Origin of the sequence: Peribacillus frigoritolerans, from assembly GCF_030676415.1 — a bacterium.
GTDB lineage: Bacteria > Bacillota > Bacilli > Bacillales > DSM-1321 > Peribacillus > Peribacillus frigoritolerans_A.
In genome coordinates this window covers 1-103,245 of the sequence record NZ_JAUUTW010000020.1, presented here as the reverse complement: position 1 = coordinate 103,245, position 103,245 = coordinate 1, and the positions used below count along the sequence as shown (strand labels likewise).

General features: G+C 38.7%; 88 protein-coding genes, 10 pseudogenes and 1 riboswitch. Of the genes and pseudogenes, 66 read left to right on the top strand and 32 right to left on the bottom strand.

Going from position 1 to position 103,245, the window contains the following annotated elements:
* Positions 1-136: 136 nt before the first annotated feature.
* Entirely contained in the window at positions 137-283 is a 147-nt protein-coding gene (locus tag Q8G36_RS18540) for a hypothetical protein (RefSeq protein ID WP_305162323.1), read from the top strand.
* Between the two features lie 72 nt (positions 284-355).
* On the opposite strand, the gene Q8G36_RS18535 is transcribed toward Q8G36_RS18540, so the two are convergent.
* Entirely contained in the window at positions 356-1,543 is a 1,188-nt protein-coding gene (locus Q8G36_RS18535; protein WP_230303154.1) for an MFS transporter, read from the bottom strand.
* Positions 1,544-1,664: 121 nt separating this feature from the next.
* Here Q8G36_RS18535 and Q8G36_RS18530 point away from each other — a divergent pair, with 121 nt between their 5' ends.
* The 9 genes from Q8G36_RS18530 (at position 1,665) to Q8G36_RS18490 (ending at position 11,571) form a co-directional block, all read left to right on the top strand.
* A complete protein-coding gene (locus tag Q8G36_RS18530; protein ID WP_305162322.1) occupies positions 1,665-2,111 on the top strand; it encodes a MarR family winged helix-turn-helix transcriptional regulator in 447 nt (148 codons plus the stop codon).
* A gap of 315 nt (positions 2,112-2,426) precedes the next feature.
* Positions 2,427-4,019, top strand: a complete 1,593-nt coding sequence (locus Q8G36_RS18525; RefSeq protein ID WP_305162321.1) for a long-chain-fatty-acid--CoA ligase — start codon at positions 2,427-2,429, stop codon at positions 4,017-4,019.
* A 1,243-nt stretch (positions 4,020-5,262) separates the two neighbouring features.
* Entirely contained in the window at positions 5,263-6,366 is a 1,104-nt protein-coding gene (locus Q8G36_RS18520) for an amidohydrolase/deacetylase family metallohydrolase (RefSeq protein WP_305162320.1), read from the top strand.
* Entirely contained in the window at positions 6,344-7,453 is a 1,110-nt protein-coding gene (locus Q8G36_RS18515) for a DgaE family pyridoxal phosphate-dependent ammonia lyase (protein ID WP_305162319.1), read from the top strand. Before Q8G36_RS18520 ends, Q8G36_RS18515 begins: the two co-directional genes overlap by 23 nt.
* Complete coding sequence (gene dagF / locus Q8G36_RS18510) at positions 7,450-8,205, top strand: 2-dehydro-3-deoxy-phosphogluconate aldolase (protein WP_305162318.1); 756 nt, start codon at positions 7,450-7,452, stop codon at positions 8,203-8,205. Before Q8G36_RS18515 ends, dagF begins: the two co-directional genes overlap by 4 nt.
* Positions 8,198-9,211: a sugar kinase gene (locus Q8G36_RS18505; protein WP_305162317.1), complete on the top strand. Its 1,014-nt coding sequence runs from the start codon at positions 8,198-8,200 to the stop codon at positions 9,209-9,211. The genes dagF and Q8G36_RS18505 overlap by 8 nt, the downstream gene beginning before the upstream one ends.
* Positions 9,212-9,228: 17 nt before the next feature.
* Positions 9,229-9,951 (top strand): GntR family transcriptional regulator, encoded by a 723-nt coding sequence (locus Q8G36_RS18500; protein ID WP_305162316.1) that lies wholly within the window; start codon positions 9,229-9,231, stop codon positions 9,949-9,951.
* A gap of 56 nt (positions 9,952-10,007) precedes the next feature.
* Positions 10,008-11,333, top strand: a complete 1,326-nt coding sequence (locus tag Q8G36_RS18495; protein ID WP_305162315.1) for a gluconate:H+ symporter — start codon at positions 10,008-10,010, stop codon at positions 11,331-11,333.
* Between the two features lie 103 nt (positions 11,334-11,436).
* Complete coding sequence (locus tag Q8G36_RS18490) at positions 11,437-11,571, top strand: hypothetical protein (RefSeq protein WP_305162325.1); 135 nt, start codon at positions 11,437-11,439, stop codon at positions 11,569-11,571.
* Here the strand turns inward: Q8G36_RS18490 and yppF are convergent.
* Together yppF and Q8G36_RS18480 are read right to left on the bottom strand one after the other, a co-directional pair.
* Positions 11,526-11,708, bottom strand: coding sequence for a YppF family protein (gene yppF, locus Q8G36_RS18485; RefSeq protein ID WP_081112928.1), 183 nt, complete (start codon positions 11,706-11,708; stop codon positions 11,526-11,528). The two genes, Q8G36_RS18490 and yppF, sit on opposite strands and share 46 nt — an antisense overlap.
* A gap of 324 nt (positions 11,709-12,032) precedes the next feature.
* Positions 12,033-13,328: an MFS transporter gene (locus tag Q8G36_RS18480; protein ID WP_305162314.1), complete on the bottom strand. Its 1,296-nt coding sequence runs from the start codon at positions 13,326-13,328 to the stop codon at positions 12,033-12,035.
* A gap of 1,626 nt (positions 13,329-14,954) precedes the next feature.
* On the opposite strand from Q8G36_RS18480, the gene Q8G36_RS18475 reads away from it, so the two are divergent.
* The 11 genes from Q8G36_RS18475 to Q8G36_RS18425 all read left to right on the top strand — a co-directional run bounded on the left by Q8G36_RS18475 (position 14,955) and on the right by Q8G36_RS18425 (position 26,207).
* Positions 14,955-15,770, top strand: coding sequence for an IclR family transcriptional regulator (locus Q8G36_RS18475; protein ID WP_305162313.1), 816 nt, complete (start codon positions 14,955-14,957; stop codon positions 15,768-15,770).
* Between the two features lie 272 nt (positions 15,771-16,042).
* Positions 16,043-16,576, top strand: a complete 534-nt coding sequence (locus Q8G36_RS18470) for a cupin domain-containing protein (protein WP_098371925.1) — start codon at positions 16,043-16,045, stop codon at positions 16,574-16,576.
* 122 nt (positions 16,577-16,698) lie between these two features.
* The gene (locus Q8G36_RS18465; RefSeq protein ID WP_305162312.1) at positions 16,699-17,634 is read left to right on the top strand and encodes a VOC family protein; all 936 of its coding nucleotides are present in this window, start codon (positions 16,699-16,701) and stop codon (positions 17,632-17,634) included.
* Positions 17,635-17,733: 99 nt separating this feature from the next.
* On the top strand, positions 17,734-18,525 hold the full coding sequence (locus Q8G36_RS18460; protein ID WP_305162311.1) for an SDR family oxidoreductase: 792 nt from the start codon (positions 17,734-17,736) through the stop codon (positions 18,523-18,525).
* Positions 18,526-18,556: 31 nt separating this feature from the next.
* Complete coding sequence (locus Q8G36_RS18455; RefSeq protein WP_305162310.1) at positions 18,557-20,245, top strand: thiamine pyrophosphate-binding protein; 1,689 nt, start codon at positions 18,557-18,559, stop codon at positions 20,243-20,245.
* A 12-nt stretch (positions 20,246-20,257) separates the two neighbouring features.
* Positions 20,258-21,703: an aldehyde dehydrogenase family protein gene (locus tag Q8G36_RS18450; RefSeq protein WP_305162309.1), complete on the top strand. Its 1,446-nt coding sequence runs from the start codon at positions 20,258-20,260 to the stop codon at positions 21,701-21,703.
* A 16-nt stretch (positions 21,704-21,719) separates the two neighbouring features.
* The gene (gene nadX, locus Q8G36_RS18445; protein WP_305162308.1) at positions 21,720-22,505 is read left to right on the top strand and encodes an aspartate dehydrogenase; all 786 of its coding nucleotides are present in this window, start codon (positions 21,720-21,722) and stop codon (positions 22,503-22,505) included.
* A gap of 38 nt (positions 22,506-22,543) precedes the next feature.
* Positions 22,544-23,845, top strand: a complete 1,302-nt coding sequence (locus Q8G36_RS18440) for an aromatic ring-hydroxylating oxygenase subunit alpha (protein ID WP_305162307.1) — start codon at positions 22,544-22,546, stop codon at positions 23,843-23,845.
* A gap of 21 nt (positions 23,846-23,866) precedes the next feature.
* Positions 23,867-24,376, top strand: a complete 510-nt coding sequence (locus Q8G36_RS18435; protein ID WP_305162306.1) for an aromatic-ring-hydroxylating dioxygenase subunit beta — start codon at positions 23,867-23,869, stop codon at positions 24,374-24,376.
* Positions 24,377-24,418: 42 nt separating this feature from the next.
* On the top strand, positions 24,419-25,207 hold the full coding sequence (locus tag Q8G36_RS18430; protein WP_305162305.1) for an SDR family NAD(P)-dependent oxidoreductase: 789 nt from the start codon (positions 24,419-24,421) through the stop codon (positions 25,205-25,207).
* 40 nt (positions 25,208-25,247) lie between these two features.
* Positions 25,248-26,207: a VOC family protein gene (locus Q8G36_RS18425; protein ID WP_305162304.1), complete on the top strand. Its 960-nt coding sequence runs from the start codon at positions 25,248-25,250 to the stop codon at positions 26,205-26,207.
* 18 nt (positions 26,208-26,225) lie between these two features.
* Here Q8G36_RS18425 and Q8G36_RS18420 read toward each other — a convergent pair whose 3' ends face one another.
* Together Q8G36_RS18420 and Q8G36_RS18415 are read right to left on the bottom strand one after the other, a co-directional pair.
* Positions 26,226-26,390 carry a hypothetical protein gene (locus tag Q8G36_RS18420; RefSeq protein WP_305162303.1) on the bottom strand — a complete coding sequence of 55 codons (165 nt, stop codon included), beginning with the start codon at positions 26,388-26,390 and terminating at the stop codon, positions 26,226-26,228.
* Between the two features lie 372 nt (positions 26,391-26,762).
* Positions 26,763-26,954 (bottom strand): annotated as a pseudogene (locus Q8G36_RS18415) (IS110 family transposase); the annotation flags it as partial.
* 173 nt (positions 26,955-27,127) lie between these two features.
* Between Q8G36_RS18415 and Q8G36_RS18410 the strand changes: the two are divergent.
* The 3 genes from Q8G36_RS18410 to Q8G36_RS18400 all read left to right on the top strand — a co-directional run bounded on the left by Q8G36_RS18410 (position 27,128) and on the right by Q8G36_RS18400 (position 29,374).
* Positions 27,128-27,817 carry an MBL fold metallo-hydrolase gene (locus Q8G36_RS18410; RefSeq protein ID WP_305162302.1) on the top strand — a complete coding sequence of 230 codons (690 nt, stop codon included), beginning with the start codon at positions 27,128-27,130 and terminating at the stop codon, positions 27,815-27,817.
* Positions 27,818-27,992: 175 nt separating this feature from the next.
* The gene (locus Q8G36_RS18405) at positions 27,993-28,784 is read left to right on the top strand and encodes a putative protein N(5)-glutamine methyltransferase (RefSeq protein WP_305162301.1); all 792 of its coding nucleotides are present in this window, start codon (positions 27,993-27,995) and stop codon (positions 28,782-28,784) included.
* A 284-nt stretch (positions 28,785-29,068) separates the two neighbouring features.
* Complete coding sequence (locus tag Q8G36_RS18400; RefSeq protein WP_305162300.1) at positions 29,069-29,374, top strand: hypothetical protein; 306 nt, start codon at positions 29,069-29,071, stop codon at positions 29,372-29,374.
* Between the two features lie 373 nt (positions 29,375-29,747).
* Here Q8G36_RS18400 and Q8G36_RS18395 read toward each other — a convergent pair whose 3' ends face one another.
* From Q8G36_RS18395 to Q8G36_RS18385, 3 genes are read right to left on the bottom strand one after another with little or no spacing between them, the layout of a single operon-like run.
* Entirely contained in the window at positions 29,748-31,022 is a 1,275-nt protein-coding gene (locus tag Q8G36_RS18395) for an FtsW/RodA/SpoVE family cell cycle protein (protein WP_305162299.1), read from the bottom strand.
* The gene (locus Q8G36_RS18390) at positions 31,019-31,438 is read right to left on the bottom strand and encodes a PadR family transcriptional regulator (RefSeq protein WP_230162541.1); all 420 of its coding nucleotides are present in this window, start codon (positions 31,436-31,438) and stop codon (positions 31,019-31,021) included. The genes Q8G36_RS18395 and Q8G36_RS18390 overlap by 4 nt, the downstream gene beginning before the upstream one ends.
* Positions 31,428-31,970, bottom strand: coding sequence for a sigma-70 family RNA polymerase sigma factor (locus Q8G36_RS18385; protein ID WP_305162298.1), 543 nt, complete (start codon positions 31,968-31,970; stop codon positions 31,428-31,430). Before Q8G36_RS18385 ends, Q8G36_RS18390 begins: the two co-directional genes overlap by 11 nt.
* 424 nt (positions 31,971-32,394) lie before the next feature.
* On the opposite strand from Q8G36_RS18385, the gene Q8G36_RS18380 reads away from it, so the two are divergent.
* The gene (locus tag Q8G36_RS18380) at positions 32,395-33,006 is read left to right on the top strand and encodes a hypothetical protein (RefSeq protein WP_305162297.1); all 612 of its coding nucleotides are present in this window, start codon (positions 32,395-32,397) and stop codon (positions 33,004-33,006) included.
* A gap of 894 nt (positions 33,007-33,900) precedes the next feature.
* Positions 33,901-34,389, top strand: a complete 489-nt coding sequence (locus tag Q8G36_RS18375) for a hypothetical protein (RefSeq protein WP_305162296.1) — start codon at positions 33,901-33,903, stop codon at positions 34,387-34,389.
* A 450-nt stretch (positions 34,390-34,839) separates the two neighbouring features.
* Here the strand turns inward: Q8G36_RS18375 and Q8G36_RS18370 are convergent, their stop codons facing one another.
* A complete protein-coding gene (locus tag Q8G36_RS18370) occupies positions 34,840-35,610 on the bottom strand; it encodes a sporulation protein (protein ID WP_305162295.1) in 771 nt (256 codons plus the stop codon).
* 477 nt (positions 35,611-36,087) lie between these two features.
* Between Q8G36_RS18370 and Q8G36_RS18365 the strand changes: the two genes are divergently transcribed.
* Positions 36,088-38,247, top strand: coding sequence for a S8 family serine peptidase (locus tag Q8G36_RS18365; RefSeq protein ID WP_305162294.1), 2,160 nt, complete (start codon positions 36,088-36,090; stop codon positions 38,245-38,247).
* Positions 38,248-38,646: 399 nt separating this feature from the next.
* On the opposite strand, the gene Q8G36_RS18360 is transcribed toward Q8G36_RS18365, so the two are convergent.
* Entirely contained in the window at positions 38,647-39,495 is an 849-nt protein-coding gene (locus Q8G36_RS18360) for a tyrosine-type recombinase/integrase (protein ID WP_305162293.1), read from the bottom strand.
* Positions 39,496-39,722: 227 nt separating this feature from the next.
* Between Q8G36_RS18360 and ltrA the strand changes: the two genes are divergently transcribed.
* The 7 genes from ltrA (at position 39,723) to Q8G36_RS18325 (ending at position 46,215) form a co-directional block, all read left to right on the top strand.
* Complete coding sequence (ltrA, locus tag Q8G36_RS18355; RefSeq protein ID WP_305275155.1) at positions 39,723-40,742, top strand: group II intron reverse transcriptase/maturase; 1,020 nt, start codon at positions 39,723-39,725, stop codon at positions 40,740-40,742.
* A gap of 354 nt (positions 40,743-41,096) precedes the next feature.
* Positions 41,097-42,059 carry an L-lactate dehydrogenase gene (locus Q8G36_RS18350; RefSeq protein ID WP_305162292.1) on the top strand — a complete coding sequence of 321 codons (963 nt, stop codon included), beginning with the start codon at positions 41,097-41,099 and terminating at the stop codon, positions 42,057-42,059.
* Positions 42,060-42,084: 25 nt separating this feature from the next.
* Positions 42,085-42,303, top strand: coding sequence for an L-lactate permease (locus tag Q8G36_RS18345; protein WP_370694113.1), 219 nt, complete (start codon positions 42,085-42,087; stop codon positions 42,301-42,303).
* Entirely contained in the window at positions 42,275-44,077 is a 1,803-nt protein-coding gene (locus Q8G36_RS18340; RefSeq protein ID WP_336622975.1) for an L-lactate permease, read from the top strand. Before Q8G36_RS18345 ends, Q8G36_RS18340 begins: the two co-directional genes overlap by 29 nt.
* Before the next feature lie 248 nt (positions 44,078-44,325).
* Positions 44,326-44,505, top strand: coding sequence for a hypothetical protein (locus Q8G36_RS18335; protein WP_305162291.1), 180 nt, complete (start codon positions 44,326-44,328; stop codon positions 44,503-44,505).
* 216 nt (positions 44,506-44,721) lie between these two features.
* The gene (locus tag Q8G36_RS18330) at positions 44,722-44,859 is read left to right on the top strand and encodes a hypothetical protein (RefSeq protein WP_275726054.1); all 138 of its coding nucleotides are present in this window, start codon (positions 44,722-44,724) and stop codon (positions 44,857-44,859) included.
* Positions 44,860-45,951: 1,092 nt separating this feature from the next.
* Entirely contained in the window at positions 45,952-46,215 is a 264-nt protein-coding gene (locus tag Q8G36_RS18325; protein WP_305162290.1) for a hypothetical protein, read from the top strand.
* A 145-nt stretch (positions 46,216-46,360) separates the two neighbouring features.
* Here Q8G36_RS18325 and Q8G36_RS18320 read toward each other — a convergent pair whose 3' ends face one another.
* Positions 46,361-47,833, bottom strand: a complete 1,473-nt coding sequence (locus Q8G36_RS18320; protein WP_305162289.1) for a flavin monoamine oxidase family protein — start codon at positions 47,831-47,833, stop codon at positions 46,361-46,363.
* 488 nt (positions 47,834-48,321) lie between these two features.
* Here Q8G36_RS18320 and Q8G36_RS18315 point away from each other — a divergent pair, with 488 nt between their 5' ends.
* Positions 48,322-48,864, top strand: a complete 543-nt coding sequence (locus Q8G36_RS18315) for a GNAT family N-acetyltransferase (RefSeq protein WP_305162288.1) — start codon at positions 48,322-48,324, stop codon at positions 48,862-48,864.
* A gap of 339 nt (positions 48,865-49,203) precedes the next feature.
* Here Q8G36_RS18315 and Q8G36_RS18310 read toward each other — a convergent pair whose 3' ends face one another.
* Positions 49,204-49,350, bottom strand: coding sequence for a hypothetical protein (locus Q8G36_RS18310; RefSeq protein WP_176526417.1), 147 nt, complete (start codon positions 49,348-49,350; stop codon positions 49,204-49,206).
* A gap of 392 nt (positions 49,351-49,742) precedes the next feature.
* On the opposite strand from Q8G36_RS18310, the pseudogene Q8G36_RS18305 reads away from it, so the two are divergent.
* Both Q8G36_RS18305 and Q8G36_RS18300 read left to right on the top strand, forming a co-directional pair.
* Positions 49,743-51,036 (top strand): annotated as a pseudogene (locus Q8G36_RS18305) (IS110 family transposase).
* Between the two features lie 738 nt (positions 51,037-51,774).
* Positions 51,775-52,050, top strand: a complete 276-nt coding sequence (locus Q8G36_RS18300; protein WP_305163146.1) for a hypothetical protein — start codon at positions 51,775-51,777, stop codon at positions 52,048-52,050.
* A 160-nt stretch (positions 52,051-52,210) separates the two neighbouring features.
* Here the strand turns inward: Q8G36_RS18300 and Q8G36_RS18295 are convergent, their stop codons facing one another.
* Entirely contained in the window at positions 52,211-52,726 is a 516-nt protein-coding gene (locus Q8G36_RS18295) for an undecaprenyl-diphosphatase (protein WP_305275150.1), read from the bottom strand.
* A gap of 578 nt (positions 52,727-53,304) precedes the next feature.
* Here Q8G36_RS18295 and ytfJ point away from each other — a divergent pair.
* The 6 genes from ytfJ to Q8G36_RS18270 all read left to right on the top strand — a co-directional run bounded on the left by ytfJ (position 53,305) and on the right by Q8G36_RS18270 (position 58,601).
* Positions 53,305-53,784 carry a GerW family sporulation protein gene (gene ytfJ / locus Q8G36_RS18290; protein WP_063596902.1) on the top strand — a complete coding sequence of 160 codons (480 nt, stop codon included), beginning with the start codon at positions 53,305-53,307 and terminating at the stop codon, positions 53,782-53,784.
* 377 nt (positions 53,785-54,161) lie between these two features.
* Positions 54,162-54,317 (top strand): HIT domain-containing protein, encoded by a 156-nt coding sequence (locus tag Q8G36_RS18285; protein WP_336622976.1) that lies wholly within the window; start codon positions 54,162-54,164, stop codon positions 54,315-54,317.
* 44 nt (positions 54,318-54,361) lie between these two features.
* Positions 54,362-54,463: an LPXTG cell wall anchor domain-containing protein gene (locus Q8G36_RS29350; protein WP_370694108.1), complete on the top strand. Its 102-nt coding sequence runs from the start codon at positions 54,362-54,364 to the stop codon at positions 54,461-54,463.
* 216 nt (positions 54,464-54,679) lie between these two features.
* Positions 54,680-54,835 (top strand): hypothetical protein, encoded by a 156-nt coding sequence (locus tag Q8G36_RS18280; protein ID WP_241637562.1) that lies wholly within the window; start codon positions 54,680-54,682, stop codon positions 54,833-54,835.
* A gap of 293 nt (positions 54,836-55,128) precedes the next feature.
* Positions 55,129-56,424 (top strand): IS110 family transposase, encoded by a 1,296-nt coding sequence (locus Q8G36_RS18275; protein WP_305275147.1) that lies wholly within the window; start codon positions 55,129-55,131, stop codon positions 56,422-56,424.
* A gap of 596 nt (positions 56,425-57,020) precedes the next feature.
* Entirely contained in the window at positions 57,021-58,601 is a 1,581-nt protein-coding gene (locus Q8G36_RS18270; protein ID WP_305162224.1) for a PhoX family protein, read from the top strand.
* Between the two features lie 814 nt (positions 58,602-59,415).
* Here the strand turns inward: Q8G36_RS18270 and Q8G36_RS18265 are convergent.
* Together Q8G36_RS18265 and Q8G36_RS18260 are read right to left on the bottom strand one after the other, a co-directional pair.
* Positions 59,416-60,291 (bottom strand): SMP-30/gluconolactonase/LRE family protein, encoded by an 876-nt coding sequence (locus tag Q8G36_RS18265; RefSeq protein WP_305162225.1) that lies wholly within the window; start codon positions 60,289-60,291, stop codon positions 59,416-59,418.
* A 150-nt stretch (positions 60,292-60,441) separates the two neighbouring features.
* Positions 60,442-60,585 (bottom strand): annotated as a pseudogene (locus Q8G36_RS18260) (NAD(P)-dependent oxidoreductase); the annotation flags it as partial.
* Between the two features lie 695 nt (positions 60,586-61,280).
* Between Q8G36_RS18260 and Q8G36_RS18255 the strand changes: the two are divergent.
* Positions 61,281-61,796 (top strand): DinB family protein, encoded by a 516-nt coding sequence (locus tag Q8G36_RS18255; protein ID WP_305162226.1) that lies wholly within the window; start codon positions 61,281-61,283, stop codon positions 61,794-61,796.
* An 88-nt stretch (positions 61,797-61,884) separates the two neighbouring features.
* Here Q8G36_RS18255 and Q8G36_RS18250 read toward each other — a convergent pair whose 3' ends face one another.
* From Q8G36_RS18250 to Q8G36_RS18240, 3 genes are all read right to left on the bottom strand, one after another.
* Complete coding sequence (locus tag Q8G36_RS18250) at positions 61,885-63,249, bottom strand: TrkH family potassium uptake protein (protein WP_137024035.1); 1,365 nt, start codon at positions 63,247-63,249, stop codon at positions 61,885-61,887.
* A 169-nt stretch (positions 63,250-63,418) separates the two neighbouring features.
* A complete protein-coding gene (locus Q8G36_RS18245) occupies positions 63,419-64,075 on the bottom strand; it encodes a potassium channel family protein (protein ID WP_137019625.1) in 657 nt (218 codons plus the stop codon).
* Positions 64,076-64,252: 177 nt separating this feature from the next.
* On the bottom strand, positions 64,253-65,410 hold the full coding sequence (locus Q8G36_RS18240) for a cation:proton antiporter (RefSeq protein WP_305162227.1): 1,158 nt from the start codon (positions 65,408-65,410) through the stop codon (positions 64,253-64,255).
* Between the two features lie 402 nt (positions 65,411-65,812).
* On the opposite strand from Q8G36_RS18240, the gene Q8G36_RS18235 reads away from it, so the two are divergent.
* Genes Q8G36_RS18235 through Q8G36_RS18225 form a run of 3 tightly spaced genes read left to right on the top strand, consistent with a single transcriptional unit; the run spans position 65,813 to position 66,878 of the window.
* The gene (locus Q8G36_RS18235; RefSeq protein WP_305162228.1) at positions 65,813-66,136 is read left to right on the top strand and encodes a PadR family transcriptional regulator; all 324 of its coding nucleotides are present in this window, start codon (positions 65,813-65,815) and stop codon (positions 66,134-66,136) included.
* A 1-nt stretch (position 66,137) separates the two neighbouring features.
* A complete protein-coding gene (locus Q8G36_RS18230) occupies positions 66,138-66,515 on the top strand; it encodes a DUF1048 domain-containing protein (RefSeq protein ID WP_305162229.1) in 378 nt (125 codons plus the stop codon).
* Positions 66,516-66,533: 18 nt separating this feature from the next.
* On the top strand, positions 66,534-66,878 hold the full coding sequence (locus tag Q8G36_RS18225; protein WP_251437809.1) for a DUF1048 domain-containing protein: 345 nt from the start codon (positions 66,534-66,536) through the stop codon (positions 66,876-66,878).
* 294 nt (positions 66,879-67,172) lie between these two features.
* Here the strand turns inward: Q8G36_RS18225 and Q8G36_RS18220 are convergent.
* From Q8G36_RS18220 to Q8G36_RS29040, 4 genes and pseudogenes are all read right to left on the bottom strand, one after another.
* Positions 67,173-68,596, bottom strand: a pseudogene (locus Q8G36_RS18220) (IS4 family transposase); the annotation flags it as partial.
* Between the two features lie 432 nt (positions 68,597-69,028).
* Positions 69,029-70,465 (bottom strand): alanine/glycine:cation symporter family protein, encoded by a 1,437-nt coding sequence (locus tag Q8G36_RS18215; RefSeq protein ID WP_305162230.1) that lies wholly within the window; start codon positions 70,463-70,465, stop codon positions 69,029-69,031.
* Positions 70,466-70,558: 93 nt separating this feature from the next.
* A pseudogene (locus Q8G36_RS18210) lies at positions 70,559-71,538 on the bottom strand (glutaminase).
* Positions 71,539-71,768: 230 nt separating this feature from the next.
* A pseudogene (locus Q8G36_RS29040) lies at positions 71,769-72,210 on the bottom strand (ATP-binding protein); the annotation flags it as partial.
* A gap of 782 nt (positions 72,211-72,992) precedes the next feature.
* Between Q8G36_RS29040 and Q8G36_RS18205 the strand changes: the two are divergent.
* From Q8G36_RS18205 to Q8G36_RS29345, 8 genes and pseudogenes are all read left to right on the top strand, one after another.
* Complete coding sequence (locus tag Q8G36_RS18205; RefSeq protein WP_305162231.1) at positions 72,993-73,568, top strand: TetR/AcrR family transcriptional regulator; 576 nt, start codon at positions 72,993-72,995, stop codon at positions 73,566-73,568.
* 119 nt (positions 73,569-73,687) lie between these two features.
* Positions 73,688-74,536, top strand: coding sequence for an alpha/beta fold hydrolase (locus tag Q8G36_RS18200; protein ID WP_305162232.1), 849 nt, complete (start codon positions 73,688-73,690; stop codon positions 74,534-74,536).
* A 14-nt stretch (positions 74,537-74,550) separates the two neighbouring features.
* A complete protein-coding gene (locus tag Q8G36_RS18195; protein ID WP_305162233.1) occupies positions 74,551-75,609 on the top strand; it encodes an alkene reductase in 1,059 nt (352 codons plus the stop codon).
* A 168-nt stretch (positions 75,610-75,777) separates the two neighbouring features.
* Positions 75,778-76,020: pseudogene (locus tag Q8G36_RS18190) on the top strand (2-oxo acid dehydrogenase subunit E2); the annotation flags it as partial.
* 42 nt (positions 76,021-76,062) lie between these two features.
* Complete coding sequence (gene lpdA / locus Q8G36_RS18185; protein ID WP_305162234.1) at positions 76,063-77,475, top strand: dihydrolipoyl dehydrogenase; 1,413 nt, start codon at positions 76,063-76,065, stop codon at positions 77,473-77,475.
* Positions 77,476-77,896: 421 nt separating this feature from the next.
* Positions 77,897-78,910 (top strand): NADP-dependent oxidoreductase, encoded by a 1,014-nt coding sequence (locus Q8G36_RS18180; protein ID WP_305162235.1) that lies wholly within the window; start codon positions 77,897-77,899, stop codon positions 78,908-78,910.
* Positions 78,911-78,920: 10 nt separating this feature from the next.
* The gene (locus tag Q8G36_RS18175) at positions 78,921-79,925 is read left to right on the top strand and encodes an NADP-dependent oxidoreductase (protein WP_305162236.1); all 1,005 of its coding nucleotides are present in this window, start codon (positions 78,921-78,923) and stop codon (positions 79,923-79,925) included.
* Positions 79,926-79,958: 33 nt separating this feature from the next.
* Positions 79,959-80,135 carry an SDR family NAD(P)-dependent oxidoreductase gene (locus Q8G36_RS29345; protein WP_423806855.1) on the top strand — a complete coding sequence of 59 codons (177 nt, stop codon included), beginning with the start codon at positions 79,959-79,961 and terminating at the stop codon, positions 80,133-80,135.
* A 210-nt stretch (positions 80,136-80,345) separates the two neighbouring features.
* Here Q8G36_RS29345 and Q8G36_RS18170 read toward each other — a convergent pair whose 3' ends face one another.
* Positions 80,346-80,588, bottom strand: a complete 243-nt coding sequence (locus tag Q8G36_RS18170) for a hypothetical protein (protein WP_305162237.1) — start codon at positions 80,586-80,588, stop codon at positions 80,346-80,348.
* Between the two features lie 492 nt (positions 80,589-81,080).
* Between Q8G36_RS18170 and Q8G36_RS18165 the strand changes: the two are divergent.
* From Q8G36_RS18165 to Q8G36_RS18125, 9 genes and pseudogenes are all read left to right on the top strand, one after another.
* A pseudogene (locus Q8G36_RS18165) lies at positions 81,081-81,217 on the top strand (helix-turn-helix domain-containing protein); the annotation flags it as partial.
* A 145-nt stretch (positions 81,218-81,362) separates the two neighbouring features.
* Positions 81,363-82,148 (top strand): SDR family NAD(P)-dependent oxidoreductase, encoded by a 786-nt coding sequence (locus Q8G36_RS18160; protein WP_251437955.1) that lies wholly within the window; start codon positions 81,363-81,365, stop codon positions 82,146-82,148.
* Between the two features lie 439 nt (positions 82,149-82,587).
* A complete protein-coding gene (locus Q8G36_RS18155) occupies positions 82,588-83,169 on the top strand; it encodes a recombinase family protein (protein WP_305162250.1) in 582 nt (193 codons plus the stop codon).
* A 409-nt stretch (positions 83,170-83,578) separates the two neighbouring features.
* On the top strand, positions 83,579-84,178 hold the full coding sequence (locus Q8G36_RS18150) for a nucleotidyltransferase family protein (protein WP_305162238.1): 600 nt from the start codon (positions 83,579-83,581) through the stop codon (positions 84,176-84,178).
* Positions 84,179-84,313: 135 nt separating this feature from the next.
* Complete coding sequence (locus Q8G36_RS18145) at positions 84,314-86,473, top strand: xanthine dehydrogenase family protein molybdopterin-binding subunit (protein WP_305162239.1); 2,160 nt, start codon at positions 84,314-84,316, stop codon at positions 86,471-86,473.
* A complete protein-coding gene (locus Q8G36_RS18140) occupies positions 86,470-86,937 on the top strand; it encodes a (2Fe-2S)-binding protein (RefSeq protein WP_098175203.1) in 468 nt (155 codons plus the stop codon). The genes Q8G36_RS18145 and Q8G36_RS18140 overlap by 4 nt, the downstream gene beginning before the upstream one ends.
* Entirely contained in the window at positions 86,931-87,797 is an 867-nt protein-coding gene (locus Q8G36_RS18135; protein WP_305162240.1) for an FAD binding domain-containing protein, read from the top strand. Before Q8G36_RS18140 ends, Q8G36_RS18135 begins: the two co-directional genes overlap by 7 nt.
* A gap of 26 nt (positions 87,798-87,823) precedes the next feature.
* The gene (locus Q8G36_RS18130) at positions 87,824-88,618 is read left to right on the top strand and encodes an XdhC family protein (protein WP_305162241.1); all 795 of its coding nucleotides are present in this window, start codon (positions 87,824-87,826) and stop codon (positions 88,616-88,618) included.
* 548 nt (positions 88,619-89,166) lie between these two features.
* On the top strand, positions 89,167-89,289 hold the full coding sequence (locus Q8G36_RS18125) for a hypothetical protein (RefSeq protein WP_305162242.1): 123 nt from the start codon (positions 89,167-89,169) through the stop codon (positions 89,287-89,289).
* 578 nt (positions 89,290-89,867) lie between these two features.
* On the opposite strand, the pseudogene Q8G36_RS18120 reads toward Q8G36_RS18125, so the two are convergent.
* From Q8G36_RS18120 to Q8G36_RS18110, 4 genes and pseudogenes are all read right to left on the bottom strand, one after another.
* Positions 89,868-90,005, bottom strand: a pseudogene (locus Q8G36_RS18120) (IS5/IS1182 family transposase); the annotation flags it as partial.
* A gap of 381 nt (positions 90,006-90,386) precedes the next feature.
* Positions 90,387-91,283: a 4-hydroxy-tetrahydrodipicolinate synthase gene (dapA, locus tag Q8G36_RS18115; RefSeq protein ID WP_305162243.1), complete on the bottom strand. Its 897-nt coding sequence runs from the start codon at positions 91,281-91,283 to the stop codon at positions 90,387-90,389.
* A gap of 135 nt (positions 91,284-91,418) precedes the next feature.
* Positions 91,419-91,597: riboswitch (Lysine riboswitch) on the bottom strand.
* 447 nt (positions 91,598-92,044) lie between these two features.
* Positions 92,045-92,395, bottom strand: coding sequence for an FCD domain-containing protein (locus Q8G36_RS29340; protein WP_423806854.1), 351 nt, complete (start codon positions 92,393-92,395; stop codon positions 92,045-92,047).
* A 37-nt stretch (positions 92,396-92,432) separates the two neighbouring features.
* A complete protein-coding gene (locus Q8G36_RS18110) occupies positions 92,433-92,657 on the bottom strand; it encodes a GntR family transcriptional regulator (protein WP_305275143.1) in 225 nt (74 codons plus the stop codon).
* 495 nt (positions 92,658-93,152) lie between these two features.
* Between Q8G36_RS18110 and Q8G36_RS18105 the strand changes: the two are divergent.
* Positions 93,153-94,147, top strand: a pseudogene (locus Q8G36_RS18105) (D-cysteine desulfhydrase).
* A gap of 337 nt (positions 94,148-94,484) precedes the next feature.
* On the opposite strand, the gene Q8G36_RS18100 reads toward Q8G36_RS18105, so the two are convergent.
* From Q8G36_RS18100 to Q8G36_RS18080, 5 genes are all read right to left on the bottom strand, one after another.
* Entirely contained in the window at positions 94,485-96,116 is a 1,632-nt protein-coding gene (locus Q8G36_RS18100) for an amidohydrolase (protein WP_305162244.1), read from the bottom strand.
* 43 nt (positions 96,117-96,159) lie between these two features.
* Complete coding sequence (locus tag Q8G36_RS18095; RefSeq protein ID WP_305162245.1) at positions 96,160-97,500, bottom strand: APC family permease; 1,341 nt, start codon at positions 97,498-97,500, stop codon at positions 96,160-96,162.
* 100 nt (positions 97,501-97,600) lie between these two features.
* On the bottom strand, positions 97,601-99,211 hold the full coding sequence (locus tag Q8G36_RS18090) for an amidohydrolase (protein WP_305162251.1): 1,611 nt from the start codon (positions 99,209-99,211) through the stop codon (positions 97,601-97,603).
* Positions 99,212-99,244: 33 nt separating this feature from the next.
* A complete protein-coding gene (locus tag Q8G36_RS18085; protein ID WP_305162246.1) occupies positions 99,245-100,588 on the bottom strand; it encodes an APC family permease in 1,344 nt (447 codons plus the stop codon).
* A 558-nt stretch (positions 100,589-101,146) separates the two neighbouring features.
* Positions 101,147-102,010 (bottom strand): MerR family transcriptional regulator, encoded by an 864-nt coding sequence (locus Q8G36_RS18080; RefSeq protein ID WP_305162247.1) that lies wholly within the window; start codon positions 102,008-102,010, stop codon positions 101,147-101,149.
* Positions 102,011-102,487: 477 nt separating this feature from the next.
* On the opposite strand from Q8G36_RS18080, the gene Q8G36_RS18075 reads away from it, so the two are divergent.
* The gene (locus Q8G36_RS18075; RefSeq protein ID WP_305162248.1) at positions 102,488-102,991 is read left to right on the top strand and encodes a DinB family protein; all 504 of its coding nucleotides are present in this window, start codon (positions 102,488-102,490) and stop codon (positions 102,989-102,991) included.
* The last annotated feature ends 254 nt before the right edge of the window (positions 102,992-103,245 follow it).

Here is a 103,245-nt window from a genome sequence, read left to right as displayed (position 1 = left end):
TGGAGCAAATACTCGTGAGTTCGAATGTTACACAAGATTTTGAGCTGTTTCCGCATGGAATTGGAGCAAATACTAGAGAGATTCAGCGTTACTCGTGAATTTGTGCCATTTACTTGTGAAATTGGAGCAAATACCCGTGAGAATCGTACATTTACTCGTGAATTCGAATGTTACACAAGATTTTGAGCTGTTTCGGCATAAAATTGGAGCGAATATCCAAGAGATTAAGCATTTACACGTGAATAAACTGTTTTCGAGGATTTCATTGGATATAAAATCATAATAAAAACCCCCGAATAGCGGCTGCTACTCGGGGGTTTCGTTAAGGTATAAAATTTGAAATGCTTTTTAAGCTCTATGATAATGCCTTTGCATGAAGAGATCGCTTTTGCCAAGCCATGGTAATCATTAAAGTAATGAATAAGAGGATAAGGCCCAACATGAACGGATAGGTAATGTGGACATCATACATCATTCCGGCAAGTGTAGGTCCGAGCACATTTCCGATGCTCATATACGCATTATTCATACCCATCGCAAAGCCCTGCTCATTCCCTGCCATCTTGGAAATCAGCGTGTTAAGAACTGGACGTAAGATGGAAGTGGAAAGGAAGATGATAAGTGAAATTAAAAAGAAAATCAGGTAACTTGAAGCAAAAAGTGATAGAAGGAAACCGATGGCTGCAACACTGATAAAGATATTCAGCACATTGACTTCCCCGAAACGCTGTACAATCCGGTCGACGACAAACAGTTGTACTATTACACTGACGATACCGGTGGCTGTAACCATGACGGCGATGTCCTTAGGACTTGAATTGAATTGATTATCAAGATAAAGACCAATTACAGATTCATATGCCATTAAGCCAAAGCTCATTACAAGAGTAATGATGAGTGGGATGAAATAGGGCATTTTCACAGATAAGGCAATCTTCCGAACCATCGTTTCAGTTTTTGCATCCATGGATTGAGTAACCTGTGCCGTTTCGCTTTCTTTTAAAACAAAAATCGAAAATACCACTGCTGATAGGGATACCAGCGCAGAAATCAAAAAGGGAAACTTCAAGCCAAAGTCAGCTAAAAAACCTCCAATTCCTGGACCGACTACAATTCCCAGGGACATGGCGGCAGATACTAAACTATTGCCTTTAGCGCGTTGATCAAACGTGGTGATATCGGCTACATAAGCAAAAATTGCGGGTATAAGCAAAGCTGCCCCAATCCCGCCAATGATACGTGAAGCATATAATAACCAAATGGAATTGACTGCATAAAAAATAAACATGGATAATGTCAAACCGACCAATCCATAAATAATCATTTTTCTTCGCCCGAATTGGTCAGTCCATTTTCCGGCAATTGGCGAAAAAATAAGTTGTGCACCTGCGAAAATGGCAATCATTAGGCCGGCGGCGGTTCCGCCTTGGTTAATGGAGGCCAGGTATGCTGGTAAAATGGGAATGATGATACCGAAACTTCCTATTGCTATAAACATATTGATCATGAGGATAATGATCTTTTTGCGTTGTTCTGCTGACATGGACAGCCTCTCTCTCTCTTTAAAAATCAATAACCAATTTAATTCGCATGGTTAATTTTTTGATACGTTAATTATGTTATAGTTTTAGATAGATAGTGTCAATAAGAAAGGATTGTCAAACATGAATTCAAGTGAATTGTATAATTTACATCTAGAAATCAAGGAACTAAGCAGCCTCTCACAGGAATTGGTGGAACCGTTATTGGTTAATTATGATTTAACTTCTGTACAGTATCGCGCATTGCAATTAATAGTCTTGAATGAATCCATAGCTGTTAAAGATGTTTCGAATCATTTGAAGATCAAACCTGCAGCAGGAACTGCACTAATTGACCGGCTTGAACGGAAGAAAATGATTGAGAGGGTACACAGTGAGGATGATCGTCGGGTCGTTTTTATCCAATCCACCGAAAGTGGAAGGGAAGCCTACCATTCCATCAATAAGAGTTTTGCCAAAATCTTTAGTGACTATTATAGTGTCCTAAATGAAGAGGAAACGGAACGGCTTAAACAAATCGTTGGGAAACTGACCGAACATGTGTCGTCACGCATAGAGAATAAAATATAGTCTTCCTGACGTATATAATTTCCATTATAATAGAAAGAAGAAGTTCTATATATTTATTAAAGCAGTGAATTCCACTGTTTGAGGTTAATTATCGGAATAATTAAAAAGTATTTGGATGTACATTCCCCTGAGTATAAAGGTTAGGGGGCATTCAATGATTCTTTAAATGATGTAAGAAATATCCATTAAAGAAGATATGACGTTTGGAAAATGAATATGTATAAAAAGGGTTAAGAAATTTTTTCTCAATGACTCATCATGACGAACCAGGCAGGGTGCTGTAAGAAGAGTATCTCAAAAAAGGAGATGGTAAAAATGTTTTCCCCATTAACCCCAATGGATTGGAAGCGCAGGGCCGTAAAATATTATCCTCATAAAGTGGCAGTCATCGATGAAGAGAAAGAGTTTACATACAAGGAGTTCGGGCAGCGGGCCGATCAACTTTCCAAAGCACTGTATTCTTCGGGAATTGAAAAAGGTGACCATATTGCAGTAATGTTGCCAAATACGCATTATATGTTGGAGTGTTTTTATGGCATTTGTCAAATGGGAGCGGTAATGGTTCCTTTGAATTATAGGCTTGCTGCAGAGGATTTGGAATATATCATTAAACATAGCGATTCAAAAATGTTGATAGTCGATGAAGAATTTACCGCTCCGATCGAAAAGATCATTACTAGACTGTCATTGGAAAAAATCATTATCGTGTCTGTTGAAGGATATGAAACCACATTACCTGGAATAGACTATGAGAATTTCATTTTGAATGCAATTGATGATGATGGACTGCCAGAGGTTACAATCGATGAAAATCAACTTTTGACTATAAATTATACGAGTGGAACGACTTCAAAACCAAAAGGGGTAATGTTAACCCATCGCGGGAATTACATGAACGCCGCTAATTTCATTTATCACCTTGGAGTGAATCATGACGATGTATACTTACATACCCTACCAATGTTTCACGCTAATGGCTGGGGAGGTGTATGGTCGGTAACGGCTACGGGCGGGACTCATGTATGTTTAAGGAAAGTTGATCCCCCTCTTATCCTCAAATTATTCGCCCATCATAATATTACATTGTTATGTGGAGCACCAACTGTCGTCAATATGCTAGTGAATGATCCTAAAGCAAAAGAAACAAATATCAAAGTGCGTCCAAGAATGGCAACAGCAGGTGCTCCTCCAGCAGCAGCGCTTATACAAAAGGCCCAAGAAATCCTTGGTTTGAATATGATTCACGTATATGGATTAACAGAAACTTCCCCTTTCATCCTATATAACGAGTGGAAGGATGAGTTTGAAGCTAAATCAGCGGACGAACAAGCAATAATAAAGGCAAGACAAGGAATTGAATTGGTTTTCAATGGGGAGACGATGGTAGTCAATCAAGATGGGAAAGCAGTCGCTTGGGATGGAAAGGAACTGGGGGAAATCATTACTCGCGGCAATGTTGTAATGGAAGGATATTATAAGGATCCGGAAAAGACGTCCGAAGCAATTAAGGATGGCTGGTTTCATACCGGGGATCTGGCAGTGACCTATCCTGATGGATATATTGAAATACAGGACAGGGCTAAGGATTTAATCATTTCCGGGGGAGAAAATATCTCTTCAACAGAGGTGGAAGGGGTATTGTATAAACATCCAGATGTTTTGGAGGCGGCGGTCATTGCCATCCCAGACGATAAATGGGGAGAAACGCCCAAGGCAATCATTGTGCTGCACCCCAATGCGGTAGTTACAGAAAATGAGATCATTACCTTTTGCCGCTCAAAAATGGCACACTTTAAAGCACCGACAAAAGTTGAATTCGTAGAGTCTTTACCGAAAACGGCAACAGGTAAGCTACAAAAATACCGTTTGAGGGAAATCCATTGGAAAGGTTCGAAAAAGGTAAATTAAAGGCTTTCATTATAGGAACGGGACATATATTACGGGCTTGCTATAAAAAGTTAAAATTAAAGTGCGGCAAATAAAAAAACCAAGAATGCTTTTAACTAAGCATTCTTGGTTTTTATAATTTTAAAAAACACCATTTCCTCTATAATACCAGGAACCAGGTAGATTAATTAACGAGGGCTTCTAAAAGATAGATTTAACTTAGTGTAATTTTATATATGTTATTTTAGATTAACTTGGTTTTTTTACCACTAGTATAGAATGATACATGGTAAGCGTGTTTTCCGGAATGATATGCTGGAATTAAACTATTAGTACTGCCAGCGTGTGCTGATGCCAGTGTAGTAGCTACTCCTGCTGGAGCTGTTGGGCCACCTGCAAACACAAGAGTACTTATGATGCTTAACCATGTTGTTCCCTTTTGATGAGCCTTTACCATCTTTCCTAATTAGGTATTTGTTAGTTTAGCTTATGAGCAATTGGTTTGCTCATTTAATGATGCTTGCTGTTGGTTGTATTTGCATAATCATCACTAATTAAATTGACTTCCGCAATAGGGTTTACTGTTGTTGATGAAGGTGTGGTTTCAATTTTCTCTTTTGCCAATGCATTGGGGACATGCGAGACTACTAATGAACTTATATTAGTATTGAAAATGAGGACTTTTTCTTCATTTTCATAACACTCCCTAATGTTTTTTTTTGAATACTTGGTATAATCCCGTACTATATAAACCAGGATGTCTTCAGTAATATTAGCTGATCGAAATTATTTTCTATGTACAACATAGACCTATTATTTTTATTTATAGCAATAATTGGATTAATTATATGGTTAAGGATATAAATTTGAGTTAGTTTTTCTCTAAAACATTATTTCTGAATAAATAGAGTAGGGACTTCCAACAAGGGTTATTTTGTAACAATTCGTGAAAAAATAAAAGGCGGGAAGAAAAACAATCTGTTTTTCTTCCCGCCTTTTATTTTAAGAATAGCACGGTAACTTTTATAAAACCTAAATGAGATCATGATATATGGAAGAAACTAATGAGCACATAGAAAAAATAAGCGATGATCTATTAAAAATTCTGTAAATTTAATTTAAACATTATAACGTTATATTGATTAGTTCGACAAAATATGATAATCTATTTTTGTAAAGAGATGAAATGAATTCTCACACAATTCAGTGTAACCGTATACAAAGTACTTGCAATCGATAGGATGTACCGAAAAGGATGAGGGAAATGACAGATACGTTAGTTCTGAAGAATGTAAAGATGTTAGAGGGAAATGCAGCGGATATCATACTGGAAAATGGGATGATCAAAGAAATCGCACTTCCCGGAACTGCAACAGGGGATAAGATATTAGATTATGATCAAAAAGTTTTTGTTTCCAGCGGATGGATTGATATGCATGTTCATGCTTTCCCGGAATTCGATCCTTATGGTGATGAGGTTGATGAGATTGGATATAAAACTGGTGTAACTACGGTCATTGATGCGGGAAGCACTGGGGCAGATAGGATATCTGATCTGGTTAGCAGTTGTGAAAATTCCAAAACGAATGTTTTCGCCTTTCTGAATATTTCGAGGATTGGATTGAAAAGGATTGATGAGTTATCGGATATTACATGGCTGGACGAAGGGGAATTAAGGAAGGCAATTTCCAAGTACGGGGATTTTGTCGTTGGACTTAAAGCGAGAATAAGTAAAAGTGTGGTTGGTCCAAATGGTGTCGAGCCATTAAAAATCGCTAGGAAGTTCTCGGCTGAAACTGGTTTACCATTAATGGTTCATATCGGTTCAGGGCCGCCTGATATTAAGGAAGTCCTTGAATTACTTGAAGAAAAGGACATTATTACACATTTCTTAAATGGTAAAGCGAATAATTTATTTGATGGAAAAGAAGAACCACTGCCTGAGTTCAGTAAGGCCATTGAACGTGGTGTTCATTTGGATGTAGGTCATGGAACGGCAAGCTTTTCTTTTAAAACTGCAGAGATGGCGAAAAAGCGGGGAATCGGCTTCAATACGATCAGTACGGATATATATCGGAAAAACAGAGAGAATGGGCCAGTTTTTAATATGGCAAATGTGCTTACAAAATTTTTGTACTTGGGTTATCCATTAAAAGAAGTAATAGATGCTGTTACGGTCAATGCAGCAGCCTGGTTGCATAAACCAGAACTAGGGAGGATTTCAGTTGGGGATATTGCGAACTTAACCTTATTCTCGATCGAGAATGAGCCGACCCTTTTATTGGATTCCGAAGGCGAAAAAAGGATGGCAGAAAAAAGAGTTGTTGTAAAAGGAGTGGTTATAAATGGAGAATTCATTGAATGCTAAATACGGTTTGAAAAGAGTCATCAATGCAAGCGGAAGAATGAGCATATTGGGGGTTTCTGCCCCAACTGATACAGTGATGGACGCGATGAAAAAAGGTGGGCAAAATTATGTGGAAATTTCTGATTTAGTCGATAAGTCAGGACAGCATATAGCAAATTTGCTTCATTCTGAAGCAGCGGTCGTCGTAAACTCAGCATCAAGTGGAATTGCGCTTTCAGTAGCGGCGATCGTTACTGAAGGAAACAGAAGGAAAAGCGAAAGGCTTCATCAAGATCTCATTCAAAAGAATGAAATCATCATGCTGAAAGGCCATAACGTTCAGTATGGTGCACCGGTTGAAACCATGATTTACCTTGGTGGCGGAAAATTGGTTGAAGTTGGGTATGCAAACGAGGGGAAGGCGGAACATATTGCGGATGCCATAAATGAAAATACTTCTGCCATTTTATATGTGAAATCGCATCATGCTGTTCAGAAAAATATGATATCCGTCGAAGAAGCATGGGAAGTGGCCAAAATGAATAATATCCCTCTGATTGTCGATGCAGCAGCGGAAGAAGACTTGGGAAAATATATAAAATTTTCTGACCTAGCAATTTATAGTGGATCAAAAGCCATTGAAGGACCCACATCCGGTATCGTTGCTGGCAGAAAAAAATATATCGAATGGGTAAAGGTTCAATTGCACTGTATCGGAAGAAGCATGAAGGTCGGAAAGGAAACTACCTTTGGGCTGCTTCAGGCAATGGATGAGTATTTTGTCAAGTCGGATAATAGCGAAAAAGAAAATGCTAGTTTACAAGTTCTCACATCACTTAACTCTATTGATGGAGTAAAAGTAACGATAGTTCAGGATGAAGCCGGTCGTGCCATATATAGAGCACGCATTTCCATTGATCCTTTGATAATGAAAACAACGGCGAAAGAAGTGAACGAGCAGCTCAGAAATGGGGATATTGCCATTTATACACGTGATTATGGGATACGGCAAGGCTTTTTCGATATAGATCCGCGTCCATTGCAAGGTGATGATATAAATGTCATTGAAGCACAATTAAGAACCATATTAGGAGGAAAACAAGGATGACAAACATAAACAAACGGTTATTGAATGATCGTGTAGCCTTAAATGTACTTGCAAATAGTGTAGAAAATGCAGTGGAAGTCTTTGAAGCAGCGGAAGGCCATGTATTGGTTGGTGTACTCTCAAAGGATTATCCAACTGTGGAAGCTGGTGTTACAGCAATGAAAGAATACGGGAAAGCCATTGATGAGGCCGTTTCAATAGGGTTGGGCGCGGGCGATAATAGACAGGCAGCAGTTGTCGCAGAAATAGCAAAATACTATCCAGGCAGTCATATTAACCAGGTTTTTCCGGCTGTTGGTGCCACGAGGGCCAATTTAGGTGAGAAAGATAGCTGGATAAACTCACTTGTTTCTCCAACTGGGAAAGTCGGTTATGTGAATATCTCCACTGGTCCAGTAAGTGCAGGTGCAAGTGAAACGGCCATTGTGCCTATCAAAGCTGCCATTGCGCTGGTTCGCGATATGGGAGGTAATGCATTGAAATACTTTCCGATGAAAGGCCTGAAGCATGAAGATGAATATCGTGCTGTGGCAAAAGCTTGTGGTGAAGAGGGATTTGCTTTGGAACCAACAGGTGGAATCGATTTAAATAATTTCGAGACCATACTAGAAATCGCATTAGAAGCAAAAGTGCCTAAAGTCATTCCCCATGTATATTCTTCCATCATCGATGAAGAGACTGGAAAAACGATTGGGGAGGATGTACGGAAATTATTGGCCATTACAAAAAAATTGGTTGAAAAATATGCCTAAAAGGATTGTGGCATTCGGGGAAGTAATGATGCGTTTGCAGGTACCAGGGTATGAATTGCTATCACAGGCTAAAACTCTGCAATACTCCTTTTCAGGCACGGGGGTAAACGTTGCTTCTGCGATGACAAAGCTAGGACATGATGGGTATCTTGTGACAAAGTTACCGGATAACCCCCTTGGGGATTCAGCGATTTCATCTTTGCAGCGATTAGGAATTGGAAGGAACTTCATCTCTAGAGGCGGTAAATATATGGGGATGTACTTTTTGGAAAATGGTTTTGGACAGCGGGCGAGCCGTGTCACATATTCCAATCGACTGGAAAGCAGTTTTAATACAGCCTCCTTATCCGATTATGATATGGATAGGATTTCGGAAAGTACGGATATCATCCATTTTTGCGGAATCACGCTTGCAATGGCGGAAAATGTACGGGAAAGTATGAAAGTGCTGGCTAGAAAAGTCAAAGAAAAAGGCGGTACAGTCTGTTTCGATTGTAATTACCGCCCCTCTTTATGGGAGAGAGGTTACGCTGACGCAAAGCCTCATTATGAAGAAATGCTTTCTTTGGCTGATATCGTCATGATGAATGAGAAAGACGCCCTATATATTTTAGGAATGAAGTCAGAAGGCTCCACAAGGGAAGAGCAGCTTATTGAGTTGATCCCTGAAGTGGCCAAGAAATTCAATATTCAATCGATAGCAGGGACACATCGTTCAATCAAAAGTGATAATAGCCATACGTTGAAGGGGTATATGTACAAAGAAGAAACATTTTACTTTTCCGATATCCTATCATTTTCCGTATATGATAGAATAGGCTCAGGCGATGCTTATACCAGCGGAATCTTACATGGCGAATTGCGAGGATATTCCCCTGAAAAGACAGTTCGGTTTGCGGCTGTATCAGGAATGCTGGCATGTACTGTCGTTGGAGATACTCCTTTGGCAACCGAAAAGGAGATACTCTCGGCAATGGAAGGTAAAATGGAAGATATTAAGAGATAAAAGGCAGGAGATTAGGAATGAATGTGAACAGAAAAAATGGGCCGATGTATTTACAGATAAAAGAAATATTAAAGGATCGTATTTTACATGGGGTTTATGCCATCGACACAAACATTCCCTCTGAGCCTCTTTTGGAAGAAGAATTTAGCGTAAGTAAGGTCACTGTCCGTAATGCAATCAAAGAACTTGCGCAAGAGGGGTATGTTGAAAAGAAAAGCGGCAAAGGCACTAGAGTCATAGCTAATGGTTCGATAGTTAAACTTTCCAAAGGAAAGCGTTTCACAGAGCTGTTGGTGGAGGAAGGGCACTCCATTTTAAAAAAGGTGTTAAACATAAGTCGTGTTGACCTTTCTTCAGACCCTAAGCTGCATTCTTTATTTGGTGACCATTGCATAAGTATCGAACGGATATATTTATTGGACAATGAACCTTATATTTACTTTACACATTATGTTTCACTTGATTTAAACCAAGAAGAGATAAAAGAGGTCCAAATCAATTCTTTGTACCGCTTTTTAGAAGATCAAAACGTCAAACTTGAAACATTCAGAGATGAGTTTGCCGTTGCTATCGCTCCGGATCACATTTGCGAAACACTGAAAATCGAAAACAATAGTCCAGTACTAAAAAGGATTCGGATTTCCAGTGATGGGGACGGAAATGTTATGGAATACAGTGAAGGGTATTACAATACGGCTAAACAGAACTACATTGTGACATATAACGAGCCGGTACAATAATCCCATTTATTGTATTGGTTTGATTGTAAGCGATTTCTTAGGGATGGGGAGAACATATGGATCTATATTTATTAGGAATCACGCTGATAGCAATCGTAATTGTTATTTTGGGGGTATCATGGTGGAAATGGCATGCATTCTTTAGCTTGACTGTAGCCAGTTTATTTTTAGCGGTTTTTTCTGGACTGCCAATGGACAAGATTGTTGGGGCTTATGAAACGGGTGTCGGAGCGGTCCTTGGTCACCTTATTGGAATATTGGCCTTAGGGACCATCTTAGGAAAGATGATGTCCGACTCTGGAGCTGGTATGCAGGTTGCTGACTTTTTCATTCATAAATTCGGCGTGAAAAACCTGCCATGGGCCATGCTTTTATCTGGCTTCATCATCGGCATTCCGGTATTTTTCGAGGTTGGTTTAGTAATATTGCTGCCTTTGGTCATTTCCATTCGGAAATCAACCAAAGTGAACATCTTGTTAATTGGTATTCCAGTACTTGCTGGATTATCGATCGTACATGGGCTGGTACCTCCGCATCCGGGAGCCATGACAGCTATTGGAATCTATAACGCTAACATGGGGCAAGTACTTCTGTACTCATTGATCATCGCATTCCCGACTGCTGTAATTGCGGGACCTCTATTCGCAAAATGGATTCATAAACGGGTTATTCCTGTTGGAGAACCGGAATTGATCAGGGTGGAAACAAAGTCAAGTAAATTACCAGGCACTGGAGTTTCGTTCTTCATCATCCTTTTGCCTGTATTGTTGATGGTTTTAACTGTAGTGGCTCCTTATTTGCCGCTACCGGGTTCCATTGAAAAATTCTTATTGTTCATCGGAAGTCCAGTGATTGCCCTATTAATATCCTGTTTTGCAGCTTACTACTTCTTGGGCTACAGACAGGGAATGGACAAATCACTAATTAAAAAGTTGACGGAAGAATGCTTATTGCCATTAGCTTCCATAATCCTTATTATCGGTGCTGGCGGAGGGTTCAAGCAAATTTTAATTGATAGTGGCGTAGGGACTGCAATTGCTTCCATGTCTGAAGAAATTTCCTTATCCCCGATCGTTCTTTCATTCCTTGTGGCTGGATTAATCCGGATTGCCACAGGTTCTGCAACCGTCGCTTTGACCACGGCAGCTGGGATTGTTTCACCGGTCGTTGCCAATATGACGGGTGTTAATCTAGAATTGCTCGTTATTGCCACGGGCGCAGGGTCACTTATGTTTTCCCATGTTAATGACGCAGGTTTCTGGTTAGTAAAAGAATATATGGGATTAACCGTTAAAGAAACATTCAAAACATGGACAGTCATGGAAACCTTACTTTCCTTCGTGGCATTCGGTTTGGTTTTAATTTTGGATATATTCATTTAGTAAATAAAGGGTCTGAATAATGGCATTTACCTCCTTGATCTGTCTTAGGGTGACAGATCAAGGAGGCTTTTATTTAGTTATGAACATACTGGGGAGGGAGTAAATGACTGGCTTGGCTATTAAACCTAGGTCGATTGCGGAAATCAGAAACAAAAGTCATTCAGAATTGGAAGTAGTGACAAGGGTGCAGTTTCATCCAGAAGACGTTTGTTTTGCACCTCGAAGATATAAGTCCTGACAGAGACTTCTATATTGAAAGATTGACAGCTTCCCGTTTACATATTCATTCTGAATATAATCCAGTAATTCATTGGCATGGTTAGGCTTTTGACGTTTTTCCTGAATATAATGGAGGATTAAAACTTCTATATTCACACACTCACCTTACTTGACAAGTATTTTTTTCCATTAACAATATAACATGGGTATTCAAAGAAATATCATTTTTTGAATATTTTAACTATCGACATATTTATACAAATAAAGAAATGATTAGGGCTAGAGCTGGAAAATTGACAAAATATAATCGGAATATGCCAAAAAAAGAGCGATACCTACTGGTATGGGCTCTTTCTAACTTTTATTCTACCGTCTTGATTGTAAGTCGGCTCAAGAAAAAAACCCTTGAAATTCAAGGGTTGGATAGTTCATCAAAGTGATAAAAAAATGTTGGTCCTGAGTTTACAAGGGTCTTCAGCTTCATGCTTGTATCTTTTGTACAGGTATAGGATTAGGTGATAAGCGCAGCTCTGCGGCTTCTCTCTTAATGGAGAATAAATAAGCTCCCAAACCTAAGATGGCTGCAAAAATCAGCATGGCGATCGATGAACTGAAGTCCCCGCCAGACAAGTCACGAAGCCATCCCATGATATAGCTCGAAAAGCCGCCCATGATATTCGTGAATCCAATTAGACCAGCGGCTCTACCTGCCGTTTCAGGTGTTGAGTATTTTACCATGAGCATATTACTTAGATGGAACACACCGCCTTGACATCCCATTGCCAGGCCCATACATAGCCCGGCCAAAATAGGATTGGGGATGAAGATCGCTACAGCCAGAAAGACAGCCGTCAATGAAAATAGAATCGTGGCCATCAAACTTGGACGTCTGGTTTTGTCAGCCAGAAAACCGCATGCCAAGACAAATCCTAAAGCGAATAGCCAGGAAAGTGAAGTAATGCTCGACATTCCTTCCTTTTCGAATCCTTTTGCTTCAATGAGATAGGTAGGAAGCCAAATGCTGATTCCAAAAAATAAGAAGGAACATACGAGCATGCCGAACCAAACAATCCAGAAACGATAATCTTGGGCGAAACTCTTATTCTCGGAGGGGGCGGTTTCTTTCACTTCATCATCCCTTTGGCGAATGAAAGCCAATTCCTCCTTACTTATTCGGGGGTGCTCTTCTGGTGTATTTCTTGTCAAATAGATGAACATAGGGATATTTATGAATAAGTTGAAAGCTGCAAGCATAAAGAAAGCTGCTTGCCAGTGTAGTAAAGATATCACGAGCACCAAAACAACGGCTCCCATTGCTGGACCTAAATAATTTCCGGTAAGCCAAGATGCCTGGGCCCTTCCCAATTCACGTTTATTAAACCAGTTAGAAATGAATTTCCCAGAAACTGGAATCATCATCCCTTCACCAAAACCAAGAATTATCCTGCTTATTAAAAACATTTCATATGAATTTGCCAGGCCTGACATAATCATCGTGATAGTCCAAACGAATAAACCGGCGATGGCTGTTTTTCGGGCACCTAATTTATCAATGATGAAGCCCCAAAAAAGATTTGAAACTCCATAAGCAATGGTAAATACAAAAGATAGAAGACCGATCTTTGCATTTTTGTCGTCGCCTGTCATACCGAGTGCATGCAAGAATTCTGGATCTGTTTGAATGATGGAAATGCCAACCTTATCAATTTGTCCGAAAAACCAAAAGAAAAAAATTGGAACGGCAATATACAACCATCTTTTTTGCCCATTTAACATAATACCATCTCCTTGTCGCTTTTTAGCATTCCTTAAAACACTTACCATTGAGCATAAGTGTTATAAGGTTATCCCTTTAGAAAGGTACAAGTTTTGATTTTTCACTTAAGAGCTTTATCCCGCCTTTCTTTAAAATATTGATAGATAAAAAAGTAACGATAATGTTTTGTAAGGAAAACATAGTTTCACTTTCTTAACGATAAATTAAAATAATTTGATTGTCAATTTAATATTTTGATAATTTAATATATTTAGAATCAAAAAAATATAAGCGCTTTCAATTTAAAAATCGAACTCCGTTGCATCCTTTTGTACTTTTTTGAGAAACATTTAATCAAATGAGTGGATGGACCTCTATCACGGACATAAAAATGGAATTATTTAATCTTTTGTGTCAAAAAAACTAATTAACATCAAATTATTAAAAATTCTGACTTGTTGTTATTGAATTTAAAATCAGGAAAATCTATAATTCATTTATATTGTTTTGTATATGAAATACTTAATATGGAAAAAATCATGATTTGGCAGAAAATATCGATGTATTAAAATTCTTAATTTGTTTTTACTTGTAAAATTGGTTATGTTTGGTTATACCGAGCTTTTCTAACGATTCGTCAATTAAGCTAGGCCTTCCAAATAGTTTTATATATGTAAATATGCTTTAATTGACACATATACACTATTCTATTTAAACATGAAGAGTAAAGGGTAGAAGAGGATGCCAATTAGCCAATTAGAAGAATGCCCGATTCATTATCTGGAAAAGGGATAAGGAAAAGCGCTTGTTACCCTGCATGGTTTGGGAAACAAGGAGACACCAGCTCGAGTCAGATGAATGAAGAATTAGAATAATTGCTTAGGGATGCACCAGGGTAAGGTGAAAGTTCCGATTCATAAGAAGAATTTCAGGATTGTTCTCAGTTTGCAGATATAATGAAAAAATTCCGTGAAAGTTTCGTCTGCAGTCGGTATACCTGCCCGGTCATTCGATGGGCTCGGTTATCGCTCTCGATTTTACTAGCCGTTTTTCGGAAGTGGTGAAGGCCCCTTGATCATATCTGATGCGACTCGCGGAGCAGCGGTTGTTAGCATGGAAGAAAGTAAGCGGAAAATTCAGAATAGATTACAATTCATTGAAATGTGAATCGAATGAACTTGCAAAGAAGAGGGTAGTGCGCTACTGCGCCAATGTTTCTGTCTAGAAGTTTTGCCGCAAATGCTTCCGTCAGGATACCGGTCATTTTCCTTCTCTTTATCAAATTTAAACCAAATGGACATCCTATCTTCAATATCTGTTCCGACATTGGTCTTGGGTGGTGAAATGAATCAGGTCACACCGGATAGTGAGTCAAGAATATTTTAAAAATTGATTCCTGATTCCGAGTTTTCCATTGTAGGAGAAGACCGGTCATTTATGTTATCAGCAGGATCCAGGTGTGTTATGGATGCTAAAGACAACAGGTTTGCAACCATTGAAGTATGCATCAAAAACATTCACCAAATGAACTTCCAGAAAAAATGTACATATACAGCAATTCGTCTTTCTAGGTATGAAGAAAGCTTTACTGAATGGGTTATAGTCAGGAGAAAATGAGATTTATTCACAACGGGGGGAATACTCGAATGGCAAGCGAAGAAAAAGAGAAAGAGAAATATAGTGCTAATTCATTGGTTAGAGGGTTGGAAATCATTAAGCTCTTTAATGAAGTCCAGCCGAGTTTGTCTCTTTCAGAAATTGCAAAACAACTGGGAGTAAGCAGAACGGTACCATATCGTTTATTATTCACATTACAGAATATTGGTTATTTGTCTCAGGATGAACATACCAAACGTTATAGTTTAACGCCAAAGGTTCTTGAATTGGGATTCAGCTATTTGAATAGCTTGAAATTCCAGGAAATTGTCCAACCTTATATGGAAACCTTGCGTGATGAAATCGGAGCCTCCTGCCATCTGTCCATTTTGGATGGACAGGAAGTTGTTTATGTTGGAAGTGCCCCAATAAGAGGTGTATCCGCTGTCAATGTGAACATAGGTTTGCGGCTGCCGGCACATGCTTTGGCCAATGGAAAATTACTTTTGGCATATCAACCGAAAGAAATGCTAACGCAAATGTTCAAAATCTCAAACCTAACTCCTTATACAGACAAAACACTCACAGCGCCGGGTGAATTTCAAAAACAGCTGGAATCGATTCGGCAAAATGGTTATTCGATGACAAGCGGGGAATTCCACCCGGGCATCCGTTCTGTTGCCGCCCCGATTTTTGACAAGACTGGGAAAGTATTGGCTGCCTTGAATGTCGTGGCAACAGAGTCTGCTTACCAGGAAGATTTCATCGATAAAATTGCCTTGCCGAAACTGTTGGAAGTTTCTCGGCAGTTATCCGTTTATATGGGATATAGTGGGGTTAAGCCTTATCAACACGAAGAAGTCTGAACAATTTAAAATCTAATAATAAATGAATAACCTCTTTCGAAAGTGTGGATCTCCCAATAGGGAATCCACACTTTTTTGTGTTAAGAAAAGCAAATCGTTACAAGTTTATACCATAGTGATGAGCATTCGGATTATAAAAATGGTTTTAAATATTCTAAAAACTCGTTGACAATGAAGCGGTTTCATTTTAGACTTAATTCATAGACAAAACAATGTTTTGCTTATGAAACATATAGCGTTTTAGAAACAACAAATAAGGGAGGAATTTTAAAATGACAAAAGAAGCTTTTTCAGTGAAGGATTTTGAAAAAAAATATGTTGCTCGATTGAAAGACCGTTCGCTTGATTGGGATGTCTTGAAGTTCCAAGAAGAAATCGATCCCGCTTATAGACGTGCACAGATGAGATATATCGGACGTGGCGCCACTGCCAATAACGATACGAACGTAATTGCAGGTGAACATTTCACTTTAAGTACAATGGTGCTTCCTCCGGGATGTATCGGGCCTTTGCATCTTCACGACGATGTTGAAGAAGTGTTTTTCATTCTTGAGGGTGAAGTTACGGCGTTAATTCAAGAGGATAGCTACAGTGAAGTGCATGAAATTAAATTAAGTGCGAGAGACTGCATTAGCAGCCCACCAGGGGTTTATCGGGGAATTAGGAATGACGGGGATGTAGAGGCGCGCATGCTCGTGATGTTAGGGGCAGTGAAGCCTAACTTGCCGACATATCCTGAAGGCAGTGAACTGGAAGAACTGCGTAAACAACGCTCTAAAGAAAGAGAAGCCATCATTAAAGACTGATCATTTAGCCGAAAGGGCACCTGCATTATGAAAATTAATGAGGCGCCCTTTTCGATTAGATTGTAAAATATGGCCAATGCAAATTATCTAAAGGCCAATCTAAATTATGGGAGGTATAAAAAATGCTTGGGATTACTCATTTACGACATATAAGCATGATAACTCCGAATTTCAACGATCAAGCAGAGTTTTATGAAAAGGTTTGGGGACTGGATAGAGTGGATGTTCCTGAAGAGGAGAATACGGTTTATTTTCGCGGGGCTGGACCGGAACATCATATTTTAAGCCTTCACAAGGGAGAAAAACGTGGTTTGCATCATATAGCTTTTGGCATGGTCGATAAAAATGCAGTGGATCGTGCAGCAGGGATATTACGATCGAAGGGCGTTCGAATTATTGAACCACCTGGATATTTGGATGAAGCAGGTGCCGGTTATGGGCTGAGGTTTATTGATCCGGAAAACCGGGTGATTGAGCTCTCGGCTTGGGTGGAAGTACAAACGTCTATTTGGAGCAAGAAAAATGTTGATCCAGTGAAATTGAATCATGTTGTAATGAACACGAAGAACTTAGATATGATCGTCGAGTTTTATACGGATGTACTTGGTTTTAAAGTTACTGATTGGAGTGAGCACCAAATGTCATTCCTGCGATGCAACAGGAAGCATCACTCCATTGCCTTCAATCAAGATGAGCATGCGTCAGTCAATCATATCGCATACGAAGTCGATTCAGTGGATGAACTGATGCGAGGAATAAGCAATGTGAGAAAAGCGGGCTTGTCAGAACTTTGGGGACCAGGACGGCATGGGCCTGGAGACAATATTTTCTGTTATTTTCAAGACCCAGGCGGTTTTGTTATGGAGTATACATGTTATCTGGAAACGATCGAAGATGAATCGGAGTGGAGAGCGCGTGTATGGAAACGGGTACCGCATTTAATGGATCAGTGGGGGATTGCGGGGCCGCCGAAACCTGAAGCCCGCAAAGCAATGGGAGGAGATCCCGATCCGGGCTGGGTTGATTCTTATATAGATGATTCAGTCATGGAAAAATGAGGAGGATTTTGATTTCCTATCATTATTCTTCCGTGTAGTTAGCTTCTTGTATATAAAGGACAGCGTTTAAGGAAATGGCTTTGAAAAGGAGTGAAGAGAGTGGATTTAGGATTGCAAGGTAAAGTTGCTGTCATTATGGGCGGCACGTCGGGCGTGGGATTAAAAACAGCAGAAATGTTTTTAGCTGAAGGAGCGAAAGTGGCTATTTGCGGCAGAAGTACAGAGCGTATGGAAAGTGCACAAAGTCAATTGCTCTCATTTGGTGATAAGGCGGATGTTTTTGCATCAACATGTGATGTCACCTCAAAATCGGATGTGGATTCCTTCATTAATGGTACCGCTGAAAGGTTTGGCGGAATCGATATATTGGTGAATGCAGCCGGTCAAAGCGTGATGGGTCACTTTTTTGACATAACGGATGAGCAGTGGGAAGAACAGATTCAGTTAAAATTCTTTGCCATCATATATGCCGTCCGTGCTTCGCATCCTCATTTAGTGAAAAGGGGAGGAGGGCGGATTATTAATATTAATGCAACGCTGGCTAAAGAACCTGAACGCCATATGGTAGCGACTGCAGCAGCAAGGGCTGGTCTCCTTAATTTAAGCAAAACCTTGTCCCAGGAATTGGCCTTTGACAATATATTGGTTAATTCAGTGAGTCTTGGATTGATCCGGACGGATCAATGGGAGCGTAGAAGATTGAAAAATGCACCTGATATGGACCCAGAAGAGTATTATGGAGACCTTGCGAAAAAGCGGAATATCCCTCTCGGCCGCGTAGGGGAACCGGAAGAAGTGGCCAGTGTCATTGTTTTCCTTGCTTCAGACAAAGCAAGTTATGTAGCGGGTTCGACGATTGAGACGGCAGGAGCGATCGGAAAGGCACTATAAAATATATTACTAAAAAAGGTAGGATAACGCGATGAAAATACAAGAAGAAATAGAGTTTACGACCGCCGATTCCATCGTAAAGGAGCTGGTTCAAGCAGGAGTGGAAGCTGCTTTCGGGATTGTAAGTATTCACAATATGCCCATCTATGATGCAATTCTTAGAGAAGGGAGCATCAAACTCATTTGTTCACGCGGTGAGAGCGGTGCCGTAAATATGGCTGATGGTTATGCCCGCGCCACTGGGAAATTGGGTGTAGTTATTACCAGTACCGGAACAGGGGCAGGAAATGCTGCTGGTTCACTAGTGGAAGCATGGGCAGCTGGTGTCCCCCTTCTTCATCTTACCGGTGAGGTGGCTTCTTCTTATCTTGGTACAGGCAAAGGATACATACATGAGTGTAAAGACCAGCTCTCAATGATGAGCGGAGCTTGTAAAAATGCAGTGAGGCTTAGAAACCCTGACCAATCTGCAGCGGTAGTAAGGAAGGCGATCCAAGAAGCTTTAACTGCACCTACGGGTCCGGTTACATTGGAAATTCCCATTGACTTTCAATCGGCGATCATAGAAGATCTTTCACTCGAAGGGCTACGGGCTTCAACAACTGAAACCAATTCAATGCCATTTATTCCTGAACAAGCCGTGCAAAAAATGGTAGGTGCCCGCCGTCCTGTAATATGGGCTGGTGGTGGAGTCATCAGTGCCAACGCTTCGCAAGAGCTGCAAAAATTAGCGGAAATCCTTGGTGCAGCGGTTATAACCAGTCAGTCAGGAAAAGGTTCGATTCCAGAAAACCATGAACAATGCATAGGACATTTTGCGGCATATGAAATAACAAAAGAGTTTTTAAGAAATGCAGATTTATTGATTAGCGTAGGTGTAAGGTTTAGGGGGAATGAAACATCCAACTGGAAAGTGCCGGTGCCGGAAGAACATATTGCGATCGATGCGGATTGGCAGGCCATTAACCGGAACTATAAAGCTACGCTTGGTTTGGTTGGCGATGCAAAAGATATGTTAGCCGCAATCATTCAAAAGCTCGAAGAACATTCAGTTCATGCGGAACCTTCTTATTTACAAGAAGTTCTTTCACTTAGAAATGAAGTGCGCGCTCAACTCAGGGAAACACTTGGACCTTATGAGCAATTTGTAGATGGCATGAGGGAGATATTGCCGGACGATACCATTCTGGTTCGTGATGTAACCGTACAGGCAAACGTTTGGGGCAGCCGTTTATTTGAAATCTATGAACCAAGAACATCCATTCATGCATCAGGCGGCGGAATTGGTCAAGGTCTTCCAACAGCAATCGGTGCCCAAATGGGGTGTCAAGATAAAACCGTCGTTCTTATGGCTGGAGATGGTGGGTTTATGGTGAATGTCGGGGAAATGGTTACGGCAGCCGAAGAAAACTTACCTGTTATCATCGTATTGTTCGATGACTCAGGCTATGGGGTTCTTCGCAATATTCAAACAGCCGCTTATGGTCGGCAGGTAGCCGTGGATTTATTGAGTCCTGATTTTGTGAAACTGGCTGAGTCCATGCATTTTGATGCAGTGCGCATTGGTTCTGGAGATGAATTCATTTCCGAATTGAAAAAGGCAAAGGAAAGACGTAAACCTTCAATGATCGTTGTTGATATGGATGCTGTGGGGCCAATGGCCAAGCCATTTGGCGGACCACCAGGAGCTGCAGAAGCATTCAAGCCCAAAAAACTATAAGGAGGATTGAGAATGATTTCAACATACCCATTTGTTTCAGGAAAATATCTAGTTAATGGAGAATGGATAGAATTACCGGAAAAAGTCGATGTAGTAAATCCGGCAAATACATCGGAAGTAGTTGGCCAGGTGGCAAAATGCTCTGAAGAAATCGTGAATGACGCGATTGAAGCGGCAGAAAAAGCTTTTGAAACGTGGTCTCGCTCTGATATCGGGGAACGGGCTAACCGGATGAACACTGCGGCAGAAGAACTTTCAAAAGTAATCGAGGAAAATGTTACCGTGTTTGTACGTGAAAATGGCAAAACACTTGTTGAAGCTAAAAAGGATTTACTGCGCTGTGTTGAAGTCATGAAGGGCTGTGCAGCAGAGTTACTTGATTGGTGGAAGCCTGAAGTGCTCCCAGGAAATCAAAAAGTCCAAATCCGAAGAAGGGCAAGAGGTGTCACGGCAATCATCACACCGTGGAATTCTCCGATGATATTAACATTTAAAAGGGTCATACCCGCTGTTTTGGCAGGCAATGCCGTTGTCGTAAAACCTGCAACGAACTGTCCTTTAACGATAATGACCTGTTTAAAAGTAGTTGCTGAACATTTTCCTCCAGGAGTCATCAATATAGTCTCAGGATCGGGAAAAGCAATCGGTGACACACTATGTTCCGATTCTCGCGTACGGACATTGGCGTTTGTCGGAAGTACGGAAACCGGAAAAGATATCATGCAGAAATCAGCTGGAAATCTTCAAAAAGTATATATGGAACTTGGCGGCAATGATCCTGCCATCATTTTGGAAGATGCCAATATGGATGAAGCGGCTATCAAACGTTTGAGGATGGGGATTTTACGAGCAACGGGTCAAGTCTGTTCTGCTGTAAAAAGAGTGTACGTCCAAGAATCACGTTATGATGAGGTTGTGGAAAAGCTGACCAAGGAGTTTAGCCGGATGGTAATTGGTGATGGCATTCAGCCTGATGTAACTATGGGCCCGTTGAATAATAAAGCACAATATGACTTTGTGAATGGCTTGATCGAACGTACCGCTAAGTCTGGAGGAAATATAATCACAACCGGCATTCAGCTCAATCCGGAAACTTGGGATAAAGGTTATTATATGCTTCCTTCCATTATTACTGGCGTCGATCAGAAGAGCGAATTGGTTCGGGTAGAACAATTCGGACCCATCATTCCAATTTTACCTTTCAATGATATGGATGAAGCTGTAAAATTAGCGAATGATAGTGAGTTTGCCCTGCGTGCATCTGTTTGGACAGAGAATGAAGATATCGCTGTCGAAATGGCAGATCGCCTTGAAGCTGGTGCGGTTTTCCATAATAATCATACCGTTTTCAGCGACTTGGCTCTGGACTTCCCTGGTTTAAAAGAAAGTGGTGTTTCCCGGGAAACAAGGCATTGTGGGTTGGAATTCTTTGCGGACTCATACGGGTTTGCTGATTGAGGAAGGATGAAACTACATGAAGTTAGGTTTAATCGGGTGCGGTAATATCGGGAAATTTCTGCTTCAGGCAATAAATAACGACGGGCTTCTTCCTGGTGGGAAAATCGTTGCGATTTATGCCCGCCGTGAAGAAATCGCGGCACAACTAGCTGAAGAATTCAGGGCACAGCCATATAGTGATGTCGACGAACTCCTTAAATCCGATGTAGATTTAGTCATAGAGGCTGCAACGATTGAAGCAGCTGAAGAGTATGCATTGAAAGTGCTTAAAAGCGGGAAGGATCTCTTACTAAGCAGCATAGGCGTGATGGCGAATTCTGCATTTGAAGAACAATCGAACCAAATTTGCAAAATGAATAACGTGAATATTCTCCTTCCGTCCGGTGCGATTGGAGGTCTCGATGTACTTAAATCGGCAAAAGCGGTGAATGGCCTTGAATCTGTTTGCATCACCACAAGAAAACCGCCAAACGCATTGCCTGCAGGTTCTTCAGTGACAGAAGAAACGGTATTATTTGAAGGATCTGCTGCAGAAGCGATCAAACAGTTTCCGAGAAACATTAATGTTGCGATTGTGCTGTCCATGGCTGGTCTTGGATCTGAAAAGACGAAAGTGAAAATCATTGCCGATCCAAATGTGTTAAAAAACATTCACCTGATAGAAGCGTCAGGTTCGTTCGGGAAACTAAAACTGGAAGTGGAAAATGATCCGATGCCAAATAATCCGAAAACGAGTTATCTAGCGGCATTAAGTGTTTTGGCTACTCTGCAAAATAAGGAAAAGTGCGTTCAAATCGGGTAAAGAATTATGATGTAAAGCTTGGAAGGGAGAGAAAAAGTATGCTTAAAACTGATAAATCCTTAGAAGAAATGTCGAAACAGCAAGTTGTTAACTATTTGAACGAAACGGTTAAACCAGAGGAAGGCGTTATACCTGCATACCTCCTTGGTGACCCAAAGGTTTATGATATAGAACATGAAAAAGTGTTTTTGAAAACATGGGTTTTTATCGGTCATGATTCTGAAGTACCCAACAAAGGAGACTTCATGACCCGTGAACTAGCTGGTTACTCGCTCATCATTACTCGGGATGCTGAAGGGGAAATCAGGGCGTTTTATAATATGTGCACCCATCGCGGAATGAAACTATGCCGTGCAGATAAAGGGAACAAGTCATTATTTACGTGTCCCTACCATGGATTTAATTTTAAAAACACTGGTGAACTCGTAGGGGTGCCATTACAAAAGGACATATACGGGGGCAACCTTGACCGGTCGGAAATGGGCCTTCACAAAGTGAAGCTTGAATCCTATAAAGGTCTTTTATTTGGAACTTGGAATGAAGATGCTGAGCCACTTGAAGAGTTTCTTGGAGACATTAAATGGTATTTGGATATACTCGTTGGACGGGCAGAAATGGAAGTTATCGGGGTCCCGCAAAGGTTCGTTGTTAATTCCAACTGGAAAGTTGGTTCCGATAACTTTGTTGGTGATTCCTATCACACGATGGTCACACACGGTTCCATTGCAAAACTGGGCATGGTGCCCAATGCTACCTATTCAAAGCGTGGTTTTCAAATCCATATGGCTAACGGGCATGGACTAAACTTAGGGACACCTAACCCTGACTTCGCTTTCCCGGAAGAATTGATAGATGAATTTAAAAATAATTTGTCTGAAGAACAATATGGAGTGTTATCAAACTTAAAGAATATGATTGGGAACGTTTTCCCCAACTTATCATTTTTAATATCCCATACAAAAATCAAAGACCAATTCATCTCCAACACTTCAATTAGAATGTGGCGGCCAATCGGTCACAATAAAATGGAAGTGATCGCTTGGATGCTTGTGGAAAAGAACGCCTCCCAAGATTGGAAAGATAGATCAAGAGATTCATTTATCTTGACCTTTAGCCCATCTGGTATTTTCGAACAGGATGATACGGAAGTGTTTACGGATATTACTGAAGCAGCCCAAGGCCCAATGCCTTTCCTAAAGAATCTAACCTACAATTATACAATGGGTCTCCATCGTGAACCAGTTGATTTTATAGGACCGGGTGTTGCTTACGATGATAAATTCACTGAAGCGAGCCAGCGGAATTTTTACAAGTACTGGCTGGAATTAATGACGAAATGATAAGCGGGAGGGGGAACGGAAATGAATGTGGAGAAAATGTTGCTCAAATGTGAATTTGAACAGTGGTTGTATGATGAAGCTCAATTACTGGATGATATTGAATTTGATGATTGGTTCGATCTAATGCATTCGAGCTTGCGTTACCAAATGCCTGTACGTGTTAATAAAGAAGGGGTGGAACGTCCGGATTATTCAACGGAAATGTTTACATTTAATGATGATATTGAGCTGTTGAGACTGCGCGTGGATCGTTTGAAAACGGATTATGCTTGGGCGGAAATACCGCCATCAAGAACACGGCGTTTTGTCTCTAATGTACGTGTTAAAGACTATGTTGAAGGTGAAAAGGCAGTCGTTAAGAGCTATCTGCTTATCTATCGAAGCCGCAGCACGGATATTCAGCATGATTTGATTTCGGGGGAACGAAATGATGAATTCATTTTCGAAGAAGGTAAATGGAAACTTTCCAAACGGATATTCATTGTTGATCAATCAACGATAAATACCAGAAATCTTGCTATCTTCGTATAATATTGACTTGGATAAAAAGAGATGACAAGGAGGCTGGTTACAATGGCAATGGCGTTAAAGGATAAAGTAGTGTTGATTACCGGAGGCAATTCAGGTATCGGAGAGGCTGTAACAAGACGTTTTATACAAGAAGGGGCAAAAGTCAGCATCATCGGCCGCTCGATAGAAACGCTAAAGAAAATGAAAGAGGAATTTGGTGAAGAGATTCTCATTAACCAAGGCGATGTAAGCAAATATGAAGACAATGAGAGGGCTGTCCAGTCCACTGTCAAGCAATTTGGAAAGCTGGATGTTTTCGTTGCTAATGCAGGAGTCTTTGATGGTTTTGCTAAATTTGCCGACGTAACTCCCGATGCACTTTCCGAAGCATATGATTTTCTGTTCGATATTAACGTTAAAGGATCTTTCTTCGGTGCTAAAGCCGCTCTTAAAGAACTGCAAAAATCGAATGGCAATATTATTTTCACGGTATCCGGTGCTAGTTTTTATCCGGATGGCGGCGGGGTGTGGTACACAGCAAGCAAGCATGCCCAAATAGGGTTGATGCGCCAACTTGCCTTTGAACTTGCTCCTAACATAAGGGTGAATGCTGTAGCGCCTGGCGGCACTCTGACAGCATTATCGGTCATTCCTCCCCTACGTCCATTCGTTAAAATCGTGGATAATGAAACGAAGGCTAATAGCATAAAAAAAAGAAACCCTCTTCAGCTTGCACAGATGCCCGAAGATCATGTAGCTGCATTTGTCCTGTTAGCATCGGACGCAGCGCGTGCAATCACCGGCGAAGTCATCTCCAGTGATGGAGGATTGTCGGTTCGCGGACTGGGTTGAGTCCATTACAAAATAAACTATGGGAAGAAGGTTTATAAGTATGGCTGAATCACTATTGGGCAATAGGAATATTAATCAACTCGCATTTGTTGTAAAAGATATTGAAGCTGCTAATCTAGCTTTCACTAGACTGCTAGGCATTAAGAAGGCAGAACCGTTTCTGACTGGTGACAGTTCTGTTTCGAAAGTCACTTTTAGAGGTGTACCAACGGAATCACAATCCAAACTGGCTTTTCTGAATACACCAACCGTCCAATTTGAACTAATAGAACCCGATAAAAATCCAGGAACGATGCGTGAGTTCCTGGATGAAGTAGGTGAAGGGATCCACCATATTGCTTTTGATGTAGACTCTATCCAAAAGAGGCTGCCAATCATGGAGAAAAGTGGGTACCCAGCTTTGCAAACGGGTGAATTCACTTCAAGTGACGGCAGATATGTATATGTGGATACACTAGATGATCACAAAACGTTAATTGAACTGCTTGAAAGTGAAGAGCCGAGAAAAACGGCATGGGAAAGACAAGAAGATGCTAGCGTTCAGCCGCTATTAGGAACGAACAAAGTGGAACAGCTTGCGTTAGTTGTAAAAGACCTTGATGCGGCTGCAGATGCATATTGTAAGTTGTTGGGTATTGAAAAACCTCCCATCATTCATTCTGGTTCAACCGATATTACAAACGTGATTTACAAAGGGAAGCCAACTGAAGGAAAATCAAAATATATGTTCATCAATACTCCGTTAATTCAAATTGAATTGATCGAGCCGGGCGAATCACCCAGTACGTGGAAAGATCATCTTGAAACATATGGCGAGGGTGTTCACCATATCTCTTTTGTCATTAAAGACATGGAGGATAAAATCAAGATGTTAGAAGATATGGGCTATCCCGTCATACAGGCAGGTAACTTTTTTAACGGAAAAGGCCGATATGCCTATATGGATACAACATCAACCTATAAAGTGATTATTGAATTGTTAGAACGTTTTGATGAGTAAACATGTACCAATTGATCATCAAAAGGTGTTCTGGATGCAATTGTCTGAGCACTTGGAACTTACATAATTAGGAATAATAACTTCAGCGGTCATTAAAAGCTTGTCTGCCTCTGCTGCTGCATTGGTAACAATTCCAGTGGCTATAAAGCAAAAAATAAATAATGAGATTATTAGTTTTTTCAATATTGCTGCCTCCTATTGTAATAAATCAATTTTTGATTAGTTTTCCTAAAAAGATGAAAAAAACATATATATATTTATTTCACAGTACGACTAAACCGCACGAATACTCGCTTATTCGCAGGATTTCAAACCACATGGTATTGGTTGCTTTAGATGAATGAAAGAGATAGGACCGTTTTGATAAGATGAGGGCAGATTGAAATAGGGGATCTGTTGAAAATCCCATATTATCACATATGCTGCCCCTGGAGGCTTTCCCTCCCATGTCTCAACGGGTCATTGCCCTTTTGTTCATTACATCCAGTACTTCGTGCTTTCTTTGAAATCCTACGAACAAGCCAACTTTCGTTAAATAACAATGTGAATGTAAATTTACGCTGCTAGTTGTTCAAGTGGGAAGAGCATTTCCGGTTTATAGGCAGAGCCATTACGAGCTATCCCTACTAGGACACGGGCGAGTTTACCACAAAGTTTCATGATGGATTTCATTTTCTTAAACTTCTTCACTTTAACATTATTCGAGTGTAGGGCTTTAAACTCAGGGTTATTCATCACTAGACTCATGATCTTCCACGTTTGGAAAGAACAATTTTGCCAGATTATTGGATAAGAGCAGGAACTTTTGGGAAGGAAGCCGAAGTTAATATCATGCTTGTGTTATTCAATAAACTTGCAGGTTAGTGTGTCCTTCTTGTGTAACCAAACCCCTAAATCTAATTATAAAGGAGCCCAAAGTTATGGAAATTTCTAAGGGAGTAGAGATGCTCCTTCTTGAATTTTATGGGAATATTATTCATCCAACGCTTTTATGGGATCAAGAAATGGCTGTTTTAATAGACACTGGATTCCCTGGACAAATTAAAGATTTACGCGTGGCAATGGATAAGGTAGGAGTGTCGTTCGACAAACTAAAAGTTGTGATTTTGACGCATCAGGATATAGATCATATAGGTAGTCTTCCTGAGATATTACAGGAGTGTGAAAGTAATATTAAAGTATATGCTCACGATCTGGATAAGCCTTATATTCAAGGGGATTTACCTTCTTTGAGAGACGGTCAGGATTTACCTCTTTTGAAAGACGGGCACCTAGAGAACCCCCCGAAGGGTAAAGTAGACGATACCTTGAAAGACGGTCAAGAATTGCCGTATTGCGGCGGCATTCGTGTCATCCATACTCCAGGGCATACTCCTGGCCATATCAGTCTATATTTAAAACAAAGTAAAACACTCGTTGCCGGGGATTCGATGTACTGTGTAAACGGAATAATTGGGGGAATTCATGCCCCAACCGCACTGGATATAAAGGCGGCTCAACTCTCTTTGAAGAAATACATAGACCTCGACATTGAATCAGTGGTTTGTTACCACGGAGGATTAAGTAAAGGAAATATTAATGATCAGATTCAAAAAGTAATTTCATATTAAATTTCTAGAAACTTCTTCAACTATCGGGCGCTATCCTGGAACAAGGATAAGCGCTCATTTTCCTTTTTAGGGCTATTTTGTAGAAGAAGGTATATTTCCTATTTTTAACGAATACAGAATTAAAATAAACTTATCAAAAGTGGTGAGATAGATAGAAAAAAAAGTTAATTTTTTTTTGGACTGTAAAACGGAAAAACATATTATTAACAGACTTCGAAGCGCCGGTTGTGTTTTCGCAGAAGATGAGACCCGGTTAATTATCTCAGAGGCACGGACTCTAGAGGACCTCAATAAAATGGTAGAAATGCGAGCCAGCGGTTTACCTCTTGAATACGTTGTTGGATGCACAGCTTTCTGTGGTCTGCGGATAGAAGTGGATCAGGGCGTTTTCGTTCCACGCAAACGTACGGAGTTTCTTGTTAGCCAGGCAGAAGCCCTGTCATGTTCTGGTGATATCGTCGTTGACCTATGTTGTGGGTCGGGTGCTGTGGGTGTAGCACTGGCCGCAGCTTTGGGACGGGTTGTGTTGTACTCTGTTGACATTGACCCTGCCGCAGTACGATGTGCTGAACGCAACGTAACGATTTTCGATGGTCACGTTTTTGAAGGTGACCTGTATAAGGCCTTACCCGACTCACTTAAAGGTCATGTGAACATCCTAGTTGCAAATGTACCTTACGTTCCCACCAAGGCAATCAAGCTACTTCCCCAGGAGGCTCGCCTATATGAACCGAAGGTGGCGCTTGACGGAGGAGAGGATGGACTTGACATTCAGCGAAGAGTAGCTGAAGAAGCATTACTTTGGCTAGCACCGGGAGGACATCTTTTGATAGAAACAAGCGAAATGCAGACACCCCAAACCTTTGAAATCTTTGATAGTGTTGGGCTGACAACGAAAGTGATCAGAGACGAGGAACTGGATGCTACTGTCGTTATCGGATCAAATTTTAGCTTTCAGGGTAAATAAGTAGTTAGTTCTAATCACAAATAAAATGATAATTTCTTGGCACTGTACTAATAACCAAAATTTCCTTATTCAAGAATAGGGCGCGATTCTGGAAGAAGTTTCGCTTTTCTTATAGAACAAACGGGTGCTTTACTTCAATAAGGGAGGTTGCTGAAGCAACCTTATTGTTATGCAACTAAAGGGGCATTATAGTTGAAGAAATAAAAAACGGTTAATGATTCCAAACAAAATGCTATTATGGATTTTTAGAGGTTGGTTTTTAATAGTAGGAGGAAGTGTAAAATATGATTGAATATAAAGGTGGTAAAGAATATTGGAACGGACGTAAGTGTGATAGTAATTTTGTATTTCGTACATTAGCAGATATGTTCCCTCAAGATTATGAGTTATATATAAAAGAATCAAAAGAATACAAAAAAAAGAATATAGTTCTACACTGTTCTAATTGTAATTATGATTGGGTGAATTATGAAACCGATATTTCTACGGCCCAATGTCCTACCTGCAAATCAATGAACCTGCAAATCAATGAAGTTTCTAAAATTATAAGCCCTTATTTAGACTTTGTGATTGTGAATAAATGTACTTAAACTAACGGGTGCGTTAGTTCTATAAGGATCACTAAAAATAAGCAAACTATTTTATGAAAACAGTATACTGAATCACAAGAAAAGAATCCATTTCGATCAATCTTTTTTCAAAATGGATTCTTTTTATTTACGCTAATATGGGGGTTCAGGAGGAAATTTTGATCAATCTTGATTCCAAAAATACACATTGATCTTAATTAGTTCTATATGTTGATAAATCGCCTTACTGATCATTTATCAGTTCCTATATATCAACTTTTAGGGAATTTTCCACCTGATAATTTCCTCATGATTCATTGCATCTTTCAAAGCTTGGCCTTTACCCATTCCTAGTTTCTTCAGAAAAGAGAGTATGAGCTACAATACCATACTCTCATATTTTCTTCATCAGTATAATATTTTTTTTGTGATACACACTTAAAACCAGACCAAACAAGCAGGCGTTAATCATCGCTGATAAAGCACCATAACTCATAAATGGCAGGGAAAGACTTATTAGTGGTAATAAGCCGAGAGACATTCCGATGCTGACAGTTACCTGTGCAGTGAATATGGCAAAACTGCCGGAAACAAGCATTTTCCCAAATGGGTCTTTCACAGTTTGGAATATACGGGAAATTCGCCAGATCATCCATAAAAACAGCAGACCAATGAGCAATGCCCCGGCCCAGCCAAGCGTATAGGTAATTGTTACAAAGATAAAATCCGTCATCATTTCATTAGAAAAATCAATCGTTCCGAGGGAACCAAAATGGCCAATCCATCCGGCATCCTCAATTAGCTTTTCTAGTTTCAAAGGCATATACCCCAAGGTCTCACTGAATTTTTCAGGCGTAACGAACGCATAAAGTCTTTCTAATTGATAGGCCCTTATATCTTTCAAGGATATAAGCAGAAGTGAAACACATGTAGTAAGCAGGACCGCTGCAGTGATAAGGATTTTTCTTTTATTTAGGCTGCTCCTCCAGACCATTACAGCAACCATCAATGAATAAATCGCTACCGCCTGCTCGTTGGCTGTAAACATAAACAAAAAGGCAGAACAAACGTATAAAATGGCAGCCAAATAAACATTCATCTTTTTTGATTGCAGCATTCCGGCCCAGGCAAGCAGAAAAATTGGCAGAACCACAATCGAATCGACCGACAATAAACCCATAATATTAATTCGAGGATTGCCGTTCACTAATACATTGGAAAATTGGAACTGATAAAGAATCAGACATCCCATCGTAAAGAAAACCCAGCCCCATCTCTGAAATTTCCGATAATCGAAAAAAAGAATGACACAGGCCAAAATTACACTTCCTGTGACAGAATATACCTGCTTCAGCACTGATAATGAATTACCATCCTTAAATAAGAACCAAAACAAAAACAGGCCCGTAGCTGACATGAACAGAAACATGCTCATTAGCTTCCAATCAATCTTCGGCCTGTGCAGCTTGTCCATCTTCTGCCCAATGTCAGAGGGGCTTCCCATATTCCGGACAGCCAGTTCCTCTGCTTCATCCTCTTTATATCCTTTTTTGACCAGTTCAGTTTTAGCTTGATGCAGATGGGCTTTTAATTCAGCTTCTATATATTTTTTTGCTTCTTTTGATCGGATATACGACGAAACCTCATCTAAAAAATGATTGCTTCTCAATCGGTTCTTCCTCCTTCAAACGCTGTCCGCCAACTAGCAGAGGCGGAACCACTTTTAGATTCCTTTTTCTTTAGCCACTTTTTCGCACGTTCATCCAAGGAATAGAGCTTCCTTTCTTCCGTTTCCCAAAAAGACTGGAGCCAGCCTTCCTTCTCAAGCTCATGCAACGTAGCATACAAGGAGCCTTCGTTATTTTCAAATTTCCGGATGCCTTTCTGGTAAAGAGATTCATTAATTTGATAACCACTTTTTTCCTTATCCAAAGATCTGAAAATACCAATCAAGATGTCTTCCTTACTTACATCCTGCTTTTCGATGGCAGTATGGATGGAGTTTCTATGGTTTTCTGTGAATTTCAAATCAAGAAATGTATGCTTTTTCATTGCCGATTTCAAACGTGTTAATTTATCTTCCATCGGTGGATTCCTCCCAATAGGTTTTTAACCTTCTTTTCGCCTGGCGCATCCGGGTCTTCACCGTTCCAAGTTTGACCCCGGTAATTTCAGAAATCTCCTTGAGCTTCATTTCCTGAAAATAATGGAGATAAATGAGCTCGCGATACTGGATTGGCAGCTCCATGACTGCACCAGCAAGTTGCATGTCTTCATCATGCTGAATGACCTCTTCTTCCACATTATCGGTAGAAGTCCATTCCTGCGCCTCTTCCGCAGTCGAAACATTTCGGAAGTACCAGCTTTTCCTATAATCCTTACAATGGTTAATAGCAATTCTCCAAAGCCACGTCCTTATATTTGATTGTTGGTTATACGTGGGTAGCGCCTTATAGCATTTGATGAAAATCTCCTGTGTCAGGTCCTCTGCCACAACTGCATCTTTTACATAGGAATAGACCAATTGTAGAATATCCTGGCCATAAAGGGACATGATTTCATCAAGTAAGGATTTGTCATCTTTCATTTGAGACCATTTCAACACAAACTCTTCCAAAACAGTTCACACTTCCTTCCCTAGTTATAGACGATTGTACTTATAAGAAGGTTTTCTGTTTTTTAAAATTATCCCTTTGTTACTATGAAGTACAGCTAAAAATATAGAAAACATTTAAGAATCAGTACAGCAATAGTAGAATATCCTTGCCTGACAACGCCCAATCAGAAAAGTTAAACGTTTATAAACATGATAAACCGAAATCATTACTGATTTTGGTTTTTCTTATAGAACTAAAGGGGCAGGTTAGTGGATTTGCATACTAAAAGTGTAACTATTTAAACAAGAATTTGTTCTAAACCATATTGACACGTTTTGTGTATTATGGGTATAGTACATCTATGAGGTGTATGAACCACTTAGTACATACACCGGATGTCAGAGGAACAATAGGAGTTGTTTGGATGAATAGGGAGGTGCTTTTTTGAAGGAGAACCAAGAATATAGAGTGTATTGGAAGTTTGTTACCTTTACATTAATCGTTGGTTTAATTGTTGCGATTTTTTCAGTTATTTCTGATAATTTAACATTTTTAGGTGACGGTATAACAGTTCTTGAATTCGTCATTTCTTATTTAGCGGTAATGATTAATTCTTTACCAATGTGGTTTATTGTAGCAATGCTTGTTGGCTTTATATTTGCGAGGAACATTAAGAAGGCTGCGTTACTTGGGGCCATTTATACCATCACTGCAATTACGTTTTATTTCGTGATTAGATATTTTTATATAGATGTACCAGTAACAGTAACGATATCATTTAAAGAACTGGCGATCTCATATGTGAACTGGTATGGGGCGTCAACCATTGGTGGTATCTCTGGTGGAATTGTAGGGTTTTTAATAAAAAAAACACCTTATGCACTACTGATTTTACTTGGAGGGTTAATCTTGCAGTTGTTTGTATATGGTACAAGTAGCTGGAGTGACATCGTTGGTATTGCACAAAATGTTACCTTTTGTCTAATGATTGTAAGCATTTTTATTTATTTAGTGATTGTAAAGAGAAATGATAGAAGTCATTATTTTGGAATGTGAAGAGATGTAATTCAACTAACGGATGCGTTAGTTGAATTAAGGGTCCGATGGTACGGTGATGTTTCTACAATTTTTTTACAAATCAGGGTAACCAATAATTAACAATTATGGTAAGCTTAATTTTGTTATAAACATCATTTTTCAAGGGATGGTGCAAGGGATGCTTAAACGAATAATAACTAAGTACGAACACGAGGGTCTGACCCCGGAGGAAATTGAGCATTTAAATACTATAAAAGGACAAAATCCTTAGGGATGCTAACTCTATTATTAGGTTTAGTATCCTTTATTTTTGGGCCACAGTATATAATTATTCCTATCGTATCTTTGTTATTGGGTTTTATTACGTACCGGACCTTTGATTCTGAAAAAGAGGATAATCCTTGGACTTTTTACATTGGACTATTATTTGCTTTGACAGGATTAATATTGAACTTTTTACATTATGTACACGTATTGAACTGATGTTATGGTTCATTTCAGCAAAAAAAGAAGAAAAGGAATAAGAAGGCAAAAATAACGAAAGAATTTCTATTGGTCGTAAGATGCGTTAAATTAAAATTGAAGTGAGTTTCTTCGGTAACTCCTTTTTTTCTTGTTGAACTTACTAACGGGTGCTTTAGCTTAGGATCGGAGCTGTCTTTAAAAGGCAGCTTTTTCTTTATGCAACTAAAGGGGCAGGTGTTACTTTAGATGATAATTCGCACTCATTTTAAGTGCTATTTTGCACGTATTTTATTAATAGATTATTCAGCAATAAATAGTTCATTAGGGAAAAGTACCTGTTCTGCAATTTCAATCAAAGTAATTCAATTAAAAGGTTGTATATTGAATTAATGGGAATTAGTGGTAAAGTTAATTAGTCAAAGTCAGGTTACTAAGGGGAGGAAGACCATGAAAAAAATATTGCAGCTTTTACTGCTTATCCCAGTTGCTGCTATCTCAATTTTTATTATTATTCTAATTGCCGGACAATTTGGTTTCTATAATTTTATAGGTGAAGATTATGATACAAGCCCTCCCACAGGCGAGTTACACGTTAATGGTTCCGGAATAATTATGGAACAAGGAAATGTAAACTGGGAAGTGAAAGATGGTGAATTTGTAAAAAAACGGGTGGATGATATAAAGACTTTTGCACAAAAAGAAAAAAAAATCGACCTACCATCTGGAGAGGATATAGGATTTTCATATATTGCAAATGGTACAGTTTTAGAAAGTGATATTACAGCACAGCTTTGGAATAACAATAAGAAAGAATTGATTACAATTGAAAATAGCACCATACATCTGCCAAATAGGAAGGGAACATTTATTTTAGAGATAAATTTAGTAGCTGAACAAGGAACTGTTCAATATATTTCTACTGTCAATTTAAATTAAGCATAATTTTGTAAATGGCCAGTAACAGAGCGTATTTCTGTTACTGGCCATTTTTGGGGTACGTCACATTGCCATCAAGGTAATGTTTTGTAGTACCTCCAGAACGAAATTTTGGACTTTCTTGTAACTGATAAGCTCAATTTATCGTTTTGGGGGATGACCTATTTTTGAAGTTGGATGTGCAAATAGCACTCAAAATTAGTGCAAAATAACGCCGAAGTTACAGGCAGGTTAGCAAGATTGTGAAGGTTTGTACTTAAACTAACGGGTGCGTTAGCTGAAGATTGGAGCTGTATTAAGGCAGTTTTTCTTCTTTAACTAACAGATGTTATTGTTTAATGAAAAATCTACTAATCTAGTATAATAGTCAATTAATATGGTATAGATTGGAGAGAAACAGGTATGATCTTAACTGATGTATGGGATTTATAGCAGATAAACAAATCCAATTTATCGAGAATAACGGGATAGTATATCCATTAGTTCTTGCTTGGCTGTTTCTACACTTTCTTTTTGGAAATGTTTGTATTGCACTCGGATCTTGGATTCATCCATTCCTGCTGCACTTTCCAAAAACCCAGAAAGTCCTCTTGCTTTTCTATCCACTTCGATGAATAAATCTACGGATTGAGCGTCCGCGACGAATCCGATTTCAACCTCATCAAGGCTTCTTTGGAATGGACCGCCCTTTGGCTTGTATTCGAATTCCTGAAAGACACCCGTTTTGCTACGTTTGAAGGGTACATTTTTCACTTTGTTCAAGTAAAACCCTAATGATTCGATTGCTTTTAGGAAGCTACTGACTGTTTCATTTCCAAATACGTTTATATAATCGTTATCTTTAGGGTCCAATGCGAACGTCACATCCATTTCCGTCTTCATCCACACAGACACGTCCCCTATCGTGATTGGCGTTTCGTACGGAAGTTGCAAGGAAAACGGAATCACCTTTTCTTCGCCTTTTTCAATGACGAATGCATTCGAAACCTTTATTTTGTAAAGGGTAACATCATCTAAATACGTACGGTCATCCTGTTCCCTCAAAACCTGTGTCATCACATGGATGTACAGCCCATTGATTTCTTGTTGGGTGTTTCCTCCAAGGACAAACACGTTCCCTTTTACCGTTTCTCCTTGTTTATATGAAACTTTCTCTAATTTTGTATCCACTTTCGCTGCACCGATTCCGATGCTTGCTTTCATTTTATCAAAAAACGACATGTACATAATTCCCCCTTTGTAAGTCTATGGTTAGCATAGCATAATGGATTCATCATATGCGATTTTTTCGTATCGCTTATGTTTACTTCAACTAACGGGTGCGTTAGTTGATTAAGGAACACAAAAATGACCAATCTTTTTTATAAAAGAATAATCCAATTAAATAGTATAAGGGCATGTTTTGATTCATCTTTTTTCAAAACATGCCCTTTCTATTTATTCATTCACCTTATTAATATACATTTTTTTCTAAATGAACACTTGAATATTTAATTCACATCTATTAAACTTGTTGTTAGTTGCTAGAAAATACCAAGTTAGGGAAAATTTAGTTGTTTTCTATTTTTCGAACTGAAAAAATACTGAATTTGATCCTTTTTTGGCGAGAGAATTACATATTTAATAAATGGATATTGGAGGGTTTTGTTCTTACCAAATTATTATCATGAAAACAAAAAAGCTGAGGGAGATTAGAGAATGAGAATACCAAAAAAGATAATAGGTATATGCGGAGCTGTAGGATTATTATGTGGGGGGACAACAACATTTGCTGCCACTTCTACGAATACGCCTCAAGTTGTTAAACAGGAGAAAAAGGTAGAAGGAAACATACAAGAGGAGATTATAAAAGTAGATAGTAGTGAAGTTAAAAAAAGGAAAATCCTTACTTATTTTAATAATAACAAACCAAAGAAGTATAAAGAAAATGAGGTTATCGTAAAATTTAAAAAGAATTACTCCATAAAAAGTCTAGGATCCCTGAGCACTACTTTAGGTTTAACAAATGCAAAAGAATTGAATAAAGAAGGAATACATGTAATTAAATTTTCCAAAAATAAAAAGATGGCAAATGTGTTAAAAGAACTTAACGCTTCTTCTAATGTTGAGTATGTAGAGCCAAACTATGTATATCAACCGACAGCAGTTACAGATCCCCTATATAACGAACTATGGGGACTTAAAAATACTGGACAGGAAATATTAGGGCAAGTTGGTAAAAAAGGTATTGATATAAGTGCGGAAGCAGCATGGGCTAATACAAAGGGCAGTTCCTCACTTGTTATTGGAGTGATTGATACAGGAATCGAAATTAATCACCCAGAATTAAAAGATAAAATTTGGGTAAACACTGGAGAAATTCCTAACGATGGAATGGATAATGATAAAAATGGATATATAGACGATGTAAACGGCTGGAATTTTTATGATAAAAATAATAGATTGTTCATTCGAGGAGAGGAAGACTTCCACGGAACTCATGTTGCAGGAACAATAGCTGCAAAAGCAAATAAAATTGGAGTTACCGGTATTGCTCCAAATGTGAAAATTATGCCTCTCAAGTTTCTCGGACCATATGGAGGGTACGAATCTGATGCGATTGTTGCCATTGAATATGCTAAGGCAAAAGGTGTAAAGATTTTGAATAACTCATGGGGTGGAGGAGAACATTCACAAGCATTAAAGGATGCTATTAAAAACTCAGGTACCTTATTTATAGCTGCGGCAGGTAACTCTGCAGAGAACTCGGATACAAGTCCAGCGTATCCTGCTGCTTATGATTTGCCTAACATTCTTTCTGTAGCCTCTATTAACAATACAGGAAATCTTTCAGGTTTTTCTAACTACGGTGCAAAAAGCGTAGATGTTGCTGCTCCTGGTGAAAGTATTTTAAGTACAACCCCAAGTATGGAAGGCGACTATTCTACGGCTTATGAATATCTTGATGGAACATCCATGGCTACCCCGCATGTTACAGGAGTAGCAGCGTTAGTAAAAAGCGCACGTTCATCATATACTCCCGTTCAAATCAAGGATGCTATCTTGAGAACCACTACAAAGCTGTCTTCATTAACAGGAAAAGTTGTTACGGGAGGACTTGTGAATGCAGGGAGAGCAGTTAATTTCGATGTAGATTCTGATATTCCAGGTATTACTTGGAAAGGAGGAAGTATCAGTACTTCACTTGATGCAAGTAAAGATAAAAATGATGTTTATTCTATTAAACTATTAAAAGGGGAAAAGGTGAAGGCTACACTAACTGGTGATTCCGGGACGGACTTTGATTTATATTTGTATAACGACACTACAAAGACTGTAAATTCGAGCAACGGCATTGTAGCACATTCAGAAATTGCAAATTCATCCAAGGAATCCTTTACTTTTACAGCTCCTGAAACAGGCACATATTATTTGAATGCCTACGCTTTTAGTGGAGCTGGAAAATACATTCTTTCTGTAACAGAAGGCATTGGAGAAGGAACATATGAAAATACGAGTAAATATTTTGGATATGAAGGAACATGGAATAAAATATCCGATGGAAGTGCGTCGGCAAGCTCATACACAAGTACGAACCAAACCGATTCAACTGTGAAAATTGTGTTTAATGGTACAGGAATATCCTATAAAGCTTTAAAAAATGACAAACAAGGAATTGCAAAAGTGACATTGGACGGAAAATCAGAAAATTATAGCTTATATGCTGCTACTCCTAAGTATAAAGAAGAAATCTTCAGTAAAACAGGACTAACTGCAGGGAAGCACGTATTATCTATTGAATGGACTGGTCAGGCAGATCCTGTTGCCCGTAAAAATTCTACAGAGGTGAATATTGATTCCATCTCAGTTTTAAAATAGTTGTTATATATATGTATGCCCTTAGCTTCATCCATAAAGAGGATAAAGCTAAGGGTTTTTGTGGTCGGGAAAGTGGGGGAAAGGTTCCCATAATCTAAAATTACGTTCTTCCATTTCTCTCGATTCCTTTAAAAAAGGAAAATGAATTCTTTTCTAGAACATTTGAATGACATAGGAGAGAATCCAAGAAATCCTAAGGAGAGAAACTAGCATGCCACATAAAATGACGGTAACTGGAAAACCTCTAGGCCCCTTATGTCAGAAAGGCTCTTTTTACACGTTTGACATGGAGAAAGTGGTTCCGCCTCTTCTCCAAAAGGGCTAAAGGGCGTACCATTCAATTGGAATCCAAAAATCAGCAAAAACTTCTCTGAAAATGACGACTTTCTTCTATTATATTTATTCCCCAAACACCTCTGATTTCCATAAATGAATCGCATGTCGTTCTTTTTCAAAAACCTTCTCCAAATAAATTTCTGTAGTGGAGAGCTGCTCATGGCTCAGACTCTTCATTATCTGATAGACATCCACTCCATTTAAGTGAGAAATGATGGCAAAAGCATGCCTAAATGTATGAGGACCAATGGAAGAAAAACGAAACTTCAAAAAAGGCAATCCACTCTCTTTAATGGCTTTTGTTATGTATTGGGACAAATAAGAAGGAGAGTAGGCACGGCCGGTATTGGCCGTAAAGAGCGGGTCGTCTCCTTCTGCTGCATCTATATCGTCGATTCCTCTAGCTGAACGGAACATTCGAATACTTTTCATTCCTTTTTCTTTCAATGGTATTTGCCTTTTTTTATTTCCTTTTCCTAGGACCTCTAAAAAATACGTGCTGGTAATGGAATCATATTGAAGATCCTTGACTCGGAGTCTTGTAAACTCTTCATTACGCATGCCAGTCATGGTTAGGATATGAATAATCGAAAAAACGATGGGGTGTTTGATTTTCCTGAAATAATCAAGTAGCTGAATGACTTCCTTTGGTCCCAAATCACGGTTCGGCCGATCATCTTTACGAATATTGATCTTAAAGAAACCTTCATGAATTGGTGCAGTGATATAGCCTGATTCGAACAGGAATTTCAAAAAGTTCTTAATGATGGTTGTCTTTCTGGATAATGTGGCAACGGAATAAGCTCCTTTTGTCAAGGCATAGGGGCTTTTTTCTGATAACCATTCCTGATATCTTCGAATGTGCCGGGTAGATAGAGATTTAAAGAGGGAACCGTCCACAACTTTTTCCAAGTCTAAATTGATTTCCACCGAATAAGTGAGTAATTGTTCAATAAATTGAATAAGCTCTCGCTCATAGGCTTGAACGGTGCGGGTGGCCTTTTCACAGTTGGATTAAGTGGGACGAGATGCAGAAATCACTACATAACTATTAGTTCTGGTGTGAAATTAATGCAATAGAAACATAGAATAGTAATATCCTGTTAACTTTGAGATTAAGCAGCTAGTCCGTACAACTTATGAGTGTATTCATTCAACAAGCCATTGCCCAAATATTGACCAAGATATATGACTCAACCTTTTCGGAGAATAGCTATGGATTTCGCCCTAACAAACAAGGGCTCCAGGCGGTTCGTAAGGCAAAGTCCTATATAACCGAAGGTTATACATGGGTAGTGGATATGGACTTGGAGAAGTTCTTCGATAAAGTGAATCATGACAAGCTCATGGGAATGTTAGAGCGGAAAATTGAAGATAAACGAGTTCTCAAACTGATTCGTAAATTCCTTCAAGCAGGCATTATGATAGGCGGACTTTTTCATAAAAGTGAGGAGGGAACTCCGCAAGGAGGTCCGTTAAGTCCTTTATTATCTAATATCATGTTAGACGATTTAGATAAAGAACTAGAGAAACGCAATCTTCGATTCGTAAGGTATGCGGATGACAGTACTATCTTTGTGAAGACACGAAAAGCCGCCAAACGTGCAATGGGGAATATCTCAAGCTTCATTGAAAATAAACTGAAGCTAAAGGTCAACTACGAAAAGTCGAAGTATGATCGCCCTTGGAACAGAACGTTTCTCGGTTTTAGTTTCACGAAGTCAAAGAAGAACCCGAAGGTTCTACTGGCTAAACAAACGGTGAAGAGGGTAAAGAAACGAATCAGGGAAATGACCTCGAGAAAATTACCGATACCCATGAAACTCCGAATAAATAAGTTAAAGCAATACCTTAGAGGTTGGATGGGGTATTTCGCCCTCATTGATACTCCGAACGTATTGAAGAATTTAGATTCATGGATTCGAAGAAGACTCAGGATGTGCCTATGGAAGCAATGGAAATTGCCAAGAACGAGGGTGAAGAAACTCAAAGGATTAGGCGTCCCATTTGGAAAAGCATATGAATGGGGAAATAGCAGAAAGGGTTATTGGCGCATAGCGCATAGTCCTATTCTAGACAAAACCCTTAATAATGTTTATTGGCTCCATCATGGGTTAGTAAATCTATATGAACGATATACAAAACTACGTCAGACTTAAACTGAACCGCCGTATACCGAACGGTATGTACGGTGGTGTGAGAGGTCGGAGGCTAGGCGCCTCCTCCTACTCGATTTTATTCAACTACCATGAAAATAAGTTTTTTAAGAATGGAAAAATGACAATACTTAAGAAGACCCTGCTCAATCGTTTTAAAAAAAGGGAGAGCGTTAAAGATAGAAACTGAGGAGCTTTACAGAAAAATTTATGAAGTTTAGTAGCCTTTGTAAAAACATATTTTTTTTGAAAGTGGATTGTAAATTGGGAAAAAGTGATGTATTATTAATTTGTGAAATGTTTCACAAACAATATTTTCCTTTTAAAAACTTAATGAGATGAAAGGATGAAAAACTTATGACAAAAGAAAAAGTAAGCCGTGTCGCATTAATTGGAACAGGGTTTGTAGGCTCAAGCTACGCCTTTGCTCTTATGAACCAAGGAATTGTAGATGAGTTGATTATGATTGATTTAAATAAAGAAAAAGCAATTGGTGATGTGATGGATTTAAATCATGGGAAAGTTTTCGCTCCAGATCCAACAAATATTCGCTTTGGAGAGTATGAAGATTGTGCAGATGTAGATTTAGTTGTAATGTGTGCAGGAGCGAACCAAAAACCAGGAGAAACACGCCTTGACCTTGTGGATAAAAATCTGAAGATTTTTAAAACAATAGTCGAGAATGTCATGGCTAGTGGATTTGATGGCATCTTTCTTGTCGCAACCAATCCCGTTGACATCTTAACATACGCAACATCGCATTATAGTGGGTTACCTAAAGAACGAGTCATTGGATCTGGTACCATTCTTGATACAGCTCGTTTCCGTTTCCTACTAGGTGATTACTTTAAAGTCGCACCGAAAAATGTGCATGCGTATATCATCGGAGAACACGGTGACAGCGAGCTACCTGTTTATAGTTCTGCAGACGTGGGGGGTATTCCCGTTTTGAAAATGATTGAACGCCAAGAACACTATAAAAAAGAAGACTTAGATGAGATTTTTATTAATGTACGTGATGCAGCCTACAAAATCATTGAAGGAAAAGGTGCTACTTACTATGGCATCGCTATGGGACTTGTACGAATTACAAAAGCCATTCTCCACAATGAAAATAGCGTGTTAACTGTCTCTGCTCATCTGGATGGCCAGTATGGTGAAAAGCATGTGTACATGGGTGTTCCAGCAATCATTAATCGTAGTGGAATCCGAGAAATTGTCGAATTAGAACTCAATGAAGAAGAACAACAGAAATTCCAACACAGTGCTTATGTCTTAAAAGACATTTTGGCGCCTCATTTTGAAGAATTAAAATTATAACATTAAATAGAAAGAAGGAAGCATCATGTGGATTCAAGATTATAATCCATTGAATAACACGTACTTATCAGCCTTGGTTGCTGCCTTTCCTGTCATATTCTTTCTATTGGGTCTGACTGTATTTAAAATGAAGGGCATTATCACAGCCCTTCTTACACTAATCATTAGCATAGGTGTATCGGCATTTTTATTCCAGATGCTTACTAGTTGGATCGTTGTTAGAAGGCCAATATGGTCAAAGTAATGTTCATGTTGATACTCCAACTGTAATTAATCGTACAGGTGCAAAAAATATTGTGGAGCTTTCCCTAAATGAGAGCGAAAAAGAAAAGTTTGCACATTCTGTTAAAACACTTAAAGATATTCAATCTCTATTTTGGGAGTATTTTAATTTCTTAAGTAAGAAATTCTTAAGTAAGAAATTCTTACGTAAGGGAGCTGTTATTATGTTAGTAGTAACTATCGATCCATTTAATAATCTTGCTATTTCAGCGTTAGTTGCAGCTATACCGATCCTTTTGTTTCTCTTATGTTTGACGATCTTTAAAATGAGAGGTATTTATGCAGCGCTTCTAAATTTATTTGTAACCCTTCTTATTGTACTTTTCCTCTTTAAGCTACCTTTGGGTGAAGCAATCGGGAGTGTTGTACAAGGTACGATACAAGGGATATGGCCGATTGGTTATATCATTGTGATGGCCGTCTGGTTATATAAAATCTCTGTTAAATCCGGGAAATTTGATGTTTTACGCGGAAGTATTGCGGGTATTTCACAAGACCAACGTCTTCAGCTCTTACTTATTGGGTTTTGCTTTAATGCCTTTCTTGAAGGGGCAGCAGGTTTTGGTGTACCGATTGCAATCTGTGCCGTTCTATTAGTTTCATTGGGATTCAAACCTTTACAGGCAGCCATGCTCTGTCTAGTAGCAAATGGTGCTTCAGGAGCATTCGGTGCAATTGGCATACCGGTTGGAATCATCGGTACATTTGGGTTGGAAAATGTGACTTCCATGAATGTGTCAATGATGACTGCCTTAACACTGCCGATCATTAACTTTACCATTCCGTTTTTATTAATATGGTTAATGGATGGATTTAAAGGGATTAGAGAAGTATTGCCGGCTATTTTGGTGACATCTATTACTTATACAGTGGCCCAAGCGACCATAACAATATTTGTAGGACCAGAGTTAGCTGACATTATTCCTTCACTATTAACAATGGGTTTGTTGGCATTATTTCTTAATAGGTGGCAGCCTAAACATATATTTTTACTCAACGGCAAAGAATATGAATTTGAAAATCATTCAATGGGTGATGTTGTAAAGGCATGGTCTCCATTTTATTTATTAACAATATTTGTATTGATTTGGAGCTTTCCTGCATTTAAAGGTTTGTTTTCTCAAGGAGGAATTCTTGAATCGGCTGTACTGAAATTTATAGTACCAGGATCTTCGATCAATATTGGCATTGATTTAATCGGTGCAACAGGAACAGCGATATTATTAGCTGCTTTAACGACGATTCTAACGACGAAAGCAATCAATTTCAGTGAAGGTCTGTCTCTCCTAAAAAAAACTGTTTCAGAATTTTGGATTCCAATCATTATGATCTGTGCAATTATTGGTATAGCTAAGTTAATGACATATGGTGGATTAACAATTTCTTTAGGTGAAGCAGTTGCTACAACAGGAAATATCTTCCCATTACTATCACCACTATTAGGATGGATTGGAGTGTTTATGACTGGGTCTGTAGTAAATAACAATACGTTATTTGCGCCTATACAAGCTACTGCAGGTAATATCATAGGCACAAACTCATCATTATTAGTTTCTGCTAACACTGCCGGGGGAGTTATGGCAAAGCTTGTTTCTCCACAGTCAATCGCAATAGCAGCTGCAGCCGTTGGTGAAACAGGAAAAGAATCTGATTTAACGAAAATGACATTAAAATACAGCTTTGGGTTATTAGCTTTTGTGTGCATTTGGACATTTTTATTATCGCTATTTTATTAGTAATACTTTTATATAACTAACTAGTAAAAAGGAATCAGAGAACTACTCTGATTCCTTTTTCAAAGACAAAGTTGCTTTTAAAAATTAATCTTACTGCTCACTTATTTGAAAATAAATTGAAATACAATCGTTTACGGTGAACCGTCATAAATAATTCCAACCTAAATTCATCATATTTTTGAACTTTATCCAGAAACAAAGAAAGAAACAACAACGCATGATTGTTGCAGCATGGAGAAGTTTAAATCATGAAGGAAAAAGTGTCGCAGTTAACCACTGTATTTTCGGATTTTTTTATGGCTGCATGCTGCCTGGGTTCACTGATTTTCATCCCTCTTGGATTAACTGGATTTGCAGGAGCATTATCCTTCTACTCATTGAAGTATCGGTTATTATTCACCATCGTTAACATCATTCATTCTTCTTGATTACTCCTTTTACATGGTTTACGGGAGAAATGGCCCAAAATCCGGACGGAGAGATTCACTGACAAATCAAGCCTTGTTAGTGTGAAAAGGAATATGAGGATGGAAAAATTATTCAATCATTTTGCAGTTAGACCTGGCTGCATTTTTCTTAGATGCATGCTGAAACCTTTGATAGTGCATATTAATTTTTAGAACCATTGGAAGGGGGGAATCACCATGAAAAAGCAAGTAAAGCAAAATGAAAAGGATACTGAAGAAAGACAAGAGGAGCTGCAAACAATTAATGATATTTCTAAAAGCGAAAACGGGCAGCCGGTCCATCAGCCTAAAGATTACGATGAAATAGAGTATTAAGATAAAAGTAAATCCTCGGGATAAATGCGTTTAAACCAATTCCTTCAGTAGCTAATTCAAGGGTACATTTATGAAAAAGCAGATTTACAACATTAAGATATTTTCATTATTAAAAGCCTGATATATCTCTATATTATTTAGAGAAATCTGGCTTTTTTAATTAATCACTAAAGTCTTTAAACGGAGACTTTAACTAATTAACACCCCTGAAATTTTCCACTTTTTCACCTCTGCAATATAATCTGATGAGCCCAGATAAATAAAACCAGATCATTAACACAATGATGCGACCAAGACTGCCGTATGTAGCAGACTTAAAGAAATATTCGCAAAGGATTTTGAAATCATGTGAATTTTCCGGAGAAGAATTTTTGTGGACAAGCTTAATGCAAATGAAATAGTTGTTGAACTCCCATGAAAATTAAAAAAGCACAAAATCTAGAAATAGACCCAGTAAAAACGCTTTTTAAAAAAAGGCTGAGCCTTATGAGTGATCTGATTGAGTTTGGTCAATCGTTAAACAAAAATCTCCAATTATAGCAAATTAAGTAGAGGCTAGCGCGACGACCAAAAAAGGATTAATCTCCCATGAGTGCTACCCATAAAGGGCGCGACAGTCGGTGGTACACCGTGGTCGTCGGAGTCAGACTAACGGATGGGCTCAAAGGCACCATAGTTCAACGACCTTCTTCGCCAGCCATTAAAACATTATCGACATAGAGACCAATTTTCATTCTCTGTGGTGAAGCGCTGATTTTTGCGCTTCATGAATGGCTAACGGGTGCGTTAGCTGAAGATCGGAGCTGTCTTTAAGGTAGCTCTTTTATTATGGAACTAAAGGGGCAGGTTAGTTTAACAAAAAGTGAAAAATAGAGTTGATAAAAAACAGAAATTCCTCAATCAACACTGTTTATGAATGGTACAATTGGGAAAAAGAGGTGTGAGTATGAGGAAATTATTATGGAGTTTCAGTTTGCTTGTTATCATTGTGGCGTTAGGGGGATGTTCAAGTTCCTCTAACGTTCTCCTGAGACAAAAGACGTTGGCTATCAAATAGTAGAGTACGGTGGATTAAGTGATAGACGAGCTGTATTGGATAAAGGTAATGTCAAAAAGATTGAAAACATTATAGCAGATGTCAAATGGGATAAAACAGTATCAGTTGATAAAAGTAGCAAAGAAGATGCTGTATTTTGGTTTATAGACCAAAATAACAAGGAAGGGCAGAAATATAAGGTGTGGTTCAACGAAACTGGCTCCGCAGACGTGCAGGATGAAAAGCAGGTATGGAGCGTTTTGGAAGGGAAAGACGGTGAAACATTATCCACTATTTTCAAACTTAATGAACAGAAATAAAGAATAGAGAAATATTAAGCTAACGGGTGCGTTAGCTGAAGATCGGAGCTGTCTTTAAGGCAGCTTTTTCTTTACGCAACTAAAGGGGCAGTTTAGTTGAATAAAAAATTTCTATAACAGTCCTAATTTATCTATTTTTCCTAATTTACTTTTTCAAGTCATTCACTTCATATGCAACCCGTACTCCAGATTCAATCGCCCCTTGCATCCAACCGTGGGTAAGTGAAGTATGTTCACCGGCAAAGTGCACTCTTCCTTCAGGTATAGGCATATAAGGATACAACTCGGTTTCCTGACTCGGTTCAAAAGCAGTGAAAGCTCCAGAGGAATATTCATTATCGACCCAACTAAAGGAAGTTCCTGACACAAACTCAGAATAGACTTGGTCTCCGTAAATTTCAGCTAAGTTCTTTAAAGCATATTGAATGCGTTTTTCGTTGGATAGACCGTTCCATGTTAAAGCCTCATCCGCCCATGTATAGCTTGCCAAAACCACAGCAGGTCCTTTTGTACCAATCCCCTGACTTGGGTAATAAGTGAATCGAATCGGAAGGTCAGTTATGGATTTACCACCATATTGATGGTGTCTTTCCCAAAACCTGCTTTTAAACTCGATTCCGATTTTTGTTGCGCTCATATAGTTCAGTTCACGAATAGCTCTCCGTTTATAATAGGAAAAAGAATGGTATGGTTCAACTTTCACAAATCGTAACACTGTAAAGGGGAGAGTTATGATGGCAAGATCACCAGTAATGGTGGAATCCTCTAAGGTGTGCTGATGGGTGGAATGGATGGTTACTCTGTTGTTATGTTGGACAATTTTCGTCATCCTTTGATTGAACATAATAACTTCTTTTAATTGCGGGAGAAATGCCTTTGGCAGCAGATCCATACCACCGGTTATCTCATAGAAACGATTTGCTCTGAAGGACGCCTCTTCTCGCAAAACTTCAATAAATGACATCCCCATATATGCTTCTAAGTCAAGGAGTACACCGATCATATCAACCGCGCCATCTGAAAAAGTCGTTCCATATTGATAATGGTAAGAGTTTAAGAAAGTACCTAGTGAGTAGTTTTTAAATTCTTTTTCTACGAGATGCCAATTTCTCGTGGGGTCTTGTTTAATAAAATCAAGAATTGGCTGTGTAGCTAATTTCACCAGATCCTCTGCGCTTTTACCTCTTTCATTTGGGGCAACGGGAAAGTTTAGAATACCAGGAGAACGTTCAAAAATGTTAAGACGTGTTTTGATTCCATTGAGATAAAGAATATCCATTGGAGTTCGGTTAATAAACAGGTTTAGGGTTAGCCCGAATTTTTTAATATACTCTAAGGTCAAAAAATGAACATCAGGAATACGCATTGGGCCTAGGTTAAAATAAAGCCCATTACTAAAGGGGGAGCGTATGGTATAGGCACGTCCGCCTACCCTGTTGTTTGCTTCAAGGATTGTGACGTTGTGCCCGGCCTCCTGTAAAAGAGAAGCCGCAACCAGTCCTGCTAGTCCTGCGCCAACAATAGTAATATGTTTGGGAACTTGCGACTTTTTAAGACCATTTCTAATAATGCTAATCATTTGTTGAGTCGTTAATTGATAATTTATGTTATTAGGCATCTCTTCTCCTCCAGTGAATAGATTTTTACATTGTATTCACTTGTATAGATGCATATGTGTTCCTACTATATACAGATAAATAAAGTAAAGATAAATTCTACTTTTTAGCTGGGGCACAAATGAAATTATTAAATAAAAAAGGGGGCCCCTCCATTCAGTGATAGGAAAAACCTTATAACACTTACACAGGTATACTTTCTACGAAGAAGTGCCTGGAGGATTTAGCGTTAAGTTCTATGTTAAAAACAAGTTACTTGGAGATAGATTTTAAACTAACAGGCGCTTTACTTTAATAAGGGAGGTTGCTGCGGTAACCTTTTTATTACGGAACTAACGGGTGCTTTACTTAAACAAGAGAGTTGCTTCGGCAGCTCTTTTCCTTATGGAACTATCGGGGCAGGTTAGCTCCATAATAAACAAGTGATTTATCTATTAATCATATATGGTAATATACAAAATAAACCAATAGAAAAATCAGGGGGATGAGTATGTTCTTACATAAGATTGATGGGGAGTTATCATTGAAACTGTTAGAATTAAAGGATGCAGAAAGAGTTTTCGAAATAACAGATCAATCCAGAGAATATCTACGAGAATGGCTTCCTTGGCTGGATAATACAACAAAACTTGAAGATACAAAAGGGTTCATTAATATTTGTTTAAAAGGTTTCGCTGAAAACAAGAGTTTCAATACAGTTATTATGTATAAGGGACAAATTGTTGGTGTAGCAGGTTATAACCAAATAAATTGGTCAAATAAAACTGCATATATTGGTTATTGGCTCGGAGAAGAATATCAAGGAAATGGAATTATGACAAGAGTAGCTAAGGCATTGACTGATTATGCATTTAATGAATTGAAACTAGATAAAGTTGAAATTAGGGTTGCTGAGGAGAATAATAAAAGTAGAGGAATTCCCGAAAGATTGGGTTTTGTTAGTGAAGGTTGTATAAGACAAGCAGAATGGTTGTATGACCATTATGTTGACCATATTGTTTTCGGTATGTTAGCTAAGGATTGGAATAAGTAGTAATACCTTATAGAACTACCATGAAAATAAGTTTATTTAAAAATGAAAAATGACAATACTTAAGAAGACCCTACTCAATCGTTTAAAAAAGAGGAGAGCGTTAATAAATTAGCCTATAGATAGATTAGGGTTGACTGGATTAAGGTCAATATCAGTATTGACACTTCCTAACCATTTTCATTCTTTGTGGTGAATCGCCGATTTTTGCGATTCATGGATGGCTAACGGGTGCATTACTTGAATATCCTACTGGATTGAAAGCAATTCTCAATAAGGAGAATTGCTTTATTTTGGTATTATTCTATCCAATATCCATTTCAATTTCTCTTCTTAAGATACTTATCTCAATTCATCCCAATATAAAAAGACATACTCTGGTTCATGCTCTTTTTTCAACTCATCAACACTTGCTATTATATCTAAAGTTTTCTGTTTATTCGTACGTAAAGTATTACTAGCGTTCTGTTTTAAACCCTTTTCATCCATGATATACACTCTCCTTCTTAGTATAGTTTGTGTCCTGCCCCTCTTCTTATTCTTGTTTTTGCAAGGAATGTAATCAGTTGAAATATTCAAAATAAAAGAAGAAAAATGGAATGTATTATGAAAATCAGCTTACCTAGTTCACTTTAATATGTATGTCTTATGCTGCTTTGTTCATTTCACACGTGCAAATAGAGGCTAAAGGAAACAAACATTAAAAAGATTCTTGTTTGTATAAGAGAACATATTGTGAAACATTTCACTTAAAGTAACGGGGCAGCATTCCTGTAATTACTGAAAATGAGGTTTGAACGAAAAAAGACCTCTTGATAAGATGAATGTGTCCTAAGCTGGCCAGCTAAAAAAGGACAAAACATCTATTTGGAGGTCTCACAATGAATTATAACCAAAATCATAAAATCACTCAAATTACTTCTGAAACCTTAATTGTCGGAGTAGTATAGCCAAGCACAATCATGTCGCGAGAGCACAGGATTTTAGAGGATTGGAACTGGGTAAAACGTGTTTCTTTGAAAATACGAATGCAGGATTTCATTCGTTTCTAGATTGGATTAAACAACTTGTTAAAGAGTGTAAGTTAAATCAAGTGATTGTAGGCATGGAGCCAACCGGTCACTACTGGTTAAATCTAGCTCATTTTCTAAAAGAGAATAATATTAAGTTCGTATCTGTCAATCCACTACATGTTAAACGAAGTAAAGAATTAGACGATAATTCACCTACAAAGAATGACGTGAAAGATGCAAAAGTCATCGCACAATTAGTCAAAGACGGAAGATACGCCGAACCGACAATTCCACAAGAATTTATGCAGAACTCCGAGTGGCCAAAAAACTTCGTGATCTTCTCAACGTTGACTTACAGGTCGTTCAGGGACAAGTTCATAACTGGCTTGATCGTTACTTTCCCGAATTTTTGACAGTGTTCAAAAGTTGGGAAGGCAAGGCAGCTATTCATTTTCTAAAGCTAGAAGCCTTGCCACATGAACTTGTAAATTATACGGAAGAAGAGCTCTTACTTTCCTTAAGACAAGTGGTAAAACGCAGTATAGGCTTAAAGAAGATACGAGCACTCAAAGAAGTAGCCAATCGTTCAATTGGTATTCGTCAAGGGGCAGCTATGGCGAAATTAGAGTTGAGAGCTTTACTAGAGAAGTATGATTTTATTCAAATGAAATTCGAAGAATTAGATCATCAATTAGATCAGTTATTAGACCATATCCCAGGTGTCACACAGATGTTAGAGGTGTCAGGAATCGGTCGAGATACAGTAGCAGGATTTTTCGCAGAGGTCGGCGACCTCAGAGACTATCAACATCCTCGCCAAATCGTAAAATTAGCAGGTTTAAGTTTAAAAGAAAACACATCCGGAAAGCACAAAGGTCAGACCAAGATTACTAAACGGGGACGAAAGAAATTGAGGGCTCTCTTATTCCGGGCAGCCATGATACTGGTGGCAAAGAACAAGGCTTTTAAAGCTCTTCATATATATTACACAACACGTTCCCACAATCCCTTAAAGAAAATGCAATCTCTGATAGCCTTGTGTAACAAGCTTATTCGAATTCTATTTTCAATCGGTAAAAAACAATTTACGTTTCAAGAAGACAAGATGTTAAAGGATATCCCTCATATGGCAACATTTGTAGTCCATCAAACAGTCGCATAGTTCATTGAATTTTAATGGTTACACGGTCATTTAATTAACATTTATTTAAAAGTGAAGCACGGATTAGTCGGCAAAGCAACTAACGTAAGGGCTTAGATCCTGTGGGGCAGCATGACCGACATCCACCTCATGGAAAGGTTGAACGAAGGAATGTAGGAGCATCGACTCTGTGAGACATGGGAGGGTTGACCTCCATGAGACATGTGGATATCCTAAAGTGCGATCATAACATTTCTTAAACCAATTTTTTCCTATAATTGGCTAGTTTAGCATACACTTTTTTCGATAAATCCCTATCCTAGAGGAGTAATGCCGAGCTTACATAGATAACGGTTAATGATATGACTATGAAATCCTAAGAATTCTAGAGCAATCGTGAGATTGTGTTTAGTTTATTGAGGGAGGTAAGTTTAAGAAGGAATTTCATATATAAAATAGTAAAAAAGGTTAGTTTTGAAAACGAGTAAAATACGGAAGGAGTAAGAAATTGATATGACAACCGGAAACAACAGGCAAAAAATCAATGTAATTGTGGCTCCTATTACTTTTTTTATTTATCTGTAAAATGTTTCTATTCTTATATCTTAATCAGTTTAAATACTTTATCGAATTTGGTTTACTGAAATTTAAGTCCATATCAAAACATTGCCAGCATCATCAACCCCCTAAAAGCAAATATTGGATGATGGAAGGGGAAAATTTCACTTTCCAAATTTTATATAGAGGAAGTGTCTGAAAATGAATAACTGGATACCAGCGCTTTTAAATACAGGGAGAAGGCAAAACATGTTAAAGATGTTTGGCAGAACAAGAAATAATAGAGGTATGATGTGGGCGTCTTTATTAGGTCTAGGAGTTAGTGCAGCTGCTTACGGATTAGGAAGAAATCGAAACAGAAATATGCTGCGTCCTGTTCAAAATGTAATGAATAATATTCGAACGCAAACAGCTGGCCGAATGCCAAACGCTGCTGCTATAACAGAGTTTTCAAAGGACCTGACAAAAATCCTTTAACAAACAAATGAATTTCTTCACATAAAAATGCCCACTTCAATGTGGGCATTTTATGTGAAGAAATTGGAATCAGTAAAATCTGAAATTTCTTTTGGTAAAAGACTGATTCCTGTATAAAAACAAATAATAATCCCACATGATTTCAACTAAAAAATAGCTGCTATTGACGGGCAAAATAATTTACGCAGCGAGCAATTTTATCTAATATGATACTGGTCATGGTGGCAATAAAGGCACTTCCGATAATATCAGATGGATAATGATGTCCTACCCAAATACGTGAGAAGCCCGTCAACACAGATAATACCCACATGATTGAACCAAGGACACGGTCATAAAGAAAAATAGAAGTAGATATAGCAAATACAATAAGAGTATGTTTACTTGGAAATGAAGAATCCATTTTTGAAGGAATGAGTAAGCCTAACCGACGTTTCACAAACGGACGTGGTTTAAAATAAAACAATTTAATCAAAGTGTTAATAAACAAAGTTACCCCCACAGCTATCACCGCGTTGCAAGACACTTTTTTGTAAGAATCATTTCTAAACCACATGAAAATCAAAACAAAAATAAACACATAACGAATTTTATTTGAGATCAATATCATCAGCAAATCAATTGGAGAACAATTTCTAGAAAGTTGATTGATTGACTTAAATACTTTGTAGTTCATAAAATTTATCTCCTTAAATTATAGATACAAATAAAATTCCCTCTTATAGCAAGAAATATGTGAAAATCGGGAAAAGAGAATTCTCTGGAATAAGGGAACGAGGTCTAGTCAGAATCCAGTTGTTTCTTTGTATAAGTTATCAAAAATTAGACATAACCAGGTATATGATGGTCATTACATAATGGTAGTCATATTCGTGAATTATGGAATCAGTAAAGAAGATTTGCTGTTAATGGCAAATGATTAGATTATGATTAAAATTATAGGGTTTTATGGTAAAGTAAACCAAAAATTAAGGATTGGATGTTAATTTTGATCAGACTTTATTTTAAGTCAACACTACAAACCAAAATGCAAAATTGAAGGCGGTTCCAGATATCACGATTTCTCCTCACTTTCAAGCTGTTGTTTCACAAACATCTCTTACATGTATTTTTCAATTTCGAATCGGGCATGCTGTTATCAGGAATTAAACTGATTAAATTTTGGAAAGGTGGACGGTCGAATTTTAAAACTAAACCGCTTTCTGCCCTATCTTATGATAAATCAAAATCTGTATAGAAAAGGAGGAGAAGTATATGTCTGACCATCCAATTCAAGGGCTAATGACAACTGCTATGGAAAATCTGAAAGAAATGATTGATGTTAACACTATTATAGGAGACCCTGTTGAAACCCCCGATGGCAGTGTGATATTAACTGTTTCTAAGGTTGGTTTCGGATTTGCAGCAGGTGGAAGCGAATTTATGCTTGATGGAGATTCAAGTAGCAGCGGTCAAGGACAATCAAAGGGACAACCTTTCGGTGGAGGAAGCGGAGGCGGTGTTTCCATTACCCCAATTGCCTTCTTAATTGTGAATTCCAATGAGGTGAAAATGGTTCATCTTGATGAAAGCACGCATTTATATGAAAAGATACTCGATCTTGCTCCTCAAGCAGTAGATAAGATTCAGCAGATGTTCAATAAGAACGGCAATGACAATAGCAGTCAGAACCAACAGAATCAAAGCTCCAATCTGCAAGATTATAATGGACCAAAGCAGGACTTAGATCTGTAAGCGAAAGACGTTAACTTTCACTCTGAGAAGGTTTAATATTTTTTATCCTATCAGAAATTATATCTTTGTAAATGTTAGACAGTTCTCTAACTCCTGTGCTAGGGGCTAGAGGTCATAAGCCAATCCGTAAGAAGGTTAAAGAACAACCTCCTGCTGGTTCGCCTTATTTAAACAGTAAGTTAAATAACTAAAGGTGCGATACTTCAATAATGAAGTGTCGCTTTTTTCTTATAGAGCTAAAGGGGCAGGAGAGTTCAATAAGAAAATAGAAATGATTCTTATTGAGGAAAAAGGAGGGTGAAAACTTGCATCTTTTGTGAGATTATCCATAAAAAAGCTGAAGCCTACATAATATATGAAAACGAGTTAGTTGCTTTATAGATAAATTCCCAATAAATAAAGGACACGTTTTAGTTGTTCCCAAAACACATTACCAAGAATTCAGTGAAGTTGATGGAAAGAGTTTGAATGAAGTAATTCTTTTTTCTCAAAAAGTAGCTATTTCAGTTGAAACCTATTTAGGGAAAATTTAGTATATAGATTTAGGAAAATGTTTTTTGAATAGGAGGAACAGGTTATGTTAGGGGATATTATATATCAAGTTATTGTTTTTGGAGGTATAGCGTTAGTTTTGGGTGTTTTAGGTTATTTATTTTTTAAGAGGACCAAGAAAAGCTAATTAAATTTCTAATTCAAGTAACGGGTGCGTTAGTTCATTATCAAAAATGATCAATCATTTTATAAAAGAATAATCCAATTAAATATTATAAGGGCATGTTTGATTAATCTTTTTTCAAGACATACTCCTTCTATTTATTTATCAAGGTTTCTTGTATTAATTTGACCAAACTTTGTTTCAAAGCTACATCTACTTTCTCTTAAGGAGCTGAGACCTATGATTCTAGGTTCTTCCCAAGTTGTTAAAGGAATATCCGAAACTAGCGATTATGTAACTCCATTCACAGCCTTTGGCCCATGGATTGCCATTCTAATTATGGCTTTTATTGTAGGGTGTCTGTATTTAGGATTTAGAAGAAGATCTAAAAAATAAGTTGTGTTTGAAAAAGGGGAGGGTATAGATAGTGCCTTCCCCTTCTTTGTCTAATTGGATCAATAATAAAGATAGTGTTGACTTGCAATAACTAGAAATAAGACCACGCGAGGGCTACGTCTCCATCCTTATCAATCTTTTTTATAAAAGAATAATCCAATTAAATATGATAAGGGCAGCATTCCTGTAATAACTGAAAATGAGGTTTGAACGAAAAAAGACCTCTTGATAAGATGAATGTGTCCTGAGCTGGCCAGCTAAAAAGGACAATACATCTATTTGGAGGTCTCACAATGAATTATAACCAATATCATAAAATCTCTCAAATTACTTCTGAAACCTTAATTGTCGGAGTAGATATAGCCAAGCACAATCATGTCGCGAGAGCACAAGATTTTAGAGGATTGGAACTAGGTAAAACGTGTTTCTTTGAAAATACGAAAGCAGGATTTCATTTGTTTCTAGATTGGATTACCCAACTTGTTAAAAGGTGTAAGTTAAATCAAGTGATTGTAGGGATGGAGCCAACCGGTCACTACTGGTTAAATCTAGCTCATCTTCTAAAAGAGAATAATATTAAGTTCGTATCAGTCAATCCACTACATGTTAAACGAAGTAAAGAATTAGACGATAATTCACCTACAAAGAATGACGTGAAAGATGCAAAAGTCATCGCACAGTTAGTCAAAGACGGAAGATACGCCGAACCAACAATTCCACGTGGAATTTATGCAGAACTCCGAGTGGCCAAAAAAATTCGCGATCTTCTCAACGTTGATTTACAGGTCGTTCAGGCACAAGTTCATAACTGGCTTGATCGTTACTTTCCCGAATTTTTGACGGTGTTCAAAAGTTGGGAAGGAAAGGCAGCTATTCATTTTCTAAAGCTAGAAGCTTTGCCACATGAACTTGTAAAGTATACGGATGAAGAGCTCTTACTTTCCCTAAGACAAGTGGTAAAACGCAGTATAGGCTTAAAGAAAATACGAGCACTTAAAGAAGCAGCCAATCCTTCGAGTGGTATTCGTCAAGGGGCAGCTATGGCGAAATTAGAGTTGAGAGCTTTACTAGAGAAGTATGATTTTATTCAAATGAAATTCGAAGAAATAGATCATCAATTAGATCAGTTATTAGACCATATCCCAGGTGTCACAAAGATGTTAGAGGTGTCAGGAATCGGTCGAGATACAGTAGCAGGGTTTTTCGCAGAGGTCGGAGACCTCAGAGACTATCAACATCCTCGCCAAATCGTAAAATTAGCAGGTTTAAGTTTAAAAGAAAACACATCCGGAGAGCACAAAGGTCAGACCAAGATTACCAAACGGGGACGAAAGAAATTGAGGGCTCTCTTTTTCCGGGCAGCCATGATACTGGTGGCAAAGAACAAGGCTTTTAAAGCTCTTCATATATCTTACACAACACGTTCCCACAATCCCTTAAAGAAAATGCAATCTCTGATAGCCTTGTGTAACAAGCTTATTCGAATTCTATTTTCAATCGGTAAAAAACAATTTACGTTTCAAGAAGACAAGATGTTAAAGGATATCCCTCATATGGCAACATTTGTAGCACATCAAACAGTCGCATAGTTCATCGGATTTTTATGGTTACACGGTCATTTAATTAACACTCATTTAAAAGTGAAGCACGGATTAGTCGGCAAAGCAACTAACGTGAGGACTTAGATCCTGTGGGGCAGCATGACCGACATCCACCTCATGGAAAGGTTGAACGAAGGAATGTAGGAGCATCGACTCTGTGAGACATGGGAGGGTTGACCTCCATGAGACATGTGGATATCCTAAAGTGCGATCATAACATTGCTTAAACCAATTTTTTCCTATGATTGGCTAGTTTAGCATGCACTTTTTTCGGTAAATCCCTATCCTTGAGGAGTAATGCCGAGCTTACATAGATAACGGTTAATGATATGACTATGAAATCCTAAGAATTCTAGAGCAATCGTGAGATTGTGTTTAGTTTATTGAGGGAGGATAGTTGAAATAGGATAATGATATAGAAGGTAGTTCAATAAAATTCATTCTGTAAACTGATGTAATGTAAAACTATTGTAAAAATAAAAGTATTAGTCTAAAAGAAAGCATGTCCTCATATTCCCTTTCCATTACACATATACATTAGGTGGACTAATGTATAAGTATCTTAATGAAAGAGGTGTTTTGTTTTGACAAATTACTATTATCCCTACTATCAGTATCCTGCCGGGGACAGGAACGTGCAGGATCCATACGTGCCCCAGGAACAAGGATACAGGCAGCCATATGGGACACGGTTTTCACAGTTTAGACCAATCAGACCTTCGACTCAGGATCAGTTGATTCTTCCTAGAGGGTATCAGTACGATATTGTGGCAACCTGGGGACAGGATTTAGGCAATGGTGAAAATTTTGGATTTAATAATGATTTCACCTGCTATTTCGGAAGCAGCCCAAATGAGGGCCTCCTTTGGGTCAATCATGAGTATATAGGGGATATGAGTATATTTGTCACGGGATATAAGGAAGAGCCAGGCGGCCCCAAAAGGACAGCGCAGCAAATTGCTGTGGAAAAATACAACCTTGGCGGATCGGTCATTCACATCCGAAAAGGATCAGAGGGGAAATGGACAGTTTTCAAAGGCTCCCAATTCAATAGAAGAATTACGGCCAATACACCGATCAATTTAACCGGTCCAGCAAAAGGGGATGCAGCAGTTGGCGGGGTTACACAGGTTACAGGTACATTTGCCAACTGTTCGGGTGGAAAAACACTATGGAATACAGCTTTTTCTGGAGAGGAGAATTATGAGGGAATTGTGCAGTACTGGTCCGAAACTCCGGGAGTTCCAGCTTTGAATCCTACTCATTACGGGTGGGTGGTTGAAATCGATCCTTTTGATCCTAAATCGACCCCAAAGAAACATTCCATGCTCGGCCGGTTCTCGCACGAGAATGCAGTAATGACTCTTGGGAAATCTGGTCGTGTTGTCGTTTACAGTGGTGATGATGCCAATGACCAGTGTGTGTATAAATTTATAAGTGATGATGTTTATAGACCTGAGCTAGGGAAACGGAATAGCCATCTCCTGGAAAAAGGAACTTTATATGTCGCAGATATGGGCGCTAATAAGTGGATTCCTCTTGATCTTAATAAAACACCTAAATTAAGAGAGAAATACAAAACACAGGGGGAAGTGCTTGTCAACACTCGTGACGCGGCAAACCTCGTGGGCGGAACTCCCCTTGATCGTCCAGAGGATGTTGAAATTCATCCGCTGGACGGCTCTGTGTTTATTGCGTTCACAAATAATACAAAGCACGGAAACTATTACGGACAGATATATCGCCTTGTCGAGGAAAACAATAACCATGAGAGTACCTCTTTTGTTTATGAAATCTTTATATCCGGAGGGCCGCAAAGCGGTTTTGCCTGTCCAGATAACTTGATGTTTGACCAATCAGGGAACTTATGGGTCTGTACAGATATCTCTTCTGATAAGACTAATCAAGGAGCTTACAAACCATTCGGAAACAACGGCTTATACATGATTCCAACGGAGGGACCGAATCGGGGAAAGGCTATGCAATTTGCCTCCGCGCCAGTACAGGCGGAATTAACCGGCACATGGCTGGCTCCAGATGGTGAAACACTTTTTATGTCTGTTCAGCACCCAGGGGAAGAGAGTGAGGATGTTAATAATCCGACCAGCCGGTGGCCTTTTGGCGATATTCCGAGACCATCCGTAGTGGCAATTACCAGGCAATAAATAAGGATGTTATTTAAGATGATAAAACTTAGTTTGTGCTTACACCATAAGTACATCCACTAAATAACAAGATTAATCTAGAAAGCAAACTTTAAACGAATTTACAAGTCGTTCGTAATTTTTTAACGATAAAGGTATAACTATAAAAAGAGGTACTTTCCCAAAAGTATCGATCCAAGTGCAAAAGGCTGACCTGCATGTTAGGTCAGCTTTTATTATTTTCAACGTTAAGTCAATCCAGTGTATATGGGAAATGAAATTATATATTAGGTAGGAAATGTTAAAGTCGTTTGAGGGGAATCGATACGAGCAATGAAACAATACGGTAAATCTTTATACTTGATTTTAATAACTAAACGAACAGGCTCGTGCTTTTATGAAATGAAAGTGTAATCTAAGTGTATTTTTTACAGATTGTGCATACAACAACAGCTGTTTTTGCTTCTTCAACTAAAGGGAACTTTACTTCAATAAGGAAGGTTGCTGAGGCAGCTTTTTTTTATGGCACTATCGGGACACTTTAGTTCACCAAGGAATTAGACTTCATTCTATAGGAATTAGTACCTTGAATTCTAATTTAGATGAGGAAAAGGGGAACTAAATGAATTATAAAGTCATAATAAACATGCCAATATCTAATCATGAAATACCTGAATTAAGAGAACTTGTTGGATGGGGAAGACGAGACAAAGATTTTCCAACCTTATTTAAACGGTTTTTGTCTCGTAATGGCCTTAAATTATTGAAATTCGTTTTGATTTAGGTTCCACACATAATCTCCTTCTTAAGTAAAATTTCCCCTATAATTATTTATCTACCCTCCAAAGGCATATGTTGGAAGGCCTCTTACTTTGGTATTCACAACAAATAATCCGCCAGCATAAGGTTCCTTCGCCAATATTTTCTCTTCTAAACCGATTCGGGCGGAGGTAATATAGAGTTCGTGTAAATTATCACCGCCAAATACACAAGAAGTCGTGCGTGTTGCAGGAACATTCACGGTTTCAAGAAGCTTCCCTGTTTTCGGATTCCACCTTGTTACAGCACTACCGTTCCATATCGCGACCCAAATCATTCCTTCTTCATCCGATGTCATGCCGTCAGGGAAGACGAAGCTATTGGGAATTGAGACGGCAACCCGCGGATTACTAATTGTTGCGGTTACTAAATCATAGTCGTAAGCCATCACTTTATTTGTCAGCGAATCGATATAGTACATTGTCGAATTGTCTGGACTCCAGGCTATACCATTCGAAATGCTGACATTCTCCAACACCTTTTTGATGCTCCAATCAGTATCCAGGCAGTAAAGAGCCCCGACATTCGGCGTCGAGTCATGTCCCATAGTACCCGCCCAGAAACGTCCAGCCGCATCGCATTTTCCATCATTGAATCGGTTATTCGGCTTATCTAACTCGACAGCACCAATAAATGTTATATTCTTTGTTTCGAATTCGTAGGCATAAAAACCATGTTTTAGTGTCATTACAATACCACCCGATTTTCTAGGAACAACTGAACCGATATACTGCCCGGTATCAAAGATCGTATGAGTCTTCTTCGTTGGATTATACAAATGCAGCTTTTGCCTTGTAATATCTACCCAATACAACACTTTTCTACGTGAATCCCAACTCGGTCCCTCACCGAGTTCAGCTTTTACATCCAGAACCAATTGAATTGAATGCATTTTTTTCCTCCCTTAAAGACTGAATTTTAACCTTTGGTTATTCTACAAATTACTCCTTATCTATCAAGGAGTTTCGTTTATTTCTTAGAGTATTGATGAAAGCGACAATATAAAGTTACATGCGATTTAAGAGATTCAAATATTATGAACTTAAACCATCGATCCACCATTTTGATGCAAGATTTGCCCTAACATATGGCTTGTGTCATCAGAAGCTAAAAAGACGTAGCTCGTGGCGATTACAAACGGCTAACCTGCTCGCTTCATGTAGGGTGGATGTGTCGATCCGAAGATGTCGTGTTAATGATTGTGCTGTCGCTTTGTAAATAAGGGAGAGCTACTTTTGCCATAAAAAAAGGAATAAATGCTTGTACGAAACTTCAAGTCTAATTGTTCCAGTAATCTTTAATTTAATTAATTAATGACGACTGGCTAATTTTTTTCATTTACCTCGGAGAGTGCATTTAATTCTTCATTTATTAGGACTTATTGTTAGGTTCCACATTTATGGCGACATTTAACACGGTAACAATAAAGGAATAGATACTGATTAATGAACGAAGTAGTTATACCTTAGATACTATGTAGGTACCGCAGTAAGGTTGCATGTTTACCTTGATAAACCCTAGGATGTGGGTTTCCCATTCTTTCTTTATAAGTTGTTTTGTCATAAAAAAACTCCACATATAGGATGTAAGGAGATTATCTCATGCGTTATTTGTCGATTTGAAAGAAAGTTTTACTGTTTATAAAAAAGTCGTACCGGGTTTGAAAAGAGTTTAACCGCTTATAAAAAAGATGAACCGAAATGATTTCTTAATGAACTAAGTGGCAGGATAGTTCAAGAGTGCATATGGAGTTGTTCAACAATTGGGCCAGTTTATGGAGGATTTAAACAGGTTTTTTTAGAGTTATTATCTAAAAAAAGGTTGTTGAAGTCTTTTGGTGAAAATTAAATATTAAATCTATAAAAGATGGAGGTTGTTGTGATGTTGAAACTGTTTCAATATAACTGGCAAGTTCGTGATGATTGGTTTACATGGTGCGAAGACATACCGGATGAAGAACTATTAAAGAAACGGGTCGGTGGGTTCGGCAGTTTCCTACATACCCTGTTTCACATTGTAGATGTGGAATATATGTGGATCTTAGGTTTGCGAGGTGAACCAGTGCCTGAGGAGCCATTGTTTGAGGATTATGCAAGCTTACAAAAAGTGAAAAATCTTTCAGCTCAATACCATGAGAAAGTGAAGCCATTTGTGACATCTTGGACAAATGAAATGGATTCTCGGAAACTTTCAGAAACTGATTTCAATGAAAAACCGATTAGCTCTAGAGACGCACCAATCAGGCGCCGAGTCATTGAATGTAAACACGGAGAGATCATACGTCATGTCATTGTCCACGAAATCCACCATATTGGCCAGTTATCTATATGGGCACGTGAAATAGGAAAGGAGCCTGTTTCCGCAAACCTGAGAGGAAGAGGACTATTCGACAATTAGACTGCCTTTGCCAATTTCACAAACGGGGCAGGTTAGTGGAAGAAGTCACAAAAAAGAGAGCATAATTATATGCTCTTTTGATTAACATTTATCCAATTAAGATTTTTTCTTCTGCATAACGAATTTTTGATTTATCATTTGAATGAATAGCAATTGCAAACGCCATTGTCAGAGGTCCAATCCTACCCACCAACATCATAATTGTAACCAAAATACGACCGATTGGGCTCAGTTCCCCAGTAAAACCAGCACTTAATCCAACTGTACCAAAAGCAGAGACCGTTTCAAATAATATCTTGGACATGTCAGCCCCTTTTTCTGTTATCGTGAGTAAAAAGAAGATTATAAAAATAAATATTACCCCTGAAACAGCAATTGATAAAGCTCTAAAAACCTGAGATTTTGGAATTCTTCGTTCAAAAACACTTATATCTTCCTTATTGGTTATGACTGACCATAGGGCAAAAAGTAACAAAGCAAATGTTGTTACTTTTATTCCGCCCCCTGTTGATCCTGAAGCTGCCCCTATAAACATTAATCCCATCATATATACTTGAGAACTTAATGTCAGTTGGCTTATATCGACTGTATTAAAGCCAGCCGTACGGGGGACAACACCTTGAAAGTAAGCAGCCCACCATTTATCCACCATATCTAACGTTCCTAATGTAGCAGAATTATTGAATTCTAAGCCAAAAATGATAAAGGTACTTACCACATTTATCAGTAAGGTAAATAATAACGTAATTTTGGTGTGTAGAGATAACCTTTTTATTTTTGAATTTTTCTGTCCATATATATCTGTGATTACAAAAAATCCGATTCCCCCAAGCATAAACAACAAAGTAATAGTAAGATTTATAGTTGGGTCCCCTACCCACTTACTCAAGCTATCAGGTTCTAAGCCGAATCCTGCGTTGTTAAAAGCCGAGATAGAATGAAATATTCCATAATAAACTGATTTTCCCCAACTCATTTCCTGTGACCAGCGAATGGCGAGAGCAACAGCACCTATGGTTTCAACAATTAAAGTAATGATAATAATTCGTTGAACTAGTTTGATTACCCCTTGTACGGTAAACGTATTCAAAGACTCTTGAAGCAATAACCTTTGTTTCAAGCCAATCTTTTTCCCTAAGATAATAAACATCAGTATACTACTGGTCATAAACCCCCAGCCACCCAATTGAATAAGAATAAGCAAAACAATCTGTCCAAACAATGTAAAAGTGGTACCAGTATCCACAACTGCTAATCCCGTTACACAAACAGCAGAAGTAGCTTCAAAAAGGGCGTCAATTAAACTAAGATGATGCCTGTCTTTAGTAGCCGCAGGGATCATTAATAAACACGTTCCAATAAAAATTAACCCTGAAAAACCAAACAATAGAATGTGTGCTGGGTGAAGTTTAATAATGTTAAACCGACGGTGTTTTTTACTTGTATGTAACATAGTCATCTCCATTTTCTAAGGAATTATATCGTCCAATCTAATTTAATTTATCCCTTGGCACTTGAACTTGTATTAAAGAGGTAGGGTTAAGTAAAGATATAATAGAAAGGATATATAACCCTTGTAGCCTACTGACAACAAAATCTTAATGTTTTCAGCAGGACAACTGTTATTCTATACTTGAAAATCTGGCTAGATCCTCTTTGTCCCCAATCAACACTAATAAATCTCCTTTAAGAATAATCTGATCTGGAGATGGGGATATGATAATATCTGCTCCTCTTAAGATGGCAATGGCACTGATATTATATTTAGCACGAATATCAAGTTCCCGCAGACTTTTTTCAGCCATTCTTGAAGGGATCACTATTTCCTCTATATTGTACTCTTTTGACAGTTCAATATAATTCAACAAATTTGGTGATAAGAGCTGATTTGCAACACGTTCTCCCATATCTCTTTCAGGATAGATAATCCAATCGGCCCCTACTTTGTCTAAAACCTGTCCATGTTGCTTACCTAGAGCTTTCGCGATTACTTTTTTTACACCCAGCTCCTTAAGAAGTAAAACGGTTAAAATACTGGACTGCATATCGCTCCCAATTGCTACGATTACACAATCAAAATTACGAATTCCGACATCTTTAAGTGTTTGCTCTTCTGTTGTATCCGCCACGACTGCATGAGTGACGTATAATCCAGCATCTTCTACTCGTTCTTCATTAACATCAATTCCTAAAACATCCTGTCCGGCCTCTTGTAATCTTCGAGCTACACTAGTACCAAATCTTCCTAAACCAATTACTGCATACTGTTTTTTTGCCACTTTTATCTCACTCCCTACACAAGATTACCCAATCATTACTTTTCCTTTTTGTTGACGGATAGCATCCGGTTAATACCTCATAGTAATTCCAAATGCAACTGAATGTAACTGTTAAAAGTCCTAATTTCCCTCAAACATCTTGAAAATAATGAGTTCGCGACGAATAGGGGGAAATTTTTATCTCACGCCGACAAAAGCGACTACTTTTTTTAGTGTCGTTCCCTGAACTAATAGAGAAAATACAACATTGCTAAATGTCATTGCTAAAAGCAATTCTCGCCCTTCAAACCCCGGTGTAACACTTAATATAAGAGCAATAGAAAGAGAACCTTTTAATCCTCCCCAGGCAATTACATGCTTCCAGGAAGTAGGGATGTTTTTATCAAAAGCAAGACTGATATATACGGCAATAAATCGAGCCAAGAGTACGATTAAAATACTCCCAATAATTAACCATCCTTTATCTAGAAAATTAATACTACTGACTTCTAACCCCACCAATAAGAAAATGAGTGCATTCGAGAGGAAGGCAACAATTTCCCAAAAGGAATCCATTTTCTCATGTGTCAGGTCAGACATACCGATATTTTTCCCATATGTCCCGAGGATTAAGCCAGCTGTCACGACTCCAATCACACCTGAAACATGAAAATGTTCCCCCAGATCAAAAGCACCGTAAAAGAGAACCATGGAAAGTCCGATTTCCACCAAATAATTGTCGATTTTGGATGTAATAAGGGAAGCAATAAATCCGCATACTCCACCGATAAGGATACCTCCAATGACTACTTTTACGAACTCAATAGAAGCCTCAAAAGTGCCTGTTAGACTTAAAACAGTGGTCACAAGTGCAATTTTAAATAATACAACGGCTACTCCGTCATTCGCTAAACTTTCTCCTTCGACAATAATGGATAACCGTTTATTCAAGTCCATAGCCTTGAAAATACTAAGGACTGAAACAGGATCGGTGGCAGCCATCAATGCTCCGAAGATTAGTGCTTGTTGTAGAGAAAGGTTCAGTAGAAAGTACATCAGAAAAGAAACGATTAAAAACGTCAAAAATGTTCCAACAAATGATAATAATAGGATAGGTTTCTTACTCCGATTTAGTTCATCAATTGGAAGTTTAAGCGCTGCATCTCCTAATAGAGCTGATAAAAAGATTATAATGACTGTAGTTTGGAATACAGAATCAGTTGCAGCATAACTCTTGACCTCAGACAAGCCGGGAATAGGTAGGATCCCTATTATCAATCCAACAATAACAAGAAATGTAGGATACGGTTGTTTCATTTTTTCTGCGATAAAAACAATCCCTACCGCGATAGCCAATAAAATGATCCAGTATGTAATCAGATACTTATTCTCCCTTCAAATGATGCATATTACAACCAATGACGGCCGTATAATTTTATAGCGTTATCAATACTCATATTCATGAGTAATGTACCCAAGAAATACCGCAAGAATGCAGGATGGTTGGCCAAGAAAAAATTGTTGCGGGATAGATCCAAAAGTACTAAATAAAACTTTCTTAATGAACTCCCTCAGTTAAATAGTAATGCTCACGAATACCTTTTCTTACTCCGCATTTACAGCAAATCCTTTTGTATCTTTTTAAATTTATAATTTTTTTAATGCACACTTGACACCTTTGCTACATAGCATTACAATATACCGGTACTCAGCAATACTGAATATCTATATAACTTATTAGCTTAGGAGGTGTATGCTATGGAAAATTTAACAGAAATGCTCAAAGGTGTGTTGGAAGGTTGTGTGCTGGAAATTATCAGCAGGGGAGATACTTACGGCTACGAGATTACCCGCCGCCTCAATGAAATGGGCTTTACAGAGGTTGTTGAGGGTACGGTCTACACCATTTTGGTGCGATTGGAAAAGAAAGAATTAGTGAATATCGAGAAAAAGCGTTCTGAAATGGGTCCTCCTCGCAAATTTTATTCATTAAATAATGCAGGACACAAGGAACTCGAACACTTTTGGGAAAAATGGAATTTTGTTTCATTAAAAATTAAAATCCTAAAGGGGGAGAAATGATATGAAGAAATTTATAGAGCTAATCATTGGCAATTTAGAAAGCAAGAAGGAATACAAAGCATTTATGAAAAAAGTAAATTCCCTACCGAAAGATTACGCCTTTGTGTTCAAAAAGATTCAAAAGTACATGTGGAATTTCGGATATGGATTTGGTGAAGAAATCATCAATTTGTATGAACTGTTTGAAGCTAGTGCAGCAGAAGGCAAGCATGTGCTAGATGTTACCGGTGAAGACGTGGCGGCATTTGCCGACGAATTGATGGCTCTCTCAAAACTAGATGGAGAATCGGTGAATATATTAGGAGGGCAAGTAGATTTGAAAAAAGAAATTGAGAGTAGAGTTGAAGAGCAAGTAAAAATATGGACGAATAAAAAATAAGGTAGGAGGTTAAATACCATGGTAAATTTCATCAAAAAGATACTTGACGACAAAAAAGAATACAAAGAAATGATGGCGCGTGTGGAAGCTTTGCCAGGCGACTACCCAGAAGCCTATAAAAAAATCTGTAACTATATGTGGGGTTTCGCCTCTGGAAGTGGTATGGATATGCTGAGAATCCAGTACGATCTCATTGATTTGTTTGAAGCTGGTGCGGCAGATGGCAAAGACGTATTGGAAGTGACAGGTGAAGACGTGATAGCATTCGCCAATGGACTTACCGACCAAGCGAAAAGATGGGATGATAAGTTACGCAATAATTTGAACAAAAGCATTCTGAATCGTGTGGGTAAGAAAAAATAAGCATTGAACAACCCAACTGAGTAGCCTTTTTGAAAACAGATTGTTCAGTTATATTTTGAACAAGTAAGTAGTATAACTGATTATCTGTCAGACTATATATATAAACAATTGCAGGCGCTACTGCGCTGTGAGCACGCGCCCTCAGCTTTATATATAGGGGTCCTGCCGCATACCCATCAAGCTAATAATATAAATTACTAGATATAAGATGATCCTTGTTTTAAAACTACCGAGTAATAGAAAAGTTGGCATCAAAAAAGCCTTTAGAAAAGTGATTTTTTTGCTAGGCACAGCTTGTCTATGCTTCACCGTCGTTTCATATACAACCCCAAGAATATCAAATACGGTCTTTTTCTTATACCGATGACATTTTCGACCATTCTTTTTGAGCAGATGAAAAAGGCGATGCAGAATTTTCAAAAGTTCTTCTGTGCCAAACGCCATCGCTTGAAACAGGAACGGGAAGTAATCTTTAATCATATAAATTGCTTTGTATTCACTCAATTCCTTCTTTTTCTTTTCATGAATTAACTGTCGCATTTGAAACATGGTAGAAGAACAGAGAAGAATGCCAATGAGTTGGCCATATAAATGGCACTCAAGGCGTTCTTTTTTGATTGTTTTGCATTCATCGATTTCAAAAAATGACTTCCATGTTTTAAATAAAATCTCAATCTGCCAACGCAGGGAATAGAGGGAATGGACATAATCAGTGGGGACTTCTTCTGGAGATGTGTTCGTAATATAGACGTTCATGCCCATCAATTGCTTACTTTTATCCTTCATGACATTGCCTTTCTTCTTTTCTCGTATTGCTTGTTTTTTTAGGCGTGTTTGCGTTTTTGCGTTTGATCGTCGGTTAGCCGATGGATAATAACACGTGCTTGGAGCTTCTGATTTTGTCCAATGTATGCCTCGGGTATTTCCAGCGTTTCACTAGGGGTTAGACTAGACATCATTTGTGTCATATCAACCTGGATGTATTCGGTTTGTTTTTTTATAATGCCATTGTTGAAGAATTCTGGGTGGGGGTTCTTGATATAAATACGTGTGTTTAGCTTCAACCGAGAGATATAATAAGCCTCTTTAACATGAATGGCTTGTAAGTCTCAAATCAAAGTAACCAAGATCACGTAAACATAAATCGCCTTTCTCAACAGTTCGAAGGCAGCCGTATGTTTTATCATTGTTCTTTCCTGGTCCTAGCTGTACGTTTAAAAATAGGCCACTTAATAAATCGTATTCCAATTGGATTTTCACCCCTGCAGTATTACTACTTCCTCCAGAGCCTTGATAATTTGTGGCGAAGGAATCAGGTAGCTGAAATACAGTCGCATCTAAAATTCGAATACGTTCGAAAACAGAAATCGTGTCTGAAAAAAGTGATTGATTTAAACAGAGTTTTTGTTTTAGGAGTGAAGTAAAGACTTCTCGGAGGAATGCGACAGTTGCTGGATTAAAGCGTTGATTTAGCCCTTCTGGGCTTATTAGTACACCCGTCGAAGCCTCTAAACGGGTGTAAGAGAAGTACTAGCGACTTCTTGGCTGAGCCAAACGCAAAGGGCGATGAGTTCAACTGCTTGATACTTACTAGATCGCTGTACAAAGCCCACCTGTTTGGCCGTTTCTTGTAGGACTATTGAGGATAAAAAACGTTGTAATTCTTATGCAAAAAGTGTCAGTTCACTGGAAATGATAGGGTTCAAAAAAAACACCATCCTTTCTCGTAAACTTCTTACGATAAGCATAGCGTTTTTTCATTTTTAAAGGTATTGTTAAAATTAGTTTGATGGGCATGTGGTAGGACCCCTAATTTCACTAATCAAACCATTAAGAAGTATGAGGATTATGTTTATAGAGCCTATACATATGAGAATTTATTCTTATATTAAAGTGCACTAAATTCATATAAATTACTTAAGTGTGTGGTCATCTTGTGGTCAGTGGTCAATTTGTTATCACCTAAAAAATGAAGTTTGAATAATCGGGGCAACTCATTAATACTTCCAAAGGTTGCCCCACAAAAATATCCTGTAAAGAATTACATTATTTAAAAGTATATAATATCCAGTTAGAATTGGTTCCCTTAACAATTTTACCATCTAACTTTACCACTCTTCTAACTTCCATAAGAATGTCTTAGTTGTTTTTTACGCATCCTTCTTTAAAGATTGTTTTTCATCGGCTCCCCAGCATTCTACATTCTTTAGACCAGGAATGTTAGAAACGTGAAAGACAGGGTTTCTGCCTGCTTTCTTCTGTTTCATGTAATCACCCAATGCGGCAAAAGCAATCTTGCCAAGTAACACAATCGCAATCAAGTTAATGATGGCCATAATGCCCATGAATACGTCGGCTAAGCTCCAAACGGTTGCAAGCTGGGCTAATGAGCCAAACATAACCATGCCAATTACTGCGATACGGTAAATAACTAACCAAGTTTTATTTTTACTAATAAATTCAATGTTCGATTCACCATAGTAGTAGTTGCCGACAATAGAGCTGAACGCAAACAGCAAAATGATAATGGCGACAAAAATAGTGGCCCAGGATCCCATTTCAGAACTTAGCGCTGACTGTGTAAGGATGATACCGTCAGATTCGGATGATTTATAAACGCCTGACAATAAAATAATAAATGCTGTACAGCTGCAAATCACAAGTGTATCGACGAACACGCCAAGTGCCTGGATAAGCCCTTGCTTAACAGGGTGGCTCACATCTGCAGTTGCTGCAGCGTTTGGCGCACTACCCATACCAGCTTCGTTAGAGAAAAGACCTCGTTTTATCCCATACATCATTGCGGCTCCAAGTCCTCCGCCGACAGCTTCATTTAAACCAAACGCATTGCTGAAAATAAGTGAGAACACGGTAGGAAGTTCCCCGAAATTTTTTGCAACGATATAGATTGCAATAAGGATGTACATACCAGCCATAGGTGGGACCACCCATTCGGCAAATTTCGCAATTCGTTTAATACCGCCAAAGATAATAACCGCAGTTACAGCAGTAATGATAAGGCCTGTCATTACCGGATCGAATCCAAATGCATTGTTAAAAGCGCTCGTTATCGTATTCGCTTGTACAGAGTTAAACGCAAGACCGAATGTTATGGTGATGATAATTGCAAAGAGAACACCCATCCAGCGGGCTTTCAATGCTTTTTCCATATAATAAGCCGGTCCGCCCCGGAATATATTTGTATCTTTATCCCTAACTTTATAAATTTGCGCCAGTGTCGCTTCTACGAAAGCGGATGCAGAACCGATAAGGGCAATTAACCACATCCAGAAAACAGAGCCCGGCCCACCGACTGTAATCGCCAGAGCTACACCTGCCAGGTTGCCCGTACCTACACGGGAAGCTGTGCTTATACAGAATGCCTGAAATGATGAGACACCTTTCTTTTCAGAAGAAGATGCTGCTCCCTCCCCTAACAGGCGGAACATTTCACCGATCATGCGGAATTGGACAAACTTTGTCCTGAATGTGAAGTAAAGCCCGATACCAATAAGCATAATAATGAGTACATAACTCCAAAGAAAATTACTAAAGTCTGTTGTAAGCCAGTTGATAAATTCCTTCATTTTACAATCCTCCTATACATCAATAAATGTATCAATCTATTTCAAATGCCAAAAATGAGGCAAAAGATCCTTGAAGTGTTTGCCATAATTCTTTTAGAAAATACTTAAATCCCATTTTTCCGAAATGTTCCTTAGTAACATTACACCTGCATGGCTATTTCCATATTCATCAATAGCCGGTCCATAAATACCGATACCACATCCATTTGGAAAAGGTACTTCTTGCCGGCTCTTTGGGGGTACGAGCGCCATAATACCTCCAGATACACCACTCTTTGCTGGTATTCCGACAAAAGCGGCAAATTTGCCAGAAGCATTATACATTCCACACGTGAGCATTAAACTTGTCGTTAATCTAGCTACTTCTTTCGGAATAATTTGTTCATTGCGGAGAGGATGGTATCCATCATGAGCAAGAATTAACCCAATCATCGAGATGTCTTCTGCATTTACCTCGATCGCAATTGCTTCAGATAAATCTCTAAGGCTTCCTCAACCTCTACTTCTAAAAAGCCCGTCTCTTTTAGATAGTAGGCTAACGCTCTATTTCGATGAGCCGTTTGCCACTCAGATTGGAAAACGGCTTCATTAATCGTTGGCCGTTTTTCCACAATGCTTTCTATTATTGTGCATAGAGATTCTACTTTATTTTGTGGTGACTCCCCAGGAAGAAGGGAAGCTACCGTAATCGCTCCAGCGTTGATCATCGGGTTAAATGGCTTCCCTGGTTTATGCATTTCTAAACGAATAATCGAGTTAAAGGGGTCTCCTGTCGGTTCAACATCTACTCGTTCTAATACATAAGAAATACCACGGCCCAGACAGGCAGCCATAAAGCTGATCACTTTTGAGATGCTTTACAAAGTAAAAGAGACGTGCCAATCGCCAGATTTTATTACCGTTCCACCAGGCCCTATGATGCAAATGCCTAAGTCAAAGGGATTTGCTTTTTCCAGCGCAGGAATATAGGCTGCACATTGTCCTTCACCGCTAAAGGAACGGTAATGCGTGACCCATTCATCCAGGCAATCCATCTGCAGGTCGCGTAATTGACGTTTTTCCTCTTGTATCATCCTTTGAACCATCAAGGTTTAACCTCGCTTTCTATAGTTTTATTTCGGTGGAAGGATCGCAAAAGAGATATCCGGACATACTCCAGAAAACTTTTCGTGTCGCTTTGCATACTGTCTATGGATTTCTACGTTTTCAACTATTTGAAAGCGCTTCCATACCTGTTATTGATAATGATATAATTCGAACTACAGAATCAGACGAAAAACTACAAAAAATACGGGCATTTTTTTTGCAGCGTTTTTTTAAAAAGAACCGCTTCCTCATATAAATTGGAAATGAGCATCAACATATGTTCATTCTGTTTTCTAATTTGTCGTTCCCTCGACTGTGCTTCATACAGTTTTATCATATTGAAAAAGCAGAGAACAATAAAGCTGTGAGAAATCGCGATAATGATCATTCCGTTTAGTGCCGCTAACGTAATTGTTGTTCCCAATACAATATATTGCGCGATTAACTCCACCAAGTTCGGACAAAATTTCAATGGTAATGCCAATCAATCCGATAATCAAAGGCCGGTTGTAAAAACGGTTGACTTTTGCCACATAAAAAATACAAGAAAACGTAAAATAAAAGAAAAAACTAGAAAAATGGGCTTGAAAAGAAGGTGTCCAATCAAAATTATTCTGTGCAATCACGTCTATTAGAATACGAAATCCGACAACAGATATATTGAATTTAGCCATTAAACAACCAAATTTCAGTAAAGAAGAGAAATCAAGTAGTTTTATTTATTTGGGGATTTTATATTCAAAAATAAAGGAATATAAATGAACTTCAGATTGCTACCATCAAGGCCTTGAACTAATGATAAATGAGAATTTTAAATACCATAACAATTTTAAACAAGCCATTGAAGCATTTATAATAAATGAGGACATCGAACGGGCAAAATTTTGGTTAACTAATCTTATTCAACGTCAAAGTTATGATAAAAAATTTAAGAAACTTGCTGTATTAGAAAAGAAAGTACAGTAATCCTTATTCAGCTAACGGGTGCGATTATGTAGTAATGAAAAAAGTACAATTTCTCAGCATTAAAATTGGGAAATTGCGCTTTTTATATTGGAATTTCGCTTTACGTTATAAATCCGCATTTTCCTGATGTTACCCCATACCCATCAAGTTAAAGTTTTGTAGTACCCCCAGAACGAAATTTTGGATTTTCTTGTAACTTATAAGCTCAATTTATCGTTTTGGGGGTGACCTATTTTCTTGGCTTGATGGGCATGTGGCGGTACCCCTAAGTGAAAGTTAATGGATAACTGTGATATGCAGCAAATGTGTTGGGGATTATTGGTTAGTTATAATTCTTTACTAATCGTTCTAAAAAGGGTATTATTTAATCATGGTTTGAAATTCATGTGTTTATTTTAGAACGTTCATTCTATAATAGATTATGACGTTTGTTTTTGTTAGTATTGGTTCATGGATTTTTTTAAGGAGAAATAAAATGGCCAGAAGTAAAGAGTTTGACGAAAAAGCAGTATTAAGAAAAGCAATGGAGCTTTTCTGGGAACAGGGTTATGAAAAAACATCCATGCAAGATTTGGTGGATCATATGGGGATACACCGCAGGAGTATATATGACACATTTGGTGACAAGCGTTCATTGTTTTTAGCTTCCCTTAATCACTATGAAGAGCTCATCGTCAATGAGATGGAAAGCATAATTAGCAGCACTTCATCCATTAAACAGGCGATACGTGATGTTTTTATGTTCATACTGAATTCCATTGAACAATACCCAAAAGGTTGTCTATCAGTAAATGCAGCCATTGAATTATCTTTGTTGGACAAAGAAATTGGACGCATAGTTACAAAAATGTTTAACCGTACTGAAGATATGTTTAATAACCTTATAAAACGGGGCCAAACTAGTGGAGAGCTATCAAAAGAAATCGATTCTGATAACACATCTCGTTTCTTACACAACAATTTGGTAGGTATAAGAGTACTAATAAAAACTAATTATAGTAAAAAAGAATTAGAAGGCATCATCACTTTAGCACTTTCAGTGTTGGACTAGCTTTCTTTTTTTACCCTTTTTAGAACGCTCATTCTAAAATTAGCATGAAACAAACCATCATAATGCATACTATGCATACTTATAAAATCGTTTTTTAATTTCTAAGGAGGAACACAAAAATGACAAACTTTAAAATACCAACAGAATCAGAATTTATTGAAGCAGATGGAACTCGTTACGCATATAGAAAATTTGGTACACAAGATGGTATACCAGTAGTATTTCTTGTTCACTTTAGAGGAACGATGGAAAACTGGGATCCAAACATGCTTGAACCTATTGCAAATACCCGCCCAGTAATCTTATTTGACAATAAAGGGGTTGGTGAGACCGATGGACTAACGCCTACTACAATTACTGATATGGCAAAAGATACAGCAACATTTATAAAAGCTCTTGGATTAGAACAAGTTGACATTCTTGGTTTTTCCATTGGTGGCATGGTTGCACAAGAGCTAGCTTTACAAGAAGGAGATTTAGTAAGAAAAATTATTATGGCAGGTACTTCGCCTGAATCTGGTATTAATCCAAATCCAGAGATTTTTGAAAGAATGAATCGTCACGGCGGAACGGAAGAAGATGGAATAAATGATTTTATGTTCTTTTTCTACGAACAAACCGAAACAAGTAAATCTGCAGGAATGGCTTCACTACAAAGAATTTTTAATCAGAAAAAAGTAAACAGTTCAGAACAAGTAAAAGAGGCACAATTACAAGCCATTGCAAAATGGGCTAAACAAAAATCTAATCTTGATTATGGATGGTTACAAAACATCAAACACCCTGTACTTGTTACTAATGGTGTTAATGATGTGATGGTACCGACTAAAAACAGTTATATCTTAACAGAGAAATTACCCAAAGCACAGCTGATTATATATCCTGATTCTGGTCACGGGCATCTGTTTCAATTTCCAGAACTATTTGCAGAACACGTAAATTTATTTCTTGATTCTAATTCTTATTAAAAAGGTGTATTCATATGAGCAGATTATTTGAAAAAGTTCGTATCGGAAACATTGACTTAAAAAATCGTATAGGTATGGCTCCGATGACTAGAAGTAGAGCTTTACCAGATGGTACGCCGAGCGATTTAGTAGCAGAGTACTATGGTCAGCGTGCTTCAGTCGGTTTAATTATAAGCGAAGGAACCCAACCTTCAGATGATGGGCAAGGTTACACTAATACACCTGGTATTTATACAGAAAATCATATTAAAGGGTGGAAAAAAGTAACTTCTAAAGTTCATAGTGAAGGCGGTCATATTTTTGTTCAGCTTATGCATGTGGGACGTGTATCACACCCTGATAACACACCTCACCACCGCCAAGCAGTTGCACCGTCAGCTATTGCACCTGGTGTAGAAATTTTCACGGCAGAAGGAATGAAAGAAATTCCAACACCAAGAGAATTGAGTGAGCTTGAGATAAAGGATGTTATCAATGAGTTTCGTTTAGCAGCACGTTCGGCAATTGAAGCTGGTGCAGACGGAGTTGAAATTCACGGAGCGAATGGTTATCTGATCCAACAATTCCTTAGTGAAAACTCCAATCATCGTCAAGATGCATACGGTGGTACGATTGAGGGTCGTTCTCGATTCGCTATTGAAGTAGCTAAAGCAGTTGTTGATGAAATAGGAGCAGAAAGAACAGGCATCCGTTTTTCTCCTCAAGGAACACTGCAAGGCATTGATGAGGGGGAAAATAGCCTTGAGATGTATCGCTATTTAATAAGTGAATTAAATAAGCTTAACCTTGCATATCTGCATTTAATGCACTTTGGAAACGAGCAATTCCTAAAAGATGTGCGTCAACTTTGGGATCAATCACTTCTTGTTAACCGTCCAGGTCGTCCTCTAGATCAACTTTCGTCTGATGTAGATAATCATCTTGCAGATGTTGTCACAGTAGGCACTTGGGTACTAGCTAATCCAGACTTTGTAGAACGGATTCAATCGGGTGCTCCCCTAAACGAACCTGATAAAAACACGCTCTATGTAGGAGGAAAAGAAGGTTATACAGATTATCCTTTCTTAAAATAATTTATTTAATATGAATATCCCATCTAGGGATATTCATAATCTTTGTTCTTAGGTTCGTTATGAAAAGATACATGTGCGTTAAATAAAAATGTGGAGGATTGTAATGAAAGCTTTAGCAAATGAAAACTACGGTAAAAAACCGAATTTTTTAGACTTCCCTATGCCCAAAATGAAATGAAGGGTGCATCATGTACGACTTCAAACATTTGTTCAGCCGGCGGAGAATGGGATACACCTGTTATTAACCATCCTGAAGTAGCTATTCTTGGGGTTGGCCGTATTGCTGAAAAACCAATTGTTCGAGATGGTGAAATTGTAGAAGCGTCTGTACTTGCTCTTTTATTAAGCTTCGACTACAGAATAGATCGACGGAGCTACAGCAGAATGCAATGAATGAATCATATTAAGTGATTATTAAACGACCCAAAACTATTGTTAATGGAGGCGTAAGTAATGGTTGTCGGAGATTTCCCAATTGAAACAGATACTATAGTCATCGGTGCAGGTCCTGGGGGTTATGTAGCAGCAATTCGTGCTGCCCAGCTGGGACAAAAAGTAACAATTGTTGAAAAGGAATATTTGGGCGGTGTATGTTGTAATGTCGGCTGTATTCCTTCAAAGGCATTAATTGCCGCTGGTCACCGCTATGAAACAGCTAAGCATTCGGATGCATATGGGATTACAGCAGAGAATGTAAAGGTTGATTTTTCAAAAGTACAAGAGTGGAAAGCTAGTGTAGTGAAAAAGTTAACTGGCGGTGTCGAAGGACTATTAAAAGGAAATAAAGTTGAGATTGTACGTGGTGAAGCATTCTTTGTAGGCAGTAATTCATTACGCGTAATGGGCGAAAAAAATGCTCAAACATACACCTTTAAACATGCAATTATTGCAACAGGATCGCGTTCAATCGAGTTGCCTACATTTAAATATTCAAAACGCGTTCTAAATTCGACTGGTGCCCTCAGCTTAAATGAAATTCCTGAAAAAATCGTTGTTATTGGCGGCGGTGTTATCGGAATCGAACTTGGCGGTGCCTATGCAAACTTTGGTACCCAAGTAACGATTTTAGAGGGTGCAGATGAAATTTTAGGCGTAGGTTTTGAAAAACAAATGTCAGCCGTTGTTAAGAAGAGTATGAAGAAAAAAGGTGTAGAATTCTATACCAAAGCAATGGCAAAAGGTGTAGAAGAAACAGAAAATGGCGTCACTGTAACCTTTGAGGTAAAAGGCGAAGAAAAGAAAATAGACGCTGATTATGTGTTTGTTATGGTCGGACGCCGCCCGAATACGGATGAAATAGGTCTTGAACAAGCCGGCGTAAAAATGACAGACCGTGGACTTATTGAAATCGATAAGCAATGCCGCACGAATGTTCCTAATATTTATGCAATCGGTGATGTTGTTCCAGGTCCACAATTGGCACATAAGGCATTCTATGAAGCAAAAATTGCTGCTGAAGCGATTGCCGGACATCCATCTGAAATTGATTATATAGGCATTCCAGCAGTCGTATTTTCAGACCCTGAGCTTGCAACTGTAGGTTATACTGAACAACAAGCAAAAGATGAAGGTATTGAAGTAGTAGCTGCGAAATTCCCATATGCGGGAAATGGACGTGCCTTGTCACTTGACAGCACAGAGGGGTTCGTTAAGCTTGTAACTCGTAAAGAAGATGGACTTGTTATCGGGGCGCAAGTTGTCGGAGCAAATGCATCAGATCTCATTTCGGAGTTAGGTTTGGCTGTTGAAACAGGATTGACTGCAGAAGACATCGCTATGACAATCCATGCCCATCCAACACTTGGAGAAATGACAATGGAAGCTGCCGAAGTGGCACTTGGAACCCCAATTCATATCATTAAATAATTGATTGGATTATGTACTGAACCAATCAATTCTAGCAGAAGTAAACTATGCAATCTTTACTCCAGAAAAGCGCCCTTTTCGTGAATAACTAAAATATGGTATCAGTCGTAAAATCACTTTATTCTTATTAAATTAACGGGAGTTCAATAAGAACTCCCAACCATTACTTGTTATACGCATTTTGAATAATAAGTTGCTTATTGCTTTCCTCGGCATGAATAAGTTCTAAAAAGTTAGCTTCCGTATTTCACCAGGATCACATCTTGGTCGGATTGAAGAAGGTGAACAAGGTCCTGAAGTTTATCACTACCTTGTAAAAGAATTAGCTCAATTCGATTATGGCAAGTAGACAGTGAAAATAATAAAAATAAGGTAAAGAAACCTAATAAATGTAACTCAACGGAAGGATGCTGATGAAAAAATGAAAACACTCATGAAAGCAGCTCAGATCACCAAGTACTCAAAAAATATCCATGCCCAAGTCAATGACATTCCAATTCCAGAAATCGATGACAACGAAGTCCTGGTAAAGGTCAAAGCTGCGGCGGTCAATCCGCTGGAAATGTTAATTATCACAGGTAGCGTGAAACTGATTCAAGATTATGAATTCCCATTAACGCTTGGTAATGAATTGACAGGCGTTATCGAAAAAGTCGGAAAAAATGTGACAGACTTTCACGTAGGAGATGCCATCTATACACGTCTTCCGCTGAAAAAAATTGGTGCTTTTGCGGAATATGCCGCAATTGACGCTGCCGCAATTGCACCCATGCCAAAAAACTTGTCCTACGTGGAAGCCGCTGCTGTAGCACTGACTGGACTCACAGCGTATCAAGGTCTACATGAAGAACTTGAAGCACAGTCTGGTAAATCTGTTTTCATTCCAGGTGGATCGGGTAGCTTTGGTCAAACGGCTGTCCCAATCGCAAAGGCAATGGGTCTAAATGTCATTGTTAGTGGCAACTCAGAAGCGCGCGAACGCACTTTGGAAATTGGTGCAGACCAATATTTGGAATATACAACAGAAAACTATGTTGACTTGTTGGCGAATGTGGATTACGTGATGGATACACTGGGTCCTAAAGAATTTGACAATGAATTGAGTATCATCAAACCGGGCGGAAGATTGCTCTCTCTCCGTACAGGACCAAATAAACGTTTTGGAAAAAACAGAAACTTTCCATTGTGGAAACAAAAGCTATTTTCCATTGCTGGCGCAAAGTATGACCACAAAGCCAAGAAACACGACGTGGAATACCATTTTATCTTCGTTCGTTCTGACGGCGCACAACTCAAAGAGATTACCAAAATCATTGAAGAAAATAACATTGTTCCAGCAATTCATCCAACACTATTTACCATAGACAACGTAAATGAAGCGCTAGAACTAGTCGCAAATGGACGACCAAAAGGGAAAGTGATTATTAATTTTTAAGGGGAACATGATGAAGGCAGTCCAAATAAAAAGCTACTCGAAAAAGCTAGAAGCTCACATCAACGATGTGCCTATTCCAAGAATAAACAAACATCAAGTGTTAATCAAAACAAATGTGGCGGGCGTTGACCCACATCTTATATTGGCGATTACCGGAAAGGTGCGCATTTTTGACCACTATGATTTTCCGTTGACACTCGGAAATGAACTTTCAGGTGTGATTGAATCGGTTGGCGAAGCGGTGACAGACTTTAAAAAGGGCGACAGAGTATATGCGTTAATGCCACTAGATACAATGGGTGCCTTTGCAGAATATGTTGTTGCTAATGCAAATATCGTTGCGAAAATGCCAAAACATCTTACTTTTGAAGAAGGGGCTGCCATTCCATTATCGGCTCTGACAGTTGTTCAAGCATTCGATGTACTGAACGTGAAACCTGGCTCAAAACTGTTCATTCCTGGTGGAACAGGCGGATTTGGGCAGATTGCCATTCCGTTTGCGAGATCAAAGAAGCTTTTTGTAGCTGTCAGTGGTAGTGAATCATCTCGTCATTTAGCGCTATCCGTTGGAGCTGACCAATTCATCGACTATCAGAAGCAAGATTATGTTGAGGTGCTGAAAGATTTCGATTACGTAATTGATACCCGTGGTGCAAGTGAGTTCAGGAAAGAATTGCGTGTTTTAAAACCTGGCGGAAAATTATTGTCATTAAATGCTGGTCCAAATGCACGTTTTGCAATTCAGCATGGCGGATTTTCAACGTTGCAGAGGCTTCTTTTCGGTGTGATCGGAATGCCGTTTGATATAGCGGCACATCTTCAAAAGAAAACGTATGATTTCTTATATGTTCAGCCAAATGGCAAACAACTAAAAAACATCACCCAGTGGATTGATGAAGCGGGCATCAAACCAACCATTGATTCGACATTTGCTTTTCGGCAAGTGAACGAAGCTATTGCCAAAATCGCAAAAGGGAAAGCTCAAGGAAAGATTCTTATGACTATACAAGAGTGAGAAACATCAACATAATATTGACCAAATCGAACTATTTTAGTAAAGGGCGGGACGTCTGGTATAGGCTCGGCAATTGCGAAAAAGTTTCTTAAAATGGGCAACACGGTGATTGTCACTAGTCGCTCGAAGCAAAACATTGACCAAGCAATCAAAGAAAACCCTAATTTTAATCGGCATTGCTGCGGATGTCAGTTAAGTGAAGTCGGTTGACCAGTTGACGCATCAAATCAAACAACAGTATCCGAAACTAGACCTCCTGTTTAACTCAGCTGGCATGCCATTTATTCGCTGAAGAAGTCACAGGGGAAAATTAACCGCAGAAATTGGATACGCCTGGTTTATGATCCCAAGTAAGACCTACAGGGAGCATATAAATACGTCGTGGAAGAAGAGGACCCTCTGCACATTTAATATAGTTTGTTAAGGAGTCATCCCAGTCTTTAAATTGTTGAGAAAGTACATTTTTGCTTCTTGAGGTTGATCGAATGGAATGCCACAAGTATCCAACCATTCTTTTGCAGCTTTAAAACTTAAATATACAAGGGTATTACCATCTCCGTTTAACTGAGCCATAATACCCTTGTGGTCAGAAAGGGCAAATAATTTTCCTCGACTATTAAAAGCAGCAATCTCAGGATGTTTAGTTTTAACATCTTGCAACATGATTTCCACCATAGTCAGCCCTGTATATTGAGCCAGCATCTGGAGAAGGGAACGAATATAGAAAAGGCACCATCTGAACCAACGACTAAATCAACCGTGTCTATATATCCATTCTCTAATCGAAGCTCATGTTTACCATTAAGAGTATCTACTTCAACTTACTAATATTATGAATGATTTGTTGGAGAATGGGGGCTGCGGCATCCACTTATCTTTGTCCCCTAACGGAGTAGGTAGTTTAGCAAAAATAACAAACTGATGGATTATCAATGTGATTGTTTGACATAGATAATAAATCGAATGGCATCAAAAACATGGGGTCGGGTTATGATATATTGGCATACAGATTGTAAGTCAGCATGTATCTACTCTCAACTTAAAACTTGTCTTTCCTCTGAAGTTAATCAACCTGAGCAACATTTTAGAGTTAGAAAAAATTTACGAAGAACATAAAAACCTACGTAAAGATTATGTCGACGGGAGGGAGTTGGAATGGCGAGAAGCAAAACGTTCGAAGAGTCCGCGGTATTGGATATGCTATGAGGCTTTTTTGGGAACAGGGCTACGAGAAGACATCCATGACCGATCTGGTCGAGCATATGGGAATCCATCGCAGAAGCTTGTATGACAGGCGAAGCTAACCACTTTGCCTGATGACGGTCCGACCAGCGGATTCTTCTATATGGATAACCAACATCCATAGTCACAATCCGAGGTTAGTAACGCTGCAAAACGGTTTAAAGTTTTACACTAAAAATAGAGGTGGGCTGCAAAATGAGAAAAACTGTTCTTATCACTGGAGTGTCGGGTGGGATTGGCAAAGAGTTGGCGGATCGTTTCGCCAAAGATGGACATGATATGGTCCTGGTGGCGCGCACCGAGGGTAAACTTTTGGAGTTGGCGAAAGAATATCGGAAAAAATATGGCGTCCAAGCGACGGTCATCGCCAAGGATGTAGCGTCACCCGGAGTGCCGGAGGAGATTGTCGCGGAGCTTAAGGAGAAGGGAATCGTCGTCGACTACCTTGTCAATAATGCAGGCTTCGGTTTGTACGGGACATTCTTGGAAACGAAGTTGGAGCAAGAGACGAATATGATTGACGTCAATATCAAGGCTCTGACTGTTATGACGAAGCTGTTCTTGCCAGATATGGTCAAACGGGGCCAAGGAGGCGTCATGAATGTGGCTTCGTTGGTGGGTTTTTTCCCAGGACCTATGATGTCGGTTTACTACGCGACGAAGTCGTACGTGCTGTCGTTCACCGAGGCTCTGGAGAACGAGGTGAGCGGCACGGGCGTGACTGTGACGGCACTATGTCCGGGGCTGACGTCAACCGGATTCGTCGATCGTTCGGGTATGGGCGCCTCGAAGCTGTTCCAGAGTGGTACCATCATGGAAGCCGGGCAGGTGGCTGAGGAAGGGTACCGAGGCTTCTTGCGCGGCAAGACGCTCATAATGCCAGGGGCTCGCAACCGGTTTGTGGCGTTCATTCCGCGGTTAATGCCACGCAAGATGGTGACCCGTATGGTCAGAACCATGCAGGACAGAACGGGACATTGACCTAATGGAGGGCGGTCAGGAGTGGCAGTTGATTACACGGCCTGCGCCATCCCAGCCAAGAGCTCGTGGTCTCTTCAGTTTGTCAACAAAAGGGGTTCGGAATTAAAACATTCCGAACCCCTTTTTGTTTGGTAAAAGATATTTTTAAACCAGAACCAAAACCGATCTTTATTGAGACTTTTATTTAGCCTCTAAGGATTACCCTATTATTATTCTAATCTCACATATTCATTTAACAGTCATCGCATAAAATCCGTTCGTAACTTTTACGAACGGTTCTTTTTTTTATAAAATCAACTCATTTTCACGTTCGTTAAAGTTAAAAAACACTTTATGAACGTTCGTGATTTTACATACACTTTTACGAACGTTTTTTGTAGAATAATAGGAAAGTAAGTAGAATAAGGAGTGAAAAAATGGAGTTCGTAAATTCGGATACATAAGAGTTAGCAGCAAAGATCAAAATGAGGGACGACAACTTCAGGCCATGAAAGAAAAAGGGCTTGATGAACGAGATATCTTTACAGATAAACAAAGTGGAAAAAATTTTGACCGAGAACAATATCAACTATTAAAACGTATGATCCGAAAAGGAGATGTCCTTTATATTCATTCACTCGATCGTTTTGGACGAAACAAGGAAGAAATTCTACAAGAATGGAATGACATCACGAAAAATATTCAGGCAGATATAGTTGTGATGGATATGCCTCTGTTGGACACCACTCAATTTAAGGATAGTTTAGGGACATTCATTGCGGATTTAGTTTTGCAGATCCTTTCCTGGATGGCGGAAGAGGAACGGTACCGTATTAGGAAACGGCAGCGTGAAGGAATTGATGTGGCTATACAGAATGGTGTTCCTTTCGGTCGGCCGAAAGCTCAAGTAACGGAAGAGTTTAAAAAAGTCTATGATTTATGGAAATCAGGAGAAATTACAGCAGTTAAAGCTATGGCGGAACTAGACGTTAAAAAAACGACTTTTTATAAGTTGGTTAAGGATTATGAAAAAGACTTTTAAAAAATCACAATATACATAATAAAATAGAAGAAACTCGTCAAAAAGAGCCTTTGCTTCCGTTGAGCAAAGGCATCTTTATATTCTAAAAAAAATACCGTTATCTGATAATTCAATAATTTCGGCTTCTTCGATTAAACCTTGGTCAATACTTGACACTCTTTCTCTTAAAATAGGGACGATGTATTGTCCTTTTATATCTTTTGATAATTTAAAAATAGTATCAAGTTGGTTAATAAGTAATATAATGAGGCTTTTACGCATATAAAGAAAAAACACTATCCAGATTCTTTAATTAAAATTCAAAGCATAAACAATCAATGATCTCTTAATAGTCCATACAGCAAATCCATACTCCGCTTGTGCTTTTATTGTGAGAATTAAAAAAAATGATAGGTAGAAGGTGACAAACATGGAAGCAATCGTTCTAGCTGCTGGATATTCCAGCCGAGCGAATGCATTTAAAATGACTTTGCCGATGTGGCAAATGAGCGTGTTGGAGCAAACGATCTCTAAATTTGAAGGATTATGCAGCAGGGTCATCGTCGTAGCTGGGTTTCAAGCGGAAATCATCCAAGAGGAAATTGCCAAAATCATCAGTAAAAATGCCTATTCATTTCAGATCAAGTTTGTTTATAATGAAAACTTTAACCAGGGAATGTTTCATTCCATTCAAAAGGGCTGCAACGAAGTAAATGCCCCAACCTTCTTTATAACACCCGGAGATTGTCCGCTTGTTAAAAAAGAGACTGTTCAGCTACTAGCAAAACACAAAGGAAACGTGGTTATTCCCAGTTTTGACTATAAAGGCGGCCATCCCATTAAATTATCAAGTGAAGTGAAACAGAAAATTCTCGAAACCAATCCAGAAAGTAATTTGCGTGTGGCCCTGGGCGGTTACGAAAAGCAATACATGAATGTAGATGATGCGGGAGTATTAATGGATGTTGATACACCGGAGGATTACCAAAAAGCAATTGATTATGATAAAGCTTTAAATTTCTCGAAGTAAAAATATAATTAAAAACTACGAAAATCTTGAATAGAAATGAATCATAAAAGATCATTCTCATTGATAAAATCGTAGGAAGAGGTTTCTATTCAGAATATGTCCCTTTAAAAAAATGAGTCGAAGGGTGTTGTTGCAATGAATCTCAAAGACATAAGCACCTCAGTGCCCAAAAAGGACCATAAAGGTAAAGTATCGGGCCAGTTGCCCTATATCAGTGACGTGAAAGTGGAAAATATGGTTTATGGTGTTTTGTATCGATCGCCAATTGCTTATGGAAAAATCATATCCATTCAATTACCTAACCTTCCGGAAGGGTATGAAGCTGTTGGAGCAGAGCATATCCCCGGACCGAATTATGTCAAAATTATCAAAGAAGATCAGCCCATTTTTGCCAATGAGTGGGTCAATTATATTGGTGAGCCGATTCTCATGCTCACGGGCAAAGACCTGGATATCCTGTACAGTTTGTTAAATGAAGTGAAGGTTGAATTTGAAGAACATCAGGCTATCTATACATTGGACGAAGCGATCAAGCAAAAATCAGTATCCTTAGTTTTGGCAAGCTATGAATTTGGGGAAAGCTTAGAGAACATTTCAGTTATCGAGCAGGGAGCCCATCAAATCATCGAAGAAGAATATGATACGGGTTATCAGGAGCATGTCTACCTTGAGCCGCAAGGAATGCTCGCCGTTTATAAGGATGATGAAATTGTCGTCCAGGGATCGATGCAATGTCTTTATTATATAAAAAATGCATTGCTAAGCGCATTAGCTTGTGGTGACGATGAAGTCAGAGTTGTTCAAAGTCCTACCGGCGGAGGTTTTGGCGGCAAAGAAGATTATCCTTCGATGATGGCTTGTCACGTAGCCGTTGCCGCAAGAGCAGTCAAAAAATCGGTCATGCTCGTGTTCGACCGTTCTGAGGATATGCTGGTTACGACGAAAAGACATCCGGCCAAACTCAAATATCGAACGGCCCTTGATAAGGAAGGAAATATTTTGAGCATGTGTGTTGACATCTTTCTCGATGGAGGGGCAAATGTGGGATTGAGCTCTGTCGTGCTGCAGCGCGCATTAATAAACAGTGCCGGTGTTTATAAAATTCCGCATTTTCATGCAAAAGGCTATGTCTTAAAAACCAATACCGTTCCGAACGGCGCCTTCAGAGGCTTTGGTGCTCCACAAAGCTTTGCCGGAATCGAAAGCCATATTGGACATCTTAGTAAACTGGCAAAAATCGACCCGCTTGAATATAAACGAAAATACCTCGTCAAACAAGGAGACCCCACCATCACCAAAGGTAAATTCCGCGACCCGATATTAGTGGAAGAAATGATTGAGGACGTACTCAACGTGTCAGAATACAAAAAGAAAAAAGAAGACTTTCAGCGCTTAAATCAACAAAATCAGCGCTATAAAAAAGGCATAGGAACTTCGCTGTTCCTCCACGGCTGTGGATTTACAGGCAGTGGCGAAAGAGATCATATTAAAGCAACGGTGAAACTGGTTAAATCAAAGGACGACCAGGTATCACTAAAAATCTCAAACTCTGATATGGGACAAGGTATTTTGACGACGTTGTGTAAAATTGTCGCCAAAGAACTTAACCTCCCGTTCGAAGATATTTTGTACCCTTATCCCGACACAAAAGAGGTTCCCGACTCGGGTCCGACCGTAGCTTCCAGGACGACGATGATTGTCGGAAAATTGCTTGAACGGGCCGCTAAAAAACTTAAGGATCAGTGGCAAACAGGGGTGGAACAGGAAGTAGTTGAGCACTATGTTCACCGTGAAATGATTCCTTGGGACGAGAAAACCTTCACTGGAGATGCCTACCCGGCTTATTCATGGGGCGTTAATATCGTTGAAGTAGAAGTTGATACGTTGACAGGAAATATTAAGTTAGAAAAAGTATACGGCAATTATGAAGTTGGGAAGGTCATCGATGAACGGATTATGAAAGGCCAAATTGACGGTGGTTTGGCTCAAGGGCTAGCATACGGTTATCTAGAAAAGATGACGTCAAAGCAAGGTAGAATCCAACAAAAAAGCATATCGGATTATGGACCGCCGACTTCATTGGATGTTGTTTCAATTGAAAGCAAGGTCTTTGATAACCCCTATGCTGATGGTCCATACGGGGCGAAGGGCGCAGGTGAATTGACTTTAATCGGAGGCGCTCCAGCAGTCCAAGCTGCGATCGAGGATGCCCTGCAAACTTCTTTTCAGCAAATTCCGATTACACCGGAAGTCATTATTGAAAGTCTTTGGATGAAAGAAGGTGAAGAGGGTTGATTAAATTCACACTAAATGGAAGAACGGTGGAAACTGACGCCCCTGCTACAGCAAGATTACTAGATTTATTAAGAGATGAGTTTGAGTTAATCGGAACAAAGGAAGGCTGTGGTGAAGGGGAGTGCGGAGCCTGCAGTGTTTTTGTGAATAACCTCCTGCAAAACAGCTGCCTTATTCCAATTGGCTCGATTGCTGGTGCCGATATTCAAACGATCGAAGGCATCATTGAAACGGAACAATTTAAAATTTTAGATGAGAGCTATTCCATCGCCGGGGGAGTGCAATGCGGCTATTGCATTCCGGGGATGATTATGGCAAGTGCAGCTTTGTTATCTAAAAATCCTCATCCTTCAGAAGCTGAAATTCGTGAAGGCATCTCCGGAAATCTGTGCCGATGTACGGGCTACAATATGATTGTTGAGGCGATTAACCTGGCAGCTAAAAAAGGTGATGGCTTATGGTAGAGAAAATAACAGCGTATCGCTTCGAGCGTTTAGACGAAACGTTGAGCCAATTGAATAGAGAAGATTGTGCAATCATAGCCGGAGGCACCGATGTTATGGTTCTTCACAAAAGTAGAAGGGGAGTACCTCCGAAAATCCCTAAACCGATTGTTTTTATTAATCATCTTTCCGAATTAAAGCAGGTGTATCAACATCACAAGGATCTCCACATCGGGGCCTGCTGTACCTATAGTGAATTACTTGAAAATCCGTTGATTCCTTTTGCTTTAAAGAATGCAATTAAAACAATTGCTGCCCCGCCAATTAGAAACCGGGGAACATTAGGCGGTAATATTTGCAACGCCTCTCCAGCCGGTGACATGCTTCCTTTATTATATGTATACAATGCAAAGCTTCTGATGCGCTCCGTAAATGGTGATCGCATGGTTGCGATTAGCGATTTTATTCATGGTCCACGACGGGTTCAACGCGTTCACAATGAAATAGTAACGGAGATTATTCTGCCGTTCGTATTAGAAGATTCACATGTCGTTTTCGAGAAAGTCGGCAACCGCAACGCAGATGCCATTGCCAAAGTATCGTTTGCGGGTTTCGTCCGGATAAGCAAAGATCGAATCGATGACATTCGATTTGCCTTCGGGGCAGTCGGACCTACGATGGTTCGTTCCATTGATATTGAGAAGAAGCTGGTTGGAAAAACGATACCAATAGCCGATGCAGACATCGCTGCGGTTGTGGCAGCCTTCGATAAGATCATTAGACCAATCGACGATCAACGCTCCACTGCGGCTTACAGAAAAACCGTTGCGTTACATCTTTTACGTTATTTTCTTAGCATGAAGCAATATCAACCGAATTAATTTTTAAAAATAGGGGGGAGCTTTTCATGCTGGTGATGGAAAAAGTGGCCATGCTGACGCGTCAAAACGAAACCTTTGCTTTAGCCATGATTATTGAATCAAAGGGCTCGACTCCCAGGCATGTTGGAAAAATGATTGTCTACCGGGATGGTACCAATGAAGGGACTGTCGGAGGGGGCTTGGCTGAACACTATGTGATCGAAGATAGTGTAAAGGCGATCCAAAATGGCCAATCGAAAATCGTTGAATATAAATTGAATAAACATGCAAAAGACGGAATTCAGATGAATTGTGGCGGCACGTTACGGGTCTTTATTGAAGTCTATACAAGCAGGCCTGAACTCATTCTGGCTGGGGCCGGTCATTTAGGCTATGCGTTGGCAAAGCTCGCTGATTTCCTCGAATATCCTTATTGCATTGTCGATGATCGCGTTGGTTATTGTACGAAGGAACGCTTTCCTAATGCGACAAACCTTTTTGTGAACGAGGATATTGGAAAGGCTTTGCTCGCAGCCAATCTAAATGAAAAGTCATATGTTGTAATTGTTACAAAAGATTGTGATGATATTGTATTAAAAACGGCACTGCAATTTCCGATTGCATATGTTGGGATGGTCGCCAGTAAACGCAAGGTCATAAGCATATTTGAAAAGTTAAAAAGTGAAGGGGTCACGCAAGAACAGTTGGAGCAGGTCCATTCTCCAATCGGATTGGAAATTGGCTCGGAAACATCAGAAGAAATTGCTATCAGTATTATCGGACAAATCATCAAAGTAAGCAAGGAAAAAAAGCCTGTAAAAGTTAAACAATTAAATAGATAAGTAGAAAGGTATAACACCTGAGGCAGATAAAGCTAAAATCAAAATGTCTAATAGAAAATGGGGTCAGTCCCCGCTGTGTTAAAGTATTAACTCAATGGGACTGACCGAATGAACTTTGAGGATTACTTTTGATAAGCGGTCAAAAAAATCAGGCACAGAGAAAAGATAGTTACAACTATCCTTTTATTAAAGATCTTTTTCACTGAGGTTCAAGGGTGATGAAATCCTGCGATTAATCGAGTATTTGTAACGCTACAACTTCTGAATTCATTTATAAGGACCTCTTCGGTTTTCACGCAGTGAATAGGGTGCAATTGAATTTGAATATCAAAGGGATATAAATTTTGATGGGGATATTTTTGAATCATTACAAGAGCGGACTCTAAACGGTTTGCTCTTTTTGTGTGATTGAAATAATGTTGTCCGCGGTCTGTACGGGATGTCTTTTTGCTAGTTATCGATGTGCTACATCCAGGTAAGGCGTATAAAATTTGAAGGCAAGAGTAAGCTAACAAACGTATATAAGCTGCCACGGGAGGTGAATAAGTATGAGTAATGATGCAAGAGGTTCTAAAAAAAATAAACCAAATGATGCAAACCATGTGAATGCTAAGACGAAAGCCAATCAAAGACGAATGTCAGAAAAGAATAACCAAGAGAATAATGATTAGAAAGAATAATGGGAAGGTTCAGTAGGGACTGATTTTTTTGATTCCACTATACATTTCTTCTCATATAACAAAAAGAATATAAAAAAAATTTTTACTAGAGAACTGATATATCGACATCAGTTCTCTTTATTGATTTATCACTCGAAAAAGAAGGTCATATTCATGACCTTGAACCTCGTTAGAATATATAATGTTAAAATTGATCTCAATAAATTTTAAGGTAGTTTCCTTATGTCCTAGAGTTACTGCCTAATTGAAACCATATTTTGCATAAGCTCTACATTTATGATGAGGAAGAGAGTGTGGCAAATTTATTATCTTTGCGTAAAATTTCAGTTTTACGAATAAAATGATAGGGGAGTTAGGAGATATTGTTGACCTATTAGGTACTCTTGTAAACAAAGGGAATTAAGTTAAGTTAGTAGAAGAGGGCGAATACGCCTTCTTTTTTTATGTCAAAATTATTTATTTGCATGGCATTTATTTTTTTTTAGGTGGGTCAACTGAACGTTTTTCTTTCAATATCGGGATTATCCTCGTTTTAGTTGCATCCCTTTCAGAAAGTATTTACTTTGTATATCTTTCACCAAGTCATAAATGAAAGTGAAGTCAATGGCAGCCTCCATTTTACGAACCAAATGGTTCGGTGGCACCAGTTGATCTAAAGTAATCATTTCAAGTTGATCTCGCTGAATAGAATCATGTTTAGAAAGCATCCTCATCACCTCAAGTTTTAATCCTTCTATTTTAAAACAAAAATGACTCCAGGCAAAAGTGTTCTATCTAAAAGGTAAGACAAAGTTGATTGGAACGGAAGGTACGAGACTCCTGCGGGAAAAGCGCGTCTAGGGGAGACCCCGCAGGCGAAAGCCGAGGAGGCTCCCCAACCGCCCGCGGAAAGCGAGTGCCTGGAGTGGAAATCAACGTCCAAATTGTACAAGCCATAAAAATAGACAAACTCGATTTTCATCGAGTTTGTCTACAGTCTGAGCAGTGCACTCTTTATGAGTTGCACTGCTTTTTAAAATTTTATCCCGTTTATTATGGTCTTTAATTAGAAAATCGGTATTAAAGTATAGCTGAATGAATCATTATCTTTATTTATTTAACAAAACAGCTTCTTCGTTACTAGGTTGTAGAGCTATTTGTAGTGCTAATTTTTCTTCATTGTTTAAAGGGACCAGTGGTAAGCGGACACCTCCAACATTTAACCCTCGCATATTTAATGCTGATTTTACCGGTGATGGGCTTGGTGCCGCAAATAATGCTTTCATGATTGGAAGAAGGTTACGATGTTTCGAAGCAGCACCATGGACATCGCCATTTTTATAGCTATTAATCATTTCTTGCATTTCATTTCCAATTATATGTGAAGAGACCGAAACAATGCCTGTTCCACCGATGGCTAGAACCGGTAATGTTAACCCATCATCGCCGCTGTACAATGTAAAATCACCAGTTGTTTTGCTAATGATTTGTGCCATGGCATCTAAGTCACCACTTGCCTCTTTTACTGCCACAATATTGTTGATTTTTGAGAGGTTAACAATCGTCTCTACTGACATGTTTACGACACTTCGTCCTGGAATATTATAGAGCATTACCGGTAAAGATGTTGATTGGGCAATAGCCTTAAAGTGCTGAAATAATCCTTCTTGAGACGGCTTGTTATAGTAGGGGGTAACGAGCATGATTCCGTCGACTCCTGCTGCCTCTGCTTGCCGTGTTAAGTTGATAGAAGCTTTCGTGTTATTTGAGCCAGTTCCAGCTATGACTGGAACTCTTCCATTAACAACTTCTACAACAAGTTTGAATAAATCAACTTTCTCTTCTGCAGTTAATGTAGGAGACTCTCCAGTTGTACCAGCTATAACTAATCCATCAGAACCATTAGCAATTAAATAATTTACTAAAGTTCTCGTAGCATTAAAATCAACCTCATTATTATGATCAAACGGGGTAACCATTGCGGTTAAAACTTGGCCAAAATTCATAACTTCACACCCTTTTTTATAATTTTTTTAAAAAATTCAGAGGTGGTTAGGGCCATTCAGGAATAAACGCAAAAAAGCAACAACGAGGATTCGCTGCTGCAGTAGAAACAATGTTTATCAAAAAAATGTTTCCGCGCGTAAGATAGCCCTCCATATAGTTTCCTATATGACAGTCCTGTATTTATTCAATAGCAGAACCAGCTTCAAGAACATGAGATTCTTTCCGCTTCGGCAAATCCCCCTTTCCACAATAGTCATAGGATCTCATTCTCCTCAAAATGTGTACTAATGGTCTTTGCTCCTCTATCCTCACTTCAAAAAGTATGAAGTAAGAAAATATTTAATTGACTGTAATATAACAAGGAATCCTTTCTATTGCAAGGCCAATTTTGAAGTTTTTTTAAAAAATACATGGATAATCGTTGGAAATGGCTACAGTATTGGATTGGATGCATCTTTTTTAGTTATTATGTAAACTCAATATAATAGTTTATAAAACAAACTGTATGAAAAGTTTCACCCTTTTATAAGACTGATCTTCCTGATAAAAAATCCCTAATTTCCTCTAACGGTATTCCCTTGTATACTTTTTATGGTGGGCAGGAAGGGGACTTCAACCATGGCCTTTTATGGTTGGAATAAAAGTGAAAAATTTAACAACAAACGAAAAAAATGACAAATAATTATGAATATTAACATTATTAAAAAACTCAAAAAGGAACCCTTTTATGTAAATTTTATTGTGATACACGTTATGTAATCTAGGTAATAATCATAGTTTTTTGGATATGGATCGAATTGACCTTTATTGCTTTTTCTGCATCTTTGTCGCGAATGGCATGGATTACCTGTAGGTGCTCGTTGTTTCTTTCCTCATACCAAGATTTATCAACCATTGTAACATCTTCATTACGGGCGGACAAAAAGGAAATTCGAAAAGAAAGCCATAATGAATCCGTAGTCTTTTGGAGAAAAGTATTTCTCGAGTAGGAATATAATAAGCGGTGAAATTCAATGTTTGCACGGCTTGCCGCTATTCGGTCATTACTATTAATTGCCTGTTGCAGTTTATCCGTTGCCCATTCCAGTTTTTTAAATTCCTCTTCCGTAATTCCTTCACATTGGATATGACCATCCGTATACCAGGTTTCACCTTAAGCAAATTTTCTGTTCCAATTTCCTCAAAGCTTCACGAACCGGTGTACGGCTACAATTGAATTGCTGGGCAATATCATCCTCCGTTAAACGGTCTCCAGGCAAAAATATCCCTTCAATGAACGCATTTTTTATAACAAAAAATATAGCTTCCCTTAAGGGCTTAGAGGAATAATGTTCTATTTGTACTGTAATATATTGATAGTGATTGGTTTCCATGCTGCTCCTTTCGAAATCCAATTATATACAAGTATATTTATTCTATCTTAAGAAACGATTGAAGTCATTTCGATGCTTCATACTTTTGATTATTTATACAATTCAATGGGATGGATGAAACTATTATTACTAAAGACGCTCACAAGGCTATCTGTCCATATTGGCAGGGGATAAAATTCAGGGAAGCCCCCATCCATGCTGAAACTGGGAAACTGCCTGATACTTTTTGGGAAAACAAGGGTGTCATAGAGTAAGCGGAAGCAAACTTACAGTAGGTTATATAAACATCGGTTTTGATAGGGAATCACTTTGCCGCGATGAATGATGTATATGGAAATTATTTGTAAAAGATAACCATGGTAGAAGTGAGATTCATGTTGCTGGATTACATAAAGATGCTATGATTGAAATCGAAGTTTATTTTAAACAAAGTGAACGTCAGATTGATATTTTCTTTTATTTAATATACATAGAGGATACAGGAGGAGTTTTAAAATGAATTTAGCACAATTTCCCAGAAAGCGATATACACCGACATATCACCAGTTGAGAGATTAGATCATTTTTCTGAAGTTCTTGGGGGACCATCCATTTACGTTAAACGAGATGATATGCTTGGTCTGACGGCTGGGGGAAATAAAACAAGAAAACTGGAATTCCTTGTTGCCGATGCTTTGGAAAAAGGAGCGGATACGTTGATTACATGTGGAGGCATTCAATCAAATCATTGCCGCTTGACACTAGCTGCTGCCGTTAAAGAGAAAATGAAGTGCATCCTTGTGTTGGAAGAGGGACTTTCAAAAAATGCAGAGCCGGATTTTAACGGTAATTATTTTCTCTATCATTTATTGGGGGCGGACCAAATTATAGTTGTACCTAATGGAGCGGACTTAATGCAAGAAATGCAGAAAGTGGCTAAAGAGGTAACAGAGAAAGGACATCGACCTTACATCATTCCGGTGGGGGGATCGAATGTCATTGGTGCAACGGGATACGTTGCATGCGCTCAGGAGATCTTGGCACAGTCCTTTGAGCAAGGGATTGATTTGAAAGCAGTTATTTGTGTAAGCGGCAGTGGGGGAATGCATGCTGGTTTGGTGGCAGGATTTCATGGTAATCAAAGTGGAGTATCAGTAATTGGAATAAACGTAAGCAGAGGAAAAGCTGAGCAAGAAGAGAAAGTTTTTCAGCTTGTTAAAGAAACTTTAACACACATCGGCATTTCAAATTCAATTCCTCGTAAGGCTGTTACGTGTTTTGATGAGTATGTCCGACCGGGTTATGCTTTGCCTACACCTGAAATGGTGGAAGCAGTCAAGCTAATGGCAAGAACAGAAGGGATTTTGCTGGACCCGGTGTATACGGGTAAAGCGGCAGCGGGACTCATCGATTTAATACAAAAAGGCACCTTTAAGCCGGAGGATAACATTCTATTTGTTCACTCTGGTGGTGCTTCATCGTTATATGCCAATACTTCTCTCTTTAATTGAAATGTTATTATATTATAAATTCTAATGTTAAAGTGGAGAAAAGCTTGCTCATTTGCATAGCTCAAATGCCAAGACAACAGAAGTAATGGGGTATTCTAAACGATTCTTCCTATATTTAATATGCATGTAGCCTAATTCCCACTTTTTTTCAATAAAGTAGACATGGTTATTGCGTCTTGATGGAATTTAACTGAAATAATGGTCAAGGGGAGAGCACAGAAAACTATTTGATTATGGAGCCGGTTCCCCATGTGCTCACGTATTGGTAGCGGAATAGACTATTGTCCATGGACAAAAGAGGATTCTACAGTTGTAGGATCCTCTTTTAATAATTATATTACTTTTCGATTAAAGACGTCGTATGATCAAAAACAACTTTTCCATCAACGATCGTTAGCTGTACCTTTGTATTAGGAATTTCCTCCATGGGTACTTCAAAGAGATTTCGTTCTAATACTATGATATCTGCAAGTTTTCCTACTTCTAATGTACCCAGTTCTTCCTCTCTAAATGTACCATAAGCGGATCCGGCTGTATAAGCTTTCAATGCTTCGGCAAGTGTGATGCGCTCATGTGGATGCCATACCGTTTTTCCGCTGCTGTCGATTCTCGTTACTGCACGATAGATTTGTAGAAGCGGATTAAGGGTATCGATTGGGAAGTCCGTTCCGAATGCCAATTTCGCTCCGGCCTCTTTCAATGTATTAATCGAGAAAACATGCTTTTCTCGTTCAGTACCAATGCGCTCGGTGTAAACACCTCTTTCGGACATAGCAAAGTGATCCGGCTGCATTGAAGCAGTGACGCCTAGCTCTTTGAAACGATGAACATCATCCGGATGGATCACTTCAATGTGTTCAACAGAATGACGCGAATCTCGTTTACCGTTTGTCTTTTGGGCTTCCTCATAGGCATCTAAAGCAAGGCGAACCGCTCCGTCGCCAATGGCATGAAAACGAATGCTGAAGCCTTCCTTATCAGCATCAACGACCCATTTTTTGATTGTTTCAGGAGGGAACGATGATTCACCTCGTGTTTTCGGTTGATCAGCATAAGGTTCAAGTAAATAAGCGGTACGGGCTGTAATGACGCCATCGATAAATTGTTTAAGTCCTGACACACGAAGTTTATCCGATTGATACGTATCTCGCAATTGTTTGACACGTTCAAGATTGCCATTTAAAGCTGGCCATAAATGAATACGGGCTGTTAAATCTCCATTGTCTTCAAATTCTTTGAAAACATCATAATCATTAATCTTTTCCAATGCTTCTATTGCGAATAAGTCGTGGACGGATGTTACTCCTAAACTAGCCGCATGAGTGAGGAAATTCGTGAAAAGATCTCTCTTTTGTTCTTTTGTAAAATCATAGGCATGGAGGATAACCGCGTCCATTGCTTTTTCGTATAAAAGACCATTAGGTTCTCCATTTTCGTCTTTTCCAATCATTCCATACGAAGGGTTTTCCGTATGACGGGTAATATTAGCGATTTCAAGTGCCTTTGAATTTACCCATGCGTAATGACCTTCGGCGTGAAACATAAGCACCGGACGGTCGGGGAGAATACGGTCCAATGAATATCGATTCGGTAATTGCTGCGTATCCCAATATCCTGCATCCCATGAAGAGCCGATTATCCATGGATCTTCCGAGCGTGATTCGGCAAATTTACGAATCATTTCTAACGCTTCTTCTTCTGAACGAGCTGGGAATAAATTGGCGCTATTCATCGAAACAGCTCCATCCATCATGTGAAGATGGAAATCATGAAAACCCGGTATAATTAATTGGTCATTAAATTGATAGATTTTCGTATACTCGCCTGAATAAGGTTTAACCTCCTCCTCAGAACCAATCGCAATGATTTTGTTGTCCTTAATCGCAATTGAGGCGGGCTCCGGTTGATCATAATGACCTGTAAATACAGCATTACTTGAAATAATTACATCAGCTAGTTGTTGATTCATTATCTATCATTCCTTTCACTTCTTTAGAGTAGCTTCCTTATTATTAAGCTTGTTCAATGGCAAGCTCAGGAGGCGGTTGTCTAAACATTTTCGTAAGGTTAAGAAGGTATACAAATCCGATCGCAAACCAAGTTCCTCCTAGTATTAACGAGTAGATGTCTAACTTTATCCAAAAAAATCCTGTAAGAGAAGCACCAATTAACGGAATTATAAGGTACCGAATTGTCCCCATTAAGGAACGCTGCTTTTTTCGGAAATAATAGTGAGCGATAACCGAAAGATTAACGAAAGTAAAAGCGAATAATGCACCAAAATTTATAAGAGATACGGCAGTTGTAAGGCTTAAGAAAAGTGCGCTTAAAGCAACGCCTCCTATAATTAATATGTTGAAGACAGGTGTGCGATATTTAGGAGAAAGATATCCAAATATTTTGGCAGGAAGTACTCGTTCACGTCCCATTGCAAATAAAATGCGTGAAGCACTTGTTCCTGACGCAATAGCTGATGAAAAACTTGACATAATTCCTTCAGCAAGGATATAACTTATCAAAAAGTTACCCCCGATATACATTGCAATTTCCATATAGGCAGCTTCCGGGGCTTTAAATGATTGGTAGTCAGGCCAGACAAGCTGTAAAAAGTAAGAACCAATAAAATAATATAATCCACCAATGATTGTTACAAGATAAATAGCCCTAGGTATAGATTTTCGAGGGTTTTTCGTTTCTTCAGAAAGTGTTGTTACTGCATCAAACCCTAAAAAGGAAAAGCATAAAATAGGGATTATGGACATGAAGCCCGGCATATTTATATTTGAATCAATAAACGGAAGGATCGAAAAAAGCGTTCCTGCACCTTGACCATTTAAAAGCCCCTTTATTGAAAAAATGGTGAACAACGCAAGTGTTCCGAATTGCAAGAATAGAAGCCCCATATTAAGCTTAGCCGCTACCTTAATACCAAGAATATTTATAATCGTAACCGTGACGATAAAGAGAATAATCCAAATGTACATAGGAATCATAGGGAAATAGGCCTTCATTGCAATTCCTAACAATAGAGCACTAATCATTGGACTGAACATATAATCCAGTATGATGGTCCAACCTACGAGAAAACCAATGTGAGGACTTAGGGACTTTTGCGTAAACGTATAGGCTGCACCCGCATTTGGAAAGGCTTTGACCATTTGCGCATAGCTGTAGGCTGTAAATAACATAACGATAAAGGCAACGATATAAGCAGTAGTAATCATCCCGTTCGTGCTATGAACAGCAACTCCATATGTTGAAAACAAAGTAGTTGGAGCCATAAAGGCCAAACCAAAAAACACAACATATTTTAATGGAAGTGAACGTTTAAGAGTTGGTGAGTTTGTATTCATATATCAGTCCCCCTGATTTAAATGGCTACATCGATATTGAAAGTAAACGTAAGGTGATAAAGCCGCTCTTTAGTGGTGCTTTTTAATTTAAAGCCGTTTATTAATGCCCCAGAATATCATAAACTGCTTTTCCATCCACGATCGTTAACAGTACCTTAGTATCTGGTATTTCTTCCACGTGTACTTCAAAGAGATTTCGCTCCAAGACTACAATATCTGCAAGCTTATCTACTTCCAATGTCCCTAATTCCTGCTCTCTACATGCACCGTAAGCGGGTCCGGCTGTATAAGCTTTCAGTGCTTCTGCTAGTGTGATGCGTTCATGTGGATGCCATACCGTTTTTCCGCTGCTGTCGATTCTCGTTACTGCACGATAGATTTGTAGAAGCGGATTAAGGATATCAATCGGGAAGTCCGTACCAAATGCCAAATTCGCTCCGGCTTTTTGCAATGCATTAATCGAGAAAACATGCTTTTCACGTTCAGTACCAATTCGCTCGGTGTAAATTCCTCTTTCTGACATCGCCAAGTGGTCTGGCTGCATCGAAGCAGTTACACCAAGCTCTTTGAAACGATGGATATCATCTGGATGAATCACTTCAATGTGTTCGACGGAATGCCGTGAATCTCGTTTACCATTTGCCTGTTGCGCTTCCTCATAGGCATCTAAAGCAAGACGAATCGCTCCATCTCCAATCGCATGAAAACGAATGCTGAAGCCCTCATTATCGGCATCAACGACCCATTTTTTGATCGTTTCAGGAGGGAAAGACGTCTCACCACGTGTTTCTGGTTGATCCGCATAAGGCTCGAGTAAATAAGCTGTGCGAGCGGTAATGACGCCATCGATAAATTGTTTCAATCCTGACACACGGAGTTTATCTGATTGATAAGTCTCTCGCAATTGTTTGGAGTGCTCAAGATCGCCATTTAAAGCAGGCCATAAGTGAATACGCGTTGTTAATTTACCTTTTTCTTCAAATTCTTTGAAAACATCGAGAGATTCTATTGTTTTTAAACCATGTAAGTCATGGGCAGCGGTTACCCCTAAGCTTGATGCGTGTTCCAAGAAATTAGAGAAGATTTCATTCTTATGTGCATTTGAAAAATTGAATGCATGACGGATAACAGCATCCATTGCTTTTTCATATAAAATACCATTGGGTTCTCCATTTTCGTCTCTATCAATAATGCCATAAGAAGGATTTTCCGTATTAAGAGTAATATTTGCAATCTCCAATGCTTTCGTATTCACCCATGCATAATGGCCTTCAGCGTGAAACATGAGTACTGGACGATCAGGAAGAATGCGATCCAATGAATGCCGAGTCGGTAATTGTTGTGTATCCCAATAACCTGCATCCCATGTAAATCCGATTACCCATTGATTTTCTGGTTTTGATTCGGCGAATTCGCTAATCATTTCTAGCGCTTCATCTTCTGAACGAGCCGCGAACAGATTGACACTATTGAGGGCAACGGCACCTTGCATAATATGAAGATGGAAATCATGGAATCCTGGCAATATTAATTGGTCTTTAAACTGATAGATTTTCGTGTGCTCACCTGCGTAGTGTTTAATTTCTTCCTCAGAACCAATCGCAACAATTTTGTTGTCCTTAATCGCAATAGAAGCGGGTTCAGGTTGATCGGAAAGACCTGTAAAAACAGTATTACTTGAAATAATTAAGTCAGCTAGTTGTTGACTCATCATCAATCATTCCCTTCTTTTATGGCTCTATAATTAAGCTTCTTCAAAGGCAAGCTCAGGAGGCGGCTGTCTAAACATTTTTGTTAAGTTTAATAGGTAGATAAATCCGACAAAAAGCCAAGTTCCACCTAGGATTAGTGAATGTATATCTAAGTTTATAAAAAACAATCCAATTAGTGCTGCACCAATAAGCGGGATAATCAAAAATTGAATCGTTCCTTTAAAAGACCTCTGTTTCTGTTGGATAAAATAGTAAGAAACAACCGAAAGATTCACAAAGAAAAAGGCAAATAACGCTCCAAAACTAATAAGCGATACGGCAGTCGTTAGATTTAAGAAAAGAGCACTTAACGCAACCACACCAATGAGTAAAATATTGAACACTGGTGTCCGGTATTTTGGGGATAGATAGCCGAAGATTTTTTTCGGCAATACATTTTCCCTTCCCATCGCATACAAAATACGAGAGGCGCTCGTTCCCGATGCAACGGCTGAAGCAGTAGTGGATGTTAGCCCTACTGCTACAAAGAAGCTCACAAAAATGTTTCCGCCGATATACATCGCGATCTCTAAATAGGCGGATTCAGGGTTATTGAAAGAATGAAACTCCGGAAATATTAGTTGTGCAAAATAAGAACCTGTAATAAATAAAAGTCCGCCAATCATCGTTATGTAATAGATCGCTTTTGGCAACGTTTTCGTAGGATTCTTCGTCTCTTCTGACAATGTAGTTACTGCATCAAAGCCTAAAAAGCTAAAACATAGAATAGGTATGACGGATAGAAGAGTAGGTACGCTAATTTCAGGATCATAAAAGGGAACGGTGGAAAATAATGTCCCTGTTCCTTTTCCTGCAAGAAGCCCTTTAATGGACAAAATAAAAAATAGTACAAACAATAAAAATTGCAAGAAAAGCATATACATATTAAGTTTCGCCGCTAATTTAATGCCAAGGATGTTGACAGTCGTAATAATCACAATAAATAAAATGATCCAAACAAACATCGGAATGGATGGAAAATAAGCTTTCAGTGAAATTCCTACGATTAGGGCGCTGATCATCGGGCTAAAAATATAATCAATGATGATTGTCCAACCAACGATAAACCCAATATGTGGACTTATTGATTTTTGAGTAAACGTATATGCTGCCCCTGCGTTCGGAAACGCTTTCACTAATTGAACATAGCTATAAGCTGTAAATAACATGACAACTAAAGCAATGGCATAAGCCGTTGGCATCATCCCGTTGGTGCTGTGTACAGCAACCCCATATGTTGAGAAAAACGTTTTTGGCGCCATGAAAGCCAATCCGAAAAAAACGACATACTTCAAAGTAAGAGTACGTTTAAGAGTTGCTGAATTCGTATATTCCATCAATCAATCCTCCTTGTGATTTTTTGGCTAACGATCGGTAGTTAAAATTTATTGCTGCATATCCCGATATAAATCAGATTATTCAGAATTCTACATATGAAATTCTATTAATATCTGGTAATGGAAAAGTTATTCCTTTATGGGCTTGTTTTTGACAATAACCAACATGAAAAGTATTGTGCATAATTGAATGGCAACTGCTTCAGCTATCGCTGAATGGTTTGTAACCGTTCTCAAAATTCCGTTTTTAATTACTAAGAAAGCTGTCTCTAATAGGCCGCATAGAGGAATTGGTAATGAAGAGTAGTAAAAGGCAAGGAACAAAATTGTAAGGGCCTTGTCTTTTTTTGATTTTAAACTTTTTAATAAATGGCATCACTCCTTAGAACATAATGATATTTTCAAATAATGCCTTGCTGTTTTAATTTAGGTAAGCATCACTCCATTCAGTATGTATACATCCATTATAAAGTCTCGTCTAACACCAGAGTAAACAGTTACCATACAAAAAAAACAGCCTTGAAATGATAATACTTTCATTTCAAAGGCTGCTTACTGCTAGTTTACTTTATCTTGAATCGGAATTTGTATTTCATAAAAAGCTTCATCATATTGATCGGTCAAAGAAATGTCAACCTGCATAATTCGAAAGGCATCACCGGTAATAACATAGCCATGAGTATCGCAATGATGGAGCAGCTTTTTTAGCTGGCTTAACATTTTCTCCCTTGTGAGCCCTCCATAGTAGGAACATAAAAATTGCCCTTTTTCAATTTTTTGGGTTGGTTGCTCGGACTCTCCATCCTGAACAAGAATGAATAATTGAGATTGATAGGCACCTAGGTTACCGGAAAAGTCAGATGATTGACGAATTTTATCAAAGTACTCTTTATTGATGAAATCTCCAAATTTATTGCTGGCCAGTGCAGGTATGGTTCCACCAATCCTGTTTTCGAGCTCCAAAAATCCTAGATAAAGACTTTCTGTATCCTCCCAACTTACCGACCTGGCTAGCTGGATGTATTCCCGTTCTTCAAATTGTTTTATCACGATATCCGAATTCCTGTAACTGTCTGTGAAATGTTCAATATTGTATAATCGGGTCAACAATATATTATGGATATCTTGCAATTTCTTAATTTCTTCCTGTATATTGGCCATTGATTCTTTAAGTGATTGAACCGATTTTTTGACATTGCGATTCGTAAGGAATTGCTTGATTTCCCCTAAGGAAAACCCAATTCTCCTTAATTCTTTTATCGTTCCGAGAACTTCATACTGGGAAATGGAGTAATAACGATAGCCAGTTTCGGGGTCAATATGATAAGGCTTTAGCAATCCAATTTTATCGTAATGACGCAATGTATCTACCGTTACGCTTCGCAACTTCGCCATTTCCCCTATACTCAGCTTATTTTGCATGGCTTTTTCTCCTAACCAACACTGAATTTATATATATTAATAACATGATTACCCTTATTATAAGTACTGATTCTGGTTGTGTATAGCTAGTAGTAGGATGATTCGTAGAGCATTGCACTTCCAGGTTTAAGTCGAATAATGGAAGGAAAGCTTGTGTCTGCATTTTTATGGACCTAGGTTATCCATTTCAACTCTTGAAGGATGGGAATACCAAAAATTGTTTACTTTCAGGAGGCACAGGACAAAGTAAAAGCAAACGGAATTTCTGAAGGTTTGCCAATTGGACAAAAGTGTTTTAACAACAATTTATACATAAAGTCAATGATGGTTAAGAAGACTAAAAGTTTACTTTCAAATTCAACTGGTTAGAACGGATATTATTTATTTCAACTTAATAAGGAATTTGTAATGAGGGAACATATGTTTTATAATGTGCTTTGAGTAAGTAATTATCTATCGAAATAGGGGAGGCATTATATGTATATTACAATTTCAGATTTTATTAAAGAATGGAATAAAGAAGCCATACTGACTCAAAATGTTTTGGATCGTTTGACTGATGATTCATTAGAACAACAAGTTTATCCTGAAGGTCGCACTTTAGGAAGAATTGCGTGGCATTTCACCACGAGCATTCCAGATTATCTAGCTCATTTCGGGTTAAAGATAGACCGGATAGAAAGTTCGGAAAACGTTCCATCTTCAGCCCAGGAAATTGCTATCACTTTTAAAAATGTAAGTTCTCACGCAGCCGAAATTATTGAACATCAATGGACAGATGAATCCCTAGAGCAAATACAAGAAGCGTTTGGAAGACAGGAAACAAATGCTTCCATCCTTATGGGGCTAATCAAGCATATTGTTCATCATCGCGGACAAGTTACGATTCTGATGCGTCAAGCAGGAATAAAACCTTCTGGTGTTTATGGACCGCCAAAAGAAGATTGGATTCATCTAGGTGTGCAAAATCCACCACTTTAAAAACATGCGGAAGCTTAAGTAAAGTTTAAGTAATGAACTTCAACAAACGGGCGCCATTGGAATAATTAAATCCGAGCTCGATTTTACCATTTAGTTAATAATATGTTAAAGCATCCTTTGAAGGGTGCTTCAGACTGTAGACAAACTCGATGAAAATCGAGTTTGTCTATTTTTATGGCTTGTACAATTTGGACGTTGATTTCCACTCCAGGCACTCGCTTTCCGCGGGCGGTCGGGGAGCCTCCTCGGCTTTC

Excerpts from the sequence above, each read along its gene's own strand:
- Q8G36_RS18280 (WP_241637562.1), top strand. The coding sequence starts at position 54,680 with ATGATTCTAGGTTCTTCCCAAGTTGTTAAAGGAATATCCGAAACTAGC.
- Q8G36_RS18375 (WP_305162296.1), top strand. The coding sequence starts at position 33,901 with ATGAAAAAAATATTGCAGCTTTTACTGCTTATCCCAGTTGCTGCTATC.
- Q8G36_RS18250 (WP_137024035.1), bottom strand. The coding sequence starts at position 63,249 with ATGTTACATACAAGTAAAAAACACCGTCGGTTTAACATTATTAAACTT.
- Q8G36_RS18225 (WP_251437809.1), top strand. The coding sequence starts at position 66,534 with ATGGTAAATTTCATCAAAAAGATACTTGACGACAAAAAAGAATACAAA.
- dapA (WP_305162243.1), bottom strand. The coding sequence starts at position 91,283 with ATGAATTTTGGCCAAGTTTTAACCGCAATGGTTACCCCGTTTGATCAT.
- Q8G36_RS18315 (WP_305162288.1), top strand. The coding sequence starts at position 48,322 with ATGTTCTTACATAAGATTGATGGGGAGTTATCATTGAAACTGTTAGAA.
- Q8G36_RS18180 (WP_305162235.1), top strand. The coding sequence starts at position 77,897 with ATGAAAACACTCATGAAAGCAGCTCAGATCACCAAGTACTCAAAAAAT.
- Q8G36_RS18125 (WP_305162242.1), top strand. The coding sequence starts at position 89,167 with ATGAGTAATGATGCAAGAGGTTCTAAAAAAAATAAACCAAATGATGCA.
- Q8G36_RS18515 (WP_305162319.1), top strand. The coding sequence starts at position 6,344 with ATGGAGAATTCATTGAATGCTAAATACGGTTTGAAAAGAGTCATCAAT.
- Q8G36_RS18465 (WP_305162312.1), top strand. The coding sequence starts at position 16,699 with ATGCTTGGGATTACTCATTTACGACATATAAGCATGATAACTCCGAAT.
- Q8G36_RS18320 (WP_305162289.1), bottom strand. The coding sequence starts at position 47,833 with ATGCCTAATAACATAAATTATCAATTAACGACTCAACAAATGATTAGC.
- Q8G36_RS18200 (WP_305162232.1), top strand. The coding sequence starts at position 73,688 with ATGACAAACTTTAAAATACCAACAGAATCAGAATTTATTGAAGCAGAT.
- Q8G36_RS18450 (WP_305162309.1), top strand. The coding sequence starts at position 20,258 with ATGATTTCAACATACCCATTTGTTTCAGGAAAATATCTAGTTAATGGA.
- Q8G36_RS18500 (WP_305162316.1), top strand. The coding sequence starts at position 9,229 with ATGAATGTGAACAGAAAAAATGGGCCGATGTATTTACAGATAAAAGAA.
- Q8G36_RS18135 (WP_305162240.1), top strand. The coding sequence starts at position 86,931 with ATGGTAGAGAAAATAACAGCGTATCGCTTCGAGCGTTTAGACGAAACG.
- Q8G36_RS18130 (WP_305162241.1), top strand. The coding sequence starts at position 87,824 with ATGCTGGTGATGGAAAAAGTGGCCATGCTGACGCGTCAAAACGAAACC.
- Q8G36_RS18335 (WP_305162291.1), top strand. The coding sequence starts at position 44,326 with ATGAAGGAAAAAGTGTCGCAGTTAACCACTGTATTTTCGGATTTTTTT.
- Q8G36_RS18160 (WP_251437955.1), top strand. The coding sequence starts at position 81,363 with ATGAGAAAAACTGTTCTTATCACTGGAGTGTCGGGTGGGATTGGCAAA.
- Q8G36_RS18195 (WP_305162233.1), top strand. The coding sequence starts at position 74,551 with ATGAGCAGATTATTTGAAAAAGTTCGTATCGGAAACATTGACTTAAAA.
- Q8G36_RS18370 (WP_305162295.1), bottom strand. The coding sequence starts at position 35,610 with ATGTCGTTTTTTGATAAAATGAAAGCAAGCATCGGAATCGGTGCAGCG.
- Q8G36_RS18230 (WP_305162229.1), top strand. The coding sequence starts at position 66,138 with ATGAAGAAATTTATAGAGCTAATCATTGGCAATTTAGAAAGCAAGAAG.
- Q8G36_RS18145 (WP_305162239.1), top strand. The coding sequence starts at position 84,314 with ATGAATCTCAAAGACATAAGCACCTCAGTGCCCAAAAAGGACCATAAA.
- Q8G36_RS18175 (WP_305162236.1), top strand. The coding sequence starts at position 78,921 with ATGAAGGCAGTCCAAATAAAAAGCTACTCGAAAAAGCTAGAAGCTCAC.
- Q8G36_RS18525 (WP_305162321.1), top strand. The coding sequence starts at position 2,427 with ATGTTTTCCCCATTAACCCCAATGGATTGGAAGCGCAGGGCCGTAAAA.
- lpdA (WP_305162234.1), top strand. The coding sequence starts at position 76,063 with ATGGTTGTCGGAGATTTCCCAATTGAAACAGATACTATAGTCATCGGT.
- ltrA (WP_305275155.1), top strand. The coding sequence starts at position 39,723 with ATGAGTGTATTCATTCAACAAGCCATTGCCCAAATATTGACCAAGATA.
- Q8G36_RS18430 (WP_305162305.1), top strand. The coding sequence starts at position 24,419 with ATGGCAATGGCGTTAAAGGATAAAGTAGTGTTGATTACCGGAGGCAAT.
- Q8G36_RS18425 (WP_305162304.1), top strand. The coding sequence starts at position 25,248 with ATGGCTGAATCACTATTGGGCAATAGGAATATTAATCAACTCGCATTT.
- Q8G36_RS18095 (WP_305162245.1), bottom strand. The coding sequence starts at position 97,500 with ATGAATACAAACTCACCAACTCTTAAACGTTCACTTCCATTAAAATAT.
- nadX (WP_305162308.1), top strand. The coding sequence starts at position 21,720 with ATGAAGTTAGGTTTAATCGGGTGCGGTAATATCGGGAAATTTCTGCTT.
- Q8G36_RS18410 (WP_305162302.1), top strand. The coding sequence starts at position 27,128 with ATGGAAATTTCTAAGGGAGTAGAGATGCTCCTTCTTGAATTTTATGGG.
- dagF (WP_305162318.1), top strand. The coding sequence starts at position 7,450 with ATGACAAACATAAACAAACGGTTATTGAATGATCGTGTAGCCTTAAAT.
- Q8G36_RS18110 (WP_305275143.1), bottom strand. The coding sequence starts at position 92,657 with ATGGAAACCAATCACTATCAATATATTACAGTACAAATAGAACATTAT.
- Q8G36_RS18535 (WP_230303154.1), bottom strand. The coding sequence starts at position 1,543 with ATGTCAGCAGAACAACGCAAAAAGATCATTATCCTCATGATCAATATG.
- Q8G36_RS18300 (WP_305163146.1), top strand. The coding sequence starts at position 51,775 with ATGAATAACTGGATACCAGCGCTTTTAAATACAGGGAGAAGGCAAAAC.
- Q8G36_RS18495 (WP_305162315.1), top strand. The coding sequence starts at position 10,008 with ATGGATCTATATTTATTAGGAATCACGCTGATAGCAATCGTAATTGTT.
- ytfJ (WP_063596902.1), top strand. The coding sequence starts at position 53,305 with ATGTCTGACCATCCAATTCAAGGGCTAATGACAACTGCTATGGAAAAT.
- Q8G36_RS18490 (WP_305162325.1), top strand. The coding sequence starts at position 11,437 with ATGACTGGCTTGGCTATTAAACCTAGGTCGATTGCGGAAATCAGAAAC.
- Q8G36_RS18170 (WP_305162237.1), bottom strand. The coding sequence starts at position 80,588 with ATGTTGCAAGATGTTAAAACTAAACATCCTGAGATTGCTGCTTTTAAT.
- Q8G36_RS18365 (WP_305162294.1), top strand. The coding sequence starts at position 36,088 with ATGAGAATACCAAAAAAGATAATAGGTATATGCGGAGCTGTAGGATTA.
- Q8G36_RS18265 (WP_305162225.1), bottom strand. The coding sequence starts at position 60,291 with ATGCATTCAATTCAATTGGTTCTGGATGTAAAAGCTGAACTCGGTGAG.
- Q8G36_RS18530 (WP_305162322.1), top strand. The coding sequence starts at position 1,665 with ATGAATTCAAGTGAATTGTATAATTTACATCTAGAAATCAAGGAACTA.
- Q8G36_RS18310 (WP_176526417.1), bottom strand. The coding sequence starts at position 49,350 with ATGGATGAAAAGGGTTTAAAACAGAACGCTAGTAATACTTTACGTACG.
- Q8G36_RS18080 (WP_305162247.1), bottom strand. The coding sequence starts at position 102,010 with ATGCAAAATAAGCTGAGTATAGGGGAAATGGCGAAGTTGCGAAGCGTA.
- Q8G36_RS18205 (WP_305162231.1), top strand. The coding sequence starts at position 72,993 with ATGGCCAGAAGTAAAGAGTTTGACGAAAAAGCAGTATTAAGAAAAGCA.
- Q8G36_RS18090 (WP_305162251.1), bottom strand. The coding sequence starts at position 99,211 with ATGAGTCAACAACTAGCTGACTTAATTATTTCAAGTAATACTGTTTTT.
- Q8G36_RS18235 (WP_305162228.1), top strand. The coding sequence starts at position 65,813 with ATGGAAAATTTAACAGAAATGCTCAAAGGTGTGTTGGAAGGTTGTGTG.
- Q8G36_RS18475 (WP_305162313.1), top strand. The coding sequence starts at position 14,955 with ATGGCAAGCGAAGAAAAAGAGAAAGAGAAATATAGTGCTAATTCATTG.
- Q8G36_RS18295 (WP_305275150.1), bottom strand. The coding sequence starts at position 52,726 with ATGAACTACAAAGTATTTAAGTCAATCAATCAACTTTCTAGAAATTGT.
- Q8G36_RS18350 (WP_305162292.1), top strand. The coding sequence starts at position 41,097 with ATGACAAAAGAAAAAGTAAGCCGTGTCGCATTAATTGGAACAGGGTTT.
- Q8G36_RS18150 (WP_305162238.1), top strand. The coding sequence starts at position 83,579 with ATGGAAGCAATCGTTCTAGCTGCTGGATATTCCAGCCGAGCGAATGCA.
- Q8G36_RS18085 (WP_305162246.1), bottom strand. The coding sequence starts at position 100,588 with ATGGAATATACGAATTCAGCAACTCTTAAACGTACTCTTACTTTGAAG.
- Q8G36_RS29350 (WP_370694108.1), top strand. The coding sequence starts at position 54,362 with ATGTTAGGGGATATTATATATCAAGTTATTGTTTTTGGAGGTATAGCG.
- Q8G36_RS18440 (WP_305162307.1), top strand. The coding sequence starts at position 22,544 with ATGCTTAAAACTGATAAATCCTTAGAAGAAATGTCGAAACAGCAAGTT.
- Q8G36_RS18505 (WP_305162317.1), top strand. The coding sequence starts at position 8,198 with ATGCCTAAAAGGATTGTGGCATTCGGGGAAGTAATGATGCGTTTGCAG.
- Q8G36_RS18275 (WP_305275147.1), top strand. The coding sequence starts at position 55,129 with ATGAATTATAACCAATATCATAAAATCTCTCAAATTACTTCTGAAACC.
- Q8G36_RS18255 (WP_305162226.1), top strand. The coding sequence starts at position 61,281 with ATGTTGAAACTGTTTCAATATAACTGGCAAGTTCGTGATGATTGGTTT.
- Q8G36_RS18455 (WP_305162310.1), top strand. The coding sequence starts at position 18,557 with ATGAAAATACAAGAAGAAATAGAGTTTACGACCGCCGATTCCATCGTA.
- Q8G36_RS18075 (WP_305162248.1), top strand. The coding sequence starts at position 102,488 with ATGTATATTACAATTTCAGATTTTATTAAAGAATGGAATAAAGAAGCC.
- Q8G36_RS18435 (WP_305162306.1), top strand. The coding sequence starts at position 23,867 with ATGAATGTGGAGAAAATGTTGCTCAAATGTGAATTTGAACAGTGGTTG.
- Q8G36_RS18100 (WP_305162244.1), bottom strand. The coding sequence starts at position 96,116 with ATGAATCAACAACTAGCTGATGTAATTATTTCAAGTAATGCTGTATTT.
- Q8G36_RS18400 (WP_305162300.1), top strand. The coding sequence starts at position 29,069 with ATGATTGAATATAAAGGTGGTAAAGAATATTGGAACGGACGTAAGTGT.
- Q8G36_RS18330 (WP_275726054.1), top strand. The coding sequence starts at position 44,722 with ATGAAAAAGCAAGTAAAGCAAAATGAAAAGGATACTGAAGAAAGACAA.
- Q8G36_RS18470 (WP_098371925.1), top strand. The coding sequence starts at position 16,043 with ATGACAAAAGAAGCTTTTTCAGTGAAGGATTTTGAAAAAAAATATGTT.
- Q8G36_RS18520 (WP_305162320.1), top strand. The coding sequence starts at position 5,263 with ATGACAGATACGTTAGTTCTGAAGAATGTAAAGATGTTAGAGGGAAAT.
- Q8G36_RS18390 (WP_230162541.1), bottom strand. The coding sequence starts at position 31,438 with ATGGAAGATAAATTAACACGTTTGAAATCGGCAATGAAAAAGCATACA.
- Q8G36_RS18480 (WP_305162314.1), bottom strand. The coding sequence starts at position 13,328 with ATGTTAAATGGGCAAAAAAGATGGTTGTATATTGCCGTTCCAATTTTT.
- Q8G36_RS18345 (WP_370694113.1), top strand. The coding sequence starts at position 42,085 with ATGTGGATTCAAGATTATAATCCATTGAATAACACGTACTTATCAGCC.
- Q8G36_RS18215 (WP_305162230.1), bottom strand. The coding sequence starts at position 70,465 with ATGAAGGAATTTATCAACTGGCTTACAACAGACTTTAGTAATTTTCTT.